This window comes from Dactylosporangium sp. NPDC000521, from assembly GCF_042898305.1.
Lineage (GTDB): Bacteria > Actinomycetota > Actinomycetes > Mycobacteriales > Micromonosporaceae > Dactylosporangium.
Map to the genome: position 1 here is coordinate 622,926 of NZ_JBIAYW010000001.1, position 106,969 is coordinate 729,894.

The window sequence follows — 106,969 nt, forward strand, 5'->3', positions numbered from 1 at the left end:
GAATGCGCACGGCAGCTCCACCACGACGGTCACCCCGGCGCCCGGTGCGGAGCGGACGTCGACGGTGCCGCCGGCCGCGGTCACCCGGTCCCGCAGCCCGGACAGCCCGTGCCCGTCCGGCCTTGCGCTCGCGTCGAAGCCGCGCCCGTCGTCGCTCACCCGCAGCGTGAGCCCGTCGGCGGTGTACTCGAGACGGACCTCGACCCGGTTGGCCGCGGCGTGGCGGCGCACGTTGGCCAGGGCCTCCTGCCCGACGCGCAGCGCGACGACCTCGAGGTCCGGCGGCAGCGCCCGCGGCTCGCCGCCGACGGCCAGGGTCGCGCCGCCGGGCAGGTCGGGGCCGATCCGGTCGACGACCTGGCGCAGCGCGCCCGGCAGGGACGCGGCCACCAGCGGCGGCGGGGCCGCGGCCGCGACCAGCGACCGGGCCTCGGCGAGGTTCTCGCGGGCCGTGTCGCGGGCCCGGTGCAGGTATCCGCGCGCTGCGTCCTGCCCGTCGGTGAGCTCCGCCTCGAGGGCGTCGAGCAGCAGCAGCACGCTGGTGAACCCCTGGGCGACCGTGTCGTGGATGTCGCGGGCCATCCGTTCGCGCTCCGCGAGGGCGCCGGTACGGCGGCTGACCTCGGCCAGCTCCGCGCGGGTGGCGGCGAGCTCGGCGACGAGCCTGGCACGCTCCTTGCTCTGGTCGATGATCCGGGTGATCCACAGGCCGACGCCCACCGCTCCGACCCCGGCCAGCAACATCGGCACGACGACGTCCGGCAGCTCACCGGCCGCCGCGCCGGACCGGGCGGCGAGCACCCCGCTGAGCGCGACGACGATCCCGGCGGTGGCGGCGACCGCGTGCCGGGTCGGCAGCATCGCCCACACGTGCGGGAACAGCACGAACAGCAGCGCCCCGGCCGGGGGCGCCGCCGCGAACGCCGCCGTCGCGAGCCCGCCCGCCATCGCCACGTAGCGCCAGCCACCGGTGGAGCGGGGCAGGCGCAGCCGCTTCGCCCCGACCGCCGCGTACCAGCCGGCGAGGGCCGCGAGCAGCGCCACACCGAGCATCCGCCGCCCGGCCCCGAGCTCACCGTCGACCGCCACCAGCCCGGCGGCCAGCAGGTCGAGCACCCCGAACGCCACGTGCCACCGCCCGGCGAGCCGATACCACTCGTGCTGCCCCGGATCGACGCCGTCCGCCGCGGCCGCCGGGGGATGGACGGCGATCATCCGGACAGCATCCCGCACCACGGAGGCCGCCCGCATCCAACTGTCGTCGGAGTTCCGGCGCCACCGACCGGCCGCAGCGCGGCGGCTGCCCGTTCGACCACGATCAAGGGCATGAATCCCCGGATGTCCATGAACATCATGCTGGTCCTGTCGGTCTGCTACGGCGCCGCGATCGCGATCCTCGCGTTCCTCGACACCGGCGGGCTCGCCACGTTCGCCGTCGTCGGCGCCATCGTGCTCGGCGTGCTGTGGACGGCCCGCGGTTTCCTCACCCGGTCCGGCCGCGCCGGCTGAACGCCGGGCGGGGGCGTGACGAGGTCGAACTTCTCCCACTGCCCGACGGCGGTCCGGTTGGCGATCAGCGCCGCGCCCGCGTTCTCCGCGTGGCGGAGGCGCCGAGCAACCCGCGTCGGGTCAGGTGCATGCAGTTGTGTCCCTTCCGAGGAAGCGGGGCGGGCTGGCGGGCCCGCCCCGCTGGAGGTCAGGAGAGCAGGAACTTCTCCCACGGACCGATCGCGTCACGGTTGGCGATGAGGGCGGCGGCACCGGCGCTCTCCGCGACGACGTACTTGTTGTTGACGGTCGCCTGCAGGCTGACGGTGCCGTCGGCGTTGCGGATCAGCTTGAACGTCTCCCACGAGCCGGCCGACGCGCGGTTCGCGACGAGCGGGTTGGCGCCCGCGTTCTCCGCGCACACGAACTGGCCGTTGGCCTTCGCCTTCAGCGCGACGTTGCCCCCGCCGAGGTCGACCACCTCGAACTGCTCGGCCGTGCCGACGGTCGTCTTGCTGGCGATCAGCGGACCGGACCCGGCGGTCACGTACCGGCTGTTGACCTGCGCCATCAGCGACTGCCCACCCGCCGGCGGCGTGCCGCCGGTGATGATCCGCAGCGCGTCGACCATGCCGACCGACGTCGTCTTGTTGACGATCCGGATGGTGTGGGTCCCGTTCGTCAGGCCCGTCTTGCTGTACACCACCTGCTGCGCCTGCCGTGCGCCCGAGACGTTCAGGTTCGCGTTCGCCTGGAACGTGCCGTCGATGTAGACGTCGACGTTGCCCATGTCGCTGAACCGCTCCGACAGCACCTCGACGCCCGTGCCGGTGAACGTGTAACTGGCGGCGGCGCCGATGGTCGTCGAGTGGTGCGTGTCGTCGTTGTAGTCGCCGTAGCCGCGCCCGGTCGTGTGGAACCAGTTCGCGTCATAGGTGAGCGCCGTGTCGTTGACGAGACCGGGGGTGCCGGGGGCGCCCGTGCCGAGCGTGGAGGCGGTGCCGGACAGGGCCTTCACCCCGTTGTTCGCGGTGCCCGACAGCGACGTCGACGTGTAGGAGGTCAACGGCTTCGCGGTCCGCTCCACGAGGTAGACGGTGTTGGCCGCGGTACCGAAGGTGACCTCGCCGGCCGTCGTGGTCGCGAGGACCGCGTTGTCGGAGGCGCGCCGCACCCGGATCTCGGCGGTGCCCCACGGGTTCACCACCCGGGCCTGCTTGCCGTAGAGGCTCTTCACGCCGACGTACTTCGTCTCGTTGCCCTCCCGCTCCGAGCTGACCTGGAACCCGTCCTTCGCCAGCAGCGTGAACCGGCCGACGAAGTTCGTGTCGTTCGGCGCCGCGGGGAACACCCGGATCTTGTCGTTGTACGACTGCAGCAGCGTCTCGTTCATCGCCGCGAGGTGCACGCCGAGGTACTCGAACACGCCGTTGGTGTTGTTGGTCATGCCGTTGGGGTAGTTCTGGTAGCGCTGCAGCATCAGCTTCATGCCCTGCAGCGCCTGGTCGCCGAGGCCGAGCCGGGCAGCCTGCACCGCGTCGTTGGCCCACACGTTGCTGTACGGGTTCGGCCGCGTGTTCCAGCTGTTGAGGGCGGTCTGGTAGTCGGGCGCGCCGATGCCGGTCAGGTCGTACGGCCAGATCAGCTCCGACGTGACGTTCTCACCGTTGCGCTGCTGCGCGGGTGCGGGCGGGTCGTGCGGCAGCCACGCGCCGTTGCTGGTCTTGTACGGCTCGATGCGGTCCAGCACGTTCTGCCACCCCGCCCGCAGTCCCGCGTCGAGGCCGAGCTGGTTGCTGACCTGGATCGTGAGCGGGAAGATCAGCCGCACCGCCGCGAGGTCCGTGATCGCGTTCTTCACGTCCCAGTACGTCTCGTGCGCGTTCGACGTGGCCATGTAGTACCGGCCCGTGCCGGCGTCGTAGCTCAGCTTCGACTGGTAGAACTTCACCACCTCCCGCATGTACGGGTAGGCGGTGCTCTGCAGGTAGCCGGTGTCGTTGGTGTACCGGTACTGCAGGTACATGTTGTAGGCGGCCTCGGTGCCGGTGGAGTAGATGTCGTTGACGTAGTCGCTGTTGACGGTGCCGCGCGCGTTGCCGTCCCAGCCCATCGTCTCCGGCACCCACAGCCCGTCGATGGCGTACCTGGTCTGCGTGTAGGCCTTCAACGCGGCGAGGTTGCGGCTGTACAGGCGGTTCTCGGTGGCGAACAGGTCCGTGTGGTTCGAGGCGAGGAACGAGTTGTAGACGTCCCGCTGGTTCCAGAACCAGTACCCGTTGCTCCACTTGGTGCGGTCCTCGGTCGCCCGGAACACGCCGTTGATGAAGTGCATCGGGTAGTTCCCGTACCCACCGGCGGCGATCATGTACGTCGACAGGTAGTACACGTTCTCCAGGTAGTCGCCCGTGCCCGCCGCGCCGGAGTACTGGACGAACGACTTCGCCCAGAACGCGTGCCACCAGTCGCGATAGCTGTTCAGGTTGGTCAGATACCCCGCGCTCTTGGCCGCCGCGAGCTGGTTGCGCGCCTGCGTGACGGAGTTGGCGCCGGGGGAGTTGACCCGGCTCGCCGCGGTGAACCAGATCGTGTAGTTCGCCGTCGGCGTGATGTTCAGCCGCACCCGCGTGCCGTTGATCACCTGGGTCGTGTAGGCGGCGCCCTCGACCGTCGCGGCGAGCGTGTAGCCGAAGTTGTTCGGGTCGTTCTGCCCGCGGCTGAACCCGGCCGCCGTCGCGTCGGCGAACGTGGTCACCTGCTTCCACGTGTCCAGGTTCGGCACGTCGGCGCTGTTGGTGACGCTCGCCGGGTCCCACATGCTCAGGTCGAGGGTGGTGGTGCCGAGCCCGGTGCGGCCGTCCTCGACGTGCACGCCCATCACCTCGGACCCGGGCACGCCGATGATCGTGACGGTGCGGTTGTTGTCGTACTTCGTGGTCAGCGTCCCGTCGTACAGCGACAACCGCTGCTGATACGAGGTCGAGCCGGTGTCGAGGCCCGGGCTGGTGTTGAGGTTCACCAGCCCCGCCGCGAACGCCGACTGCGGCGACAGGTCCACGCCGGAGACCTGCATCGTGAGCCCGTTGGCGTTCCAGACCATCGCGCCGGTCTTGCCGTTGCCGACGGTGAGCCCGTGCAGCGGGTTGGTCTGGGGGCTGTTGTAGACGATGTCGTGCTTGCTCAGGTACGAGCCGTAGTTCACGTCGAGCGCGCCGGTGCCGGGGTTGAACACCTCGTCGGTCGTCGACGCCGTCGCGTTCGGTCCGTGGACCAGGGTGATGAACGTGCCCATCAAGGCGGTGGCGGCCGCCAGCAGGGCGAGTCGGCGGGGCTTGCCCACAGGAACTCTCCTTCGGATACGTGGAGCGGGAGCCTCGCGCCGTCGAGCCTCATGTGACAAGCAGTTAACATTGGACGTCTGCCTTCGTCAATGCCTGTCCCGCCCTGCTTCGTCCGAGAGTATCCGTGATCTCCAGTCCGCCGCTGGCAGATACGTAGGATGACTGTGCTCGGCACGGCCGACGCCCCCGTGGCGCCGGCCGTGCCCGGGTCGTTCAGTCCGTCATGGCGACGCCGGTCTCCAGCAGCGACTTCAGGTCGCTGAGGATCCACGGCCAGCCGCCGCCGGCACCCATGTCCTCCAGCTCGCCGGCGAGCATCTGCGCCAGGCCGGCCTCGTCACCGATCTCGTGCGTGACGGTCAGCGACGTGACGCCGTCCTTGCCTTCCTTCAGCTCGTACGTGAGGCGGGTGAACCCCTCCGGCACATTGTTCGGGTCCATCAGCATCCGCCAGGTCTGCACGAGCCGGAACGGCGCGTCGACCTCCACGATCTCCCCGTCGACGCCGAGCGCCGGCGCGCCGGCGGCGATCATGCCCTCGTTCGACATGCCCCGGAACGCGCCGCCGGGGCGCAGCTCCATGTGGTTCGCGCCGCGGTACCCGTACCGCGACGTCCACTCCGGGGTGGTGATCGCGTCCCAGATCTTCTGCGGGGTCGCCTTGATGTAGACCTTGTAGACCTGTGTGCTGCTCACGGTGTGTCGTCCCCTTCGAGGTCGGCCTTCAGCTCCAGCAGAGCCGTGACGTGGTGTTCGGTGTACTTGTCGATCCACCGGTCGTGCACCTGGCGGATCGGGACCGGGTTGAGGAAGTGCAACTTCTCCCGCCCCATCCGTCGGGTCACGACCAGGTCCGCTTCTTCGAGCACCTTCAAGTGCTTCATGACCCCGAAGCGTGACATCTCCAGCTCCGACTCCAGCTCCGTCAGCGTGCGGCCGTCACGCTCGAAGAGCAGGTCAAGCAGGAACCGCCGGGTGGAGTCCGCCAGGGCCTTGAAGACGCGGTCGTCGTCATCCACTACCGTAAGTTACGTGACCGGAAGGTCACATGTCAAGCTGGGATCTGGGGCGAGGTTCGTCGAACTGGCCCGGTCCGGATGGCCCGGCGCCGGGTCGTACGTGGGCCCGAAGCACGCCATCGGGCTGTGGCGGACGTTCGTTCAGCTCGTGGGGAGGCCCTGCGCGGCGATGGCGGCCTGGACGCGGCTGCGCAGGCCGAGCTTGGCCAGGACCCGGCTGACGTGGGTCTTCGCGGTGGCCTCGGCGATGCCGAGGCGGGTGGCGATCTCGGCGTTGGACAGCCCGTCGGCGAGGCAGCGCAGCACGTCGCGCTCGCGGTCGGTGAGGCCTGACAGGTCGACCGGCGGGACGGGCGGCCCGGCGAACGTGGCGATGACACGGCGGGTGACGGCGGGTGCCATGACGCCGTCGCCGCGGGCCACGGCACGGACCGCGGCGAGGAGGTCGGTGGCCTCGGCGTCCTTGAGCAGGAACCCGGCTGCGCCGGCGCGCAGGGCGCCGAAGACGTACTCGTCGAGGTCGAACGTGGTCAGGATCAGCACGCCGGAAACGCCGAGCGCGACGAGCTCACGCGTCGCGGCGATGCCGTCGAGGCGCGGCATGCGCACGTCGAGCACCACGACGTCCGGCCGCAGCGCCGCGGCCAGGTCGACCGCCTGCCGCCCGTCGGCCGCCTCGCCGACGACCTCGAGATCGGCGGCGGAGCCGAGGATGAGCACGAGTCCGGCCCGGACCGCCGGCTGGTCGTCCGCGACGAGCACCCGCGTGGTCATGGGTGCACCGTGCGCGGGAGGCGGGCCGAGACGAGCCAGCCGCCGGCGTGCGGGCCGGCCGACAGGGAGCCGCCGAGCAGCTCGGCCCGTTCGCGCATGCCGATGACGCCCGCGCCGGCACCGTCGGCCTTGCCGGCCGGAGCGGCCGACGGGGAGGACACCGCGATGTCCACCGTGGACGGCAGGTAGGCGACCGACACGGACACCTGACCGCCGGAGCCGTGCTTGAGCGCGTTGGTCAGGGACTCCTGCACGATGCGGTAGGCGGCCAGGTCCACCGATGTCGGCAGGTCGGCCGGCTCACCCCGTACCGACACCGCGACGGCCAACCCGGAACGCCGTGCCCTCCCGGCGAGGTCCTCCAGGTCGGCCAGGCCGGCCGTGACGTCCTCGGCCGCCGATCCGCCCGCGGGGTCGCGGAGGAACCCGACCAGCTGGCGCATCTCGGCCAGGCCGCTGACGCTGTTCTCGCGGATGACGCGCAGCGCCTCGCGGGTGCCGTCGGTGCCGAGGTCGGTGCTGAGCGCCGCCGTGGCGTGGATGGCGACGGCGCTGAGGTGGTTGGCGATGACGTCGTGCAGCTCGCGGGCCATGCGGGCGCGCTCGGCGGCGACGGCGTTGCTCCGGTCGAGCTCGGTGAGGCGCACCAGCTGCCGCGCGACGGACGCCTGCTCCCGGTGGTGGCGCACGTGCGCGCCGGTGAGCACCGGCACGACGGTGACCAGGGCGAGGAGCACGGCCAGGCTGAGGGCCTGCACGTCGCGGAACACCACGAGGGCGACGACCGCGGTGATGACGGAGCCGGCGACGGAGCAGGCCAGCAGCGCGCGGGCGAGGGACTGCCGGCCGTGCACGCACGCGTCGTAGAGGACCTGCGTGTAGACCAGCGGGGTCGCCAGGGACGGCCCGACGATCACGTCGGCGGTGACGGCGGCGGTGCCGACGAGCACGGACGCGACCGGAGCGGTGCGGCGCAGCAGGACGGCCGCGCAGCACACGACGAGCGGTGGCACCAGCCACCAGACGCCGAAGTGCGCATGGTACTGCCCGGTGGCGAACATGAGGACGCCGGCCGCCAGTCCGACCAGGGCCAGCACCACGTCCACCATCCGTCCCCGCATGCCCCGATTCCATCAAACAACCGGCGGCGGCGGTATGCGACGAAGGATGTAGGACCAAGCCGTCGTCGCGGCCGACGCCTGGGCGGCGAAGAGGCGGAACGCTCAGGAGCATGGTCATCGGATTCATCATCGGTTGTGAGATCGCGTTCTGGATCGTGCTCGGTCTGGGGCTGCTGCTGCGGTACCCGCTGCGCCGCCCCACCGCCGGCGCCGTCGTGCTGGCGGGCGTGCCGCTGGTGGACCTGGCGCTGCTGATCGCGTGCGCGGTCGACCTGCGCAACGGTGCGACCGCCGGCTCGACGCACGCGCTCGCCGCCCTGTACCTCGGGTTCTCCCTCGCGTTCGCGCACACCGTGGTGCGCTGGGCGGATGTGCGGTTCGCGCACCGGTTCGCCGGCGGCCCCGCGCCGGAGAAGCCGGCCAACCGGCGGGCGCACGAGTGGCGGCTGTTCGGCCTCGCGGTCATCGCGTGGGCCGTGACCTGCGCGTTGCTGGCCGCCGGGATCTGGTGGATCGGCGACCCGGCGCGCACGGAGGCGCTGCGGCACGGCATGGCACAGGTGACGTTCGTGCTCGCCATCTGGTTCGTTGTGGGCCCACTCTTGACTTCCAACACAAGCGGGCGTAAACAAAGCACAAGCAAAACGAAACGGCGGTGAAACAACACGATGTACGCCGAAGAACGGCAGCAGGAGATCCTCCGGATCGCCCGCGCGCAGGGCCGGGTCGAGGTCGCCGGCCTGGCCGACGAGCTCAACGTCACGACCGAGACGATCCGCCGCGACCTGACCCTGCTGGAGCGGGCCGGTGTCCTGCGCCGGGTGCACGGCGGGGCGATCCCGGTCGAGCGGATCGGGTTCGAGCCCGCCCTGGCGACGCGCGACGCGGTCCTCATCGAGGAGAAGGAGCGCATCGCCAAGGTCGCGCTCGCCGAGGTGCCCGACGAGGGCGCCATCATCCTCGACGCCGGCACCACCACCGCACGCCTGGCGCACCTGCTGCCCGCCGACCGGGAGCTGACCGTCGTGGTCAATTCGCCGGTCATCGCCACCACCCTCGGGGTCCGCGCCAACCTCAACGTGCTGCTGCTCGGCGGCCGGGTCCGCGGCAAGACCCTCGCCACCGTCGACGACTGGTCCCTGCGTCCCCTCGCGGACCTCTACGTGGACGTGGCGTTCGTCGGCACGAACGGCATCTCCGTCGAGCGCGGCCTCACCACGCCCGACCCGGCCGAGGCGGCCGTCAAGCGGGCGATGATCCGGGCCGCCCGGCGCACGGTCCTGCTCGCCGACCACACCAAGCTCGGCAACGACTACCTGGCCCGGTTCGGCGAGCTCGCCGACCTGGACCTGTTCATCACCGACACCGTCGCCGACAACGACCTGGTCGGCGACCTGGAGGCCGCCGGCGTGAGAGTGACCAGAGCATGATCGTCACCGTCACCCTCAACCCGAGCCTCGACCGGGCCGTCGAGGTCGACGCGCTCACCCGCGGCGAGGTCATCCGCGCCACCGCCGCCCACCTCGACCCCGGCGGCAAGGGCGTCAACGTCTCCCGGGCGCTGCTCGCCAACGGCGTGCCGTCCGTCGCGGTGCTGCCGTGCGGCGGCGACGAAGGCGGGCAGCTCGTGCGCCTGCTGAAGGCGGAAGGCGTCGAGGTCCTCGCCGTCCCGATCACCGGCCGGACCCGGTCCAACATCACCCTCGCCGAGCCCGACGGCACCGTCACCAAGGTCAACGAGCCGGGTCCGGCGATGTTCCGCGCCGAGTTCGACGAGATCACCGACCGTGTCCTGACCCGCGCCGGCAGCGCCGACTGGGTCGTGCTCTGCGGCAGCGTCCCCCCGGGCCTGCCGACGGACGCGTATGCCCAGCTGTGCCGCCGGCTGCGGGCGGCCGGCATCCGCGTCGCCGTCGACACCAGCGGCCCCGCCCTGCGCGAGGCCGCCTCGGCCGGGGCGACCCTGCTCAAGCCCAACCGTGACGAGCTCGCCGAGGTCGTCGGCGCGCCCTTGAGCGGCATGGCCGCCCTCGGCGACGTCGTCGAGGCCTGCCAGCAGCTGCGCGCCTGGGGCGCGGACACGGTCGTCGCCAGCCTCGGCGCCGACGGTGCCGTCCTCGTCGACGCCGACGGGGTCGTCACCGGCACCTGCCCCGTCACGCGTCCACGCAGCACCGTCGGCGCCGGCGACGCCCTGCTCGCGGGGTTCCTCGCCGCCGGCGCCCGCGGTGCCGCCGCGCTCGCCGAAGGCCTCGCCTGGGGCGCCGCCGCGGTCAGCCTCCCCGGCAGCCGGATGCCCGGCCCCGCCGACCTGATCCGCCACAACGTCACCATCCACCCCCAACCGGACCAGCTCCGCCCCCTGCTGCGCCCCTGAACCTCCTCGTCCCGCCCTCCTGAAGGAGAACCCCGTGTCGACCTACACCCCGCAGGTCCAAGGCGGCGGCTTCAAGGCCTCCGTGCAACGCGTGGGCGGCTACCTGGCCGCCATGGTCATGCCCAACATCGGCGCGTTCATCGCCTGGGGGCTGATCACGGCACTGTTCATCCCGACCGGCTGGCTGCCCAACGCGAAGCTCGCCGGGCTCGTCGGCCCGATGATCACCGTGCTGCTGCCCGTGCTCATCGGCTACACCGGCGGCCGGCTCGTGCACGGGCAGCGCGGCGCGGTCGTCGGCGCGGTCGCCACCATGGGCCTCGTCATCGGCGCCGACGTCCCGATGTTCCTCGGTGCGATGATCATCGGCCCGCTGACGGCATACCTCCTGAAGCTGTTCGACGGCCTCGTCGAGAACCGGATCCGGCCCGGCTTCGAGATGCTGGTCGACAACTTCAGCGCCGGCATCATCGGCGGCGCGATGGCCATCGGCGGCGTGTACGGCATCGGCCCGGTCGTCGAGTGGCTCACCAAGCGCGCCGGCTCCGGCGTGGACTGGCTCGTCGACAAGGACCTGCTGCCGCTGACGTCGGTGCTGGTCGAGCCGGCGAAGGTGCTGTTCCTGAACAACGCCATCAACCACGGCGTGCTCGGCCCGCTCGGTGTCGCCGAGGCCGCGGACAAGGGCAAGTCGATCCTGTTCATGATCGAGTCGAACCCCGGCCCGGGCCTCGGCCTGCTGCTCGCGTTCATGCTCTTCGGCCCCCGCGCCCTGCGGCCCAGCGTCCCCGCCGCGATCATCGTGCAGTTCCTCGGCGGCATCCACGAGATCTACTTCCCGTACGTGCTGATGAAGCCGAAGCTGATCCTCGCCATGATCGCCGGTGGCGCCGCGGGCGTCGGCACCTTCATGGTCACCGGTGCCGGGCTCGTCGCCACCCCCGCACCCGGCAGCATCTTCGCCTACATGGCGGTCACGCCGAAGGGCGGCTACGTCGCGGTCCTGCTCGGCATCGTCATCTCCGCCGCCGTCACCTTCGCCGTCGCGTCCGTCCTGATGGGCTTCGGCCGGGGCGAGCCGTCGGCCGACGCGGTCGACGACGACACGACCGCCGCCGCGGACGCTGCGATCGTCGAAGAAGGCCCCGCACGCACCACGACCACGGCCCGCCAGGAGGTTTAGCGCATGCCCACCATCAACGGCACCGCGATCAAGAAGGTCGTCGTCGCGTGCGACGCCGGCATGGGCAGCAGCGTCATGCTCGCCAGCACCCTGCGGCGGCAGCTGTCGAAGAGCGCCGTCACCGTCGAGCACACCCCGGTCAACCAGATCCCGTCCGACGCCGACGTCGTCATCTGCCACGCGGGTCTCGCCGCCCGCGCCCGGGTCAGCGCCCCCGACAAGGTGATCGTGCCCATCCAGGTGTTCATCGGCGACCCGGCGGTGACGAAGGTGGTCAATGCCGTCCAGCGCGGCGGTGAGCTCAGTGGCTGACCAGCCGGCCGTGCTGCTCACCAGCGAAGCGATCCGGCTCCACGAGCGGGCCGGATCGCGGGACGAGGCGATCCGCCGCTGCGGCGAAGTGCTCGTCGAGGTCGGCGCCGTCGGCGAACAGTACGTGGACGCCATGCTCGCCCGTGAGCGGAGCGTGTCCACCTACATCGGCGAGGGCGTCGCCATCCCGCACGGCACGCTGAACAGCAAGGAGAACGTGCGCCGCGACGCCCTGGCGGTGCTGCGCTTCCCCGACGGCGTCGACTGGGACGGCAACGACGTGCGCGTCTGCGTCGCCATCGCCGCCGCCGGGGACGGCCACGTCGACATCCTGGCGTCCCTGGCCGAGGTCCTCATGGACCCCGATCAGGCGCAGGCGCTGCGGGACGCGACGGATGCCGGCCTCGTACAACGCCTTCTTGCGAAGGAAACCCCGCTCACAAAGGAAGACCAGTGAAAGTCCTGACATTCCACGCTCCCGGCGACGTCCGCATCGAGGACGCGCCGGAGCCCACGCCGGGCCCCGCCGACGTGAAGATCCGCGTCCGGGCCTGCTCGACCTGCGGCACCGACGTGAAGATCTACAACCACGGCCACCACCACATCGTGCCGCCGCGGGTCATGGGCCACGAGATCGCCGGCGAGGTCGTCGAGGTCGGCGCCGACGTCACCGGGTGGGAGGCCGGCGACCGCGTCCAGGTCATCGCGGCGATCCCGTGCGGTCGCTGCGGCGAGTGCACCCGCGGCCACATGACCGTCTGCTCCAACCAGGTGTCGATGGGGTACCACTTCGACGGCGGCTTCGCCGAGTACATGGTCGTGCCGCACAACGTGCTCGACGTCGACGGCCTCAACCGCATCCCCGACGGCGTCAGCTACGCCGAGGCCTCCGTCGCCGAACCCCTCGCCTGCGTGCTCAACGGCCAGAACCTCGCCCGCGTCGGCGACGGCGACGACGTGGTCGTCGTCGGCTCCGGCCCGATCGGCTGCCTGCACGTCCGGCTCGCCCGCGCCCGCGGCGCCAAGCGGGTCTTCCTGGTCGACCTCAACCGGGAGCGCCTCGACCTCGCCGCCGGCCTCGTCCGCCCCGACGCGGCGATCTGCGGCGCCGAGACCGACGTCGTCGACGCCGTCATGAAGCTCACCGAGGGCCGCGGCGCCGACGTCGTCATCACTGCCGCCGCGTCCGGTGCCGCCCAGGAGCAGGCGCTGCAGATGACCGCCCGGCAGGGCAGGATCAGCTTCTTCGGCGGCCTGCCGAAGGACAAGCCGGTCGTCTCCGTCGACTCCAACGTCGTGCACTACCGCGAGCTGACGATCGTCGGCGCCAACGGCTCCAGCCCCGAGCACAACAAAGAGGCGCTGCGGCTCATCGCCTCGGGTGCCGTGCCCGTCGCCGACCTCATCACCCACCGCCTGCCGCTCGCCGACGCGCTCGACGCCTTCGGCATCGTGGCCCGCGGCGAGGCGATCAAGGTCACCATCGAACCGTAGGAGGTGCTTGATGCCCACCCGGACCGTCGTCGTCGGCTCCGCCAGCGGCCTGCACGCGCGCCCCGCCGCGCTGTTCGTCGCCGCGGCCGCGAAGCAGCCCGTGCCGGTCACCATCCGTACCGGCGAGAAGAAGGCCGTCCCGGCCCGCAGCATGCTCTCCGTGCTGTCGCTCGGGGCGAAGAAGGGCACCGAGGTGACGCTGGAGGCCGACGGCGACGGCGCGGAGGCCGCCGTCGACGCCCTGGCGGCCCTCCTGGAGCGCGACCTGGACGCCGAAGATGGGTGAGCTGCAGGGCATCGGCGTGAGCCCCGGACGCGCCGCGGGGCCGGTCCACCGGCTGGCCCCGCCGCCCCCGCTGCCGCCCGCGCCGCCCCTGATCGACGTCGGCACGGAACGCGCGCGGGCCCGGGACGCCGTCGCCGCCGTGTGCGACGACCTGACCCGCCGCGCCGACCTGACGGGCGACGCCACCGCGGCCGAGGTCCTGCGCGCGCAGGTGCTCATGGCCGGCGACGAGATGCTGCTCGAGGCGGTGGACGCCGCGATCGACGGCGGCGCGGACGCACCGCACGCGTTCGCCGCCGCGCTCGCCGAGCACCGGGCGGCGTTCGAGGCGGCCGGGGGATACCTGGCCGAACGCGTCAGCGACCTCGACGACATCCGCGACCGGCTGGTCGCCGCGTCCCAGGGGCTGCCGATGCCGGGGGTGCCGTCGCCCGGCCACCCGTTCATCCTGGTCGCCCGCGACCTGGCGCCCGCGGACACGGCCGGCCTCGACCCCGCGGTCGTGCTCGGCTTGATCACCGAGGAGGGCGGGCCGACCAGCCACACCGCGATCCTGGCGCGGACCCTGGGCATTCCCGCCGTGGTGCGCTGCGGTTCCATTCTGGACATTTCGGATGGTATACTGGTGAGCCTCGACGGCTCCAGCGGCGCTGTCGCCCTCGGCGTCTCGGAACAGTCGGCGCGGGCGGTCAACGACGCGCAGCGCGACCTGCTGGCGCGTCGCTCCGCGTCCACCGGCCCGGGCGCGACGTCCGACGGCCACCCCGTGGCGCTGCTGGCCAACATCGGCTCGGCCCGCGACCTGGCCCCCTCCGTGGAGGGCGTCGGACTGTTCCGCACCGAGCTGCTGTACCTCGACCGCACCGAGCCGCCCGCGTTCGCCGAGCAGGTCGCCGCCTACCAGGAGGTGTTCGCCGCCCTGCCCGGCCGCAAGGTCGTCGTGCGGACCCTCGACGCCGGCGCCGACAAGCCGCTGCCGTTCCTGCGCCTCGCCGACGAACCCAACCCGGCGCTGGGCGTCCGGGGGCTGCGCGTCGCCCGTGCGATGCCCTCCGTCCTCGACACCCAGCTGGCCGCGATCGCCGCGGCCGCCGCGGCCACGTCCGCCGACGTCTGGGTCATGGCGCCGATGGTCGCCACCGCCGGGGAGGCCGCTTCGTTCGCGGCCTCGTGCCGCGAGCACGGGCTGCGTACCGCCGGCGTCATGATCGAGGTCCCCGCCGCGGCGCTGCGCGCGGGCTCCGTCCTGCGCGACGTCGACTTCCTCAGCATCGGGACCAACGACCTCAGCCAGTACACCTTCGCCGCCGACCGCATGTGCGGCGACCTCGCCGAACTGCTCGACCCGTGGCAGCCCGCCCTCATTTCGCTCATCGCCGCCTGTGCCGCCGCCGGCCGCGAAGCCGGCAAGCCCGTCGGCGTCTGCGGCGAGTCGGCCGCCGACCCCGACTTCGCCCTGGTGCTCGTCGGGCTCGGCATCACCAGCCTGTCGATGGCGGCCCGCAGCATCCCCGCCGTGCGGGAAGCCCTGGCTGCCCACACCTACGACGAGTGCGTCCAGTTCGCCAAGGCCGCCCTCGCCGCCGACACCCCGATCGCCGCGCGGGCCGCCGTCCGCCCCTGACTTCGTGAAAGAAACACACGTCCGGCCGACCCGGACGGTTGACAGGCATGAGATCGTTGCCAACGTGTTACTCGAACCGCTTGCAGAAGTCGAAGAGCTGACCGACCACGGCGTCCTCCGGACGTTCCTGGCACCGTGCCTGCTCGTCGCGGCGTCGGTCCTGTCCCTCGCCGGGATCACCGTCGCCGCCGGCCACCGCCTGTCGGCCGCTCCTCCGCCGTGCACCAAGGTCTCGTCCCAGCCGTCCCGGTCGGTCTGCCCCTGACCGCTCTCGCTCGTGCTCGTGTTGGTGGCCTCAGGCTCGTTCCTGGCCTCAAGTCTGCTCGTGGCCTCAGGTCCGTTGGTGGCCTCAGGTCTGCTCGTCGCCTCAGGTTCGTTCCTGGCCGGGTTCGCCGTCGGTAAGTCCGGGCTCGCCGTCGGTAAGCCTGGGTTCGCCGTCGGTGGGCCTGGCCAGGAAGACGATGTCCAGGTCGCTGATCAGGTCCGGGTCGGTCTGGATGGCGATGCCGGAGATCCGGCCGTCGGTGATGGTGAACTCGAAGACGGCCTTCGGCAGGCCACGGTGGGACCAGACGGCCGCCGGTACACCGTCCACGAGCGCGAGGCGGGCCGCCTGCGCCCGCCCGGAGAAGATCGCCGCCACCGCGTGGGCGCCGATGGCGTCACCGGAGACGGCGTCCGGGTGCAGCAGCTCCAGCAGCGCGGCGAAGTCGCCGTTGCGGGAGGCGGCGAGGAACGCGCCGACGATCTCCCGCCGCTGGGACCGCGCGGCGTCCGACGCGGCGGCGGCGCCCCGCACCCTGCGCCGCGCCCGGCTGGCGAGCTGCCGCGCCGCCGCCGGGGACCGGTCGATGACGGGACCGATCTCGTCGAACGACACGGCGAACACGTCATGCAGCACGAATGCCAGCCGCTCCGCGGGGGTCAGCGTGTCGAGCACGACCATGAGCGCGACCCCGACCGAGTCGGCCAGCAGCGCCTCACCCTCGGGGTCCGCGGGCCGCACGGTGGCGGTCTCCGGCTCGGGCGGCAGCGCGCCGGCCGGATCCTCCCGGCGGGCCTTGCGGGCCTCCAGCATGTTGAGGCACACCCGGGCGACGACCGTCGTCAGCCACCCCGCCGGGTTCTCCACCTGGCCCGTGTCGGCGCGGCTGACCCGCAGCCACGCCTCCTGCACCGCGTCCTCGGCCTCGGCCGACGAGCCGAGCATCCGGTACGCCACCGAGTGCAGGCGGCCCTGGTGCTCGGCGAACCGCTCGCTCACCCAATCTTTCCCGATCATCCGTCACATTCCTCCGTCGCGGCCTGTCATAGGAAGTGACCGGCGAACCCTGCCGGTTGTGACAGCAGACCGTCGACGATCGGGAGACAACCCATGAAAGCGCACGTCAGCTCCATCCTGCTCGGAGTTCGCGACCTCGACCGCGCCATCCGGTTCTACACCGAGGGCCTCGGCTGGACCGTGAAGCACAACTACGGCGTCTCCGTGTTCTTCGAGCAGGACGGCGGCTCGCTGATCGGCTTCTACGGCCGCGAAGGCCTGGCCGACCAGGTCGGCACGAGCGCGGAGGGCACCGGCTTCGGCGGCGTCGTGCTCACCTACGTCGTCCGCAGCGAGGCCCGGATCGACGAGATCATCGCCGAGGCCGAGAAGGCCGGCGCCACGATCCTCAAGCCACCCGCCGCCCTGCAGTGGGGCGGTTACGGCGCCACCTTCGCGGACCTGGACGGCCACGTGTGGAGCCTCGCCTACAGCGCCCAGGGCCAGGACCAGCCCTACGCGGAGTAACCCCACCCGCGGCGGCGAGGTGCTCAGCGCGGCAACGCCGCGGTGTCGACCCTGAACGGGAACGGCTCCTGCACGTCGAGCACCCCGCCGCCGCCGGCAGCGACATGTTCCACGTAGTGCTCGCCGGCGAGCCTGAGGAGCCGTAGCCGCAATGGCTCCTGCTCCACCAGCAGGTACCAGCGGATGCCGGCGTCCGCGTAGAAGTGCATCTTGAGCAGCCGGTCGTTGCTGGCGTTGCTGGGCGAGACGATCTCCGCGATGAGCGCGACCTGAGCCGCGTCGAGCACCGCGCCCTTGCCGTCGGTGTCCGCCACCACGAAGTCCGGGATGACGATGCGGCCTGTCGCGAGCCTGACGTTGATCGCCTCGAGAAACAGCAGACCTGCCTTGGCCGCGGCCGGATACAGCGTCAGGCCGAGTGCGATGGACAGGTGCTGGTGAGGCATGGTCGGCGCCGGACTCGCCAGCAGGCCCCCGTCGATCAGTTCGACCCGGCTGGTGGTCTCATCGAGCGCGAGGTACTCGGCCTCACTCCACGGACCAGGATGTTCGAGCATGGCGACCCCCACCGGCTGACACCTCCCCATCGGATGCGTTCCCCAGCGAGCCACGGCGGTCACCCTGCCGCATGCTCGTGGTCTCACCATAGCCATAGGGTTACATGGTTACAAGTTGCGTGCGGGGGGTCTCGGGTCCGGGCATGCATCTTCCGAACCTAAGTCTATCTAGATAGAGTTAGTCCATGAAGCTCGTGACGAGATGGGGCGGCCATGGGGCCGCGGCGCTGCTGTGGCTCGGGGCGGCCGGAGCACTGGTCGCGGCGGTGGCCGTGGCGCGGGGGGTCGGGTTCGAGGTGCTGCGGCACCGGGTCGAGGTCATGGTCGGGGTCGTGGCGCTCCTCGTCCTGGTCGCCGCGGTGCCTGTCGGGCCCGTCGCGGCGCGGGGGAGCCTGGCCGGAGTGGTGCGGGCCGCGGTGGGGTGCGTGATCGCGCTGGACGTGCTCGGCGCGGCGCAGGTGCTCAAGGTGGTGCCGCCGATCACCCGGGGCGGGGGACCTCGGACCGGCGACGCCACCTCCGTGCTCGTCGTCTGGGTGGTGCTGCTCGGGTTGGTGCTGCTGGCCGCGGTACGCGTGACCGGCCACCACACCAGCGTCAGGCCCGAGACCGCCGCGATCGCCGTGGGGTGCGGCTTCGCGGCGGCGGCGGTGTGGCTCGGGCTGGCGGCGGTGCTGCCGGGCGTCGCGGCCACCGTCGTGCCGGCGATCCTGGCGATGATGGCCACCGGCGGCGTCGCCGCGCACCTGATCGCGCGCCGCCAGCCCGACCCGGCTCGCCCGGCCGGAGAGGTCGATCGAGGGGGCCCGGACGCTGCTGGTACATCGCCGGCACCGGTGGTCGGCGGGGTTGTTGCGGCGATGGTCACCCGTGAGGACTTGGGCGCTGCCGGTACATCGGCGGCACCCGTCATCGGAGGGGCCGTCGCGGCCATGGTCACCGCCGCCGTGGTCGCCACCGCGATCGACGGGCTGCTGCCGCTCGGGCACGCGTGGATCCGCAACAGCGCGCCGCCGTGGGAAGTCGGGACCCGGCTCGTCGACCCGGTCGGGCTGCTCGTCCTCGCCGGGGTCCTCGCCGTCGTGGTCGTGGTGGTGGGGCGCACTTCTGCGCCGGCGCGCAGGTGAGCAAGGGCTGCACCCAGGCGCCCCGATGTGGCGTTGCGCAGGTGAGCATGGAACGCACCGGGGCGGTGGCGTGCAGGTGGGCAGGGGTTGCACCCCGGCGTCCCGATGTGGCGTTGCGCAGGTGAGCATGGAACGCACCGGGGCGGCGGTGTGCAGGTGGGCAGGGGTTGCACCCCGGCGTCCCGATGTGGCGTTGCGCAGGTGAGCACGGAGCGCACCGGGGCGGTGGCGTGCAGGTGGGCAGGGGTTGCACCCCGGCGTCCCGATGTGGCGTTGCGCAGGTGAGCACGGAGCGCACCGGGGCGGCGGTGTGCAGGTGGGCAGGGGTTGCACCCCGGCGTCCCGATGTGGCGTTGCGCAGGTGAGCATGGAACGCACCGGGGCGGCGGCGTGCAGGCGAGCGCCGGGCACACCGGTGCGACGGTGCGCCCCCTGGCCGGGATCGCTACGGGCACTGGCGTTGTGCGCGCGTCGACCGAACCCGCCGGGCGCGGCATTCCGAAGCACCGCTCTCACGGGCCACGGGTGACCCGCAGCCTGACCCGGGCGGTGCGATGCACCACCCAGTCAGCGTCACCAGCACGACGTCGAGGCATACCGACACTCAAGCACAGGGGTACGACAGAAATCCCGGCCGATGTTCGTGGGCACCGACCTAGCGGCCAATGTGATCGGGAAGGCTGTCCGTCCGCAGGTCAGCGCCGCCGGCCCGGACTGCACCGGTCGCCGCGTTCGCGTTGGCGTCTTTGCTGGTCGGCTCGTCGAAGTGGCCGTCTCCGGGCGGGTCGTCGATGGGGGCACGCGGGGCCGCCGGCGGGGCGAGCAGCAGTGGCCGGACGCAGCGGTGGATGCGCACCGCTATCAGCACCGGCACCAGCGACGACAGCGCGAGCGCCGCCTCGAGGGTGTGGCCGGCTCGGCGGTACCCCGTCGTCGCGGCCTTCCGAGCGTCCTCGACCGCGGTGGTCACGGCCGTGTTCGCCGCACGGATCGCGTCGAACAGTTCCTTGCCCCGGGCGCTGCGGTCCACTCCGCTGCCGGGCCGCCCCGCCGGCCGGGCGCTGATCGGCAGTGCCACCTGCGCCAGCCATCGCTGCGCCGCCTGATCCTGGTCGCGGACGAGGACCCGGGTCCGGTCGTCGGGCGCGGCCCGCAGCGCCGCCGAACGGGCGGCCGGGTAGTCCGAAGACCCCGCCCGGAACAACTCCAGGAACACCGGGTCGCCGGTCAGCTGGTACCTGAGCACGGCGGTCTCGATGTCGGTGAGGTCCTGCAGCATCCGCTGGTTGGCCTGCCGGGCGTCGTCGAGGCCGCGCAGCTGCCGGTCCTGGACACCGGTGAGGTACTGCCCGGCGAGCACCCGTGCGACGCCGACGGTCAGCAGCACGAGGAACAGCCAGACGAACTGCCGGCGCAGTGTGACCGCGATCGGTTGCCGCACCCGTGAACCCCCGCAGCCTCGCCCCCAGGCACCTCCAACGCTAACGTGCCCGGGGCCTCGCCGCGGCCGATTCAGCGGCGCGGTACGGCCCGGCCGGTCTACTGCGGGCGGTCCTTCTTCGGCAGCTTCGACACCACCCAGCGGTACGACTCGTCGACCGCCTCGAGAAGCTCCTCGTCGGGGATCTTCCCGCCGAGGGTCAGCGTGTTCCACCCGGACCTGCCGATGTACGGCGAGGCGACCGCGTCCTCCGGGAACCGCCGCAGCCACTCGTCGGCGGCCTCCCGCGACGGCGCGCACTTCACGCCGACCGTGGCCCGGTCGCCGGCTCCGCTGCCGAGGAACGCGAAGATCTTCGCCCCGACCTTGACGACGAGGTCGTCCTCCCACGGCGTGTCCTGCCACGCCCCCGGCTTGGAAATGCAGTGTGCGATCAGCTCGTCCCGCGTCACGCAGCGACCGTACGCTCTTCCCGGGCGGAAGTGTCGTACCTCGCTGTTACGGTGCCTGCGTGACGATTCGGGTGCCGTACCTCGGCGATGAGAAGCAGAGTTTGCACGCCAGCCTCAACCGGCACCGCGACGTGGTGCTGTGGAAGCTGGACGGCCTCGACGACGAGCAGCTGCGCCGTCCGATGACCCCGTCGGGGAGCACGATGCTCGGCCTGGTCAAGCACCTCGCCGCCGTCGAGTATGGCTGGTTCTGCGACACGTTCGGCCGCGAGCACGAGCCGCTACCCTTCCGCGACGACGACCCCGAAGCCGACCTGCGCGTCGAGCCGGGCGAGTCCACGGCGGACGTGCTCGCCTTCTATGCCCGCGCCCGCTCCAACTGCGACGCCGTCATCGAATCCCTCGACATCGAGGCCACCGGCACCGCCTGGTATGGCGAGAAGGTCTCCCTCCGCTGGGTCCTCATCCACATGGTCGAGGAGGTGGCCCGCCACACCGGCCACCTGGACGTGATGCGCGAGCTCCTCGACGGCGCCACCGGCGACCACCGCCCCGACGAATAGCCGCGCCACGACCGGTTGGTCGACGGCGGAGCTGGTGGCGATGCTGCCTGCCCCGGCCGTCGCGCTGCGGCGACCGGGGCAGTGGCAGCGTTGCGCCGGCCGGCGCTGGTGGCCGGTCGGCTGGCGCTGGTGGCTGGCGCTGGCGGCTGGTGGCTGGTGGCTGGTGGCTGGTGGCGGAGAATGGTGTGGCGATTGGTTCTGTTCGCGGCCTTGGGGGCTGGATGTCGCCGAGTTTTCGCCACCGCGGGATCTCACTGATCTTGATCAGGAGGTGCCGCGGTTGGCGGCAGTAACCCAGAGCCGGAATTGGTGGATGGCTTCGCTGAGATTGAGCGGACCGCAGAAAGCCTCGAAACGGTTGCCGGTCAGGCGAGCGATGAACCAGTCGTGCTCGCTTCGGTGGACTTCCTGCTTGGGGAACGCAAGGCCATCCATTGCGGTTGCCTGTAGGTCCACCCTCAGCGACCAACCGGGGTTGTCGAGCGTTTCGATGGACACGCCGTACTCGTGTTCCCAGTCGCCATCGCACTGGGTGACGTACCAGCCCTGAAGCCACGTCAACGCGTCAGGCCCATCAACGTAGGGCATAGGATCCTGCCCGTTCAAAATGGTCATGCCGTAGGTGTCTGCGTCAGTGGCAGGACCGGACGCAGCGGTGTTTCGCCGACGAGGTAGCCGTCGTAGACGACTTCGGCCAGGGTCGGGTCCCGGTAGGCGGTGGCCAGGCTTATCCAGGACAGGAATGCCCCTGATCCGCCGCACAGCGCGCTGCCACCGTCACCGCCGCAGAGTATGGCCGGGTCGGTCGTGAATTCCGCCCGGTAGGGGTCGTCGCCGATGACGAGTCCGAAGAAGTTCGGTTGTTGAATCAGTGGCACATCGCCGGACGGCTCGCCGTCAGGATAGTCGTCGCCCCACCGGAAGAGCGTGGTCGCTCCCGCACCGCAGTCGTGTTCCCACTCGTCCGGCGTGGGCGGACGAAGACCCCGCCAGGCCAACCGCGCCATCGGCTCGGGCACCGAGTACAGGTCGACGGCCGCGGCGAAGTCATCGAGCTGGCGGCGGGTGGGGACGAAACGGTCGGCGGCGTAGCCGAGTTGCACCGTTCCGCCCGGTACCAACGCGTATCGGATTCCGTCGCGTTCGAACAGCGCCACGCGACCGGGCCGGCCTTCGTAGCTGTGTGGGGTGACGCTGAGAAGCTCAGCGTCAACGGTGCGAGCGATGGCGTCGGCCGTGCGGCGGGCGCCGTCGTCGGACAGCGCCAGCCACGCATCCACAGTCAGGTCGGCGTGGAGCACATGGGCATTATGCATGGACCGACCGAGGCAGCGGACCTTGCCGTGCGCCGCACGAACTGACCCGGTGGCTATGGGGTGGGGCGGAGGTGGAGTTCGGCGGCGATGGCGCGGAGGGCGGGGAGGATGTCGGTGCCGGCGGGCTGGAGCTGGACGCAGACGTGGTCGGCGCCGGCTTCCAGGTGGGCTCGCAGGGCGGCGGCCAGGGTGGGGGCGTCGCCGTGGGCGACGATGCGGTCGATCAGGTCGTCGCTGCCGCCGTCGGTGAGGTCCTCGGGGGTGAAGCCGGCGCGCAGCATGTTGGTGGTGTAGTTGGCCAGCTTCAGGTACGTGGCGAGGAAGGCGCGGGCACTGCGGCGGGCGGTGGCCGGGTCGGGATCCAGCACGGCGGTCTGCTCGGGGGCGACCAGGGCGGCCGGGCCGAGGGCGGTCCTGGCCTCCCGGGTCTGCGCGGGCACGGTGAGGTACGGGTGTGTGCCGGCGCTGCGCTCGGCGGCCAGGGCGAGCATCCGGGGGCCGAGCGCGGACAGCACCCGGTGCTCGGCGGGCACGCCCCGCGCGTCGAGGACGTCGAGGTAGCGGGCCATGGACTCGACCGGGCGGGTGCGGGCGGCGTTCGCCTCGCGGTGGCCGGAGCCGATGCCGAGCAGCAGCCGCCCGGGGTGTCTGGCGTGGATGCGGTGGAACGAGTCGGCGAGCTCGGCGGCGTCGGACGACCAGATGTTGACGATGCCGGTGGCGATGACGATCGAGTCGGTGCCGTCGAGCAGGGCCTCGGCGGGGCGCAGGTCGGCGCCGGGGGAGCTGCCCTGCCAGATGGTGCCGTACCCGAGCTCCTCGATGGCCCTGGCCATGGGCGGATCGACCAGCGTGACACCGCGCCACACGCCGACGGTGCCGAGTCGTTGGCTCCAGCTCATGATCGCCCCTCCGGATACGTGACACCAAGTGGCGTCCATCTGGAACCTAGCATCCTAGGACGGCGTAGGTGGTGTGTTTGCCGGCACTCGGGAGTCTCAAGTTGCGTGCAGTGGCGTCGATGTTGAGAAGTGCGGGTTTCATCGGATTCAGGGACGGTGCACGGTGGCGGACGCAGGGACCGGCAAGGGCGGCGGCTGGCTGGCCGACCGTAGTATCCGGACCAAGATCCTGTTCGCGTTGACGGCGATGGCGCTCACCGCGGTCGTCACGGGGGCGTTCGCGCTGTCCCGGATGGCCGAGATGGACGGCAAGGTCAGCGCGCTGCGCGAGGGGAACGTCCAGGAGCTGGTGCTGCTCAGCCAGATCCGCGGTGCCCAGTCGCTGATCAACCACAACGCGGCGATGCAGCTCGGGTCGGCCGGTGACCCGCAGGTCATCGCGCTGGCGCAGAAGGGCACCGGCGAGGCGGTCAAGCAGCTCAACACGGCGCTCGAGGAGTACCTGAAGCTGCCCAAGAGCGCCGCCGCGCAGCGGACCGTCGACGAGTTCACGACGCTGTGGCGGCAGTTCACCACGGCGATGGCCGAGCTCGCCCAGGGCAAGCAGCCGACGATCGACTTCAACAAGGTCGTGCCCGGCATGGAGGCGGCGGTCGCCGAGCTGGCCGGGCAGCAGGCGGCCGACGCCGACGCCGCGGTGAAGGACGCCCATTCGCAGTACTCCACCGCCCGGCTGCAGGTCCTGCTCACCCTGATCATCGGGCTGGTCGTGGCGACCGTACTGGCGCTGTACGTCGCCGCGTCGATCACCGGCCGGCTCGCCCCCGTGGTGGGTGCCATGGACGCGATGGCGGCCGGGGACCTGTCCACGACCGCGCCGGTCGGCGGCCGGGACGAGATCGGCACCATGGCCGGTGCCGTCAACCGAGCCACCGCCAGCGTCCGCGAGACCGTGGCGGCCCTCGCGCGCAGCGCCGACCTGGTCGCCCGCAGCTCCAGCCAGCTCGACACGGTCACCGCCGGGGTCGCCGGCAGCGCCCAGGCGGTGTCGGCCCGGGCCGGTGAGGCGGACCGGACCGCCGCACAGGTTTCCGGCAACGTGCAGACGGTCGCCGCCGCCTCCGAGGAGATGTCGGCGTCGATCCGGGAGATCGCCCGCAACGCCAGCGAGGGGGCCCGGGTCGCGGAGCAGGCCGTCACCGTCGTCACCACCACCAACGACACCGTGTCGAAGCTCGGCCAGTCGTCGGCCGAGATCGGCAATGTGGTCAAGGTGATCACGTCGATCGCGGAGCAGACGAACCTGCTCGCGCTCAACGCGACCATCGAGGCGGCCCGGGCGGGGGAGGCCGGCAAGGGCTTCGCCGTCGTGGCGGGCGAGGTCAAGGAGCTCGCCCAGGAGACCGCCCGCGCCACCGAGGACATCGCCACCCGCGTCCGCGCGATCCAGGCCGACACCGACAGCGCGGTCGCCGCGATCGAGCAGATCAGCATGATCATCGGGCAGATCTCGCAGTACCAGACGACGATCGCCTCGGCCGTCGACGAGCAGACCGCGACCACGAGCGAGATGACCCGCAACGTCGGCGAGGCCGCCGGTGGCGCGCAGACGATCGCCGCCACGATCGCGGAGGTGGCCGCCGCCGCGGAGGCGACGAACCGCAGCGTGGCGGCGGGCCGTGAGGCCAGCGGCGAGCTCGCGGGCCTGTCCGGCGAGCTGCAGCGCCTGGTGTCCCGCTTCAAGCACGTGTGAGAAACGCCCGCACGGGAGCACCGGCACGAGCGCACGCGGTCCTGGGCGCACGCGATGGGCACCCACCTGCGGGCCGGGTGGCCGATCGAGTGGCGGACGAGCGGCGGCACCCGGCTCAGCGTCCGCTACCCGGGCGGGTGGCCGGCGGCGACGCGGTCGGCAAGCCGTTTGCAAGAACGACAGGGTTTGCTGGTGAACGTGGGAGAAACACTGCGGCTGGTGCGGCGGGTGCCGGCCGGGCGGCGGGCCGTGACCCGGCACGCGCTCGGCGTGTCCGTCGTCGACGAGTTCCTGTTCGACGGCCTCGAGTGGTGGGAGCTCATCGACCCGGCCGACGGGGACGAGCAGCCCGCCGCGGCCCTCGCTGCCGTCCGGCCGGGCGAGACCATCGTCCGACTGGTCGGTCTCGTCGCACCGGGCGGACGCACCGACCTCGCCGTTCAGGTGCTGATCTCGTTGGTGGACGCCCTGCGGGCCGGTCCAGCCCGTAGGCTCGTCGCGGCGCCTCTGGCGCACGGCGAGGAGCTGCTGGAAGCGGCGGGCTTCGGACCGTACGACGACGGATCGTTCGCCGTGGAGCTGTGACCCAGCACCGCGGCCGAAGTGGAGTTCCGGGAGTTACGCATCCTGCAGATTAGGATCCTGGGCCCGCTCGAAGTCGTCGGGGAGGGCGGGCCGGTCGACACCGGCACCCCGAAGCAGCGCGCCGTCCTGGCGATGCTGACGATGCAGCCCGGCCGGACCGTGTCCGTGCAGCGGCTGATCGACGAGCTGTGGGCCGATGAGCCGCCGGAGCGGGCGATCGCCTCCCTGCAGGCCTACGTGTCCCGCCTGCGCCGTGCCCTCGAACCCGGCCGGACGGCCCGCGACCGGTCGACCGTGCTGGTCAGCCGCGCGCCGGGGTACCAGCTGATGGTGCCGGCCGACGCGGTCGACGCCGCCCGGTTCGCCGCCGCCGTCGAGCAGGCCCGCACCGGCACCGACCCGGCCGTGGCGCTGCAGGTGCTCACCGACGCGCTGCACCTGTGGCGCGCGGATCCGCTGCCCGAGCTCGGTGACTCCCCGCTCGCCCGCGCCGAACGCGGCCGCCTGCAGGAACTTCGCCTGATCGCCGTCGAGGAGCGGTCGGAGGCGCTGCTGCGGCTCGGCCGTGCCGCCGAGGTCGCCTACCTGAGCGAGAGCGCCCTGGCCGAGGCCCCGTATCGCGAGCGGCTGTGGGGTCAGCTGATGCTCGCGCTGTACCGGTCGGGCCGGCAGGCCGAGGCGCTCGCCGCCTACGGCCGGGCCCGTGCGGGCCTGGTCGACGAGCTCGGCATCGAACCGGGCCCGGCCCTGCAGCAGCTCGAGCAGGACATCCTGCGCCAGGCCCCGCACCTGACCGAGCAGCCGCCCGTCCCGACCTCCGGTGCCCCGGTGTCCGCACCGACAGGCGCCGGCGGAGCGGACGGCACTCCCGCGCCCGCTTCCGGCGGCGTTCCGGAAATGTCGGGCAACACCGGCGCGACCGGCCAGGGCGGGCGGGACCAACAGCACCAGCAGCGAAGCCCCGACCGGACAGGCGCCGCGGACGGCCGGACCGCTCACACAGCGGGCGACGGTTCGGAACTGTCCGGCGAGCGTGCGGCGAACGGGAGCCGCCGCACCTGGCAACCCGGGCCCGACGGGCAGGAAGCGCAGAGCGACGCCGACGACGGCGGGCTGGTCGGGCGGGACGCCGAGCTGCGCACGGTGCAGGAGCTCCTGGCCAGCACGGCCACCGGGCGGGGGCGGCTGCTGCTCGTCTCCGGCAGCCCGGGCATCGGCAAGTCCGCGCTGCTGCGGGAGCTCGCCGCCCGCGCCACCGGCCTCGTCGGCACCGGGACGGGCGTCGATGGTGAGGCGCCGCCGGTGTTCCTGCCGTGGGCGCAGATCCTGCGGGCCGTCGCCGCCGCCCCCGGCGCCGCCGACGCCCTCGCCAACGCGTTCGCGCCGTACGGCAACCTGCCCGCCGTCCTGGACCCGACGCTGAGCGAGGCGCTGCCGCTGCCCGCCGCTGAGCGGATCGCCGACCCGGAGCTGGCCAGGTCCCGGCTGTACCAGGGCATCGTCGACGGCCTGTGCCGCCTCGCCACGCACCGGCCGCTGGTCCTCATCGTCGACGACGCGCACTGGCTGGACGCGCCGTCGACGGTGCTGCTGACCATGTTCGCCAAGACGGTCCGGCGCAGCGCGGTGCTGCTCGCCGTCGGCTACCGGGAGGCCGAGCTCGCACCGGAGGCGCCCCTCGCGGGCGCACTGGGGGAGCTGCTCGCCGACCCGTCCGCGGTGCGGCTGCCGCTGCAGGGCCTCGGCGCCGACGGCGTCGCCGCGCTCGCACGGGACGTGACCGGCGCCGACGTGCCGGCCGAGACCGTCGAGATGTTGCTGGACCGCACCGGCGGCAACCCGTTCTTCGTGGTGGAGCTGCTGCGGGTCCTCGTCGCCGAGCACACCCTGGCGCCGGAGCACGTCCCGGTGCGGGTGCAGGAGGTGGTCCGCCGCCGCCTCGCCAAGCTGCCCGGGCAGGTGAACGCGGTCATCGCCGTCGCGTCGGTGCTCGGCCGGGACGTGTCGGTGCCGGTGCTGCGCGAGGTCGTGCAGATCGACGAGCTGGCGCTGTTCGACACGCTCGACACCGCGGTCGTCAGCGGGATCCTGACCGCGACCGACGACCCGGGGCTGCTGCGCTTCTCCCACGACCTGGTCCGCCAGACCGCGTACCTGGACCAGGGGCCGCTGCGCCGGGCCAGGCTGCACGCCCGGGCCGCCCAGGCGCTGCGCGACACGGGCCTCGCCACCGTCGCCGAGCTGGCCGCGCACCTGCGGGCCGCGCTGCCGGTGCTGTCGCCGTTCGACGTGGTGCCCGCGCTGGTCGAGGCGTCCGGCGAGGCGTACGACCTGACCGCCCACGAGCAGGCGTCGGCGCTGCTGGAGGAGGCGATCGGGGTGCTGCACCGCGCGCCGGCCGGCGAGCGGCGCGACGTCGTGGAGCTCGACCTGCGGATCCGGCTGGCGTACATGCACCAGGCGATCGCCGGCTACCTGGCGCCGTTCGTGGCGGCCCAGTACGCGGCGATGGAGCCGCTGCTGGTGCGGCTGCGCGGCCGGCCGGTGCTGGACATCCTGCCGGCGCTGTGGGGGTACGCGTCGTTCCACACCGCCGCCGGCGACGTCGCGCGGGGCGTCGCCATGGCCCGCTCGGCGAGCGAGCAGGGCAGCACCGACCCGTGGGCGACGATCGTCGCGGAGGTCCACGAGGGCGCCGCGGCGCTGTCGGTGCTGGACCTGCCGCGCGCCCGCGAGTGCTTCGAGACGGCCCTGGAGGCACTGCCGAGCGGGGACCTGCCGGTGTTCCCGATCGTCAACTGGGACCCGGTCGTGGGTGCGCAGGCGCCCGCCGCGATCGTGTGCGGGATGCTCGGCGACCATGAGGCCGCGGAGCGGCACCTGCGGTCCGCCCGCGAGCGTGCCGCCCGGGTCGGCGAGCTGTTCCTCGACATGTACATCAGCCACTACGCCGCGGCGGTCGCCGCCGACCGGTTCGACGGGCCGGCGACGAGCGAGGCGGCCCGCGCCACCCTGCGCCTCGCGGAGCGCGGCGGGCACCTGGAGTACCAGGCGCTCGCCGCGATGCTGCTCGGCTGGGCCGAGGTCCGCGGTGGCGACCCGACCGGGATGGACCGGATGGCGAAGGCGCGCGCCGCCCTCGGCGAGGGGATCCGCCGCTTCGGCCGCCTGGAGGGGCTGTACGCCGACGCGCTGCTCACCCTCGGCCGGGACACCGAGGCCGCCGAGGTCGCCGGCGCCGCGCTGGAGCGGGGGCTGCCGGGCCAGGGCGGCCTCGCGGAGCCGGACCTGCGCCGCGTCCACGCACTGGCGAAGGGCGACGCGGCCGAGGCGGAGGAGGCGCTGCGCCTGGCCCGCAAGCTGCACTACGCGGCCGCCGCCGCCCGCGCCGAGGCCGCCCTGGAACGCCTGCCGTCGTAGGGAGCTGCCGCCCGAAGGCACCGAGGTCGAGTTCCTCGCCCGCGGTGAGGGCGACCACGGGCAGCGCCGGCAGGGTGGCGAGCTGAACGGTGTCAGCGACGGGCGGCGGCCGGGAACGGGGTCTCGACGGCGGCCGCGTCGGAGTCGAGCACCGCGGTGGTGGGCGGCCGGCGGCGCAGGAGGCGCAGGGCGGGCAGCTCGACGCCGTGGTGGACGGCCATCGCGCCGAGGAGGCTCATCGAGAACACCGACACGGTGACCAGGGCGGCCACCAGCGGGCCGGCGTGGTGCGGGAGCAGGCCGAGGCGTTCGTAGCTCAGGTACGTCAGGTAGTGCACCAGATAGAACGCGAACGACACCTCGCCGAGGTACTGCGGCAGCGGGCGGGTCCAGACGGTGGAGACGCCGGCGAGGTCGGCGCGGGCGGCCGCGGCGACGACGAAGGTGACGGGCACGAGCGTCAGGGCGTGCTGGTTGAGCGGGTACGGGGCCTTCAGCGCGAGGAGGGCGCCGGCGCCGACCAGGGCGAAGGACCAGCGCAGGCCCGGGCCGCGCCACGCGCCGGACCGCACGAGCAGCGCCACGGCGATCCCGAGGGTGAACTCGGCCATCCGGACCGGCGGGAACATGTATCCGAGCCAGAGCGCGAACGGGCGGCCGGCGTACGTGAGGGCGGCGCCGATGCCGAGGACCGCGGCGACCTGCAGCGCGGCGACGGTCCACAGCCCCGCGGGGGCGAGCCGGCGCAGCAGCCGGTACAGGAACGGAAAACACAGATAGAAGAACGCCTCGCAGGAGAGCGACCAGCTCACCGGGTTGAGCGCGCCGAAGACCGACGCGTGCGGGAACCAGGTCTGGGTGAGCGTCAGGTGGGCCGCGAGCTGCAGCGGCGAGGCACCGCCGACGACGACGAGCGCGAGGAGGGTGGTCGCCAGCGTCGCCGGGTAGATCTTGCTGAACCTGCGCCAGTAGAACGGGCCGGGCTTGACGGACCAGGTCAGGACGAAGCCGGACAGCACGAAGAAGAACGAGACGCCCATCGCGCCGCCGTTGACCAGCAGCGCCCACAGCACGGCCCGGACCGGTCGCGGGGCGACCAGGTCCGAGTCGTAGAAGAGCTCCAGGGTGTGCTGGCCGAACACGACCAGCGCCGCCGCCCAGCGCAGACCGGTGAGGGCCGGCAGGCGGCTGTCGCGGGTCACGGTGAATGTCTAGCCATTCTTCCCGGCCGGCGCACGCCGAGCCGGGAAGAATTCACCCCGATGTGACCAGCGGTCACTCCGCGCGACCGACGCGTCCTCGCCGGTTGCGCTCGCGGCCACGGAAAGAGGGCTGGCGCAGCGTCATCATCGTCATCAGGCCGAGGGCGATGGTGATGACGCCGATGATGATGTTGTTGGCGATGGCGCCGCCGGACGGGTGGGCGCCCAGGATGACCCACGACGCGACGAACGTCCACACGCCCAGCACCACCGGCACCCAGGTGAGGCCGTGGGTGCGGCCGTAGGCGACGGCGAAGCTGAAGGCGAGCAGGCTGACGGCCAGTCCAACGATGAAGTTGTTGACCGCGAGGTCGCGCTCGGTCCCCGGGAAGCCGACGATCCAGGGCGACAGGGCGAGGTAGAGCCCGGCGAGCACCAGCGCGCCGTCGGTGATGTGCGCGGTCGGTGTCTCCGCCGCGCGGTCGTAGTTGGCCCGCAACTCCAGGATGTCCGGGTGCTGCTCGAGGTCCGCGATCGGACGGGTCATGACGGTCCCCTTTCCTTGGTCTCCAGAGGGGTTGTCTAACCCGTACCGCTGAGAACTAACACGAAAAGGGTGGGCACGGCGGCGGCGCTGCAGACGCCGGCCGCCGCACCCCGGTTCGCGATGGGAGCCGCGAAAAGGGTTGGCATCACCTCCGGTGGATCGATAGCCGTCGCGACCATAGGCGAAATCACGGCGCTTGTCCCGGGAGCGCTCCCATGCCAGAATCAGCGCCACCTCGCGTCTGGGAGCCGACGGGGCACACGCAGCGACTGGCTTATGCACCAACGCCGCCGCGCTGTCGCGTGCCCGCTTTCCGCCCAGAAACTTTCACGAGGAGCCCCCACACATGACCACCCGGACCCAACGCTGGATGCGCGTGGCGTCCGTCGGCCTCCTGGCCGCCGGTGCGCTGTTCGTCATGCCGGCAGGACCCGCACACGCCGCAGCCGGCTGTACGGTCGTCTACTCGGTACGCAGCCAATGGCCGACGGGCTTCACCGGCGATCTGCTGGTGACGAACCTCGGCGACCCCCTGACGAGCTGGAACGTGTCCTGGACGTTCGCCGGCGACCAGCAGCTGCAGCAGAGCTGGAACGGCGACTTCACCCAGACCGGCAAGCAGGTGACGATCCGCAACGCCCCGTGGAACGGCAGCCTGCCCAGCAACGGCACCGTCAACCCGGGCTTCAACGCCGGGTACAGCGGCACCAACGTCAACCCGACGAGCTTCACGCTCAACGGCGTGGCGTGCACCGGGCCGAACCAGGCGCCGACGGCGACCATCACCGCACCGGCCGCCAACACCCGGTACACGGCGCCGGCGACGATCCCGATCGCCGTCACCGCCACCGACCCGGACGCCGGTGACTCGATCGCGAAGGTCGAGTTCTACCACGACGGCCTGCTGCTCGGGCAGGACACGACCGCCCCGTACACGTACAGCTGGGCCAACGTGCCGAGCCAGACCGGGGCGTACAGCCTGCAGGCCAAGGCCTACGACAGCAAGGGCGCGGTGACCACGTCCGCGGCGGTGCCGGTGTTCGTCGACCCGTTCGTCGGGCCGGCGATCGTGGCCACGCCGTCGCCGCTGACCGTGCCGGAGGGCGGCTCGACGCCGCTGTCGGTCAAGCTGAACCAGGCACCCACCTCGAACGTGACGGTGACGGTCGCCCGTACCGGCGACACCGACATCACCGTGTCGCCGACCTCGCTGACGTTCACGGCCGCGAACTGGAACGTCGCGCAGGTCGTCACCGTCTCGGGCGCCCAGGACTCGGACACCACCAACGGCGCCGCGACGATCAACCTGACCGCCACCGGTTGGGCGTCGGCGTCGGTACCGGCGAACGAGAGCGATGACGACGTCGCCGGCGGCGTGTACGTCCAGCGGTTCCTCGAGCAGTACCAGAAGCTGCACAGCTCCGGGTACTTCTCGCCGGAGGGCGTGCCCTACCACTCGATCGAGACGCTCGTCGTCGAGGCGCCGGACTGGGGCCACGAGACCACGTCCGAGGCGTTCAGCTTCTGGCTGTGGCTTGAGGCGCAGTACGGCCGGGTGAAGCAGGACTGGGCCCCGTTCAACAAGGCCTGGGACACGATGGAGAAGTACATCATCCCCACCCACGCCAACCAGCCGACCGGCGGCTACAACCCGAACGACCCCGCCGACTACGCGCCCGAGGCCGGGCAGCCCAGCCTGTACCCGCAGCAGGGCGGCCACCTCGACTCGTCGGTGAAGGTCGGGGTCGACCCGCTGTACACGGAGCTGACCTCGACCTACGGCAACACCGACGTGTACGGCATGCACTGGCTCGAGGACGTCGACAACGTCTACGGCTTCAGCTCGTGCACCCCGCAGCCGGGCTCCACGGTGTCGTACATCAACACCTACCAGCGCGGCCCGCAGGAGTCGGTGTGGGAGACCGTCGCCCACCCGTCCTGTGAGGACTTCCGCTTCGGCGCGAAGGCCAACGGCGGCTTCCTGCCGCTGTTCATCGACGGCACGCCGGCCAAGCAGTGGCGCTACACCAACGCCCCCGACGCCGACGCACGCGCCATCCAGGCCGCGTACTGGGCGCAGCAGTGGGCCACGGCCCAGAACAAGGCCGCGGACGTCGCCACCGTCGTGGGCAAGGCCGCCAAGATGGGCGACTACCTGCGGTACGCGATGTACGACAAGTACTTCAAGAAGCCCGGCTGCACGTCGACGGCCTGCCCCGCCGGCACCGGCAAGGACTCCGCCGCGTACCTGCTGAACTGGTACTACGCGTGGGGCGGCGACGCGGGCGGCCAGTGGTCGTGGCGCATCGGCTCCAGCCACAACCACCAGGGCTACCAGAACCCGCTGGCGGCGTACGTGCTGTCCAACGTCAACGGGTTCGCGCCGCGTTCTCCCTCGGCGAAGGGCGACTGGCAGACCAGCCTCGGCCGGCAGCTGGAGTTCTACCAGTGGCTGCAGTCCTCCGAGGGTGCGTTCGCCGGTGGTGCCACCAACAGCTACAACGGCAACTACTCGGCGCCGCCGGCTGGCACGCCGACGTTCTACGGCATGTTCTACGACGAGAAGCCGGTCTACCACGACCCGCCGTCCAACCAGTGGTTCGGCTTCCAGGCATGGTCGGTGGAGCGGGTCGCGGAGTACTACTACGCGACCGGTGACGCCAAGGCCAAGGCGATGCTCGACAAGTGGGTGTCCTGGGCGATCGCGAACACGACGTTCACCGCGAACGGCGACTTCAAGATCCCCGACACGCTCCAGTGGACCGGCGCGCCGGCGACCTGGAACCCGGCCAGCCCGGCCGCGAACACCAACCTGCACGTCAGCGTGGTCAGCACCGGCACCGACGTGGGCATCGCGGCCGCGTACGCCCGCCTGCTGACCTACTACGGCGCGAAGGCCAACGACGCGGCGGCGAAGACGACGGCGAAGAAGCTCCTGGACGGCATCTGGCTGCACACCGACAGCAAGGGCGTCGGCATCCCGGAGACCCGCAACGACTACAACCGCTTCGACGACATCTGGTCCTCCTCCAACCAGCAGGGCCTGTACATCCCGTCCGGGTACAGCGGCGTCATGCCCAACGGTGACGTCATCGCCCCCGGGAAGTCCTTCCTGGACACCCGCTCCTTCTACAAGAACGACCCGAACTGGCCGGCCGTGCAGGCCTACCTGAACGGGACCGGCCCCGCGCCGACGTTCACCTTCCACCGCTTCTGGGCCCAGTCCGACATCGCGATGGCGATGGCTGACTACGGCCTCCTGATCGGCGGCTAAGGGATCAGCACCGCGACGGCGGCCATCGTCTCACCTGAGACGGTGGCCGCCGTTGTACCGGCGGGCGCCTGGTCCGGTGCGAGAGCCGTGGTGGATAGGCTGGGCCGATGAGCGACAACGTCCATCCGTTGCGGACCGTGCACGTCGGCACCCGCCGCGCCGAGGTGGACGAGATGCTCGCCCCCGTCATCGACCTGCTGTGGCGCAACGGGTTCAACACCCTGACCAGCTGCCAGGACGCCGGCGAGAGCAACGCGAGCTGGGTCGACATCCTGCCGCACATGTCGGCATACGTCGAAGCCCGCCGCGGCTGGGCGTTCATCGACTTCCCGCTCGACGACGGCCTGTCGCTCCTCACGGCGCTGGCCGACGCCGGGCCACGCGACGCCTTCTACGCCCGGATGACCCACTGGGCCGCCCCGGACGCCTGGGACGTCAAGGTGCGGCCGCGCGACGTCGCCATGTCGGCCTGGCCTCAACCGTCGAAGTTCGTGATCCGGCTGCTGCAGGTGTGCTTCCCCGTCACCGACCTGCCGGAGATCGAGCGCCGCCTGCGCCGCCACCAGACCGGCGAGTCCGTCGCCCCGGCTCCGATCGACTGGACCACCGTCGGCCGGTCGCACCCCGAGCCGGTCTCGTTCGCCCCCACGCCCGCGGCGCGTGCCTCCGCGGCGGCCCCGGTGCTGCGCGCGACCGAGTCGTCCGGCAGGACGTGGGACGACCTGGACCCTGAAACGCTGGCCGACCTGCTCGCCGGCCTCGACCGTACCCACCGGCACCTCATCGTCGAGCGCCTCGACCTGGCGCCCCGCGACCAGCACTACCTGCAGGTCTACCGCAACGACGACCGCAGCTTCCAGGTGGAGTTCCGCGAAGGCGGCGAAGACCGCCACTACTGCGCCTACCTCCCGCCCCAACCCGAGACCGCCAGCGTCGACGTCATGCTCGACATCGTCACCGGCTGGGCCACCGACCGCCCCGCCTGGCGCGACACCCTGCAATGGTTCCCCTGGCGGACGTAGCGCGCCGGCGGCCGTGCCGCCGCCGTTCCGCTGATACGTTTGGGCGTGTCTCAGGTTGACGGGCGGCCCGCGACGGTCGAGGACGTGCACGCGCTGGCCGCCGCGATGCCGCACGTCACGGTCGTGCACGGCTCCGGTGACAACCCGGTCTACCAGGTCGGCGGCAGATCCTTCGTCTTCTTCCGCAACCCGCGTCCCGACGCGGTCGACCCCGTCACCGGCGAGCGGTACCCCGACGTGATCGTCTTCTGGGTCGAGTCCGACGCGGACAAGCAGGCCCTGATCCAGGACGCGTCGACGCCGTTCTTCACCACCGCCCACTTCGACGGCCACCCGTCGGTGCTGCTGCGGGCCTGCCGGATCGGCGAACTGACCCACGCCGAGCTCGCCGAGGTCGTCCAGGACGCGTGGCTGTCTCGCGCCTCGGCCCGCCGGGCGGCCGCCTGGCTCGCCGCTCGCTAACCTTGGCGCCGTGGCCTGGATGCTGATCGAGGACTCCTTCCCCTCTCCGTTCGGCGGCGTCGCCGTCACCGGCCGCCCCACGACGGCGACATCACCCGCGGCGATCAGCTCTGGCTGACCGACGGCACCACCAGGCACCCGGTGACGATCTCCCGCGTCGTGCACATGTGCGGCCGTAGCGCACAAGACGTCGCTCCGGCCGGTCAGAACGCCGGGATCGAGCTCACCGGCGTCCCGCCCGGCCTCGCGCTCACCGGGCTACGGCTGGTCAGCGGTGTGGCATGAACCCTGCCACGGGTGACCTCGCACAGGCTCTCCGGATGGAGTTCGACCGGACCGGCGTGATCGTGCCGGTCTCCCCGCGGCACGACGTCGCCTGCCCGTCGAAGGACGCCGTGGTCGGCACGGGCCCGCGCACCACGCGTGTGGCCGTCCACGACTGGAGTCACTGGGCCACCCCACCGGCCGGCAGGTCGTACAGCGTCCGGTGCTACGACGGGACTGCCGGCATCGCCGACGGCTGGGTCCCTGATCTGCCCACGGTCGCTGCCCTCGCGGCACTGTGGCAGTCCGGCTGCACCCCGCCCGCCCTCGCCGCGGCGTTCCCACTGGTCGGCCCGGTCGAGATGCTGGCCGCTCGCGAACGCGGCGACCGGCGCGAATACGAGTGGCACCTGTGCGTCGCGAACCATCGCGGCCGGATCCACGCGCCACTCGTGCCGTTCATCGTGGCCGCCTTCCACGAGCCCCGCCTCCGCGCCCTGACCCCCGTCCTCGTCAGCCACATGCGGGTGTTCAGCGTCCGCGACCCGTCCTCGCCGGCGACCGTGTACCCGTGCGTCACCGCGATTGCCGACGACGTGTTCCGGGTGTGGCTGCGCGGCGGCCCCGAGCTCGGCGAGACCGATGTCGCGGGCGGCATCGCGCTGCTCCTCGCCGCCGCCTGACCCGCCGGCGCGGCCCCGGCCTCCGCGGAACCGGGGGCAGTCATGATCCGCGAGGCGACGGTGCCGATACGGCCGGACCGGTACGATCCGGCTGTGGGTGAGGAGCTCCTGGACGACTTCATCAGAGCCAACCGAGAGCGGGACCTCGGCGTGTACGGGGTGCACGTGCACCGGGAGGGCGACGAGGACGTCGAGCGGCGGGTGCGGTCCGACGACAGGGTCAACCTGTACTCGGTGTCGAAGACGTTCACCTCCGTCGCGCTCGGCATCGCCGAGGCCGAAGGGCGGCTCAGCCTCGACGACCGGCTCCTCGACCACTTCCCGGAGCTGCGGCCCATCGCGGCCGACGGGGTCGAGGACGTCACGCTGCGGCACCTCGCCACGATGGCGAGCGGCACGAGCCACGAATGGTTCGCCGACATGCGGGTCGACGCGCTGGACCTGCTGCACGAGATCGTGGCGGCACCGCTGGACGCCGTGCCGGGGACCCGGTTCGCCTACACCGACTCCGGGGCGTACGCGATCGGGCGGGTCATCGCCAGGACGACCGGCGCCAATGTGCGCGACTTCCTGATGCCGCGCCTGTTCGCGCCGCTGGACCTGCACAACCCGGCCTGGCACACGTGCCCGCAGGGGTTCCCGTTCGCCGCGAGCGACCTGTTCCTGCGCACCGGCGAGCTCGCCCGCTTCGCGCGGCTGCTGCTGCGGGAAGGCAGGTGGAACGGCCGGCACCTCGTCCCGGCGGAGTACGTGCGGCGGATGACCCAGGAGTTCGCGGACACGAGCAGCATCATCGAGAGCGAACGCTTCAACCACGGTTACGGGCTCGGCGTCTGGATCGACCGGGACGGCATGTACCGGATGGACGGCCGCTACGGCCAGTACGCGGTCATCTGCCCGCGCCGCCGCGCCGCCGTCACCGTCACCGCGCACTCCGAGCGCGAGGTCGACCTCCTCGAGGCCATCCACGAGCTCATCCTCGACCGCCTGGAGTAGCGAACGCCGCGACCAGGTCGTCGAGGCGGCCGCGGACGGCGCCGAGCTGGCCGAGGTGTACGCGCTGCTGGTCGCCACCTCCCGGGCCGCCTCCCAGTCCGGGCTCGACAACGACGTCCGCGCCCGCATGCTCGCCATCGTCTTCGACGGCCTGGCCCGCCGTTGAGCCCTCCGTTGAGCCCTCCGTTGAGCCCGCCGCCCTGAGGTCGCCGGCGAGAGGACTTACCGCGCCGCCCGGTCGAAGGGTTCGTCGCGGGGGAGGAGGCGGTCGCGCGGGCCCGCCGCGCGCAGCACCACGTCGAGGACCCGGTCCGGATCGGCGGCGTAGCAGGCGCTGAACCAGCCCATGTTCGCCTCCACCACCGCCCACTGCTCCTCACCCCGGTCGGCGTCGCTCGCGAGACCCACGTCCACGACGACCGCGCTGGGCAGGCCGTCCGCGCACGCGTCCAGCAGCGCACCCGTGAACTCCAGCACCGGACCCCGGTCCCCGCACCGGTCCAGCGGCGCCGGGTCGAGACGCCCGTGGGTGGCGTACCGGCTGGCCGTGTGCACCGCCCCGTCGAGCACGAACAGCCGGTACTCCACCAGGAACGACACGATCCCGCTCACCAGCACCGCCGTGTCGGGCGGCAAGGGCGCGAGCCGCGACCCGTCGGCGTAGACCGTCGCCGGCAGGACCTTCTCCCGGGGCTGCTTCACGAACATCGGCGTCCGCGACCACCGCGCGTCGCCGACGGTGCTCATGACGATGTCGCGGCAGGTGTACCGGTAGGGCAGGGTCACCAGCCAGTCGTCGGGCGGATCGAGCAGCGCCAGACCCGACGCCGCCGCCACCTGCCCGGCGAAGACGGGCCCTCCGTAGACGTGCCCGCCCCTGCCCAGCCCTTGCCGCACCACCAGCCCCCGCCGCCCCGCCGCGGCCAGCAGCAGCTCAGCGGTCGCGTCGAGCCGGTCCGGCAGCACGAGGACGTCGCTCACACCGGGATTCTGCCGCGCCGCCCGGCACCGGCCACAGTGGATTTCGGACGGGTGGCCGGGTCAGTCCTCCCAGACGTCGACGCGTGGCAGGCCCCGTGCGTCGCGGGCGGCGTCGACCATCCGCTGGATGAGCGCGGTCTTGGCCCGGGTGTACGCCTCGCCGTCGTGGCCGGCGCCGGCGAGTCGCTGCTTCAGCGCGCCGTACTCGCCGCGGTCCGCCGGGCTGTGCAGCAGGTGGTCCCGCAGGAGCCGTTCGTTGCGCGTGTCCCACGTATCCGCGGTCACGACGTGCAGGTGGTAGGCGACCGGCGAACCGTCCCGCCGGTAGAACAGCCGGCCCCGCATGCCCGTCTCCAGCCGGCGGTACCCGAGCGACCCGAGCAGCTCGTCGGCCTCGATCACGGCGTCGAGGGTGGCGGTGGCCGCCATCAGGTCGATGACCGGCTTCGCCGCGAGCCCCGGCACGGCGGTGCTGCCCACGTGCTCGACGACGCCGAACAGCCCGGGCAGCGCCGTGGTCAGCTCCTCGACCGCCCGCCGGGCGGACCCCGCCCACGCCGGGTCATGGTCATGGATCTCGATCGTCACACGCGGACCATACCGGGCATACTGCTGGCATGCGTGAGACCTACGCCCACACCGCGGTGCTCGACCTGACGGCCGGCGACGACCGCGCCCCCGGCGCCGCGATCACCGTCGCGCTGTGCGGGGGCTACGACCATGAGCCGCCGTGCCGCCTCGCCGCGCACCGCACCGAGGCGGTCCGCGACGGCGGCGAGGTGCGGCTGCGGGTGCTGTTCGCCGCCGAGCCCGGCGACGAGGCCCGGGTCCGGGCCGGCATCGACGAGGGGCTGGCCACCGGCGAGCTGACCGGCCCCGACGGCGTCGTCACCCGGTGGCGGCTCCTGCGCAGCGGCCCGGCGGAGCTCGCCGCCGCCGACGCCGCACTGGCGGAACGGCTGCGCTCGTCGTAGCGGCCGCCGCGCTGGTCGCCGCCGCCTTCGCCACCGGCCGGCCGACCGCGCCACTCATCCGCGTCGGCGGCGGCGTCTCCCATGCGGTGTACCGGCTGCGGACGACCACGGGCAGCTACGCCGCCAAACGCCTCAACGTCGTCGACGAACAGTGGTGGTGGGACGCGTACCACGTCGCCGCCGGCATCGAGCGGGCGGCCCGTGTCAGCACGCCCGAGCGGCTGCCACCGCTGGTCGCGGCGATCGAGGCCGGCAGCGGCACGGAGCACTGGCAGCTGCACCGGTGGTGCGACGGGCGCAACCCGGCGGGACCCGGCGACGACCTGGCCGACTGGACCGGCGCGACCCTCGCGGTCCTGCACCGCGAACCCGCCGCCGACGTGCGGCCGCCGCCCGCCCTGTACGCCCTGGAGGCCTGGCACGAGTGGCTTGCCGGGCACGACACCGGCTTCACCCGGCAGGTCCGCGAGCACCTGCCGACCGTCGCGGCGGCCCTGGCGCACCTCGCCCGGCCCGGCCCGCCGCTGACGCCGGTCGCGTCGCACCGGGACATCAAGCCCGACAACGTCCTGCTCACCGCGGCGGGTCCGGTCCTGCTCGACTGGGACAGCGCCGGACCCGACCTCGCCGAGCACGAGCTGCTGCGCTCCGCCCTCGCGATGGGCTTCGAGCAGCGGCGGCCGTTCACCCGCACCGTCGCCGCCTACCACCGCGCCGGCGGGCGCCCGGTCCCGCCGGACCCGGCCCTGTTCCACGGCATCGTCGAGGCGCAGCTGCGCACCGCCGAATGGCTGCTGTGGCGCGCCCTCGGCCACCGCGGCGACGACCCCGCCGACCGGGCCCGGTCCGCGACCGAGTGCCTCGCCCGTCTCCGCGGGACCGCGAAGAGCCTCCGTCGCATCCCGGAGTGGGCGAGCTGGCTTGCCGCCTGTTGAGGCGGGGCCGGATTGCCCGGCGGTGCTATCCAGGGATGCATGGGCATGAGCGCCGGGGCGCGGCAGCGGCTGGACGAGCGGTTCCGGCGGCGGGTCGAGCAGCGGCGGCAGGATCACGCCGCGAACTGGGAGCACGCGGTGCGGGTCGGCCAGGGGCTCGGCCTCGGCGACCCGCTGGGCATCTACCACACGGAGGTCCTTCCACCGCTCGGCGCGCGACGGGTGCTGTGGCTGGCGTCGCCGGCGGTCCTGTACGTGGTCGGCGTCGTGCTGCTCGTGCTGTGGAATCCCGACCGGGCGCTGCCGTTCATGGGTGTCTTGCCGTGCCTCGTCGGCCCGTATGTCGTGGTGTGCACCCTGATCACGCGGCGCCGCCGGTTCACCCGGTGGCTCTACGCCTACGGAGGCGGCTTCGCTGAGGTCGACCCCGACGGGCAGCCGCGGCCGGTCCGCTGGGACGAGGTCACCGACGCGGTCGACGCCTGGAGCCGCGACGGCGGGGAGTCGGAGAGCACCTGGGCCGACGACGGGTTCCAGCTGACCACCGCCGACGGCAGGACCGTGCCGATCACCGCGAAGTACAGCAACGCGCTCGACCCGTACGCCCCCATCGGCGGCATGATCGCCGCGCTGGTGCCGGCCGAGGTCGGCGCCGCCATCCCCCGGTTCCCCACGATCGCCGCCCTGATCGTCGACCGGGCCGTGACCCCGGTCGTGACACGACAGGCCGGCGCCGTGCGCGGCGGCGCCGTCCTCACCCGCGGCGGCGTCCGGGTGACCCGCGACGGGATCGCCGGCCCGAAGGACGCCACGGCCACACCGTGGGCGGCGATCGACCGTGTCGAGCTGCGGCCGGGTCGGGTGAAGGTGCACCCCGTCGCGGGGAAGGCCCGCACGTACACCGACCACCGCGACGGGTCCGGCTACGCGGTGCTCTGCCGGGTCCTCCTGGCTCTCGGTGTGAGCGCCTCGTTCGAGCCCAGGGGCTGACCCGGTCACTTCACCCACGACACGTCCGGTGCGGAGTCGATGGTGAGGCCGTCGACTGCTCGGACCAATGCCTCGCGGGTCGCGGGCGAGTCATCCTTGACTGGGCTCTGCACGGTCAGCGTCCGGCTGTCCGGCAGCGTCACCGTGAGGGTCAGCATCCACCGGAACTCGACGGCCGGTGAGCGGATGGTGACGATCCGACCGGTGGTGCCGCGGACCCGCACCGCGTCACCGATATGGCCACCGCCGCCGCGGGCTTTTCCGACGTTAGGGTGGCGCGGTGGATCTGGGACGGGTGCGGGTGGCGTACGGGGCGGTGGCGGGCCTCTACATCGAGCTGTTCGGGACGCGGGAGCAGGTGCACGTCGATGACCTCGCGTTCATCGGGCGGCATCTGACGAGGTCCGGCACGGTGCTCGACGTGGGGTGCGGGCCGGGGCAGCACACCGACCATCTGCGCTCGCTGGGCGTCGACGCGATCGGGATCGACCTGGTGCCCGAGTTCGTCGCGCACGCGAAGGCGGCGCACCCGGACGGCAGGTACCTGCTCGGGTCGATGGACAGCCTGCCGTTCGCGGACGGGTCTGTGGCGGGGATCCTGGCCTGGTACTCGCTGATCCACCGGCCGCCGCAGGACGTCGACGGGGTGCTCGGCGAGCTACGGCGGGTGATGGTGCCGGGCGGGGCGCTGGTGGTCGGGTTCTTCGACGGCGACGCGGTCGAGCCGTTCGAGCACAAGGTGGTGACGGCGTACCGCTGGCCGGTCGACGAGTTCTCCGACCGGCTCGGCAAGGCCGGCTTCACCGAGGTGGAGCGGTGGCGGCGCCCCGCGGACGGCACCCACCGCCCGCACGCCGCCATCGCGGCGCGCGCGATCTAGAGCGCCGGGCCGGCCGTCACCGCAGCGGCGCCGGGTGGAGCGGACGGGGCCGTCACCGCTTGATGAGCCGCTCGGCGATCGCGTCGGCGATCTCCGGGTCCTCCGTCCACACCGGATCGCCGGGGCGCGGGTCGTGGAACACCACGTCGGTGAAGCCGAGCGCCTCGTACCGGCCGACGAAGTCCTCGAACGCCGCGATGCTCGCCAGGGGCCGCTCGGCGGTGTTGCCGACGAGGTAGATCCGGTCCAGCGTCGCGGGGTCGCGGCCGAGGGCGGCGCAGCGCTCGTCGAGGATCGCGGCCTGACGGCGTACCGCGGCCTCGATCGCGGCAGGGGACTGGTCGGCGGCGTCGGGTTCGCCGAAGGTGATCCACGCGTCGCCGTGCCGGGCGGTGAGGGCGAGCGTACGCGGGCCGGCCGCCGCGACGGCGAGGGGCAGCCGGGGCCGCTGGACGCAGCCGGGCACCATCCGGGCGTCGTCGACGGTGTAGTGCCCGCCCCGGTGCGAGTACGCCGGCGAACGCAGCAACCCGTCGAGCACGTCCACGAACTCGATGAGCCGGTCCGCCCGCTGCCGGGGGCTGAGCACCGGGTCGCCGAGGACGGTGGCGTCGAAGCCGGTGCCGCCCGCGCCGACGCCGAGGGTGAGCCGGCCGTCGCTGACGTGGTCGAGCGTCATCGCCTCCTTCGCCAGCATCACCGGATGCCGGAACGTCGGCGACGTGACCATCGTGCCCAGCCGCACCCGGCTCGTCACCCCGGCGAGCCCGGTCAGCCAGGGGATCGCCGCGTGCCACGGCTCGTCGCGGTACCGGCGCCACGACAGGTGGTCATAGGTCCACAGATGCGCGTAGCCCAGCGCCTCGAGGTGGCGGGCCCGGGCGACCGATCGCGGCCACGGGTCGGTCGGGAGCAGCAGCACGCCGAGTCGCATGCCGTGATCCTATGGCGCCTACAGCACGGTGGGGTCGATGACCCGGACGTGCGGGTCGGTGACGTCGTAGCCGAGACGGGCCACCATGTCCGCGGTGCCGCCAGGTCCGTCGCCGTTGCGGCCGTCCCAGACCAGCAGCGCCCGCGGCCGGTCGTCGAGGCCCTTGACGAGCTCGACCATCCACTGGTTCGTCTGGCTGAAGACGTCGGCGTCGCCGGTACTGTGCAGCACCCGCACCTCGCTGCCGCGCAGCACGCGCTGGAAGCGGGCGCCCCAGTCGGTGCCGGGCAGCGCCACCGACGCCGGCTCGAACTCGGCCACCGGCATCGCCAGGCAGAGCGTCACGGCCGCGCCGCGGGCGATCGCGGCCTCTGCGGCGATCAGGTCGGCACCGCGGGCGCCGCCGCACACGAGCACCGACCCGGGGCCGACGCGCCACTCGTCGAAGGTCTCCGCCACCAGCCTGGCGACCTCGCCGACGACCCGCTGCGGAAACCGCGGCGCCGGCCGGCCGGGCGCGTCGACGAGGTGGCCGCTGGCCAGGACGACGGGCATCATCGCTCGACGCCGGGCGTCGTCGTGCCGTCGGCCTGCCTCAGCACCAGCTGCCCCCAGTGTCCGTTCTCGGTCCGCAGGACCTCCTCGACCCGCAGCACCGCGGCCGGGTCGTCCGGCGCGTCCCGCCAGGAGTGACCGGCCGAGCGTACCCCCTTCAGCGCGTCCTCATAGGACCGTCGCAGGCTGGCGAACCCCATCAGGGAGCTGTACCCGGCGACCGCACCGGCGAGCGCGGCGATCAGCGCCGCGACCAGGCCGCACACGCCGCGGGCGGTCGCCGAGCCCGGCCCGCTGAACACCTGCGCGGTCGCGCCGACCACACCCGACAGCACCAGCAGCCCGTTGCGGAGCCGGACGCCCTGTTTGTAGGCGTTGCGGAACTCGTCGCGGCGCTGCTCCAGAAACCGTTGCTGCTCCTGTACGCGGTGCCGCTCGTACAGGTCGCGGAACTGCGACTCGCGGTCGGTCACGTCAGCTCCTCGCCCTCGTCGATCGCGTCGACCGCGCGGCCGAGCAGGCGCACGCGATTGTCGTCCGTGTATGGCGCGACGCGGGCGAGATAGGTGAAGTACAGCGCCCGCAGGCGCTCCGCCTTGACCCGCGCGAGCCGGTAGTCGGCGAGCGCGTGATCGTCCACGACGAACTGCGACACACCCGCCAGCGCGACGGCCAGCACGGCCAGAACCGCCGACGGCCAGCGCTGGTCGGACAGGACCGCCTGCAGCCCGCCGAGCCCGGTCAGCAGCGCGGACCCGAGCAGCACGACGATGCCCTGCAGCCGGTAGCTGTGCTGGCCGCGCAGCGCCTCGAGGTCGTAGCGCTCGAACCGCTCCTCGACCGGGCGCAGCGCCTCGAAGTCCTCGGCGAGCGCCGGGAAGCCGGCCTTCGCCGCGGGTGGCATGATCGGATCGGACACGAGCCGCGATCCGGGTCGCGGAAACCGCCGGAAAAGGTCGCGCACGCCGCCTCCGTCACCATCGACATCGTCGGTGCTGAATCTACGGAAATCCCGCGACCGATGACAACGGTCGAATCGCCCGCACCCCCGACCCGAACCGCCGACCCGTGGTGCGTGTGTTCACCGCCGGAACCGGCTCATCGCACGATGCCGGCGTACCGTTGACTCGAAGGGGGTGGGTCAGATGATCGTCACCCAGGAACAGATGCGGGTGGGTATGCCGGCGATGTCTGTCTACGAACACCTCGTGCGGCTCAGCGAACACCCGCGGTTCATGTCCGGGGTCCTCGCCGTGAACCAGGCCGGCGACGACGCCGCGCAGCTGACGCTCGACATCGGTGGCCGCCGGGTCGAGATCGACGCGGTCCTCGGGGAATCCGAGCCGGGACGGTACGTGCGGTGGGACAGCGAGCAGCTCGTCGAGGCGTTCTGGCTGGAGCCGCTCGACGACGGCACCACCAACGTGGTGGCGGTCGCACAGCTGGACGAACGCCTGGTGCGCACGCACGGCGCGCAGCCGGACGCGACGTTGCACGCCCGGCTGCGCATGGATCTGAAGGGCTTCAAGCGTTACTGCGAGGAGTGCGACGACTGACCGTCAGTAGCGGTAGTGCTCCGGCTTGTACGGGCCGGCCACGTCGACCCCGATGTACTCCGCCTGCTCCTTGGTCAGCTCGGTCAGCCGGACGCCGAGCGCCTCGAGGTGCAGCGCGGCGACCTTCTCGTCGAGGTGCTTCGGCAGGCGGTACACCTGGCGCTCGTACGCGTCCGGCTTCGTGAACAGCTCGATCTGCGCGATCGTCTGGTTGGTGAAGCTGTTGGACATGACGAAGCTCGGGTGACCGGTGGCGTTGCCCAGGTTGAGCAGCCGGCCCTCGGACAGCACGATGACCGCGTGGCCGTCGGGGAACGTCCACTCGTGCACCTGCGGCTTGATCTCGTTCTTCACGATGCCCGGGACCTTCTGCAGTCCCGCCATGTCGATCTCGTTGTCGAAGTGCCCGACGTTGCCGACGATCGCGTTGTGCTTCATGGCGGCCAGATCGGCGGCCATGATGATGTCCTTGTTGCCGGTGGTGGTGATGAACAGGTCCGCGGTCGTGACGACGTCCTCGAGGCGGACCACGGGCAGCCCGTGCATGGCGGCCTGCAGCGCGCAGATCGGGTCGATCTCGGTGACGACGACCCGGGCGCCCATGCCGCGCAGCGCCTCGGCGGCGCCCTTGCCCACGTCCCCGTAGCCGCAGACGACGGCGAGCTTCCCGGCGAGCATCACGTCCGTGGCGCGGTTGATGCCGTCGAGCAGCGAGTGGCGGATGCCGTACGTGTTGTCGAACTTCGACTTGGTGACCGAGTCGTTGACGTTGATCGCGGGGAACAGCAGCTCACCGCTCTCGGCGAGCTTGTAGAGCCGCTTGACGCCGTTGGTGGTCTCCTCGGTGACGCCGCGGATGCCGGCGGCCAGCTTCGTGAAGCGGCGGCCGTCCTTCGCGAGGCTGTCGGCGAGGGTACCGAGGACCAGCGCGTACTCCTCCGAGTCGGCGGACGTCGGCTGCGGCACCTGGCCCGCGGCCTCGAACTCGACGCCCTTGTGCACCAGCAGCGTGGCGTCGCCGCCGTCGTCGACGATCATGTTCGGGCCGAGGCCGTCACCGAAGTCGAACAGCTGGTCGGTGCACCACCAGTACTCGGCGAGCGTCTCGCCCTTCCACGCGAACACCGGCGTGCCTTTGGGCTCCTCCGGCGTGCCGTCCGGGCCGACGACGACCGCGGCGGCAGCCTCGTCCTGCGTGGAGAAGATGTTGCAGGAGACCCAGCGGACCTCGGCGCCGAGCGCGACGAGGGTCTCGATGAGCACCGCGGTCTGCACGGTCATGTGCAGCGAGCCGGCGATCCGCGCGCCCCGCAACGGCTGCGCGTCGGCGAACTCGCGACGCGTCGCCATCAGGCCCGGCATCTCGTGCTCGGCGAGGCGGATCTGGGTCCGGCCGGCGGCCGCGAGGGAGAGGTCGGCAACGGCGAACTCGATCCCGTTGCGCGTCTGCAGGTACTTGTGCATAGCCTAAGGTCACCTCCCGGTGACAGGAGGCGCCCTTGGGTCAAGGGTAGTCACCAGCCGAGCGTGGCGAGCCCTTCAGGGCCCGTCGCAGCGCCTCTCGGCCGTGACCGCGGCGTTGCCTTGTGCTCGGCCGCGATTGGATCCGACGGTACCGCCTTCGTCGTTTTCCCCGCAACCGAGTGTGCGGTAGACGTCACGGAGCAGGTCGGTCACCTCGAACCGGCCGACGGTGAGCCTCAGCTGGTCGAGCTGGTCGAGGAGGGCGTCGGGTTTCGCGATCGCGCCGGGCAGGGGTTCATGCCGTGCGGTGACCCTGGGCCCGGCGGTCCAGAACCCTGCTTGGCGCCGGGGTTCGTCGGTGCCGGGCGCGACGTGTCCCACGTCCGAGACGCGGTGGCTGCGCAGCTCCTCGAGGAGCTCGTCACGGCCCTTGCCGCGCCACGCGAGGATGGTGAACGGGTCGCTGTCGAACTCCTCGGCGAGGACGTAGCAGGCGGCGGTCAGGTGCCGGCACGGCTTCTGCCAGCCGGGGCAGTCGCAGTCCATGACGAGCTCGGTGAGGCTCTGCGGGAACAGCGACAGCCCGTAGCCCTGCAGCAGCTGGTCCAGGTCGTCCGGCAGGTGGCCGGCGAGCAACTGCGCGGCGTACCGCGCCTCCTTGGACAGGGCCCGTTCGATGCGCGCCCAGTCGGCCGCGGAGAACGCCTTCGTGGCGATGCGGCCGCGGTACGTCTCGCCGTCCTCGTCGAGCACCAGCGCCGTCACGATGCTGCTGGAGATGGTGAGCGACCGGACGTTGCCGGCGCGGGCGTAGCGGCGGCCGACGGAAAATGTCGTACCCATGCGCAAGGATTCCAGCATGGCGATGAACTGGTGGGACCAGCTGGTCTCAGGCATCCGTCGCCTCATGCAGGTCAGTGGTGCGCAGGGTCATCAGGTCCAGGAGGTCGTCGGTCGACAGGCCCGTGAGCCAGCCCTCGCCGCTGCCGACGGCGACCCCGGCGAGGGTCCGCTTCTCCGCCATGATGGTGTCGACCCGCTCCTCGATGGTGCCGACGCAGACGAAGGTGTGCACCTGCACGTCGCGGCGCTGCCCGATGCGGAAGGCGCGGTCCGTGGCCTGCTGCTCGGTCGCCGGGTTCCACCACCTGTCGACGTGCACGACGTGGTTGGCGGCGGTCAGGTTGAGCCCGGTCCCGCCCGCCTTCAGCGACAGCAGCAGCACCCCCGGCCCTTTCCCGGTCTGGAAACGCTCCACCATCGCGTCGCGGGCGCCCTTCGCGGTGCCCCCGTGCAGGAACTCCACACCGGTCCCGAGCCGCCCCGCCAGGTAGGGCGCCAGCAGGTGGCCGAACTTGGCGAACTGCGTGAAGACCAGCGCCCGGTCCCCGGCGTCGAGCGCCGTGGCGAGGATCTCCTCGAGGCGCGCCAGCTTCCCCGACCGTCCCGCCAGTGGCGTGCCGTCGCCCATCAGGTGCGCCGGATGGTTGCACACCTGCTTGAGCTTCGTCATCGCCGACAGCACCAGCCCCTTGCGCCGCTCACCGGACCGCCCCTCGCGCAGCTTCACGAAGAGCTCGTTGACGACCGCCTTGTAGAGCGTCGCCTGTTCGAGGGTCAGGTTGCACCACTGGCGGCGTTCGAACTTGTCCGGCAGGTCCGCGATGACCGCCCGGTCGGTCTTCACCCGGCGCAGCAGGAAGGGCCGGGTGACCCGGCGCAGGCGGGCGGCCGCGTCGGCGTCGGCGTAGCGCTCGACCGGTACCGAGTAGCGGGCGCGGAAGATGCTCGCCGGCCCGAGGATGCCGGGGTTGAGGAAGTCCGCGATCGACCACAGCTCCGTCAGCCGGTTCTCCACCGGCGTGCCGGTCAGCGCGACCCGGTGCCGCGCCGGGATCCGCCGCACCGCCCGCGCCGCGGCGCCGGTGCTGTTCTTCACCTGCTGCGCCTCGTCGAGCACGATCCGGTCCCAGTCCCGTGCCGCGAGCCGGTCGACGTCCCGGGTCGCGACCTGGTAGGTGGTGAGGACCAGGTCGGCGTCGTCGTGTTCGCCCATCGCCCGTTCCGTGCCGTGGTGGACGGCGACCCGCAGGCCGGGCGTGAAGCGTCCGATCTCGCGCCGCCAGTTGCCGAGCACCGACAGCGGGCACACGATCAGCGTCGGCGGGCGGGGGCCGCGCTCGCGCAGCAGCGCCTCCAGCGCCAGGACCTGCACGGTCTTGCCGAGGCCCATGTCGTCGGCGAGCAGCGCCCCGACGCCGAGCCCGTCGAGGAAGGCCAGCCACGACAGGCCCTTGCGCTGGTAGGGCCGCAGCGTCGTGGCGAGGGACGCGGGCGGCTCCAGAAGCTCCAGGCGCTCCACGGCCCGGCCCGTCAGCAGGTCCGCGAGCCATCCGGTGCCGTCGACGCCGGTGACCGGCAGGGGCAGGTCGCCCTCGGGGACAAGCCTGACGAGCCGCATCGCCTCGCCGGCCGACATGTGCCCGTGCCCGCCCCGGGCGAGGAAGGCGAGGCCGGCGCGGAGCTTCTCCCGGTCGAGGTGCACCCAGCGGCCGCGCAGCCGCACCAGCGGCACCTTCGCCCGCGCGAGGGCCCGCAGGTCCGCCTCGCTGAGGAACTCGTCACCGATCGCGAGGCCCCACCGGAAGCGCACGATCGCGGCCCGGTTCGCCGTCGTGTCGCGCAGCACCGGGGCCGCGGGCTGCGCCGTGTGCGTCGTCAGCGTCAGCCCCAGGTCCTGCCGCCGCTGCCACTGCGCCGGCAGGATCACCCCGAAGCCCGCGTCGTGCAGCATCCCCGCGTGCCGCAGGAAGCAGTAGGCGCCGATCGTGTCCAGCCGCAGCTGCTCGGGGCGCGCGTGGTGCAGCGCCTCGTCGAGCTCGGGCCAGAGGCGGCTCGCCCTGCCGAGGTCCGCCAGCAGCACGTCCTGCGGGTAGTCGACCCACCGGAAGAGCGGCGACGACCCGCTGCGCCAGACGTCCTTGGCCGGCACGAGCAGTCCGGGCTCCGCGACCGGCTGCAGCATGAACTCCACCAGCCACCCGGACACGTCCCGCTCGCCGTCGACCCGCACCCCGGCCTCGCCGGCCGCCCCGGCGTCGTCCTCGCCCTCGTCGAACTCCTCGACGAAGGTCAACCGGAAGCACAACCGCACCGCCGCCGGCCGGCCGCTCTCCGCCCACCGCCGGATCTCGTCCCGCACTCGCCGCACGTCGGTGCTCTCCCGCACGGCCCGCCCCACCACGCCACCCGACCCGACCGCCACGCTGCCGCCGCTCAGCGCGCTGCCGCCGCTCGGTGTGTCCCGGGCGCTCGGCGCGTTGGTGTTGTTGCTCGGTGCGTTGTCGCTGTTCGGTGTGTTCCCGGTGCTTGGAGCGCTGCCGGTTCTCGGTGCGTTGCTGTTGTTCAATGCGCTGCTCGACCCGTTGCCGTTGTTCAGCGCGCTGCCGCTGTTGGGTGTGTTCGCAGTGCTCGACGCGTTGCTGTTGGTGCTGGGTGCGTTGTCGCTGTTGGGTTTGTCGCCGGTGCTCGGCGTGCTGTATCTGCTCGGGCCGTTGCCGTTGGTCGGTGCGCTGTCGGTGTTCGGTCCGCTGCTGCCGGTCGGCCTGGCACCGTTACGCAGCTCGCTGCTGCTGATTGCGCTGTCGCTGCCGGGTGAGGTGCGCCCATCGACCGGCCGGCTGTGGCTGTTCGCAGGGTTGCGCTCGTCGTCCGGGCGTTCGTCAGGCCCGTTGCCATCTGCCGGCTCGGCAACGCTGTCGCCGTTGCCGGCGTCGTTGCCTTTGCCGGCCTCGCGGAGGCCGCCGCCGCCGTGACTCGCCTCGCTGGTGTTGGTGCCGTTGCCGCCGTCGTTGCTGCTGCCGGCCTTGCGGAGGCCGCCGCCGTGACTCGCCTCGCTGGTGTTGGTGCCGTTGCCGCCGTCGTTGCTGCTGCCGGCCTCGTGGAGGCCGCCGCCGTCGCTCGCCTCATTGGCGTTGTTGCCGCTGCGGGCGTTGTTGCCGTTCCCGCGGAGGCTGCCGTCGTTACGCGCCTTGCCGGGGTTGTCGACGTTGCTCGGGTGGTTGGCGGGCTGCCGGTGTTCGGAGTCGTTGCTGTGCGGGCGATCGGCGAGCTGCGGCGCTGGGTGCGAGGGCGGCTCACGGGTGGCGGCGCCGGCGTCCGGGGCCGGGCGTTCGCGGAGAGTGGGGTCGGGTGAGGTCAGGGCGGCGAGCCAGGCGCGGACGGTGCTGTCCTGGCGGACCGCCGCGTCGGTGATGATGGGGCGGCCGGCGAGGGCTGCGCGGACCAGCGCGTCGACCTGGTGGTCGAGCGCGGCGCGGACGGCTTCCTCGGGGGTCCAGTCGCGGGCGGCGCAGGCGACGCCCGGCATCGAGCGGCACAGGGACTCGAACGCGATGGCGTCGTCGGCCCACAGGACGGGGCGCCAGCGGGCCTCGATCGGGTGGTCGAGGAGGTCGGGGAGGACGCGTCCGCGGTGCACCAGATCGGCGGCGAGTGTGACCAGGTCCGTCAGCGCGCCGATCGACGGGCCCGCCACGACGGCCGTGCCGGTGGTGAGGGCCGCTTCGAGGTCGGTGCCGGGTGGGGCGTAGACGATCGGGACGGTCCACAGCATCGTGCCGGTGGTGTCGGGGTCGCGGTCGGTGGCGGCCGGCGGGGTGAGGGTGGGGGAGGGCAGCGGGCGGGCACCGGTCGTCGGCAGGGCCAGGTCGGCGGTGGCGACGTCGCCGGGGAGCGGGGGGAGGACCGCGAACGGATGGGGGACCGCCCGTCTGGGGCGGCGGCGCAGGCCTGAGGCCGGGCCTGGGGTGGTCTCGGCCCAGTAGGCGAGCCGGCCACCACCGGTGATGACCCCGTGCACCACGTTCACTCCGAGACCCTACTCCGGATGCCGGCCGCTACCCGAGCGGCGTGGCCGGCTTCGTGTGGAGGATCTCGCGGACCTGTTCGGCGGCGCGGAGGATGCTCTCGCTGATGAAGTCGCTGAAGCGGGCGATGTTCTCGAGGCGGACGGCGGCGGGGGTGCCCGGGCCGAGGACGGCGACGCCGTGGCGGGCGGTCGTGGCCACCTGGGCGATGCCGTGGGCGCTGGCGATCGTCGACTGGTACCAGACGTCGTCGTCGACGAAGTACCGCTCGCGGCGGCGGTCGTCGCGTTCGCGGCGGATGAGGCCCTGCTGCTCGAGGAACGCGATGGCCTTGGACACCGACGCCGGGCTGATCTGCAGGTGCTGGACGAGCTGCGCGGCGGTGAGGCTGCCGGCGTCGGCGGTGAAGAGGCAGGTCAGCACCCGGGCCACCATCTTCGGCAGGCCCTGCTGCATCAGCAGGGTGGTGAACGTCTCCTCGTACTCGCGGACCGCGGCGTCGTCGCGTCCGTTGTCCCGGACGACGGTCCGCGGCCTGGCGGGCGGCGCGGTCCGGCGGCGGTGGGCACGGCGCTCGGTGGCGCGGTGGGCGAGGTCGGCACGGTACGCGGTGGGGCCGCCGTTGCGCATCACCTCACGCGTGATGGTCGACGTGGGGCGGTCGAGCCGCCGGGCGATCTCGGCATACGCGAGGCCGTCGGCGAGCCCCGTAGCGATCAGCTGCCGCTCCTGCTGGCTGAGCCTGCCTCCCGGCACCGCCGTCTCCCTTCCCCGGTACTGCAAGCGTAGCGTTCGCCGGCAGCCCAATGCAACGAAGCGAGGGCCGTTCATTGCGTTAATCGCGACCCCATTGCAACGAATTCACGGCAGTGAGCTGCTGTAACGTCAGCTCGGTGCAACGACATCGTTGCCCGAAATGCGAACGCAAAGTAGCGTTTCTGACGTTGGAAAGAATGAGGACGCGAGGAGAACGCAATGCAGCAGTTCGACAGCCCCGCCGCCGTCACCGCCGCGCTGGAGGTCCCCGCCGGCCGGATCCAGGTCATCGCCGCCGACCGGGGCGACACCACCGTCGAGGTGCTTCCCGCCGACGCGGGCAAGCGGCGCGACGTGCAGTCGGCCGAGCAGACCCAGGTCGAGTTCGGCGACGGTGTCCTGCGGGTCACGGCTCCCGCCGGCAGCGCGGCCGGGTCGGTCGAGGTGACCGTGCGGGTCCCCGCCGGCTCGCACGTCGAGGTGAAGGCCGCCGCCGCCGAGTTCCGGGGCGTCGGCCGGCTCGGCGACGTCGCCGCCGAAGGCCTGTACCGCACGGTGAAGATCGACGAGGCGGCGAGCGCGCGCCTGTCCGCCCACGACGGCGACGTCACGGTCGGGCGGCTCACCGGACCGGGCGAGATCAGCACCATGAAGGGCGACATCCACGTCGCCGAGGCCGTGCGCGGCGCGGTCGTCCTGCGCACCCAGATGGGCGACGTGACCGTCCGTGCCGCCGCCGGTGTCGACGCCTCGCTGGACGCCGGCACAGGGCACGGCCGGGTCCACAACGCGCTCAGGAACGCCGGCAGCCCCGAGCTGACCATCCACGCCACCACCGCCCACGGCGACATCGACGCCCGCAGCCTCTGAACCCCCCGTAGACACCAAGGGAGACGCCATGAACAGCACCAAGACCGACGCGACCTGGACCGGCATGATCCCGGTCGACGACACCGCCCTCGCCGCCACCGACACCGGCGGCACCGGGATCCCGCTGGTGTACCTCAACGGCCAGTTCGCCACGCAGGGCTACTGGCGGCGGGTCATCGCCGAGCTCGGGGAAGGCCCGCAGTGGCGGCACATCACGTATGACGAGCGGGCCCGCGGCAGGTCGAGACGCTCGCAGGACTACTCGTTCGAGGCCGCCGTCCGCGACGTCGACGCCGTCCTCGCGGCCCGGGACGTCGACCGGGCGGTGCTGGTCGGCTGGTCCTACGGGGCGTACGTCGCGGCGCACTGGGCCAGCCGCAACCCGGCCCGGACGATCGGCGCGGTCCTGGTCGACGGCGCACAGCCGTACGACTGGCTGGACGAGGCCATGGAGGTGCGGATCCGCAAGATGTTCCGGCGGATGGGCTGGTTCCTGCCGCTGCTGCGCCCGACCGGACTCGCCCCGAGGATGACGGCGGACCAGCAGGCCGACAGCAACATCGAGATCGGCAGGATCTCCCGCGTCAGCGAGCTCGGCCCGGTGCTGGACCGCATCACGGTCCCGACCCGGTACGTGGTCGCGTCCGGGACGTCCCTCGGCAGCCGCGGCGACGAGCAGGAGCGCATCCGCGCCGGTCTCGGTGCGGTGACCGAGCGGAACCCGAACATCCGCATCAGCGCGAAGGTCCCCAGCAACCACGGGGCCATCCTGAAGAAGGACTTCCGTGCCGTCGCCGACGCCGTGCGGGACGCCGCGGAGCTCTAAGCTGGCGGCGTGGCGGAGAGCATGGAGCTGAGTCGATTCCACCGGTTGTGGGCGGCGGCCGCCGCGGGCAACCTCGGCGACGGCGTCTACCGGGTCGCGATCCTGCTGCTCGCCGCGCGGCTGACCAGCGACCCGGTGGCGTTCTCGGCGCTGACGGCCCTCGGGTTCGTGCCGTGGCTGCTGCTCGGGCTGCCCGCCGGCGTCCTCGTCGACCGGTATGACCGGCGGCGGCTGGCGCTGCTCGTCGGGATCGTGCGCACCGCGGTGCTGGTGGCGCTGCTGGCGGCGGTCGCCACGGACGTGGTGTCGTTGTGGCTGCTGTACGGCGTGGTCGTCGTCCTCGGCGCGGGCGAGACGGTGTACGACACGTCGATCCACTCGATGGTGCCGGCCGTCGTCGGCGACCGGGAGCGCCTGGAGGCCGCCAACGGCAGGCTGCAGGGCGCGGACATGCTCGTCCAGAACTTCATCGCCCCGCCGCTGGCCAGCGCCGTGTTCGCCGTCACCGCGAGCGGAGCGTTCGGCGTCAACGTCGCCTGCTACGCGATCGCCGCCGCGCTCATGCTCGCGCTGCCCGGCACGTACCGCGTCGCCCAAGGAAACGGGACCGCGCCGATGGGGCGGGCGATCGGCGAGGCGCTCCGGTTCGTGCGCGGCCACCGGGTGCACCGGGCGATGCTCTCCGTGGTGATCGTGCTCGGGTTCGCCAACGCGATGGCCACCGCACTCGTCGCGCTGTGGACCCGGGAGACTCTTGATGTGCCCGAGGCCGCGTTCGGCGCGTTCCTGCTGACCGCCTCCGTCGGCGGGCTCCTCGGCAGCCAGACCGCCGCCCCGGTCGCGAGACGCACCGGCCGCGGGCGGGCGATGGTCCTCGCGGCGACCGTCACCGGCGTCGGGATGCTCCTCGCCGCCGCGACCCGGAACCTGTTCGTGGCGGCGGTCGCGTGGGCGCTGACCGGGTGGGCGATCCTGGTGTGGAACGTCGTCTACGGGTCCCTGCGGCAGCGCCTGACCCCCGACGCGCTGCTCGGCCGCACGATCGGCGTCTACCGGGTCGTCGCCTGGGGTGTCATGCCGCTGGGTGCGCTCGCCGGTGGCGTGCTGGCCGACGCCGGCGACCTGCGGACCCCGATCCTCGTGGCGGCGCTGCTGACCCTCGCCGCCGGCGGGTACGCCGCGTCCGCCCTCACCAACGCGCGCATCGATGCGGCGGTCGCCGAGGCCGATCTCGCGAACGCGCGGCAGTGAGTGGTAGAACCAGCGGATGGGGTACTCCGTGCGGCCCACGGGCAGGCTGCTGCTGCCGGCCGCGGACGACGTCGCCGCCGCCACCGCCGTCAGGGCCGCCCTGGGCGAGCGGGACGGCTGGTTCAACGAGGTGATCTTCCCGGACGCGCACACGATCGCCGACCTCGCCTGGGTGGGCGCGGCGCAGGTCGTGCGGGACGGGGACTGGATCGAGTTCGCGCGGGACGAGGATGGCGACGCGAAGTGGTCGCAGCAGGCGACCGCGTTCTACGTGGAGCTGGCGCCGTTCGTCCGCGCCGGCACGGTCAGCTGCACCGGCGAGGACGGCTCCACCTGGGCCTACGCGTACGCTGACGGCAAGATCACGCAGCAGGGCTGGAACGCCTGGGACTGCTCCCTGGAGCCCTTCGGCGAGCCCGTCTACCCCTGGCGCGAAACCTGAGGCTCAGCCGTGGTCGCGGCGCAGGGTGAGCTCGGACGCCCTGGTCGGCGGCGCCGGCTCCGAGCCGTAGGACGCCAGGAGCGTGCACGACAGCGGCGCGTCCGGCGCGGTGATCCGGTGGGCGGTCACGTACGCGGAGTCCCAGTGGACGCGGGGCACGTCGCCGCTGGGGCCGAAGCAGGCGTCGAGCTCCGCCCGGGTGAGGGTCGGCTCGACGAAGTGGATGACGACCGCGGACAGCCCCGCCCGGTCGAAGGCCAGCTCGAGGCGGGCGGTGCCGGGCGGGCTCGGCTGCACGAACAGGCGGCCGGAGTCGTCCTGCGTCGGCGCGGGCAGCCCCAGCAGCGCGGCGACCTCGGCGGGGTGCTCGGTGGTGACGCCGCAGATCCGCCGCGCCCACGTCCACAACAGGTCGGTGGTGATCGGCCGGGCGATCAGGTCCAGCAGGTGCGCCGGCGCCGGCGGGCGGCGCCACACGGTGGGCCAGTCGTCGAGGTCGACCAGCTCGGATCCGTCGACGATGAGCGTGTACAGCGGCTCCGCCGGGAAGTCGTTGACCCGCACGGTGAGGTTGCGCCCGTCGATCTCGGCGTGGTACGGGAACTCGCCGTCACCCGAGTGCTCCCACCGGATGGGTGTGGCGATCAGGTCGCTCATCGCGCGGGTCCTCAGGCAGCTGGGTAAAGTGGACCCGAACAGCGTATGAGGTGTCCGCAAGCCCACAGTTGAGGGTCGTCACACCTGCCCCTGTTCAGGCAGCGACAGGGCTAACGTCGTCTTCGCTATGCGTCGTCATCTGATGTGGGTCATCGGGCTCACCGCGTACATCATCGCGGTCTTCCACCGTTCATCGCTCGGGGTCGCCGGGGTCGCCGCCGCGGACCGGTTCGGGGTCGGCACGTCGCTGCTGGCGCTGCTGTCCGTGGCGCAGCTGGCGGTGTACGCGGGCATGCAGATCCCGGTCGGGGTGCTGCTGGACCGGTTCGGGTCCCGGCGCATGCTCATCGGCGGCGGGCTGCTCATGGTCGCCGGGCAGCTGCTCTTCGCCTACGCGCACGACATCGGACCGGCGATCGCGGCCCGTGTGCTGATCGGCATCGGCGACGCGATGACGTTCATCAGTGTCCTGCGGGTCGTCGCGCTGTGGTACCCGCCGCGCCGCAACCCGCTGATGGTGCAGCTCACCGGCATGGTGGGGCAGCTCGGTGCGCTGTCGTCGGCGGTACCGCTGGTCGTGCTGCTCCGCGACGCCGGCTGGACCGCCACGTTCCTCGGCGCGGCCGCGCTCGGCGCCGCCGCGATCGCGCTCGTGGCCGTGAGCTTGCGGGACTCGCCAGTACAAGAGCCAAAAAAGACGGACATGTCGGATCGGGCGCTGAGGGCGTCGTGGGAGCACCCGGGTACGCGGCTCGGGCTGTGGACGCACTTCGTGGCGCAGTTCTCCGGCAGCGTGTTCGCGCTGCTGTGGGGCTATCCGTTCCTGACGCAGGGGGAGGGGCTGGCCCCGGCGACCGCCGCGCTGCTGCTGTCGCTGCTGACCGTCGGCGGCATCGTCCTCGGCCCCATCATCGGGCACTTCTGCGGCCGGCTGCCGTACCACCGCTCGACCCTGGTCCTGGCGATCGTCGCGACGTCGGCACTCGCCTGGGCGGTCGTGCTGCTGTGGCCCGGCCGCGCCCCCGTCGCGGTGCTGACCGCCCTGGTTTTGGTGCTCGCGATGAACGGCCCCGGCTCCATGATCGGCTTCGACTACGCCCGCTCGTTCAACCCGGCCGCCCGCATCGGCGGCGCGACCGGCATCGTCAACGTGGGCGGCTTCGTCGCCTCGATCCTGGTCATCATCGCCATCGGCGTCCTGCTCGACGTGCAGACCCCGGCCGGTGCCGCCCACCCGTCGCTGCACGCGTTCAAGTGGGCCTTCGCCGTCCAGTACGTGCTGTGGGCCCTCGGCGCCGCCCAGGTCTGGCACTACCGCCGCACGACCCGCCGCGCCATCCCCCCGGAGCACCTTGCCGCCATGCGCCGCGGCGACCCCCTGCCCGCCGCCGGCTGAGGCCGCTCGCTCCCGACGTCGGGCGCCGTTGCCGCATCCGGAAGCGCATCGGCCCGGTCCCGGTCGTGGCGGAGATGGACGGCCCCGCGGCGCCTTCAGTGCGGGTGCGGGGCCAGCACGTGGGCGGGCAGTACACGGCCGGCGAGGTCGGCGAGGCGGTCCGGGTGCAGCGCCGCGGTGAGCCGCTCCGTCACCTCCGGCGGCAGCCGGCGCGCCACCGCGGGTGCGGCAGCGGCGGCGAGCATGGTGGTGGTCGCGGCGGTGGCGGCGATGCCCCAGCCGACCGGCCCGAGCGGGGTGCAGCCGAAGAACTGGCTCAGGCCGGGGGTCTGGACGACGCCGGCCAGCACGGCGGCGGAGCCCAGGCTCGCGACGAGGACGCCGGGGCTGGCGTGCCCGACGAGCAGGGTCTGCCCGAGCTGCGTGCCGACCAGCGCGGCCAGCGCGACCGTGCGGGCCCGCACGCCGCGGCCGCTGAGGGTGGCGGCGACGGCCCACGCGCCGGCGGCGCCGGTGGTGGTGGCCGCCGCGCGCAGCGCGATGTCGTGGGTCAGCGCGGCGCCGAGCGAGGCCTCCGGCCCCTCGCTCAGCAGCACGCCGCTGCTGCCGGAGTCCGGCCGGCGCAGCGCGACCGCCAGGGCTGGTGCCAGGTCGGTGAGCAGGTTGACCAGCAGCAGTTGCCGGGCGTTGAGCGGCGAGGCGCCGGTGAGGGCGGCGCCGAGGACGGTGAAGCCGATCTCCCCGAGGTTGCCGCCGACGAGGATGCCGAGCGCCTCCCGCACGGCCCGCCACATCGCGCGGCCTTCGACCAGGGCGGCGATGATGGTCTCCAGGCGGTCGTCGGTGACGACGAGGTCGGCGGCGGCCCGGGCGGCGGGGGTGCCGCGCTGGCCGAGCGCGATGCCGACGTCGGCGAGGCGGATGGCGGGGGCGTCGTTGGCGCCGTCGCCCGTCATCGCCACGACCCGCTGGTTGGCCTGGAAGGCCTGGACCACGCGAACCTTGTGGGCCGGCGTGCCGCGGGCGACCACCGCGATGCGCGGCACGAGGTCGCGCAGCGCCCGGTCGTCCAGGGCGTCGATGTCGGCGCCGGTGACGACCCGGTGCCCGTTGAGCAGGCCGAGCTCGCCGGCGATGGTCTCGGCGGTGGCGGGGTGGTCCCCGGTGATCATGACGATCTGCGCGCCGGCCGTGCGCAGCTCGTCCAGCGAGGCGCCGGCGGTCGCGCGCACCGGGTCGGCGAGGGCGAGGAAACCGAGGAAGCACAGCCCGGCCACGGCGTCGTCGGTCAGCTCGGCCTCCGCGGGGCCGCGGGTCTCGGCCACCGCGAGGACGCGGAAGCCCTGCCTGGTGAGCCGCTCCAGCTGCTGGCGGACGCGGCGGCGGCCCGCGCCGGTGAGGGGCCGCTCCTCGCGGGGGTCGGCGCGCCAGGTGGTGCAGCGGGCCAGCACGAGCTCGGGCGCGCCCTTGACCGACAGCAGGCGGCCGGCGGTCGTGGTCGCGGCGGTGGCGTGGTAGCCGCGGCTGGGCTCGAACGGCAGCGTCAGGCGCGCCCGCCAGCCCGGTGCGCCGGCGGACTCGTCGACGCCCGCGTCCTCCACGCCGCCGCGCACGGCTCGGTCGGTGAGGTGGGCGAGCGGCTGGCCGCCGGTGGGGGCCGGGGTGGCCCGCAGGCCGGCGGCGAGCACCGCCCGGTGGGCCGGGTCCAGGCTGTCGACCGGCTGGATCGTGGCGGCGTCGGCGACGGCCGCCAGCCGGATGTGGCCCTGGGTCAGGGTGCCGGTCTTGTCGAAGCACAGCACGTCGACGCGGCCCAGCGCCTCAATCGTCCGGGCGTTGCGGACCAGCGCGCCCTGGCGGGACAGCCGGCGGGCCGCGGCCAGCTGTGCGGCGCTGACCAGGAACGGCAGCCCCTCCGGGACGCTGGCCACGGCGAGTCCCACGCCCGCGCCGATGGTGTCCCGCACCGGACGGCCGCGCAGCAGCCCGGCGGCCATGATTGCGGCGCCCGAGCCCAGCGCGATGGGCAGCGTCGTGTGGGTGATCTGCCCGAGCCGCGCCTCCACCCCGGTGGTCGGCGCCGCCTGGGCGGCGGTGGCCATGCTGCGACCGGCCTCGGTCGCCGCCCCGGTCGCGACCACGACGCCGACCGCGCGCCCGGCCGTCACCGTCGTGCCCTCGTAGACCATGCAGGCGCGATCGGCCACGTCGGCGGCGAGGACCGGGTCGGTGATCTTGGGCACCGGCATCGACTCGCCCGTCAGCGAGGACTCGTCCATCTCCAGAGCCTGCGCCTCGAGGAGCCGGCAGTCGGCGGGCATGACGTCGCCGGGCGCCAGCTGGATGATGTCGCCGGGCACCAGCTGGTCGGCGGGCAGGCGCACCGGCCGGCCGTCGCGGCGGACCGTGGCCATCACCGCCGAGCGGGCCAGCAGCTCCGCGACGGCACGGTCGGTCACCGTCTTCTGGACCGCGCCGACCACCGCGCCGACGGCGCTGGCGCCCAGCACGATGCCGGCGTCGACCAGGGAACCGATCGCCGCCGACAGGGCCGCGCCGCCGGCGAGGATCGGGGTCAGCGGGTTGGCCAGCTCCTCGGCGAAGGAGCGCATGAGGCTGGGCGCGGGCGGGCTGATCTGCGCATCGGGCCGATGCCGGCGCAGCGCCACCCGGGCGGGCAGCCCGTCGCCGGTGGAGTCGACCAGCTGCAGGACCCTGCCGACGGGCAGGGCATGCCACGCGGTGCTCGACACGGGCGGTGAGATGGGCCGGCGGGCGAGCTCGGCGGCGGCCCACACACCCTGCACCACGGACAGGGCGGCGGCACCGTTGACGGCGAGCAGGGCCCGCCCGGCCGCGCCCCGGGGCGCGCCGGTGACCGTGGTGATCGCTCCGATCGCGGAGCCGGACTCGGCCAGGCGGACCCCGCGCCGGCCGACCCGGCGGGCGACGTCGACCGCGTCGATGAGCAGGGCGGCGGCCTCCAGGACGTCGCCGGCCAGCACGTGCGCGCCCCAGGGCGGCCGGTCGTCCGGGCCGTTCACCCCGATGCCGACGTCGGCGCCGGCCAGCGCGGCGGCCTGATCGGAGACCAGCAGCACCACGTGACCGTCGGCCTGCAGCTCGCGGATGTTGCCGAGCAGGTGCCGCCGGCCGGGTACGTCGCCCGCATCGATGCCCTCGGCCCCTCGCGGCCGGCCGCCGGCGAAGACCAGCCTGGTGCCGCTGCGCCGCGCCGCCGCGACGAGCGCGTCAGCGCTGCCGGCCGGCTGGGGCACGAGGCTGACCAGCGCCTCGAGCCTGGTGCCGTGCGCGAGCCCGAGTACGTGCACGGTGCCGTCACGCTGCAGGCGTTGCCGCGTCCGGGCACCGGTCCGGCCGCGCAGCCGCAACCGGTCGACCGGTCCGAGCTGCCAGCCGTCCTGTTCCACCGGCTGGCCGGTCGCCTCGGCGCTGAACAGCCGCTGGGCCTGGAGCCGGACCTCCTCAGCGTCGGCGTCGGGCAGGGGATGCACGTCCTGGACCATGAGGCGGCCCGTGGTCAGGGCGGCCAGGTCGAGGATCACCGTGTCGACGCGGTCGAGCAGCCGCAGGACGCCCGGGTCCATCACGTGCGCGCGGCGGCCGGCGAGGGTGCGGCCCAGCTGCGCGGCGAAGGCCTCGCGCCCGGCCCCCGGGGCCTTGGGCAGGCCGGCCACCGCGATCGCGGCCGCCCGCCTCGCGCCGCCCGCGGCCAGCGCGACGACGGCCGCCCCGGCCCCGACGGCGACGCTGCGCGGGGCGTAGTGCTCGACGATCCCGTCGGGCACGGGGCGGGGTCGTTCGGTGACGACCGGGTCGGCGGCGGCCCGCTGCGGCGTGCGCAGCAGGGCCGGCTCGGCGCGCCAGGCCTCGCGCCGGGCCCGCGCCTCGGCCAGCTGGCCGACGCGCACCGCCGCGTCCACCCCCAGCCCGCCGAAGCCGCCGACCAGGCCCTGAGCGGCGGCGTTGCTGATCGCGAGCACGGAGTCGGCCCGGCCGCGGCCGAGCGCCCGCTCGAGGACGGCCCGCACCTTCGGCTGGGTGTCGACGAAGGTGACGAGGGAGGCGGCCTCCACCGCACCGGGCACGTACCGGGCGACGCGGCCGACGGTGGCGACCACCAGGCCGGCCGCATCGGCGATCAGGGCCGTGGCCGCCCGCTCCATGACCGCGGGGTGATCCGGTGCCGGCGGCCGGTCGGCGGGTCGGTCGTCGATGTCGGGGAACCGCTCCCGTACGTCCCGCACCACCGCGGTGAGCTGCGCATGGGTGGGTGCGGGCCGGGCGATGCCCAGCACGACCCGCTGCAACGGTGCGTTGACCACCGCCCACGAGACGCCGGGCAGCTGCCGGAGCGCGATGCACAACTCCGCGCGGTAGCCGGCCGCCTCCGGGCGGGCAACGCCCGGGACGTCCAAGGCGACGCGATCGGTGGTCACCGGCTCGCCCGGGGACCCGCGGTGGCGGTCCCCGGTGAGGCCGGCGACGGCGCGGACGGCCCCGGCGGCAAGCCGGGACGGGGTCCGCACCACGTTCAGCAGCGCCACCCGGCTAAGCCGCTTCCAGCGCCTCGCCGAACTCGTGCACCACCTTGTTGCGCCGGTTTGTCGCGATCGTGTGGCCGGCGGCGACCACGACGGCCACCGGCCATTCGATGGCGCCCATCACGGCCAGGACGCCGATGCCGCCCAGGAAGGCGAGTTCGTCGGTCGGGGGCAGCTGGAAGGTGCCCAGCATCGGCACGTTCAGGCGGGTGCTGTTGTGCTCGGTCACGTGATGGGCGGCCGTCCGCATGGGGTGCGGGTCCGCGCCGTCGGTGCCGTGGGGCTGGGCCTTCGCTTCTTCGCTGCGTGCCCGCCGGGCGCGGGAAGCGGCCTTGGTCTGCGTGGGGTGCGCCTCCGCGACTTCGGTGCCGTGCGGCTGGGCGCCTTCGGTGCCGTGCGGGCGGGCGGTCGCTTCTTCGGTGCGTGCGCGCCGGGCGCGCGGAGTGGCCTTGGTCTGCGTGGCCATCGCAACCTCCTTTGGCCGAGGTTCTGAGCAGGCTGCTACCCACGCCGGTTGGAGGTAAACGGCAAGCCAACAGCGCGTGGCCGATCGGTTGCCTGCCTCGTCCGGCCCGCCGCGGAAACGGACGGTTGTCAGCCGGCCGGGTTCCAGGTGGCGAGGGCCGCGGCCCGGGCGACCGCCTGTTTCGCGGCCTTCGCGACCCGCTCAGGGTGCAGCTCCGGGCCATACCGATCATCTCACCACTGGACAGGAACAGTAAAGAAACCTAATAATGGCGAGCACCGTCGATGGAGGACACCCCCATGAAGCGCATAGCGCTCATCCTCGGCGCCGCGATCCTGCTGGTGACCGGTTTGCTCGTCACGACCAACGCCTACGCCGCCAACCTGCTGACCAACCCCGGGTTCGAGAACGGGAACCTGTCCGGCTGGTCCTGTACCGGCACCGGGTCCGGGGCCGTGACCACCCCGGTCCACTCCGGGTCCTACGCGCTCAACGGCAACGCCACCGCGTCCGACACCGCCCAGTGCACGCAGACCGTCGCCGTCCAGCCGAGCACCGCCTACACGCTCACCGGCTGGGTCCGCGGCTCCTACGTGTACCTCGGCATCACCGGTGGCGCGTCGACCTGGACCAGCGGGACCGCCTACAGCAAGCTCACCGTGCCGTTCACCACCGCCGCCGGCCAGACGTCGGTGCAGGTGTTCCTGCACGGCTGGTACGGCACCGGCGCGTACCAGGCCGACGACATCTCGCTCGACGGCCCCGGCGGGCAGCCGAGCCCGACGACCGCGTCGCCCACGGCGAGCAAGAGCCCCAGCACGAGCCCGTCCCCGTCGAAGTCCCCGTCCGCGTCGCCGTCGAAGTCGCCGTCCACGTCACCGTCCACGTCCCAGCCGCCGGTCACCGGGCTGCCGAAGCACGCGCTCATCGGCTACCTGCACGCCAGCTTCGCCAACGGCTCCGGCTACGTGCGGATGGCCGACATCCCGGCCGCCTGGGACATCATCAACCTGTCGTTCGGCGAGCCGACCTCGGTGACGTCCGGCGACATCCGGTTCAACCGCTGCCCGGTCGCCGAATGCCCGAACGTCGAGTCCGACGCCGATTTCCTCGCCGCGATCAAGGCGAAGCAGGCCCAGGGCAAGAAGGTCCTGATCTCCATCGGCGGCCAGAACGGCCAGGTGCAGCTCACCACCGCCGGCGCCCGCGACGCGTTCGTCAACTCGGTCAGCGCGATCATCGACCGGTGGGGCCTGGACGGCCTCGACATCGACTTCGAGGGCCACTCGCTCTACCTGAACGCCGGCGACAGCGACTTCCGCAACCCGACGACCCCGGTCGTGGTGAACCTGATCGCCGCGCTCAAGTCGCTGAAGGCGAAGTACGGCAACAAGTTCGTGCTGACGATGGCGCCGGAGACGTTCTTCGTGCAGCTCGGCTACCAGTTCTACGGCGGCACGACGCAGGGCGACAACCGGGCCGGGTCCTACCTGCCGGTCATCCACGCCGTGCGGGACTTCCTCACCGTGCTGCACGTCCAGGACTACAACTCCGGTCCGATCACCGGCCTGGACAACCAGTACCACCAGATGGGCAACGCCGACTTCCACATCGCGATGACCGACATGATGAAGGCCGGCTTCCCGGTCGCGAACACCGGTCAGACGTTCCCGGGGCTGCGCGAGGACCAGATCGCGTTCGGCGTGCCGGCGGCGGTCAGCGCGGGCAACGGCTATGTCGCCCCCGCGGTCGTCCAGGCCGCCGTCAACTGCCTCGTCAAGGGGACGGGCTGCGGCGGGTACACCCTGCGCGGCGGCACCTCGCCCAACTTCCGCGGCCTGATGACCTGGTCCATCAACTGGGACCGGTACTACTCCTGGGAGTTCATGAACACCCAGGAACCGTTCCTGAACGCCCTGCCGTAGCGACCAGGCCGCGCTGCCGTAGGTTCGAGAGCGTGAGCGCACTTGATCTCGTCAGCACCTGGCCAGTCACCACCGCGTCGGTCGCGGTCGTGGGTCCCGAAGGGATCCGCGACCGCACCGGCCCGGATGACCCCCTGCCGTGGGCGTCCGTCACGAAACTGCTGACGGCGCTCACGGTGCTCGTCGCCGTCGACAAGGGCGACGTCCTGCTCGACGAGCCCGCCGGCCCGGAGGGCGCCACCGTCCGGCACCTGCTGGCCCACACCTCCGGGGTCGCGTTCGACGACGACACGCAGGTCGCCGCGCCCGGCCGGAAGCGGATCTACTCCAACCGAGGGTTCGAGCTGCTCGCCGACTTCGTGCTGACCCGCACCGGCGGCACGTTCGCGGAGCTGCTCACCGAGTCGGTGCTGCGCCCGCTCGGCATGGGGGGCACCACCCTCGAGGGCTCGCCCGCCGCCGGGGCGCGGGGACCGCTGTCCGACCTGGCCCTGCTCGGCCAGGAGCTGCTCGACCCGTCGCTGGCCCCGGACCTGATGCCGGAGGCCGTCACCGTCCAGTTCCCAGGAGTCTCCGGTGTACTGCCCGGCTTCGGCCGTCAGGACCCGAACGACTGGGGGCTGGGCTTCGAGATCCGCGACGGCAAGTCGCCGCACTGGACGGGGTCGCGCAACTCGCCCGCCACGTTCGGCCACTTCGGCCGCTCCGGCACGTTCCTGTGGGTCGACCCGGTCGCGGGCCTCGCCTGCGCCTGCCTGACCGACCGGGACTTCGGCGAATGGTCGGCCGAGGTGTGGCCGGTGCTGTCGGACGCCGTCCTCGGACAGCAGCACGAAGGGCGCCCTCGTGGGTGAGGGCGCCCTTCGGTTCAGGGGGCTACGACCAGCTGGACGTCGCCCAGGCGTCGGCGGACCAGTAGTGGCCGCTCCAGTAGTGCCCGGACCAGTAGTGACCGGTCCAGTACTGCTCGGACCACTCCGGGTCGCTCCAGGAGCCGGTGCCGGTCCACGGCGAGCCCTGCCACGAGGCCGCGGCCCAGGTGCGCGAGGTCGACGGCGGGACCCAGCGCTGGTTGTCCTGGTCAACGCAGTCCCAGATCTGCAGCTGGGTGCCGTTGGCGGAGTTCAGGCCGGTCACGTCGAGGCACTTGCTCGCGTTGACGTTCACCAGCTGGCGGGCGGTGTTGACCCGCCACTGCTGGGCCGGCGTGCCGTTGCAGTCGAAGAGCTGGACCTTGGTGCCGTTGGTGGTGCCGGCGGACGTGACGTCCAGGCACTTGCCGAGCGCCTGCGCGCTGCCGTCCGCGGCGAGGACCCAGTACTGCGCCGGCGTGTTGTTGCAGTCGTACAGCTGGATCGGCGTGCCGTTGATGTTCTGCCGGTTCTGCACGTCGATGCACTTGCCCGCGAAGCCGGTGATCTGGCCGGTGCCGCCGGTGCCGCCGGCGCCCGTCCAGGTGTCGCCGGCCATGCGGTACCCCATCCACATGCCGCCGTTCCAGGACGTCTTGTTCGCGGCGAGGCTGGCCCAGGCGGTGCCGTTGAAGGGGCCGAAGATCGACTGCTCGCCCTTGAGGTCGACGTTGTTGAACGACAGGTGGTTGCCGCCGCGGGTGGTCTCCAGGGACCCGCTGCCGTTGCTCTTCGTGAGCGTCTGCGTGACGGTGGGGGTGGCCGCGGCGACCGCGGCGGCGACGTTGAGCTCCTTCAGGCCCTTGGCCGCGGCGGTGCCGGTCGTCAGCGTCGTCGCGGTGGACGTCAGCAGCTTCTTCACCTGGTCGGGGGTCAGCGACGGCCGCTGCTGCAGCAGCAGCGCCGCGGCGGAGGCGGTGACGGCCGCGGCCTGTGACGTGCCGCTGCCCTTGAAACCCGTGTCGCCGACGCGCGCCGACGGGTACTGCTGGTCGACGTTGGAGCCCGGGTCGCGCAGCGAGACGATCGACGTGCCCGGCGCCAGGATGTCGACCTTGCGGGCCGCGTTGGAGTTGTTGGTGTACGAGGCGAGGTCGTCGTCGGACGTGGCGATGGTGTTGTTCGTGGTCGACGCGCCGACGGCGAGCACGAACGGGTCCATCGCCGGGTTCGTGAGCGCGGTGGTGGTGTTGCCGTCGTTGCCGGCGGCGACGACGACCACGATGCCGGCCTGCCAGGCCTGCTCGACGGCGAACATCAGCGGGTCGACGGTCGAGGCCGACATGCCGCTGGTGCCGTAGCTGAGGTTGAGCACCCGGATCGGGCTCGACGGGTCGTGGTTGCGGTTCTGCACGACCCAGTCGATCGCGGCGATCATCTGCGACACGTCGTTGGCTCCGGTCGCGGTGCCGACCTTGACGGAGGTCACCTTCGCCTTCGGGGACAGGCCGATCGTGCCGGACGCCGCGTCGTTGCCGACCATGATGCCGGCCATGTGCGTGCCGTGGCCGAACGTGTCCAGGTAGCGCAGCTGGCCCGACTGCGACTCGAACGACAGGTCGGGCCCGTTGACGACCTGCGCCGCCGGCAGCCCGGCGACCGGGGCGACCCCCGTGTCGATCAGCGCGATGCCGACCCCCTGGCCGGTCAGCGCCGCCGCGGCGCCGCTGTCGGCCTTGATGATCGACCGCACGCTCTTGACCGTGGTGCCGGCGCCGGCCGGCCACTCGTCGGCCGACCAGCCACCGCCCAGCCGGCTCCCGCCGGTGGGCTCCGGGCTGGTCGCAGCGGCGGCGGGACCGCCGATCCCGAGCAGCCCCAACGACGTCGCGACGGCCACCAGTCCCGACGCGCCAGCGCGCAGTCGTCGGCGGCCCGTCATCGGCTTCATCATCCGCATCTCCCCATCCATGGAGCACGAACGCACTCACTCCATGCGTTCGAATCACCACGATGCGCTGCCATGCACCGAAAGTCACGGGCTCATCACCAGAATGCGCCGATCGCCCGACAGGCTTTCTGACCTGCTGTCATACGCCTCGGCACGGCACGATCCGGTCGCCTGACACCGCTTTGCCAGCGCCCCGGCTCTGTCAGCGCCCCGGCTTTGCCAGGGCCTCGGCTTTGTCAGGGCTCCGGCTTTGTCAGGGCTCCGGCGGCCCATCCGCCCTAGGGTTGGGGCCATGGCGGAAACCGTGGACGTGGTCGTGGTCGGGCTCGGTGTCGGCGGCGAGGAGGTCGCCGGCCGGCTCGCGGAGGCGGGCCTGACCGTGGTGGGGATCGAGGGGCGGCTCGTCGGCGGCGAGTGCCCGTACTGGGGCTGCGTGCCGAGCAAGATGATGATCCGGGCCGGCAACGCGCTCGCCGAGGCCCGCCGCGTGCCCGGCCTGGCCGGCGCGGCCGAGGTGCGGTCCGACTGGGCGCCGGTCGCCCGCCGGATCCGCGAGGAGGCCACCGACTCGTGGGACGACAAGGTCGCCGTCGACCGCCTGGTCGGCAAGGGCGTCACCTTCGTCCGCGGCTGGGCGTCCGTGACGGGTCCGCGCGAGGTCACGGTCGGCGACCGGGTGTTCCACGCCACCCGCGGCATCGTGATCGGCACCGGGAGCGAGCCGGCGGTCCCGCCGATCGACGGCCTCGCCGGCACCCCGCTGTGGACCAACCGCGAGGCGATCGAGGCCGCCACGCTGCCCGCGTCGCTGATCGTGCTGGGCGGCGGCGCGATCGGCGTGGAGCTCGCCCAGGTCTTCGCCCGCTTCGGCGTGGCGGTCACCGTCGTCGAGGCCGCCGACCGCCTCCTCGCCCTGGAGGAGCCGGAGTCCTCCGACCTCGCCCGCGACGCGCTCACCCGCGACGGCGTCACCGTGCACGTCAGCGCGCAGGCATCGGCGGTACACCACGACGACACCGGATTCACGATGACCCTCGCCGGCGGCCGGACGGTCACCGCGGCCAAGCTGCTCGTCGCGACCGGCCGGAAGGTCGACCTGTCCAGGCTCGGCGTCGACCGGCTCGGCCTCGACCCCACCGCCCGCTCCGTCACCGTCGACGACCGCATGCGCGCCGCCGACCGCGTCTGGGCCGTCGGCGACGTCACCGGCCACGGCGCGTTCACCCACATGGCGATGTACCAGGCGGGCATCGCCGTGCGCGACATCCTCGGCCAGGACGGCCCGCCCGCCGACTACCGCGCGGCGCCGCGGGTCACGTTCACCGACCCGGAGATCGGCGCCGTCGGCCTCACCGCCGCCCAGGCCCGCGACGCGGGGCTGCGCGTCAGGGTCGGCACCGGACAGCTCCCGTCGACGTCGCGCGGCTGGATCCACAAGCTCGGCAACGAGGGCTTCATCAAGCTCGTCGAGGACGCCGACCGCGGTGTCCTCGTCGGTGCCACCTCAGCCGGCCCGGTCGGTGGCGAGGTCCTGTCCGCCCTCGCGGTCGCCGTCCACGCCCGGGTCCCGGTCGACACCCTCCGCCACATGATCTACGCCTACCCGACCTTCCACCGCGGCATCGAGGACGCCCTGCGCGACCTGCACTGATCTCCTCAACCGGCAGTCGCGGCGGCCGATAGGACGCGCACGACGACTCGGCTGGAGGGGGCAAGGGTGAGCCTTCGCCGCGACCGGCTCTGGCTGGCGTTCCTCGGCCTCGGCCTGCTGTGCACCACCCTGTTCGCCGCCGGTGTCGCCGCCGACCTCGCCTCCGCGGTCATCGGCGTGGCGTGTGTCCTGGCGTGGGGGTTCGGCCCCCGGCTGCACGACGTGCGCCCCCGGCGGCCGTGGCGGATGATGACGGCCGCCGCGGTGTTCTTCATCAGCGGGATCCTCCTGCGGTCCATGCTGGTCGAGCAGCCGGCGCCGGTCGCGCAGATCGGCGACGCGTTCACCGTCTGCGGGTTCGGCTTCTTCATCGCGGCCCTCGTCACGTTCCTCAACCGGTGGGGCATGGACCGGCGGGCGCTGCTCGACGGGCTCATCGTGTGCATCGGCGCGGCGCTCACCTCGATGCTGCTGTTCGTCGTGCCGGCCGCGACGATCCCGGGCCGGCCGCTCATCGTGACCCTGCTCGCCGGGCTGTACCCGCTGCTGGACACCGTCACGGTGCTGCTCGTCACCAACCTGGCGTTCACCACGGCCGTGCGCCAGCCGGCGTTCGTCCTGCTCGGCGGCATGATGGTGCTGATGTTCTGCGGCGACCTCGGCTTCGCGATCATCGGCCGGCACGGCGAGGTCACCGGGCCGCCGCTGATGGACCTGCCGTTCCTGCTCGCGTTCACGCTCGGTGGCGCCGCCGCGCTGCACCCGACCGCGCGCGTCCTCGCCCGGGCGACGCCGCTGCCGATCCAGGCGTGGTCGCTGCCGAGGATGCTGGTCATCGGGCCGGCGGTGGCGGCGCCGTTCATCCTCACCGTCACCGTCGGCGCCGACACCACGGCGAGGCGCTGGGCGCTCGGCCTCGGGGGCGCCGCGATCGTCGCGCTGCTCCTGGTGCGGGCCGCCGACGCGGTCCACAGCCACGCCGCCGCGCAGCGCAGCTTCGAGCACCAGGCGACGCACGACCCGCTCACCGGGCTGCCCAACCGGCGGATGCTCACCCTCATGGTCGAGCGGCTGCTGAGCGAGGAGCGGCCGGGGCGCGGCGCCGGCGTGTGGATGTTCTACCTCGACCTCGACGGGTTCAAGCTGGTCAACGACTCGTGGGGGCACCCGGCCGGGGACCGGCTCATCATCGACGTCGGCACCCGGCTGCGGCTGGCGCTGCCGCCGGCGGCGACGATCGCGCGGGTCGGCGGCGACGAGTTCGTCGTCGTGCAGCGCTGCACCGAGCCGGAGGCGATGGCCAACGCCCGGCGGATCATGGAGTGCGTGGAGCGCCCGCTCGTCGTGGTGACCGCCGACGGCGGCGCCGCGGACGTCGTCATCGGCGCGTCGATGGGGATCGTGCAGTCCTCCAGGAGCTCGGACCAGGCCGACACGCTCATGCGGGACGCCGACACCGCCATGTACCGGGCGAAGGCGGCCGGCCGCAACCGGTGGACCGTGTTCGACGCCTCGATGCGCGACGCGGTCCGGGAGCGGGTCGAGATCGAGGTCGCGCTGCGCGCCGCCGTCGCCCAGGAGCAGCTCAGCATCGCCTACCAGCCGATCATCGCGATGGACACCGACCGGCCCGCCGGCGCCGAGGCGCTGTGCCGCTGGCAGCACCCGGTCCGCGGCTGGATCGGGCCGAACATGTTCATCGCCGTCGCCGAGGACTCCAACCTGATCTCCGCGCTCGGCGCGTGGGTGCTGCGCGAGTCCGTGCGCCAGCTCGCCGCCTGGCGCGCCGCCGGCGTCGTCGACGACGACTTCTGGATGTCGGTGAACGTGTCGCCGCGGCAGCTCGGCGACCCGGCGTTCGCGGAGCGGCTCGGCGCGACCCTGCGCCAGGCGCGAGTGCCCGCCGCCAACCTGGTGCTGGAGATCACCGAGTCGGTCATGGTCGAGGGCAGCGACCTCACCGAGCGGGTCCTCGTCGAGCTGCGGGCCCTGGGTGTCCGGATCTCCGTCGACGACTTCGGCACCGGGTTCTCCGCGCTCGGTTACCTGCGCCGCCACCCGGTCACCGGCGTGAAGATCGACCGGTCGTTCGTGAACGGTCTCGGCTCCAGCGCGGAGGACGAGGAGATCGTCCGGGCGGTCGTGGCGATGAGCAGCGCCCTGCGCCTCGCCGTCGTCGCCGAGGGCGTCGAGACCCGGGCCCAGCGGGACGTCCTCGTCGCGCTCGGGGTGCCGCTGGCGCAGGGCTGGCTGTGGGGCAAGGCGGTCGATCCCGGCACGTTCGCCGCCACGTGGGCGGTCCGCGTGGCGACGCCCGCCGCCGTTCGTTCAAACTGAACTGATGACCGAGACGATCACCGCTGAGGACGCCTACCTCTGGCTGGAGGAGGTCGACGGCGCCGAGGCGATGGCCTGGGTCCGGGACCGCAACGCCGAGACCGTCGCCGCCCTGACCGACGGGGCGCGCTTCGCGGAGCTGCGTGACGAGATCCGCACCGTCCTGGACGCCGACGACCGCATTCCGATGATCGCCTGGCACGGCGAACGGGTCTACAACCTGTGGAAGGACGCCGCCCACCCCCGCGGCCTGTGGCGGCGCACCACCCTCGAGGAGTACCGGGCCGGCGAACCCGCCTGGGAGACCGTCCTGGACCTCGACGCCCTCGCCGTCGCCGAGGACGAGAACTGGGTGTGGCAGGGCGTCACGTACCTGCGCCGCGGCCCCCTCGCCGGTGACCACCGCGCGCTGGTGTCCCTGTCCCGCGGCGGCGCCGACGCGGCGGTCGTGCGCGAGTTCGACCTGGACGAGCTGCGGTTCGTGCCCGACGGCTTCACCCTGCCCGAGGCGAAGAGCGACGTCAGCTGGATCACGATCGACGAGATCTTCGTCGGCACGGACACCGGCCCGGGCTCGATGACGGCATCGGGCTACCCGAGGCAGGTCCGGCGGTGGCGCCGCGGCACCCCGGTCGCGGACGCGCCGATCGTGTTCGAGGGCACGCACGAGGACGTCGCGGTCCGCGCGTCCAGCGACCCGTCCGCCGGCACCGAACGCGCCCTGATCCGCCGGTCGTTGGACTTCTTCCACGCCGAGCGGCACCTGCTCGCCGACGGCGCCCTCACCAGGCTCGACGTGCCCGACGACGCGGGCGTCGACCTGCACCGCGACTGGCTGCTCATCCGGGTCCGCACCGACTGGGAGGTCGGCGGCGCCACCCACCTGGCCGGGTCGCTGCTCATCATCGAGCTCGCCGCGTTCCTCGCCGGCAGCCGGGATCTCACCACCCTCTTCACGCCCGACCCGCACACCTCGCTGTCGTACAGCGACTGGACCCGCGACGGGCTCATCCTGGTCCTGCTGTCCGACGTGCAGAGCCGCCTCGAGGCCGTCCGGCACGTCGACGGCGTGTGGCAGCGCACCGTCCTCGGCGGCGCCGAGCTCGGCCAGACCGACGTGTGGGACACCAACGCTGACGCCGACGAGCAGTACCTGCTGCTGTCCAGCGGCTTCGCCCTCCCGCCGACGCTGCGCCACGGCGTCCTCGGCGGCGACCCGCCGACCGTCCTCAAGCAGGGCCCGTCCTACTTCCCGGCCGACCGGATCACCACCCGGCAGTTCTTCGCCACGTCCGCCGACGGCACCCAGGTCCCGTACTTCGTCGTCGGCGACCCGGCTCGCGGGGGCACAGGCGGCCCTGGACCGACGCTGCTGAGCGGCTACGGCGGCTTCGAGGTGTCGCGGGTCCCCTCGTACAGCGCCATCATCGGCCGCGGCTGGCTCGCCCGCGGCGGCACGTACGTGGTGGCCAACATCCGCGGCGGAGGCGAGTACGGCCCGCAGTGGCACCGCTCCGCACTGCGGGAGAACCGCCCGCGCGCCTACGAGGACTTCTCCGCGGTCGCCGCGGACCTCGTCGAGCGCGGCATCACCACCCGCGCCCAGCTCGGCATCGAGGGCGGCTCCAACGGCGGCCTCCTCATGGGCGTCATGCTGACCCGCTACCCCGACCTCTTCGGCGCGATCGTGTGCGCGGTCCCGCTGCTGGACATGCGCCGCTACCACCTGCTGCTGGCGGGCGCCTCGTGGATGGCCGAGTACGGCGACCCCGACGACGCCTCGGACTGGGAGTACCTGCGCCTGTTCTCGCCCTACCAGAACGTCCGCCAGGGCGTCCCCTACCCGCCGACCCTCATCACCACCTCCACCCGCGACGACCGCGTCCACCCCGGCCACGCCCGGAAGATGGTCGCCCGCCTGACCGAGCACGACCACGACGTCCACTACTACGAGAACATCGAAGGCGGCCACGGCGGCGCTGCCGACAACGCGCAGATGGCCTTCAAGTGGGCCCTCACCTTCGAGTTCCTCTGGCGCACCCTCGCCCCGTAGCCGGGCCTCGCACCGGATGGGGTCGCCTCCGCAAGGTGACCTCATCCGTGCGGCTCAGCTCTGCGGACCACGCAGCAGCGCCGCGAGCCTCTCGAGCTCCTCCACGCTGACGTCGGCGTCCAGGTAGTTGCGGATCAGTCCGAAGTTCGAGTCGTACCAGCGCTGCAGTTCCTCCGGGCTGGTCCCGTTCGCCAGGATCGTCGAGCGGACAGACCAGCAGGTCCGCAGCCGCTCGGCGAGCTCTGCGCGGTGCCGGGCGATGGAGCTCGGCCGGATCGAGTCGTAGAGCCGGTCCGGGTCATGGACGGACTGACGGGCCATGTCGTCGCCCCAGAACTCGAGCGTCCATCCCGGCCACAGCTCCGCCCACTGCTCGCGCAGCCCACGCAACGGCTGCACCGTCCACAGCCCGGCCCATCGGTTGGCCGGATCGAGATCGAGGACGGCGGTCGGCATGTCCTCGGCGGACTCGGGAAGCTCGGGCCCGGCGCAGACCCACTCGACCAGGCCGGGCCCCATGAACCAACGCCGCCACGCCATGTCAGGGTTCAGTCCGTACAGGCGCACCCGGCCGTCGGCGCCCCGGACGGTGACGACGGCCGCCACCCGGTCGTCCGGCCCGAACTCGTTGCGCTCGGTCCGCTTCGGCCCTAGGTCGCGGCGCGCACCCGCCGGGTCGACCCCGACGTACACCATCAGGTCCGCGATGCCGTCGTAGGCCCACCGGATCTCCCAGCCAGGCCACGTCGCCGCGTACGCCTCCAGCATCGCCGCCCGATACACCACCCGGTTGTACACGGTGTTGAACAGCAGCAGGACCCGGCGGTCGACATCGACCAGGACGCCGCCCTCGCAATAGACGTCGTCGAACCATTTACGGCCCGCGGAGTCGCCCAGGTTGTCCAGCCAGCGCTGGGCCACCTCCGGACCGGCCGCGAAGATGTAGTCGATCCCATGGCCCGCACCGCCGCCCTGCGAGTACACGGTGCACGCACCGTCGCGGACGAGGACGTAGTTGACGCAGCTTCCCATCGGCGCACCGTAGCGGAAATCGGTTCGTGTGAAGGGCCGGGCGTCGGTACAGTGGCGGCGCTGAACTGAGAGGACGTGGTCGCGGGAAGACGACACGACGGAGACGGGGCCCTGGTCGGGGAGCTGACCGAGGGTCGGGGTCTGAACCTCGCCGCATCCTGCGTGGGTGGCGGCGGCCGCTCCCTTGTACGTTCCTGCCCGGCGCCTGGATGCGCCGCGATCACCCTTGGAAACAGTCATGATTCTCGTCACCGGTGCCACGGGCACCATCGGTTCTGAGCTTGTTCCCCTGCTCGCGCGGCGGCATGCCGTGCGGGCCATGACCAGGAAGCCGGCGCGGCCCGGGGAGGTCTACGGCGACCTCGACCGGCCTGAGACGCTGCCCGCGGTGCTCGACGGGGTGGGCGCGGTGTTCGTGCTCGTCCCCGGCTACGACGACCGGGGGCCCGCCCAAGAGCTGGCGCTCGTGGCGGCCGCGCGGGACGCCGGGGTGCGGCACCTTGTCAAGCTGTCCACCAGCGGCGTCGCGTTCGGGGCCACCGACGCGATCTCCGCGGGGCACCGCGGCGGGGAGGACGTCATCCGCGGGTCGGGCATCCCGTGGACGGTGCTGCGGCCGGGGACGTTCATGACGTACCTGGAGCAGTACGCGCACGGGATCGCCCAGGAGCGCACCATGACGGTCACCGAGACCGACCCGGTGTCGGCGATGGTGCACCCGCTCGACGTGGCCGCCGTCGCCGCGACCGTCCTCACCCGGCCCGGGCACGCCGGGCGGGAGTACACGATCACCGGCCCCGAGGCGCTGTCTCCCGAGACGCAGGCGGCGATCGTCGGCGAGGTGATCGGCGAACCGGTGCGGCTCGCTGTGCGTACCGTCGCGGAGACCAGGAGCGTGTTCGAGCGCCGCGGCTGGGGCGGGCCCCGGTTGGAGGCGCTGCTGGAGCTCAAGCGGCAGTCGGGTGCGTGGGACCACACGGTGGCCGACACGGTGCCGCGGCTGGTCGGGCGGCCGGGGCTGACGCTGAAGGACTGGCTGGAGGAGCACGCGGAGTTGTTCAGCGGCGGCGGTACCGGTCGTCCCTGACCAGCACGTCCATGTCGAGGTCGGCGAGGCCGAGCAGGAGGGCCTCGCCGCGCCGGCGGACGTCGCGGAGGTGGGGCACGTCGGCGGTGGCGCCGGTGACGGCGTCGCCGAGCTGGAACAGGGCGCGCGGCGGACCGAGCAGGAACAGCGTCGCCGCGTGCTCGGTGATCGAGAGGGCGGCGTCGTCGCCGGGCGAGGGGCGCGGCGCGGGGGAGCGGAGGGTGGCGGGCCGGCCGGTGGAGAGGCCGGCCCGCAGCCCCTTCCACGCCGACGGGCGCAGGCCGGCGTCCGCGCGGGCGAGGACCAGGTCGAGCCCTTCAATCGGCAGGTGCACGACGCTGTGCGGGCTGACCGCGGCGACCCGGCACCACGCGCCGAACAGGACGAGCGCCGCGCGCGACCCGGCGAGCAGCCCTTCGCCGTGCCGGGCGAGCGGGGACCGGACCGTGAGCGCCACAGCGGAGCGGGGCCGCAGCACCCGCCGTGGGGGAGCGTGGTGGACGACGGCGCGGAGCCTGGCGGGGCCGTGGGTCACGGGCGCAGGTCCAGCCGGTACCGCTGCTCGACGCGCCCGTTGCGCGGGTGCGGGGCGGGGTCGCCGAGGGGTTGCCAGCCGAGGCTGTCGTACAGCCGGACCGCCCGCGGGTTGTCGACGTAGACGTCCAGCTCGGCGTCGTCGAAGCCGGCGGCGGTGAGCAGGGGCGGCAGCGACGTCATCAGCCGCCGGCCGACGCCCGCGCCCCAGCTGCCGGGCCGCACCCCGAGGTAGCGGACGGCGGCGGTGCGTTCGGTGTGGGGCGCGATCAGGGCGAAGCCGACGACGCGCTCGCCCAGGGCGACGACCAGCATCGTCCTGGGCGAGCTCGCCAGCACCGTCCGCAACGGCACCCTGGCCAGCTCCAGCGGCGCGACCTCGGTGCCGTCGCGGGCGGCGGTGCCCTCGGCCCACACCTGCGCCGCGTCGTCGAGGTGGCGGCCACGGTCGTCCAGCTCGATGCTCACCTGCATCGGGCCAGTCTGCCGAGGCCGCCGCACCACCGCGACCGGATAAGGACTCAGACGCGGACGGGCTCCGGGTCCGGGGTGGCGGCAAGGTGCTCGCGGAGCTTCTCGCCCTCGATGTCGACGTTCGGCAGGATCTTCGACAGCCAGCCCGGCAGCCACCACGCGGACCGGCCGAGCAGCGACACGACCGCCGGGACGATGGTCATGCGCACCACGAACGCGTCGATGGCGACGCCGATCGCGAGGGCGAAGCCCATCGACTTGATGACGGGGTCGTCGAGCAGGATGAAGCCGGCGAAGACCGACGTCATGATGAGCGCCGCCGCGGTGACGACGCGGGCGCCGTGGCCCATGCCGCTGATCGTCGCCTCCTGCGGGCCGGCGCCGTGCACGTAGTCCTCGCGCATCCGGGACACGAGGAACACCTCGTAGTCCATGGCGAGGCCGAACAGGATGCCGATGAGCAGGATCGGCAGGAAGCTGACCAGCGGGCCGGGCGTGTCGAGCCCGACGAGCGAGGCCAGGTGCCCCTTCTGGAAGACCAGGACGGTGACGCCGAACGTGGCGCCGACGGTGAGCAGGAACCCGGCGGCGGCCTTCAGCGGCACGAGGATCGACCGGAATACGAGCATCAGCAGCAGCACGGACAGCCCGACGACGAGCGACAGGTAGCGCGGCATCGCGTCGGACAGCTTCTCCGACACGTCGATGCCGACCGCGGTCTGCCCGGTCAGGGCGATGTCGGCGCCCTGGACCTGCTTGACGCGGGCCCGGACGTCGTGGACGAGGGTCTCGGTCGCCTCGTCGGTGGGGCCGGTCTTCGGGATGACGGCCAGGAGCGCGGTCTTGCCGTCGCGGCTGAAGTTCGGCGGGGTCGCGGCGAGGAGGTTCGGGGTGCCCTGCAGGACGCCGAGTGCCTCCTGCGCCTTCGCCTTCGTGGTGTCGGCGGAGCCGGTTGACACGACCAGCGCGAGACGGCCGTTGAACCCGGGGCCGAAGCCCTCCTCGACGAGGTCGGCGGCCTTGCGGGCGGGGGAGTCGGTGGGGCCGGCGCTGGCGCCGGGCAGCGCGATGCGCATGTCCGCCGACGGGATCGCCAGGGCGCCGAGCCCGAGGACGCCGATGATGAGCACGGGGATGCGGAAGCGGGTGATCGCCCGCGCCCAGCGGAACCCGAAGGCCTCGGTGTGCTCAGCGACGGTCGCGCCACCGTTGCGCAGGCGCCGCGGCAGGATGCGGGTGCCGGCGAAGCCGAGCAGCGCCGGCTGCAGGGTGATGGCGACGAGGACCGCGACGGCGACGGTGCCGGCGGCGGCCAGACCCATGACGGTCAGGAACGGGATGTTGACCACCGCGAGGCCCGCGAGGGCGATGACGACGGTGGCGCCGGCGAACACGACCGCGGAGCCGGCGGTGCCGACCGCCCGCCCGGCGGCCTCCTCGGGCGCGATGCCCTCGACGAGGTGCTGCCGGTGCCGGGACGTGATGAACAGCGAGTAGTCGATGCCGACCGCCAGGCCCAGCATCAGGGCGAGGACCGGCGCGGTGCTGGTGAGCTGGATGGCGCCGCTGAGCGCGTACAGCCCGGCCATGCCGGCGCCGACGCCGATGAGTGCGTTGAGCATCGTCATGCCGGCAGCGACCAGCGCGCCGAACGTCACGACGAGCACGACGAGGGCGATGACGACGCCGATGCCCTCAGTGCCGCCGACCTCCGGCTCGCTGTTCATGACCTCGCCGCCGTGCTCGACCCGGAGCCCGGCCTGCTCCGCCGCGGCGCCGCTCGCCTCGTACGCGGTGCGCTGCTCGTCGGTGACCTTGTCGGCCCGGTCGGCGAACTGGACCGTGATCAGCGCGTAGTCGCCCTGCGGCGACACGGCGCCGGTCTGGAACGGGTCGAGCGCGCCGATGACGCCGGGCAGCTTCGACGCCTCGGCGACGAGCCCGGCCACGGCGTCCTTGGACGCCTGCAGGTGCTGACCCTTCGGCGCGGCGACAACGATGGTGCCGGTCGCGCCGCTGGCCTCCGGGAACTGGGACTTCAGCGCATCGATCGCCCGCTGCGACTCGGTGCCCGGCATGGTGAAGTCGCTCGAGGTGGCGCCGCGGAACGCGGCCGCCGCACCGCCGAGCCCGCCGAGGATCACCACCCAGATGATCAGCACGAGCCAGCGGTGCCGGAACGAGGCGCGCCCCAGCCGGTAGAGCACGGTTGCCATGTCGGTCGTCTTTCTGGTCGGGTTACGTGAGGGGTTCGAGCACCCGCGCGGCGGTGGCGATGAGCGTCGCCCGCAGGGTCGCGTCGTCGTATTCGGTGCAGGCGAACACCACCGCGGGCAGCCCGGCGAGCACGAACTTGGCGGCCAGCAGCGCGGCGGGCGCGGCCGAGCCGCCGGCCAGGGTGACGACGAGCTTCTCCGTCAGCTCGTGCACCGGCAGCAGCGCCGGCTGTTGCAGCAGCGCGGGCAGGTCGCCGTAGATGACCTGGATCTCTTTGCGGTACCGCATCACGAGGTCGGTGAAACCCTCGATCGCGATCTCGCGGGCCAGCGCGGGGGCGGGCGCGGCGGCCACCCGCGCGTCCAGGTCGGCGAGTTCGGCGATGGCGGGCGCGCACAGCTCGGTGAGGATCGCGTCCTTGCCGTCGAAGTGGTACAGCAAGGTGGCCTTGGAGCAGCCGACCTCGGCCGCGATGTCCTGCAGCGACGTGCCCTTGTAGCCGGACTCGGCGAACTGGCGCGTGGCAGCGGCCAGGATCTCGTCGCGGGTCTTGCTGCGGGCCATGGGGTTCACCTCCGACGGTCAGCATGCCTGACCGATCGGTCAGGACCTGACCGATCGGCCAGTCTTGTGGCTGACCTCACAAACCCCATCGGCGGGGCAACCCCGGGCTACAGGGTTAAGCGCTCGCCGGTCGCGCCGTCCACGACCTCGCGGTCCCGCAGCGGTGTCTTCAGCGGCACCGGCATCGTCTGCGTGGTCATCGGGTCCCGGCCGCAGCTGCCCCGGCCGCGCAGGTACGCGGTCAGCCGGACCTGCCGGGTGTCCTCGGCGACGTCGATGCGGTCCAGCTCCTCGCAGCTGGAGTACGTCAAGCTCACCCGCAGGCCGTGCTCGTCGGGCACGGCGCCGCCGATCGGGGTACGGGTCGTGGACGGGGCGGTCATCACCCATGCCACCGCCACGACCGCGCCCGCCATCGGTACCAGTGTCACGATCCTTGTCCAGGCCCGCATGCTCGTTCCCCCCCGTTTCGCGGGACACGATAGCGGCAGACGCTGAACGGTCAGAGGCCCTGCCGGACGGCGGCCTCCACGGTTGCGGGGACGCGGCCGCCGTGCAGGTCGTCGAGGGCGAGCAGCGCCGCGCCCGCGACCGGCGGCGAGGACAGCACCGTCACCGTCGCACGCGGGGACAGCGCGCCGAGCCGCGCCAGGATGTCGCTGTGCAGCTGCGGGTGGCGGGCGGTCAGCACGCCGCCGCCGAGCACCACGGTGTACGCGGTGTCCAGCAGCGCCAGCCGGCCGGCGGCGACCTTCACGAGGGCCTCGATCTCCCCGGCGAGCCGCGCCACGACCCGGCCGGCGACCGCGTCACCGGCGGCGGCCACGGTGAACAGCACCTCGCACAGCTCGTCCAGCCGCGCCGCGGGCAGGTCGCCCAGGTGCAGGGCGATGCTGACGGCCTCCGCGGTCGGCAGCCCGTACGCGGCGGTGACCGCGCCGGTGAGCGCGGTGGCGGGCCCGCGGCCGTCCTCGCCGCGCACCGCGTGGTAGAGCGCCAGCGCGGCGAGGTGCTGCCCGCCGCCCCAGTCGCCGGACAGCTGCCCGAGCGCCGGGAAGCGCGACGTCCGCCCGTCGCGGCGGCGGCCCACGGCGTTGATCCCGGCACCGCAGACGACACCGACCGCGTCGGCGGCCGCCGTACCGGCGCGGAGCAGGGCGAACAGGTCGTTGTCGACGGTGACCGCGTCGGCGAGCCCCAGGGCGGCGACGCCCTCGTTGAGCCGCTCGACCTCGATGGGCAGGTCGGCGCCGGCGAGGTACACCTGCAGCCGGCTGAGCCGCAGGTCCGCCGGCACGGCCGCGGCGGCGCGCGCCTGGCCGACCAGGTCGCCGAGCAGCTCCAGGCAGGCGGGCAGCCCGATGTTGTGCGGCGACGTGGTCGGGCCGGCGACGCGGGCGAGGATCCGGCCGTCGGAGTCGCCGAGGACGACGTCGGTCTTGGAGTTGCCGCCGTCGGCCGCGGCGAAGAGCTGTGCGGTCACGACAGCCACGCGAGGTGCTCGCGGTTCGCGGCGAGCAGGTCGTCGGTGAGCCGGGTGGCCTGCTCGTGCTGGCCGACGAGGGGATGTGCGAGCAGCGCCTGGTACACGCGGTCCCGCCCGCCACGCACCGCGGCGTCGACGGCGAGCTCCTCGTACGCGCTGACCGCCGAGACCAGGCCGCGCAGGTGCGGGGCGAGCGGCGGCGCGGGCAGCGGGGTGGCTCCGGCGGCGCCGACCCGGCAGGTGACCTCGATGACCGCGTCGTCGGGCAGGAACGGCATGGTGCCGCCGTTGCGGACGTTGACGGCGTGGATGCCACCGTCGTCGTGCTGCAGCGAGGCGATCAGCCCGACGGCCGCCTCGGAGTAGAACGCGCCGCCGCGCTGGCCGAGCAGCGCGGGCTTCTCGGTCAGCGTGGGGTCGGCGTACATCCGCAGCAGCTGCGACTCGATCTCGGCGACCTTCGCGCCGCGGGTCGGCTGCCCGCGCTCCTCCGCGACCACCTCGTCGTGGCAGTAGAAGTACCGCAGGTAGTACGACGGCACGTTGCCCAGCGCCGACAGCACCGCCGGCGGGATCTGGACTTCCTGCGAGATGTCCGAAAGATGCGACGAGAGCAGTGAGGGCAGCCGGTCGACGCCGTCGACGTACACGGCGCGCTCCCAGGTCAGGTGGTTGAGGCCCACGTGGTCCAGGACCACCGACGAAGGGTCGATGCCGAGGGTGGTGGCGAAGCGACGCTGGAAGCCGATCGCCACGTTGCACAGCCCGGCGGCCTTGAACCCGTGGTCGAGCAGCGCCCGCGTCACGATCCCGACCGGGTTGGTGAAGTTGACGATCCACGCGCCCGGGTCGGCCCGCCGGGCGATGTCCAGGACGACCGGCACGGTGCGCAGCGCCTTCGCGAGGCCGCCGGCGCCGGTCGTCTCCTGCCCGACGCAGTCGCAGGCGAGCGGGAACGTCTCGTCGCTGATCCGGGCCGCCTGCCCGCCGACCCGCAGCTGGATGACCACGGTCGCCGCGCCGGCGAGCGCATCGTCGACGTCGGACGTCCACCGCAGCGTCCCGGGATGGCCGTGCGCGGCCATCAGCCGCCGCGCGAACGCCCCGACCACGTCGAGACGCTCCCGGTGCGGATCCAGCAGGACGATCTCCGAGGCGAACGGGGCGAGCCGCGCGAACCCGTCGATGAGCTCCGGGGTGTACGTGGAGCCACCCCCGACGACGGCGATTTTCAACCTTTGACTCCTGTCAGCGTGACACCCTGCACGAACGCGCGCTGGGCGAAGAAGAACAGCACCACGACCGGCACCATCGTGAGGATGGTCGCGGCGCTGACGAGGTTCCACTGCACATGATGCAGGGTCTTGAAGGACGCCAGGCCCAGCGACAGCGTCCAGTTGTGTTCGTTCTCGCTCGTGTAGAGCAGCGGGCCGTAGTAGTCGTTCCAGGCGTAGAAGAACTGGAACAGCGCGGCGGCGGCGATGCCGGGCCGGGCCATCGGCAGCACGATCCGCAGCAGGGTCCGCCACTCGCCGCACCCGTCCACGCGAGCGGCGTCGAGGTACTCGCCCGGGATGGTGAGCAGGAACTGCCGCAGCAGGAAGATGGAGAACGCGTCGCCGAGCAGCATCGGCAGCACCAGTGGCCACAGCGTGCCCGTCAGGTTCCAGTTGGCCCACATGAGGTACAGCGGCACGGTCGTCACCTGCGGCGGGATCATCATCATGCAGACGATGACGACGAGGAACGCGCCCTGCCCCCGCCAGCGCAGCTTCGCCAGCGCGTACGCGGCCGGGACGCTGGCCAGCAGCATGAACGTGGTCGCGGCCACCGAGTAGATGACGGTGTTCAGCAGGTACCGCGGCATCGGCGTCCTGCTGAAGACGTCGGCGTAGTTCGCGAAGCGCCACTCGCGCGGCCAGTACGACGAGGTCAGCGCCTGCGAGTCGGTCATCAGCGAGGTCAGCAGCAGGAAGAGCACGGGCGCGACGAACATGACGCACAGCGCGATCGTGATGCTGTGCCTGGCCGTCCACAACAACCAGCGGTTCATGTCACCTTCAGGGATCGGCGCAGGATCAGCAGCGAGACGGCGAACGCGACGAGGAACAGCACGACGGCCATCGCGTTGGCGTAGCCGAGCGCGCCGTAACGGAACCCGACGACGTAGAGCCACAGCGGGTACGTGAACGTGGACCCCTCCGGGTAGCCGAACGTGGAGGAGATCCCGGCGCCGGTGGTGGCCTGCCCGCTGGCGGCGGACGCGGCGACGGCGGCCTGCGCGAAGTACTGCAGGGTGGTGATGACGCCGATGACGGCGGTGAACACCACGACAGGGGAGATGTTCGGCAGCGTCACGTGCCGGAAGCGCTGCCACGCGTTCGCGCCGTCGATCTGCGCCGCCTCCAGCTGCGCCTGCGGCACGTCCAGCAGCGCCGCCAGGTACAGCACCATGACGTCGCCGACGCCCCACAGGCCGAGCAGCACCAGCGACGGCTTCGACCACCCGGGGGAGTTGAACCACAGGGGGGCGTCGACGCCGAGGTGCGCCAGGGCCGTGTTGACCGGCCCGACGCCGGGTTTGAGCAGGTAGACGAACGCGAGGGTGGCCGCGACCGGCGGGGCGAGCGCCGGCAGGTAGAAGATGGTGCGCACGATCCCGGCGCCGCGCCGGACGGTGGTGAGCAGCGTCGCGGTGGCGAGGCCGCCGAGCATGCGGGCGGGCACGAGGATCGCGCACAGCCACAGCGTGTTGGTGGCGGCGCGGGTCAGGAACGGGTCGTCGAACAGGTGCCGGTAGTTGCGCAGCCCGACCCATTCCGGCGTGCTGAGCAGGTCGAACTTCGTGAACGAGAAGTAGACGGCGCTCAGCAGCGGGTAGAGGAAGAAGACCACGATGCCGACCGTCGCCGGCGCCATGAACGAGGCGACGGTCAGCGCGTGGCGGAGCTTGTAGGGCACTGGTCAGCCGCCGAGCTTCAGCAGCGAGTCGACCTGCTTGTCCACGTCGGCCAGTCCCTTGCCGAGGTCGGCGGCGCCGCCGCTCTGCCAGGTGTCGCAGAAGGTCTGGAACGTCTCCTGGTAGGCGGGGCCGGCCGACGACGGCGGGGTGGTGCTGGTCTTCGGGTGGTTGAAGATGTCGACGAACGTCTTGAACTCCGCGTCCAGGTGCAGGTCCGGCGAGGCGAGCGCGTCCTTCGTGGTCGGGATGTTCTTGAGGCTGTTGGCGAGCTTGACGATCGTCTTCGTGTCGGTCGTCAGGTACTTGATGAACTCCCACGCCGCCTCGGGGTTCTTCGCGGTGCGGGAGATGCCGATGACGTTGCCGGTGACGTAGCCGGCGCCGTACCGGTCGGGGCTGGACGTCGGCATCGGCGCGACCCCGAACTGCAGGTCGGGCGCCTGGTCCTTGGCGAACGCGATGCGGTACTCGCCGTCGAAGTTCATCGCGACCTGGCCCTTCTGGAAGGCGTTCGCGTCGGAGTACTCGTCGCCGAGGGAGGCGCGGAAGGCCTCGAGCTTGTCGTAGCCGAACCAGTCGACGAGCTCCTTCTGCCACTTCAGCAGCGTCTGCCAGGCGGGGTCGCCGCCGATCGCGGAGCTGCCGTCGCCCTTGAGCCACTGCCCGCCGACCATCGGCCCGAGGTGCGACGGGGCGTTCTCGTAGAAGCCCCACAGCGGCAGGAACCCGGCGACCTGGATGGTGCCGTCGGCGGACCGCTTGGTGAGCTTCTTCGCCGCGTCGGCGAACTCCTCGAGGGTCTTCGGCGGGCCGGCGATCCCGGCCTCGGCGAAGAGCTTCTTGTTGTAGTACAGGCCATACGCGTCGGCGAGGACCGGCATGGCGCAGCGTCTGCCCTTGTACTGCGTGTACTCCTTGACGGTCTGCGGGAAGCCGTCGAGGGACACCTTGTCGCGGGTCAGGTACTGGCCGAGGTCCAGCCAGGCGCCGCTGGAGCAGAACTGCCCGACGATGTCGGTGGAGTAGGACAGGCCGACGTCGGGGCCCTGCCCGCCGCCGATGGCCTGGGTCATCTTCGAGTCGTCCTGCCCGGACTTGACCACGACCTTGATCTTCGGGTGGGACGCCTGGAAGTCGGCGACGACGCCGTCGATGGCGGCGGCCTCGCGGTCGGTGAAGAAGTGCCAGAACTCCACGGTGCCGGAGACGTCGGCGCCCGGGTCGGCGATCGGCTTGTCCTTCGGGCCGGGCGTGCAGGCCGTTGTCAGTAGTGCCACGGCGGTGAGCAGAGAGACGATGCGACGCACGGGATTCCTCCTGGGGGTGGGCGTGCGGAAGCGGCCGGCCAATGTGGCATTGACCAACGTCACTTGCATGGGGGATGGTGGGTGGAGCGCGCGGACGCCGGTCGATGCCGCCAGATCGGCCGGCGTCCGCGGTTCGTGGGCCCGTTACGTTTCGGGCGTGCGCAGGCCCTCGATCAGCCTGCGGCGCACCGCGGACAGCGCGGCGTCCGCGGCGCCGAGCAGGGGAGCGTCGTCCTCGACGGTGCTCACGGCGATCTCGGTCGACAGCGGCGCCGCCCGTGACATGGCCTTCGCGACCGCCTCGCCGAGCGCGGCGCCGCCGGCCCGGCCGATCTCGCCGCCGAGCACCACGAGCGGCGGGTCGAGCACCGCGACGACCGCGGCGAGCCCGATCACGATCCGCCCGGCCAGCTCGCGCAGCAGCGCGGTGTCGGTGATCGTCAGGCCGCGCTCGGCGGCCAGGTCCCGGACGGCGTCGCCGCTCACCAGGTCGTGGAAGTCCCGTGCGCCGTCGGCGGCGACAGGCATGTAGCCGATCTCGCCGGCACCACCTCGGGCGCCGCGCAGCAGCGTGCCGCCGCCGAGGTCGATCGCCAGGCCGAGACCGGACTGGCCGAGCCACAGCAGCGCGAACCCGTCGGCGGCCGGCAGGCCCTGCGCGGCGCCGTGGGCGCGTTCGGCGAGCGCGGCGAGGTTGACGTCATTGTCGACCTCCACCGGTACGCCGGCCGCCTCGGCGAGGTCGTCGACGAGCCCGCGCCGGCTCCAGCCCGGGACGTCGACGTGGTGGATGACCCGGTCCCGCGGGTCGAACGCGCCGGCGACAGCGAGCTGGACGTGCGCCACCGGGCCGCGGGCGACGCCCGCCGCCACGCACAGCGCGTCGACGGTGTCCTTGACCGCGGTGGCCGGGTCCGTGTGGGCGAAGTCGACGGGGACGGCCAGCCTGGCCCGCTGGGCGCCGCGCAGGTCGTGCAGCGACGCGGTCAGCGACGGCGCGTCGTCGCGCACCGACATGGCGATGGCGTAGGCGGCGTCGGGGTTGACCGCGTACACCTCCGCGTTGGGGCCGGGCCGGCCCGTCTCATGCCCGGCGCCGACGACCAGGTCGGCGTCGGCGAGGCGGCGGACCGCCTCGGAGATGGTCGGCTTGGACAGGCCGGTCAGGGCGCGCAGCTCGGCGCGGGTGAGCTGCGGGTGGTCGAGGAGGTGGCCGAGCGCGGCCGCCTCGTTGAGTGCCTTGAGCAGCTTGGAGGAGCCCCCGAGCGGCATTTGCTGCCTCCCCCAACTAATAGGCAAATTGACTAACAGTTGCGAGGAGAACGTAAGCGGCGCTACGCCACCGTGTCAACGGGCCTTTCGCCAGTCGTCGAGCACCGCCTCCACGTCCAGCGCCGGCAGGATCGTCGCCGGGCCGTCCATCAACCCGCGCCGGGCCTGCTCGATGCGGGTGTTGAGGTCCTCGACGACCGCGCGGACCCGCTCCTCGGTGCGCAGGGACGGCAGCCGCTCCGGCAGGTCCTCGACCTCACGCCGCAGCCGCAGCGTCGGCGGCACTCCGCCGGGCAGCCCCTCGCGCCGGGCGAGGTCCTTGATCCACCAGTCCTCGTCGTACAGCTCACCGTGGTCCGGCAGCGGCTTCCCGGCACCCGGCAGGTTGTCGAACTGCCCCTGCTCCTGTGCTTCGCGGATCTGCCGGTCGATGTGTGACTCGTACCAACTCGACATGATCTCATTGTCCCGTGGAGGAACTGGAGCGCTACGGCTATCCCGCCCTGGCCCTGCTCGTGCTGCTGGAGGGGATCGGCATCCCCACGCCCGCGGTGAGCGTGGTCGTGGCGGCCGCGGTGCTCGCCGGGCGCGGCACGATGAGCCTGCCGGTGGTCGTCGCCATCACCTTCGCCGCCGCGGTCGCCGGCGACAACCTCGGCTTCTGGCTCGGCCGCCGGGCCGGCCGCCCGGTGATCCTGCGGTGGGGCCGGCGGGTCGGGCTGACCGAGCGGCGGCTGGCCCGCGCCGAGGACTTCTTCGCCCGCCGCGGGCGCAACATCGTGGTCGTCGCCCGGTTCATCGACGGGCTGCGCCAGACCAACGGCCTCATCGCCGGTGCGATCGCACTGCCCTGGCGCCAGTACGCCATCCGCGACGCGATCGGCGGCGCGCTGTGGACGGCGCTGTGGGTCTCGGTCGGCGCCTTCGCCGGCGGCAACCTCGACCGCGTCCGCGCCTTCCTGCACCGCTACGAGACCCCCGCGCTCATCGTCGGTGGAGTCCTCCTGGTGTCGTTGCCGCTGGTGTACGTGTGGCGCCGCCGACACCGTGCCACCCCCGACTGAGCGCCGCCTGGGCTCCTGATCAGGGACGCGCGTCGAACTCGGCGCGGGCTTCGAAGACGCGGTCCATGTGCGTCTCCGCCCAGTTCTTGATCGAGACCATGACCGGGTAGAGCTCGTGGCCGAGCGGGGTGAGCTCGTAGTCGACGCGGGGCGGGATCGAGGCGGTCACCGTGCGGGTGACCAGCCCGTCGCGCTCCAGGGTGCGCAGGGTCTGGGTGAGCATCTTCTGGCTGACGCCGGCGATGCGGTGGGCGAGCTCGCCGTGCCGCTGCGGCCCGCCGGCGAGCGCCGGGATCACCAGCGCGACCCACTTGTCGGTGAGCCGGCTCAGCAGCTCCCGGGTCGGGCAGCCGGCCAGGAACGCGTCGTACTCACGTTTCGCCTGTTCGCGGCGTTGTGCCGCGTTCGTCGTCGCCATGGTGTCCTCCTCCGGTGCCTCAGGCACTTCACGGTACCTACTTACCGATGGTGCCTGCCCGTTCGTACGGTCGTGGTGATCACTGCACTGCACTTCACTTCGCGGAGGAGACGGCGATGCGCGCTGTCAGTTATGCACAGTTCGGTGGGCCGGAGGTCCTGCACGTCGCCGACGTGCCGGTGCCCGAGCCCGGGCCGGGGCAGGTCCGGGTGCGGGTCGCCGCGTCCGTGCTCCACCCCGTCGACCTGATGATTCGCTCGGGCCGGTTCCCGGCGCCGCTGCCGACCGGGCTGCCGTATACGCCCGGCTGGGACGTCGCCGGCGCTGTCGACGCCCTCGGCCCGTCGGTCGAGGGGTTCGCGGTCGGTGACGAGGTCATCGGCTTCTCACCGTGGCTGCGGACCACGGCCGGCGCCCATGCGGAGCACGTGGTGCTCGACGCGGCCTGGCTCGCCCCGGCGCCCACCGGCGTCCCCGCCACCGAGGCGGCGACGCTGCCGACCAACGGCCTCGCCGCCGCCCAGGCCCTCGACCTGCTCGCGCTGCCGGCGGGCTCGACCGTGCTGGTCACCGGCGCCGCCGGTCAGGTCGGCGGGTTCGTCCTCGCGCTGGCCCGGGCGGCCGGCCTGCACGCCACGGGACTCGCCGGCGCCGACGACCGGGAGTTCGTCGAGTCGCTGGGCGCGGCGTTCCTGCCGCGCTCCGCCGATCCGGCCGGGACGTTCGACGCGGTCGTCGACCTGGCCGTGGTCGGCCCCTCGCTGCTGGACCTCGTCCGCGACGGCGGCGGCTACGTGGCCGCGTCGCCCCCGCTGCGCCCGGAGCCGGTGCGGGGCATCCGGACCTTCGCGCTGGAGGTCCAGCCGGACGGCGCCCGGCTCGGCGAGCTGGCCGCGCTCGTCACCAGCGGCGACATCCCGCTGCGGGTCGCCGGCGTGTACCCCTTCGCCGACGCGGCGGCCGCCCACGAGCGGCTGGCCCAGGGCGGCGTCCGCGGCGGCGTCGTGATCGTCCCCTGAGCCGCCGCCCGGGTGCCTCAGCAGGACCCGGCGGCCTTCTCGCGGAACGACTTCAGGGTGGTGGCCCGCTCGTCGCCCCGGCGCCCGGTGTGGCCCCAGACCTCGCCGTCCTTGAGCTGGTCCAGGTCCCCGAGGGTGAAGAAGACCGACCTGGGCCGGGGCACGGCGGTCGACGCCCCGAGGACGTAGCGTCCCGTGGCGGTGAGCGCGAGCGGGCGCGGCGGGTCGAGCTCGTCGCGCCAGCCGTCCGGTGTGGTGCCTATGGGGATGGCCCACAGGTTGCCGATGCCGGTGCTGTTCCAGATCGACCAGAGCGCGCCCATCGAGACGCTGCCGGACCCACTGGACGCCGGGGCGGCGCCGCTCGGCGTGATGGTGGCGCTCGGTGTCGGCGACGACCAGGGGTTGTTCAGGTACAGCGTCGCGTTGTGTGCCACGTGGTCGTCGCCGCACAGGTACAGGTGGGCGACGGGCCGGCCGTCGGCGTCGCGACCGACGGCGAGGAGCGGCTCGCGGGCGGGGCTGCATGCGGCGAGGGTGCCGGCGACGAGCACGGCGATGATCGCGGCGGCGGCCGTGCGTGCGGCGGGCATGCGTGCGGCGGGCATGGTGTCCAGTGTGGCGGAGATCGGTGAGGGTCGCTGACGCAAAGGCGCCACGCCGTAGGTCACTACATTACGTAACCTTGCGGGTGCATTGCGTGACCGTTTTTCGCGAAATATCCGTCCATGACTCGCATTTCGGGTTAAGTGGGGGTCGCGACGGACGTTCACCGTCGATCACTCGTCGAAAGGTCGTCATCATGAATCGCTGGCTCATCCGGTCGGTGCAGATCGCCGCGCTGTCCTTGGGTGGCCTCGCGCTCACCGGCACCGCCGCACACGCCGACTGGAACAGTGGCCCCAACGTCGGCATCTTCAACGGCAACCAGACCTCGACCACGGTCCAGGTTCCGGTGAACATCTGCGGCAACGCAGTGGCGATCGTCGGCTTCGCGAACGCCAACTGTGACGGCGGCGCCTACGCCGTCAACGGCAACGGCGGCAGCTACAGCGGCGCCGGCAGCTCGAACGGCTACCACCGCAACGGCAACGGCAGCGCCAACGCGAACGCCAACAGCCACAAGAAGAAGAACAAGCGGCACTCCGCGAACAGCAACTCCTACCACAACAGCTCGTACGGCAACGGCAACTCGTACGGCGGCAACGGTGGCAACGGTGGTGGCGGAGCGTACGCCTACAACAGCAACGGTGACTGGACCACGGGCTACAACGTCGGTTTCTTCAACGGCAACCAGTCCTCGACCACCGTCCAGGTGCCGATCAACGTGTCGTGCAACTCGGTCGCGCTGATCGGGTTCGCGTCCAGCTGCTGAGCCGTAGAGGCGCCGCCTGCCTCGGATCGTAGAGCGTTGGCCGATGGGCCGCGGTGGATCAGCCCTCCCCGCGGTACACCGGCCAACGCTGCTTTCGTCAGTCGATCGGCACCGCGGTGCCGGTGACCGCGACGCCGCTGCCAGGGTCGGCGTCCAGCTCGACGGAGACCAGACTGGGCCGGCCCATGTCGCCGCCCTGGTGCACCCGCAGCGTCGCCGGCACCTCGACCAGGCCCAGCTCGCGCAGGTAGCCGCCGAACGCGGCCGCCGCGGCGCCGGTCGCCGGGTCCTCGTACACGCCGCCGGGCGGGAACGGGTTGCGGGCGTGGAACACCGTCGCCGACTCCCGCCACACCAGGTCGACCGTGGTCCAGTCGTGCCGCGCCATCAGGGCGGTGAGCGCGGGCACGTCGTAGTCGAGGTCGGCGAGCCGCTGCCGGGTGCCGGCCGCGACGATCGGGTGGCTGGCCCCCGCGTACGCCACCCGCACCGGCAGCGCCGGGTCGAGGTCGGCGGCGTCCCAGCGCAGCGCGTCCAGCAGCTCCCGCACCGTCGCGTCGGCGATGGGCGAGGTGTGCGGCGGCACGCTGCGCAGCGTCGCGGTCAGCCCGTCCTCGCCGACCCGCGTCTCCACCTCGATCGTGCCGACCCGGGCCTCGAAGCGCAGCGGTCCGAGCCCGAAGCGTTCCGCGTACGCGGCGGCGGTCGCGATCGTCGCGTGCCCGCAGAACGGCACCTCCGCCAGGGGGCTGAAGTAGCGCACCCGGACGCGCCCGTCCTCGTGGAACAGGAACGCGGTCTCGGAGTATCCGACGTCGGCGGCGATGGCCTGCATCGCGGCTCGTCGAGGCCGGCGGCGTCGAGCACCACCCCGGCCGGGTTGCCGCCCTTGGGGTCCGTGGTGAACGCGCTGTACCGAAGGATTTCCATGCACCCGACGCTAGGCCGGTGCGGGCGCGGCGGCGCGGTCCAATCGGCGCCGGGTGGTTGTAAGCACCGCCACTGCTTTGGACAGACGCCGGCGCCGGTCAGCTGCGGGGCTGACCGGCGCCGGGGTGGTGCTCAGCAGGTGTTCAGCAGGCGCTCAGTTGGCGCTCAGTTGGAGGCGACGCCCAGCTGGCCGCCACCCTCGGTGTGCAGCTCGGTGGCGGAGGCGAACGACGAGTCGAGGCGGGCCTGCAGGGCCTCGAGCTCGTGGAACTCGTTCGACGATGCCGACTCGGAGCCCTCGGCGGCGAAGACGTGGTCGGTCTCGGCGGCGGAGTGGTCGTAGGAGGTGAAGTCCGACTCCTGGTACGTCGCGCCGCTCGCGTCGGTGTACGACACCTGGTGACCCTGGTCGAAGCTGGTGTTCTCGGCGGAGGCGTGGTCCTGCTCGAAGACGCCGAACTGCGAGTCGTAGTTGTTCTGGCTGGCGTCGACCTCGTGGAGCTGGTTCAGCGACTCGTGGTCCTGACCCGCCTCGACGTGGCCGAAGTCGGTGTCGGCGCCGGTGTCGAACTCGCTCATGGATGTTCCCCCTCAGTTGCTAACGCTTGGTGACGACATCGACGGTACGGCCTGTTCCGTTGCCCGGAATCCCCCGAACGTGCCACCGTGACGAGCTGGTCGAACCGTCCGGTATGTGCTGGAGCGCCTCGAAAGCGACCTTGGCGTTCGTCAGGGCGGCCCGGGACGCGGGCAGCAGCGGCAGCCGCACGTCCGGGGCGGGGATCCGGCCCGCGGCGTGCAGGACCGCCTTGACCACGGCCGGGTTCGGCTCGGCGAACAGCGCCGCCGACAGCGCGGCGAGGGCGGGTCCGAGCCGCCTGGCGGTGGCGACGTCACCCTCCCGCCAGGCCCGCGCGAGGGCGACGAACCGGTCCGTCGCCACGTGCGCCGACGCGAGGATCCCGCCGGCGGCACCGAGGGCGAGCAGCGGGCCGATGACCGTGTCGTCGCCGCCGAGCACCGCGAACCCTTCCGGCAGCCCGCCGAGCAGCGTCACCGTGTCGCCGCTGACCGCGCCGTCGGACAGCTTCATGCCGGCCACGCCCGGGATGGCCGCGATCGCGAGCAAGGTGTCGACGTCCAGGGGTTGTCCCGTCCGGTACGGCACGTGGTACACCACGACCGGCAGCGGCGACGCGGCGGCGACGGCCCGCAGGTGGGCGAGCACACCGGCGGCGCCCGGGCGGGTGTACGGCGGCACGACCACCATCGCGGCGTCGCCGCGGGCGTGCCGGACCGCGTCCACCGTCGCCGCCGTCGAGCTGCCGCCGACCCCGACGAGCAGCGGCGTGCCGTACACCGCGGAAACCTCCCGGCAGGTGGCCACGACCGCGGCCTGCTCGCCCTCGGCCAGCGTCGCCGGCTCCCCGGTGGTGCCCAGCGCGACCAGGCCCGCGGCCCCGTCGTCGAGCACCTGCCGGGCCAGGCCGGCGAGCGCGGCGAGGTCCACCGACCCATCGGCGGCGAACGGCGTCACGAGCGGCACGAAGATCCCTTCAAGCTCCATGCCTTCAGGGTCGCTGCCACGCGAGCGGAAGGTCCAGTTCACATTCGTGGCGCCGAGCATAAGCTGAACTGATGCTCGACGTGCGTAAGCTGCGCCTCCTGCGCGACCTCGCCGACCGCGGCACCATCGCCGCCGTCGCCGCCGCCCACAACTACACGCCGTCAGCGGTGTCGCAGCAGCTCGCCGCGCTGGAGCGGGAGGCCGGCGCGGCGCTGCTGGCCCGCACCGGGCGCGGTGTCACGCTCACCGCCGCCGGCGCGGTCCTCGCGGCGCACGCCGAGGACGTCCTGGCCGCCCTCGAACGCGCCACCGCCGCGCTCGCCGCGACCCGCACGGGGCTGTCGGGGCCGCTGCGGATCGGGGCGTTCCCGACCGCGATGCGGACGCTGTTGCCGGCGGCGCTGGTCGCCTTGGCGGGGGAGCACCCCGCCCTCGACCTCACCGTCGACGAGCTGGACCCGGCGCTCGTCCCGGCCCGGCTGCGCGACGGCACCCTCGACGTCGCGCTGGTGCACGACTACGACCTGGTGCCGATCGCCCCCGACCCGGCGCTGGACACGGCGCCGCTGCTGGACGAGACGATGTACCTCGCGGCGACCCGGCCCCTCGATCTCGCGCGGTGCCGGGACGAGCCGTGGATTCTCGCCGGGCCGGGGACGCTGTGCCACACGATGACGGTCCGGGCGTGCGAGGCGGCCGGGTTCCTGCCCCGCGCCCGGCACCACGCCGACGACTTCGTGACCGTGCTGACCCTCGTCGCCGCCGGCCAGGGCGTCGCCGTCGTCCCCGAGCTCGCGCTGCGCCCACCATCGCCGCCGCCCGGCGTCGTCCTGACCCCGTTGACGACGAGACGACGGACGAGATTCGCCTACCGGGCAGGCACCGGCTCCCACCCGTCGATCGCCGAGTTCGTCGCCACCGTCCGCTCGGTCGCCGCGACCGGATTGTCAGGCACAGCAATCCACTAATCCGACGGCGAGCGGACATGTTCGCGAACCCCGTCGCGGACCTCGTCGTTGGCCGTGCTGGTCGTTGCGGTGCTGTTGGTGGTGCTGGCGGGCCTGTCGTGGCTGCACGGGATGCCGGTCGTGGTCGTCGTTGTCTGCTCGGTCGTTGCGACTGGATTGTTGAGTGCGGCAATCCGCTAATCCGACGGCGAGCGGACCTCGTCGCGGACCTCGTCGTTGGCCGCGCTGGTCGTTGCGGTGCGGTTGGTGGTGCTGGCGGACCTGTCGTGGTTGCACGGGATGCCGGTCGTGATCGTCGTTGTCTGTTCGGTCGTTGCGACGGGATTGTTGGGTGCGGAAATTCGCTAATCCGGTCGGCGGGCGGGGACTTCGCGGACGCGTCGCTCGCTGTGCTGGTCGCTGCGTTGCCGTCTGCTCGGTCGTTGCGATGGGATTGTTGGGCGTGGCAATTCGGTAATCGGGTGGGTGGGCTAGGGTGTTTTCGCGGACCCGTCGCTCGCCGTGTTGGTCGCGGTGGTTCTCTGATCTGTCGTTGGTTGCCGTGGTTGCCGTGGTTGCCATGGTTGCCGTGGTTGCGGCGGTTCGCTGGTCCGTGGCTCGTTGCCGTGGTCGGGGCGGTTTTGGCCTGTCGTTCGTATTCTTGGTCGTTCGTGTTCTTGGGCGTTCGTTGTCTTGGTCGCCGCTGGCTGCGCGGGTGGGGCGGCCGGCGGGCGGATTGTTGGGGGCGGCAATTCGGTAATGCGGCAGGCGGGCATCTGAGCGGACCCGTCGTTCGGCCGTGTTGGTCGCGTCGTTCGCTTGGCGGCGGGACTGGATTGTTGGGCTCGGTAATTCGGCAATGCGGTGGTGCGGAGCGGTTGCCGTGCAGGAGCGCGGCGGGCGCGCGGGTCAGGCCGGGCGCTGGGGTGTCGACGTTGGACTGCGTGACCGCCTTCACCCCTCAGGACCCGGTCCTGCACCTGCTGCGCCGCGCCACCTTCGGGCCGACCCCCGCGAGCGAGGCCGAGCTGCGCAAACTCGGCGCTACCGCGTGGCTGGACCGGCAGCTCGCCCCGGCCACCATCGACGACGCCGGGTGCACGAAGCTGCTCGCCCGCTACCCGCTGAGCAGCCTCGACATCGCCGGCGTGCGGGCCAGGGTGAAGGCCGGCGCCATGAAGTCCGGCGGCTGGGACGCCATGCAGCAGCTCGGCTCCGCCGCCGTCGCCCGCGCCGCGTGGAGCAACCGGCAGCTGCTCGAGGTCATGGTCGACCTGTGGTCCAACCACCTCAACGTCACCTGCCCGTCCAGCGACGTCTGGGACAGCCGCGGCGCCTACGACACCCTGATCCGCCAGCACGCCCTGGGGACGTTCGCCGGCCTGCTGAAGGCGTCCGCGACGTCGCCGGCGATGCTGTCGTACCTCGACAACCGCAGCTCGACGAAGGCGAAACCGAACGAGAACTACGCCCGCGAGCTCATGGAGCTGCACACCGTCGGGCTGATCTACACCGAGGCCGACGTGAAGGACGCCGCGCGGCTGCTCACCGGCCTCACCGTCGACAAGACCACCGGCCTGTACAAGTTCGACGCGACCCAGCACGCGACCGGCGCCGTCACCATCCTCGGCTGGCGGCACGACAACGCGACCGCCGGCGGCGGGGAGGCGGCCGCGCTCGCCTTCGTGGAGATGCTCGCCCAGCACCCGGCCACCGCCGAGCGCGTGGCCCGCAAGCTCTGCGTCCGCTTCGTCGCCGACGACCCGCCGGCGGCGCTCGTGCAGCGGTTGCGGGAGGTGTACCTGCAGCAGAAATCGGCAATCGCGCCGGTGCTGCGCGCGCTGTTCACGTCGCCGGAGTTCGCCGCGTCCGTCGGGGCGAAGGTCCGCACGCCGTTCGAGGATCTCATCGGGACGGTCCGCCTGCTGGGCCTGCAGCCGGAGGCGTCCGGCACCGAGGGGGTCCGCGCCCTGTACAACTACCTCGTCGCCGCCGGGCACGCGCCGATGCGGTGGGCGCCGCCGAACGGCTACCCGGACGTCGCCGCCGCCTGGACCGCCCCGTCGGGGCTGCTGATCCGCTGGAACGCGCACCTGAACCTCGCCGCCGGCTGGTACCCCAAGCAGCTCGTGCGGCCGGCGTCGATCCTCGCGTCGCTGGTGCCGAAGCTGCCGGCCACGCACGGCGCGTTCGTGGACGCCCTCGCGACCCGGCTCGTCGGGCAGCCCCTGCAGGCGGCGCACACCGCGGTGCTGCTCGGCTTCCTGAACAAGTCGGCGTCGAGCCCGCTGAAGGCGACCGACCCCGCCGTCGCCGGCCGGCTGCCGCACCTCATCGCCCTGATCCTCGACTCGCCCTACTACCTGGCCAGGTGATCTTCATGATGGATTGTTGTATTGCTGAAACCGGTATGTCGCGCCGTGGGCTGCTGGGCCGTGCCGCCGTGATCGGGGCGGGTGCCGCGCTCACCGGGCTCGTGGGCGAGGGTCTCGCCACCCGGCTGGCGTTCGCCGGCACGCCGTACACCGGCGACACCATCGTCGTGCTGTCGTTGCGCGGCGGGTTCGACGGGCTGTCCGCCGTCGTCCCGATCGGCGACCCCGACTACTACGCCGCCCGGCCCACCATCGCCGTGCCGAAGGCGTCGGTGATCGCCGGGGACGGGATGTTCGGCCTGCACCCGGCGTTCGCGCCGCTGCTGCCGCGCTGGACCGCCGGCACCTTCGGCGCGGTCCACGCGGTCGGCCAGCCCAACCCGTCCCGGTCGCACTTCCAGGCGATGGAGGAGATGGAGCGGGCCGCCGCCGGCACGTCCGTGCGCACCGGCTGGCTGGACCGGATGCTCGGGGTCACCGGCGCGTCCGCCCCGACCGCGGGCGTCGCGATGGGCGCGACGTCGCCGGCCCGTGCGTTCGCCGGCCCGTCCCCGGACGTGTCGATGTCGTCCGTCGACGGCTTCAAGCTCTCCGGCAACGACGCCAAGACCCCGATGGCCGCGACGATCGCCAAGCTGTTCGACGGCGCCCCGGCGGTCATGGCCGACCCGGCCCGCGCCGTCAACGCCACCCTCGGCACCGTCGCGGCGCTCGGCGCGTACACCCCGGCGGCGACCTACCCGTCGACCGCCCTCGGCAAGGCGCTGTGCGACGTCGCGCGCCTCGTGAAGGCGAACGTCGGCCTGATGGCGGCCACCGTCGACTTCGGTGACTGGGACATGCACGAGGGCCTCGGCGGCCCCGTGAAGGGCCAGCGGATGCACGAGCACCTGTCGGAGCTCGCCCTCGCCCTGGCGGCGTTCGCGACCGACCTCGGCGACGCCTTCAACCGCGTCACGCTGGTCACGCTCAGCGAGTTCGGCCGGCGCGTCGCGGAGAACGGCTCCCGCGGCGTCGACCACGGCAACGGCAACGCCATGCTCCTGCTCGGCGGCAACGTCCGTGGCGGCCGGGTCCACGGCATCTGGCCCGGCCTCGCCCCGGCCAAGCTCACCGCCGGCGACCTCGCCTCCACCACCGACTACCGGTCGGTGATCGGTGAGCTCCTCCAGCGCCGCTGCGGCGTCGGGTCGCTGACCGGCATCTTCCCGAACGTCACCCCGTCCTCGTACGAGCTGGCCACCGCCCGCCGCTGACCGAGATGCCTTCGAGCAGCAGGTCGAGGCCGCCGTGGAACTCCGCGTCGGCGTCGACCTGGCGGGCCGCCCCGCCGAGCTGCCGCATGTTCGGGAAAGCGGCGGGGTCGAGCGCGGCGATGGCGCCGGTGCCGGGGCCGGACAGCGGTCCGAGGTGCTCGAGCTGGATCGCGCCGATGAGGTACGACAGCAGCCCCCGCAGCGCGACGACCCTGCGCCCCGGGTCGGTGACGGTCTCGGCCAGGATGCCGACCACCGTCTCCGACCAGCGCAGGATGGCGGGCGACCGGTGCCGGTGCGTCATCGTCAGCGGGACGACGGCCGGGTGGGCGCCGACCGCGACGCGCACCCGCTCCACCATGACGGTGATCCGCTCCTGCCAGCCGCCACCCTCCGGCGGTGCGGGGTCCACGGCGCCGAGCACCAGCTCGACGACGAGGCCTTCGAGCTCGTCGCGGTCGTCGACGTACCGGTACAGGCTCATCGTGCCCATGCCCAGCTGCTGGGCGACGGCGCGCATGGTCAGCCCGGCCGGCCCGTCACGGTCGAGCACCGCGAGCGCCGCCGCGGCGATCTGGGCGGAGGTCAGTGATCGCGGTCGAGGCATGGCACTTGACAGCGTACGTCATACGCTTACGCTTGCCCGTAAGGGTACGTTGTACGCTTACGTTGGAAGGAGGGGTCATGCTCGTCGTCGATACCCGGCGCCTGCAGGTCGTCGTGGGGGAGCCGGTCGCCGTGCCGGACCCGACGCTGCTGGTGCACCTGCAGTTCCGCCGCTTCGCCGGCTGCCCGGTCTGCAACCTCCACCTGCGCTCGATCGTCCGCCGCCACGACGAGATCACCGCGTCCGGTGTCCGCGAGGTGGTCGTGTTCCACTCCAGCGCCGCCGAGCTGCGTCCCCATGTGGCCGGCCTGCCGTTCGCGGTCGTCCCCGACCCGCAGAAGCGGCTGTACCGCGAGTTCGGCGTCGAGTCATCCCGCCGCGCCCTGCTCAACCCGCGCGTCTGGCCGACGATCCTGCGCGCCGTGGCCCGCAGCACGTGGGCCCTGCTCCGCGGCCGCGAACGCCCGCCATCGCTCATCCCGACCGGCGGCCGCTTCGGCCTCCCGGCGGACTTCCTGATCGCCCCCGACGGCACGGTGCTCGCTTCGAAGTACGGCGACCACGCCTACGACCAGTGGTCCGTCGACGAGCTCCTGGCCCTCGCCGCCCGGGCCCGCTGACCGGAGGGGCGGGAACGCGGCAGGGCGGACACGGGGTGCGCGTACTGTGCGGGCGGGTCCGTGAGGATCGGGTGCCGACCGAGGAGGATCAGTGAAGCGCAGCGCCGCGCTGGCCGTTGTCGCTGTCATCGCCATGGGTGTGAGCGGGTGCGGCTCGTCAGGCAAGAAGGCCGCCCCGGCGGCCGGCCCGGCGAGCGCCGCGGCCCAGGGTGCCGGCGGGCTCGGCAGCGTGAGCCAGGCACCGTCGGCGCGGGTGTCCGCCCCACGGGCGTGCACGGTCTTCCCGGCGGACAACGTGTGGCACGCCGACGTGTCGAAGCTGCCGGTGCACCGGGACTCGGCGACGTGGGTCGGCAGCATCGGGGCGCAGGCGCACGCGCATCCCGACTTCGGCGCCGGGCTCATCGACGGCGCGCCGTTCGGGATCCCGGTCACGACCGTCGGGCAGGGGCAGGCCGGCGTGAAGGTCACCTTCGACTACGCGGACGAGAGCGACAAGGGCCCGTACCCGATCCCGCGCAACGCCAGGATCGAGGGCGGGCCGAACGCCGACGGGGACCGGCACGTCATCGTGCACGACACGGCGGCGTGCAAGGTGTACGAGCTGTACGCCGCGCACCCGAACGCGGACGGGTCGTGGAAGGCCGGGTCCGGGGCGGTGTTCGACCTGCGCCGCAACGACCTGCGCAAGGCCGGCTGGACGTCGGCGGACGCCGCGGGGCTGTCGATCCTCGCCGGGCTGCCGCGCGCCGAGGAGGTCGCCAAGGGCAGGATCGACCACGCGATCCGGTTCACCGCGCCGCGCACGCAGAAGGCGTACGTGTGGCCCGCGCGGCACGCGGCGTCCAGCAGCACCGACGCGAACCTGCCGCCGATGGGCGCCCGGTTCCGGCTGAAGGCGGGCGTCGACATCTCGAAGTTCCCGGCGCAGGCGCGGGTGGTGGCGCAGGCGCTCAAGCAGTACGGCGCCATCCTCGCCGACAACGGGTCACCGTGGTTCTTCTCCGGCACGCAGGACGACCGGTGGAGCAACGATCAGCTCAACGCGCTGAAGACGCTCAAGGGCAGCGACTTCGAGGCGGTCGACGGCAGTCTCCTGATGGTCGACGCGAATTCAGCCCGTTGTAAGCCGTAAACCTAGCGTCCTAGGAAGCGCTACGGGCTGTGGTGTGGGCCACGGCTGCGTGACCATGGTCAAAGAACCGGTAGATTAGGCATCGCCGGCAATACCCGCGCGGGAGAGATCGCCTGAGTTCAGGGCGACGCCGAAGGGGCAAATCCTCCCCGGAACCTCTCAGGCAGAAGGACCGCGACGGGTTGGCACCTCTGGAGGCCACACGACAGAGGGGGAGGGACGTTCGCAGCCCCGACCCCGGATCCGAAAGAGTGTGGCCAATGACCAGTTTCGCCAGCAGGCACATCGGACCGTCGCCGGACGAGCAGACGACGATGCTGAAGACCGTCGGGTATGACTCCGTCGAGGCGTTGATGACCGCGGCCATCCCCGGCTCGATCCGCTGGCACCAGCCGCTCCAGCTGCCCCTGGCCGCGTCGGAGGCGGAGGTGCTGGGGGAGTTGCGGGCGCTCGCGTCGGCGAACCGGACGCTCGTCAGCATGATCGGCCTCGGCTACTACGGCACGTACACGCCGCCGGTCATCCTGCGCAACGTCCTCGAGGACCCGTCGTGGTACACGGCGTACACGCCATACCAGCCGGAGATCAGCCAGGGCCGCCTCGAGGCGCTGCTCAACTTCCAGACGGTGATCACGGACCTGACCGGGCTGCCGGTCGCGGGCGCGTCGCTGCTCGACGAGGCGACCGCCGCCGCTGAGGCGATGACCCTGGCGCGGCGCTCGTCGAAGGTCAAGGCCGACGTGTACGTCGTGGACAGCGACGTCCTGCCGCAGACCCTCGCCGTCATCCGGACCAGGGCGGAGCCGCTCGGCATCGACGTGCGCACCATCGACCTGCGCACGGAGGAGCTGCCGGAGGAGTTCTTCGGCCTGCACCTGCAGTACCCCGGCGCGTCCGGCGCGGTCCGTGACCTCGCGGACATCACGAAGCGGGCGCACGACAAGGGCGCGATCGTCACGTTCGCCGCCGACCTCCTCGCGCTGTGCCTGCTGCGGGAGCCGGCCGCGTTCGGCGCGGACGTCGCGGTCGGCAGCGCGCAGCGGTTCGGCGTGCCGATGGGCTTCGGCGGGCCGCACGCCGGGTACATGTCGGTCCGCAAGGGCCTTGAGCGCACCCTGCCGGGCCGGCTCGTCGGCGTGTCGAAGGACGCGGACGGCGCCCCCGCCTACCGGCTCGCCCTGCAGACCCGTGAGCAGCACATCCGGCGGGAGAAGGCGACCAGCAACATCTGCACCGCGCAGGTGCTCCTCGCGGTCACGGCCAGCATGTACGCCGTCTACCACGGCCCGGACGGGCTGCGGGAGATCGCGTCCCGCACGCACGACATGGCGGTGCGGCTCGCGGCGGGGCTGCGGGCCGGCGGTGTCACCACCGAGCACGAGGCGTTCTTCGACACGGTGACGGCCGTGGTGCCGGGCAGGGCGAAGGACGTCGTCAGCGCCGCCGCTGACCGGGGGATCAACCTGCGGCACGTCGACGCCGACCGGGTCGGGATCGCGTGTGACGAGACGACGACGTTCGGGCACCTGCGGGACGTCCTGGCCGCGTTCGGTCTCGCGCACGTCGACGTGACCGCGCTGGACACGTCGGACGTGGTGCCGGCCGACCTGCGCCGCACCAGCGACTACCTGAGCCACCCGGTGTTCTCCACGCACCGGTCGGAGACCGCGATGCTGCGCTACCTGAAGCGGCTCTCCGACATGGACTACGCGCTCGACCGGGGGATGATCCCGCTCGGTTCGTGCACGATGAAGCTCAACGCGACCGTGGAGATGGAGCCGATCACCTGGCCCGAGTTCGCCAACGTGCACCCGTTCGCGCCGGCGGCGCAGACGCAGGGCTACCGGCGGCTGATCGGTGACCTGGAGCGGTGGCTGGCGGAGGTCACCGGCTACGACGCGGTGTCGCTGCAGCCGAACGCGGGGTCGCAGGGCGAGCTGGCGGGTCTGCTCGCCATCCGCGCCTATCACCACTCGCGGGGCGAGACGCAGCGGGACATGTGCCTGATCCCGTCGAGTGCCCACGGCACGAACGCCGCGAGCGCCGTCATGGCGGGCATGCGGGTCGCGGTGGTGGCGTGTGACGAGCTGGGCAACGTCGACCTCGGTGACCTCGAGGCGAAGATCGAGCTGCACCGGGACCGGCTCGCGGCGATCATGGTGACGTATCCGTCGACGCACGGGGTGTACGAGACGGGGATCTCCGACCTGTGCGCGAAGGTGCACGACGCGGGCGGGCAGGTGTACGTCGACGGCGCGAACCTCAACGCGCTGCTGGGCTACGCGAAGCCGGGGCAGTTCGGGGCGGACGTGTCGCACCTGAACCTGCACAAGACGTTCTGCATCCCGCACGGTGGTGGCGGTCCGGGTGTCGGCCCGGTCGCGGTCCGTGCCCACCTGGCGGAGTTCCTGCCGTCGCACCCGATCCTGGAGCAGGGCGGCGAGGCGGCCCCGGTCGGTCCGGTGTCGGCGGCGCCGTGGGGGTCCGCGGGGATCCTGCCGATCCCGTGGGCGTACCTGCGGCTGATGGGCCCCGACGGGCTGACGAAGGCGACGGCGACGGCGGTCCTCGCGGCGAACTACGTGGCGGCGCGGCTGCGGGAGCACTACCCGGTGCTGTACAGCGGCAGCGAGGGCCTGGTCGCGCACGAGTGCATCCTGGATCTGCGCACGATCACGAAGGCGACCGGGGTGAGCGTGGCGGACGTCGCGAAGCGGCTCATCGACTACGGGTTCCACGCGCCGACGATGTCGTTCCCGGTGTCCGGCACGCTGATGGTGGAGCCGACGGAGAGCGAGGACCTGGCGGAGCTGGACCGGTTCTGTGACGCGATGATCGCGATCCGTGAGGAGATCGACCGGGTGGCGTCGGGGGAGTGGCCGGCAGGGGACAACCCGCTGGCGGGTGCGCCGCACACGGCGGCGGTCGTCACCGCGGACGAGTGGTCGCACGCCTACCCGCGGTCGATCGCCGCGTACCCGGCGGGGGTGTCGGTGGCGAAGTACTGGCCGCCGGTGCGGCGGATCGACGACAGCTACGGCGACCGGAACCTGGTCTGCTCGTGCCCGCCGGCGTCAGCCTTTGAGGAGTGAACGATCACGGAGCGTGATCGCTCAGGCTGCTTTGACGAGGACGTGCATGGCCGGGCCGCGGTGCGGTTCGATCACGCTGCAGTCAGGTAGGAGCTCTCCGGTGTCCTCGAAGACGATCACTCCGTTGCACAGGAGGCTCCACCCCTGCTCGGGGTGTGAGGCCAGGATCCTGGCGGCTTCGTGGTCGGAGTCGTGGGCCGAGGGGCACGCTGGTTGGTGCTGGCAGAGCATCCGGGGTCTCCGTTTGAGAGGTTCTGGTGGGGCCTGTGGGGTGGTTCACATGACCAGTGATGCACGCTACTACGGCCAACGACACGATTCCGCACATGTGACGGCACAACTTGGGGATAATCCGCCATTCGTATGAGCCCATTAGGACCGGTCGTCGGGTATTGGCCCAGGACGGTGGATCTTCACCCTCCCGGGTCGGTCCCGGCGTGCCGGCCGCACGTCTGGGAGCGTTCCCGGCTGGAGTGGCATTCCCGCGACGGCGGTGACCCTCTGCAACTCTTGGAGGCGTTCCTGGTCGACGCCGGATTGCCCGTCTCCGACGTGTCGCGGTCACGGACGGTGACGGACGCGGTGTGCGGCGCGGCCGTGCTCCTCGCGCCGCCGTCGGCCGTGGCGTCCCCGGCGCCGGCCGTGCCGGACCTCGTCGCCGTCGTCTACGCCCACACCCCGCCGCTGTTCGCGGAGCCGGCCGTGTCCGACGAGCCCCGGGTGGGCCCGTGGACGCCGAGCTGGACCCCGCAGGAGCACGCCGCCGCGGTCGAGGCGGTCCGGGCGGCGATCGCCCGTGGCGACGTCTACCAGGCCAACGTCGTCGGCCATGCCAGGGCGCCGTTCGCCGGCGATCCCCGCGCGGCGCTCGCCAGGGTCGCGGCGCTGCCGGGCGCCAGGTACGGCGGGGTGCTGTCCGGCGCGGACGGCGACTGGTGGGTGGCGTGCGCGTCGCCGGAGACGCTCGTCGAGGTGGCCGGCGGCCGGGCCGTGACCCGCCCGATCAAGGGCACCCGCCCCGCGACCGGGCAGGGCCGTGCGGAGCTGCTGGCGTCGGCGAAGGAACGCGCCGAACACGTCATGATCGTCGACCTGGAGCGCAACGACCTGGGCCGGGTCGCCCGCACCGGCAGCGTCCGCGTCGACGAGCTGTTCACGATCCGCCGCTGGTCGCGGCTGTGGCAGGCGGAGTCGACGGTCAGTGCCGACCTGGAGCCCGGCGTCGGCCTCGCGGACCTGCTGGGTGCGGTGTGGCCGGGCGGTTCGGTGACCGGCGCGCCGAAGCTCGCCGCGATCGAGGTCGTCAGCGCGCTGGAGCCGGTCGGGCGCGGCCCGAGCATGGGCGCCGCCGGCTGGATCGGTCACGGCCCCGACGGCAGGCTCCGCGTCGACCTGGGCCTGACGATCCGCACCGTCGCCGTCGCCAGCGGTTTCGCGCACGTGTGGGCCGGCGGCGGCATCGTCTGGGACAGCGACCCGGCCGCCGAGGTCGCCGAGGCCGCCGCGAAGGCCGCCCCGATCAAGGCCGCGTTCGGCGCCTGACGGCGGGTGCCGGCCCGCGCTCGTCGGGAGCGGACCGGCGCCGCGTGTCCGTCAGACCTTGCCGAAGATGGCGGTGAGGAGGACCTCGTTGATGTCGAACGCGGTCTTCGACGTGTAGAGGGTGCCGCCGCTGACCCGGGAGATCTCCTGCAGCGCGGCGAAGTCCGCGTCATTGCCGTATCCGACGGTCACGATCGGCACCTTCTTGTCCGACGCGGCGTTCGCCTCGAGCTTCGGGCGCAGCTGGTCGAGGCTGAGGCCGCCGGTCGGGTCGTCGTTCTTCCCGTCGGTCATGAGCACCACGAGGTTCGTGGCGCCCGGCTGGTACGCGTCGACCACGGCCTGCTGGGCGGCGGCGGCCGTGTCGTACAGGCCGGTGTCGCCGACGGGGGTGAGCTTGTCGATCGCGGCGACCATCTGCTCCCGGCGGGACTTGCCGTTGACCTGGTCGCCGACCCGGCCGATCGGGATCAGCGGCCGGTAGTCCTGCTGGCCGTTCTGCCGGGTGGAGAACACCCACAGGCCGGCGTCGACGTCGCCGTCGAACAGCTGCACGGCCTCCCGGGCGGCGTCCTTCGCCAGCTGCATGCGGTTGCGGCCGGTGCCGGGGACCTGCTCGGCCATGGAGCCGGAGATGTCCAGGACGATGAGGACGTTGGTGGGGCGGGTCAGCGCCGTCCACGAGTCCATCGACTGCTTGACCGACTCCGGCAGCAGCACCGCCCGCGGCACCGTCTTGATCTTCGCGCTGAACGCGTTGTCGGCGGTCAGCGCGGTGCCGCCGTCGCGGTTCGGGTCGCGGAACCCCGCGTCGAGGAACGCCTTGCGCCCCTGCGGCCCGCGCAGGTAGGCGAGGAACTGCCGCGCCGTGTCCTGCTTGTCCTTCTGCGCCCACGGTGCGTCGAGGATGAGGTACGGGTTGTCGGCGTCGGCGCTGCCGTTGGACGGGTACACCGCGACCAGCGGCACCTTCGGGTTGGTCTTGTTGTAGGCGAGGACGTCCTGCTCGAGGGCGGGGAACGCCGACACGTACTGCAGGGCGGCGGCGTCGCCCTGGCCGTCGGCCTTGCCGAGGTCGGTGAGCAGCGCGGCGGTGGTGGGGGTGTAGACGGCGCGTTCCTGCTTGAGCTTGGCGAGGGTCGCCTGCTCCTCGGCGGTGACCTCACCGTCGTCGTTGCCGTCGAGGATCGCCATCAGGGCGAGCAGGCCGGCGGTGGACTGCAGCGGGTCGCTCATCCCGAACTTGAACCTGCCCCAGTCGCCCTTGCCGTACTTCGCCCAGCCCTGCGGGTCGGCGGCGACCTTGTTGATGACGTCCTGCCACGACAGCTCGCCGCCGGGCCAGCCGAGCGCCTCCGCCATCGGCTTCGGCATGGCGAGGACCGACGGGGTGCGGGCCAGCATCGGCTGCAGGTCCGGCATCATCCGCTCGGCGATCGCCGCGGTCGACGCCCGCCGCACCCACGCGGTCGAGTCCGGCACCCACACGTCCGGCGGGGGGCCGGCCTTGGTGTCCCAGTCGGTCCCGAGCGCCTGCGCCATCGACGCGGTCTCCCCGGCGGTGACATCGACGCGGGCGCAACGCCCCGCGACCGCCGGGTCGCTGTCCGTCCACGACTTGGCGAGGGACTGCAGCAGCGGTGCGGTGCTCGGCGACGCGACGATCTTCGCGGTGACCGTGCCGTCACAGGACGGTCGCAGCAGCCGGGTGCCGGCGTACGCGGCGCCGCCGGCGACGAGTGCGGCGACGACCGCGCCGATGATCACCAACCGGCGTCGTGATCGGCGCTGAGCTGGGCTCTTGCGGTGTGACCGCACGTCCGCCCTGTCGGCCTGGTAGGCCATGGGTGTGCCTCCGGGGGTGGGAAGTCGGCACAGTTTAGGCCCTCGTCAACGATCGTTCACTCCGCCCCGACGTAGCCTGTGACGCGTGACGATCCGACCGATCCGCGTGCTGGGCGACCCCGTGCTCCGCACCCCCTGTGAGACCGTGACCTCGTTCGATGCCGAGCTGCGTGCGCTCGTGCGGGACCTGCTCGACACGGTGACCGGCGAGCCGGGCCGCGCCGGGGTCGCCGCGCCGCAGATCGGGGTGGGGCTGCGGGTCTTCTCGTACGCGGCGAACAAGCAGGTCGGCTACCTCGTCAACCCGACGATCACGGCGCTGGACGGCGCCCAGGACGGCGAGGAGGGCTGCCTGTCGATCCCGGGGCTGTGGTTCCCGACGCCGCGGGCGATGCACGCCACCGCCGAAGGGTTCGACGAGCACGGCGAGCCGGTCACCGTCTCCGGCAGCGGCCTGCTCGCCCGGGCGCTGCAGCACGAGACCGACCACCTCGACGGTGTCCTCTACGTCGACACGCTCAAGGGCGACGCCCGCCGCCAGGCGCTGCGTGCCGTCCGGTCCCAGTTCGCGCCGCGCGCCACACGGTGACGCGGCCGTGCTTCACGCCGTGACGCGGCCGCGCTCCACGCTGTGACGCAGCCGCGCGCCACACGGTGACGCGGCCGTGCTTCACGCCGTGACGCGGCCGCGCTCCACGCTGTGACGCAGCCGCGCGCCACACGGTGACGCGGCC

The 106,969-nt window shown here is 72.6% G+C and carries 103 protein-coding genes, 1 pseudogene and 2 riboswitches (2 of these 106 only partly in view); of the genes and pseudogenes, 52 read left to right on the forward strand and 52 right to left on the reverse strand.

Going from position 1 to position 106,969, the window contains the following annotated elements:
- A protein-coding gene (locus ACFY3L_RS02930) for a response regulator (RefSeq protein ID WP_389318093.1) crosses the window boundary here: on the reverse strand, window positions 1-10 show its start. Its footprint begins 620 nt before the window's first position; the window shows 10 of its 630 coding nt (coding positions 1-10); its start codon is at window positions 8-10; the stop codon falls past the left edge of the window.
- Window positions 1-1,215, reverse strand: partial view of a sensor histidine kinase gene (locus tag ACFY3L_RS02935; RefSeq protein WP_389318095.1) — the 5' portion only. It extends 3 nt beyond the left edge of the window; the window shows 1,215 of its 1,218 coding nt (coding positions 1-1,215); its start codon is at window positions 1,213-1,215; its stop codon lies beyond the left edge, outside the window. Before ACFY3L_RS02935 ends, ACFY3L_RS02930 begins: the two co-directional genes overlap by 13 nt.
- A 111-nt stretch (window positions 1,216-1,326) precedes the next feature.
- Here ACFY3L_RS02935 and ACFY3L_RS02940 point away from each other — a divergent pair, with 111 nt between their 5' ends.
- Complete coding sequence (locus ACFY3L_RS02940) at window positions 1,327-1,509, forward strand: hypothetical protein (protein ID WP_389318097.1); 183 nt, start codon at window positions 1,327-1,329, stop codon at window positions 1,507-1,509.
- A 187-nt stretch (window positions 1,510-1,696) separates the two neighbouring features.
- Here ACFY3L_RS02940 and ACFY3L_RS02945 read toward each other — a convergent pair whose 3' ends face one another.
- The 5 genes from ACFY3L_RS02945 to ACFY3L_RS02965 all read right to left on the reverse strand — a co-directional run bounded on the left by ACFY3L_RS02945 (window position 1,697) and on the right by ACFY3L_RS02965 (window position 7,743).
- On the reverse strand, window positions 1,697-4,828 hold the full coding sequence (locus ACFY3L_RS02945; RefSeq protein WP_389318099.1) for a carbohydrate-binding protein: 3,132 nt from the start codon (window positions 4,826-4,828) through the stop codon (window positions 1,697-1,699).
- 214 nt (window positions 4,829-5,042) lie between these two features.
- Window positions 5,043-5,525 (reverse strand): SRPBCC family protein, encoded by a 483-nt coding sequence (locus tag ACFY3L_RS02950; protein WP_389318101.1) that lies wholly within the window; start codon window positions 5,523-5,525, stop codon window positions 5,043-5,045.
- On the reverse strand, window positions 5,522-5,848 hold the full coding sequence (locus ACFY3L_RS02955) for an ArsR/SmtB family transcription factor (RefSeq protein WP_389318103.1): 327 nt from the start codon (window positions 5,846-5,848) through the stop codon (window positions 5,522-5,524). The genes ACFY3L_RS02950 and ACFY3L_RS02955 overlap by 4 nt, the downstream gene beginning before the upstream one ends.
- Window positions 5,849-5,989: 141 nt before the next feature.
- The gene (locus tag ACFY3L_RS02960) at window positions 5,990-6,622 is read right to left on the reverse strand and encodes a response regulator (RefSeq protein WP_389318105.1); all 633 of its coding nucleotides are present in this window, start codon (window positions 6,620-6,622) and stop codon (window positions 5,990-5,992) included.
- Window positions 6,619-7,743: a sensor histidine kinase gene (locus tag ACFY3L_RS02965; protein ID WP_389318107.1), complete on the reverse strand. Its 1,125-nt coding sequence runs from the start codon at window positions 7,741-7,743 to the stop codon at window positions 6,619-6,621. The genes ACFY3L_RS02960 and ACFY3L_RS02965 overlap by 4 nt, the downstream gene beginning before the upstream one ends.
- Window positions 7,744-7,853: 110 nt before the next feature.
- Between ACFY3L_RS02965 and ACFY3L_RS02970 the strand changes: the two genes are divergently transcribed.
- The 10 genes from ACFY3L_RS02970 (at window position 7,854) to ACFY3L_RS03015 (ending at window position 15,284) form a co-directional block, all read left to right on the forward strand.
- On the forward strand, window positions 7,854-8,402 hold the full coding sequence (locus ACFY3L_RS02970) for a hypothetical protein (RefSeq protein ID WP_389318109.1): 549 nt from the start codon (window positions 7,854-7,856) through the stop codon (window positions 8,400-8,402).
- Between the two features lie 9 nt (window positions 8,403-8,411).
- Window positions 8,412-9,173 (forward strand): DeoR/GlpR family DNA-binding transcription regulator, encoded by a 762-nt coding sequence (locus tag ACFY3L_RS02975; protein WP_389318111.1) that lies wholly within the window; start codon window positions 8,412-8,414, stop codon window positions 9,171-9,173.
- Window positions 9,170-10,120: a 1-phosphofructokinase gene (pfkB, locus tag ACFY3L_RS02980; RefSeq protein ID WP_389318113.1), complete on the forward strand. Its 951-nt coding sequence runs from the start codon at window positions 9,170-9,172 to the stop codon at window positions 10,118-10,120. Before ACFY3L_RS02975 ends, pfkB begins: the two co-directional genes overlap by 4 nt.
- Window positions 10,121-10,154: 34 nt before the next feature.
- Complete coding sequence (gene mtlA / locus ACFY3L_RS02985; RefSeq protein ID WP_389318115.1) at window positions 10,155-11,303, forward strand: mannitol-specific PTS transporter subunit IIC; 1,149 nt, start codon at window positions 10,155-10,157, stop codon at window positions 11,301-11,303.
- Between the two features lie 3 nt (window positions 11,304-11,306).
- Window positions 11,307-11,615 (forward strand): PTS lactose transporter subunit IIB, encoded by a 309-nt coding sequence (locus ACFY3L_RS02990; RefSeq protein ID WP_389318117.1) that lies wholly within the window; start codon window positions 11,307-11,309, stop codon window positions 11,613-11,615.
- On the forward strand, window positions 11,608-12,072 hold the full coding sequence (locus ACFY3L_RS02995; protein WP_389318119.1) for a PTS sugar transporter subunit IIA: 465 nt from the start codon (window positions 11,608-11,610) through the stop codon (window positions 12,070-12,072). The genes ACFY3L_RS02990 and ACFY3L_RS02995 overlap by 8 nt, the downstream gene beginning before the upstream one ends.
- Window positions 12,069-13,109: a zinc-dependent dehydrogenase gene (locus ACFY3L_RS03000; RefSeq protein ID WP_389318120.1), complete on the forward strand. Its 1,041-nt coding sequence runs from the start codon at window positions 12,069-12,071 to the stop codon at window positions 13,107-13,109. Before ACFY3L_RS02995 ends, ACFY3L_RS03000 begins: the two co-directional genes overlap by 4 nt.
- A gap of 10 nt (window positions 13,110-13,119) precedes the next feature.
- Window positions 13,120-13,395 (forward strand): HPr family phosphocarrier protein, encoded by a 276-nt coding sequence (locus ACFY3L_RS03005; protein WP_389318122.1) that lies wholly within the window; start codon window positions 13,120-13,122, stop codon window positions 13,393-13,395.
- Window positions 13,388-15,019 (forward strand): phosphoenolpyruvate--protein phosphotransferase, encoded by a 1,632-nt coding sequence (gene ptsP / locus ACFY3L_RS03010; protein ID WP_389318124.1) that lies wholly within the window; start codon window positions 13,388-13,390, stop codon window positions 15,017-15,019. Before ACFY3L_RS03005 ends, ptsP begins: the two co-directional genes overlap by 8 nt.
- A 64-nt stretch (window positions 15,020-15,083) precedes the next feature.
- A complete protein-coding gene (locus ACFY3L_RS03015) occupies window positions 15,084-15,284 on the forward strand; it encodes a hypothetical protein (protein WP_389318126.1) in 201 nt (66 codons plus the stop codon).
- Between the two features lie 102 nt (window positions 15,285-15,386).
- Here the strand turns inward: ACFY3L_RS03015 and ACFY3L_RS03020 are convergent, their stop codons facing one another.
- Window positions 15,387-16,301, reverse strand: a complete 915-nt coding sequence (locus ACFY3L_RS03020; protein ID WP_389318128.1) for a sigma-70 family RNA polymerase sigma factor — start codon at window positions 16,299-16,301, stop codon at window positions 15,387-15,389.
- 93 nt (window positions 16,302-16,394) lie between these two features.
- On the opposite strand from ACFY3L_RS03020, the gene ACFY3L_RS03025 reads away from it, so the two are divergent.
- Window positions 16,395-16,808: a VOC family protein gene (locus ACFY3L_RS03025; RefSeq protein WP_389318129.1), complete on the forward strand. Its 414-nt coding sequence runs from the start codon at window positions 16,395-16,397 to the stop codon at window positions 16,806-16,808.
- 23 nt (window positions 16,809-16,831) lie between these two features.
- Here the strand turns inward: ACFY3L_RS03025 and ACFY3L_RS03030 are convergent, their stop codons facing one another.
- Complete coding sequence (locus tag ACFY3L_RS03030; protein WP_389318131.1) at window positions 16,832-17,428, reverse strand: Uma2 family endonuclease; 597 nt, start codon at window positions 17,426-17,428, stop codon at window positions 16,832-16,834.
- Window positions 17,429-17,550: 122 nt separating this feature from the next.
- On the opposite strand from ACFY3L_RS03030, the gene ACFY3L_RS03035 reads away from it, so the two are divergent.
- Window positions 17,551-18,492: a hypothetical protein gene (locus tag ACFY3L_RS03035; RefSeq protein ID WP_389318133.1), complete on the forward strand. Its 942-nt coding sequence runs from the start codon at window positions 17,551-17,553 to the stop codon at window positions 18,490-18,492.
- A 655-nt stretch (window positions 18,493-19,147) separates the two neighbouring features.
- On the opposite strand, the gene ACFY3L_RS03040 is transcribed toward ACFY3L_RS03035, so the two are convergent.
- Together ACFY3L_RS03040 and ACFY3L_RS03045 are read right to left on the reverse strand one after the other, a co-directional pair.
- Window positions 19,148-19,933 carry a CHASE3 domain-containing protein gene (locus ACFY3L_RS03040; RefSeq protein WP_389318134.1) on the reverse strand — a complete coding sequence of 262 codons (786 nt, stop codon included), beginning with the start codon at window positions 19,931-19,933 and terminating at the stop codon, window positions 19,148-19,150.
- Between the two features lie 98 nt (window positions 19,934-20,031).
- Window positions 20,032-20,385, reverse strand: coding sequence for an MmcQ/YjbR family DNA-binding protein (locus ACFY3L_RS03045; protein WP_389318136.1), 354 nt, complete (start codon window positions 20,383-20,385; stop codon window positions 20,032-20,034).
- 59 nt (window positions 20,386-20,444) lie between these two features.
- Between ACFY3L_RS03045 and ACFY3L_RS03050 the strand changes: the two genes are divergently transcribed.
- The gene (locus ACFY3L_RS03050; protein ID WP_389318137.1) at window positions 20,445-20,948 is read left to right on the forward strand and encodes a DinB family protein; all 504 of its coding nucleotides are present in this window, start codon (window positions 20,445-20,447) and stop codon (window positions 20,946-20,948) included.
- 264 nt (window positions 20,949-21,212) lie between these two features.
- On the opposite strand, the gene ACFY3L_RS03055 is transcribed toward ACFY3L_RS03050, so the two are convergent.
- From ACFY3L_RS03055 to ACFY3L_RS03065, 3 genes are all read right to left on the reverse strand, one after another.
- Window positions 21,213-21,563, reverse strand: coding sequence for an immunity 53 family protein (locus tag ACFY3L_RS03055; protein WP_389318139.1), 351 nt, complete (start codon window positions 21,561-21,563; stop codon window positions 21,213-21,215).
- Window positions 21,560-22,249 (reverse strand): hypothetical protein, encoded by a 690-nt coding sequence (locus tag ACFY3L_RS03060; RefSeq protein ID WP_389318140.1) that lies wholly within the window; start codon window positions 22,247-22,249, stop codon window positions 21,560-21,562. The genes ACFY3L_RS03055 and ACFY3L_RS03060 overlap by 4 nt, the downstream gene beginning before the upstream one ends.
- Before the next feature lie 68 nt (window positions 22,250-22,317).
- Window positions 22,318-23,166 carry an LLM class F420-dependent oxidoreductase gene (locus tag ACFY3L_RS03065; protein WP_389318142.1) on the reverse strand — a complete coding sequence of 283 codons (849 nt, stop codon included), beginning with the start codon at window positions 23,164-23,166 and terminating at the stop codon, window positions 22,318-22,320.
- 163 nt (window positions 23,167-23,329) lie between these two features.
- Between ACFY3L_RS03065 and ACFY3L_RS03070 the strand changes: the two genes are divergently transcribed.
- From ACFY3L_RS03070 to ACFY3L_RS03080, 3 genes are all read left to right on the forward strand, one after another.
- Window positions 23,330-24,919, forward strand: coding sequence for a methyl-accepting chemotaxis protein (locus ACFY3L_RS03070; RefSeq protein WP_389318144.1), 1,590 nt, complete (start codon window positions 23,330-23,332; stop codon window positions 24,917-24,919).
- 198 nt (window positions 24,920-25,117) lie between these two features.
- Window positions 25,118-25,504, forward strand: a complete 387-nt coding sequence (locus ACFY3L_RS03075) for a hypothetical protein (protein ID WP_389318146.1) — start codon at window positions 25,118-25,120, stop codon at window positions 25,502-25,504.
- Window positions 25,505-25,522: 18 nt separating this feature from the next.
- Window positions 25,523-28,924 carry a BTAD domain-containing putative transcriptional regulator gene (locus ACFY3L_RS03080; RefSeq protein WP_389318148.1) on the forward strand — a complete coding sequence of 1,134 codons (3,402 nt, stop codon included), beginning with the start codon at window positions 25,523-25,525 and terminating at the stop codon, window positions 28,922-28,924.
- A 92-nt stretch (window positions 28,925-29,016) separates the two neighbouring features.
- Here ACFY3L_RS03080 and ACFY3L_RS03085 read toward each other — a convergent pair whose 3' ends face one another.
- Both ACFY3L_RS03085 and ACFY3L_RS03090 read right to left on the reverse strand, forming a co-directional pair.
- Window positions 29,017-30,126 (reverse strand): acyltransferase family protein, encoded by a 1,110-nt coding sequence (locus tag ACFY3L_RS03085; protein WP_389318150.1) that lies wholly within the window; start codon window positions 30,124-30,126, stop codon window positions 29,017-29,019.
- Window positions 30,127-30,199: 73 nt separating this feature from the next.
- Window positions 30,200-30,673 carry an SPW repeat protein gene (locus ACFY3L_RS03090; RefSeq protein ID WP_389318152.1) on the reverse strand — a complete coding sequence of 158 codons (474 nt, stop codon included), beginning with the start codon at window positions 30,671-30,673 and terminating at the stop codon, window positions 30,200-30,202.
- A 346-nt stretch (window positions 30,674-31,019) separates the two neighbouring features.
- Here ACFY3L_RS03090 and ACFY3L_RS03095 point away from each other — a divergent pair, with 346 nt between their 5' ends.
- The 6 genes from ACFY3L_RS03095 (at window position 31,020) to ACFY3L_RS03120 (ending at window position 37,374) form a co-directional block, all read left to right on the forward strand.
- The gene (locus ACFY3L_RS03095) at window positions 31,020-33,947 is read left to right on the forward strand and encodes a glycoside hydrolase family 48 protein (RefSeq protein WP_389318154.1); all 2,928 of its coding nucleotides are present in this window, start codon (window positions 31,020-31,022) and stop codon (window positions 33,945-33,947) included.
- A gap of 107 nt (window positions 33,948-34,054) precedes the next feature.
- On the forward strand, window positions 34,055-34,969 hold the full coding sequence (locus tag ACFY3L_RS03100) for a hypothetical protein (RefSeq protein WP_389318156.1): 915 nt from the start codon (window positions 34,055-34,057) through the stop codon (window positions 34,967-34,969).
- A gap of 45 nt (window positions 34,970-35,014) precedes the next feature.
- Window positions 35,015-35,431 (forward strand): MmcQ/YjbR family DNA-binding protein, encoded by a 417-nt coding sequence (locus tag ACFY3L_RS03105; RefSeq protein WP_389318157.1) that lies wholly within the window; start codon window positions 35,015-35,017, stop codon window positions 35,429-35,431.
- A gap of 141 nt (window positions 35,432-35,572) precedes the next feature.
- Window positions 35,573-35,716 carry a hypothetical protein gene (locus tag ACFY3L_RS03110; protein WP_389318159.1) on the forward strand — a complete coding sequence of 48 codons (144 nt, stop codon included), beginning with the start codon at window positions 35,573-35,575 and terminating at the stop codon, window positions 35,714-35,716.
- Between the two features lie 35 nt (window positions 35,717-35,751).
- The gene (locus ACFY3L_RS03115) at window positions 35,752-36,378 is read left to right on the forward strand and encodes a hypothetical protein (RefSeq protein ID WP_389318161.1); all 627 of its coding nucleotides are present in this window, start codon (window positions 35,752-35,754) and stop codon (window positions 36,376-36,378) included.
- A 93-nt stretch (window positions 36,379-36,471) separates the two neighbouring features.
- Window positions 36,472-37,374 carry a serine hydrolase domain-containing protein gene (locus tag ACFY3L_RS03120; RefSeq protein WP_389318163.1) on the forward strand — a complete coding sequence of 301 codons (903 nt, stop codon included), beginning with the start codon at window positions 36,472-36,474 and terminating at the stop codon, window positions 37,372-37,374.
- A 222-nt stretch (window positions 37,375-37,596) separates the two neighbouring features.
- Here ACFY3L_RS03120 and ACFY3L_RS03125 read toward each other — a convergent pair whose 3' ends face one another.
- Both ACFY3L_RS03125 and ACFY3L_RS03130 read right to left on the reverse strand, forming a co-directional pair.
- Complete coding sequence (locus ACFY3L_RS03125) at window positions 37,597-38,355, reverse strand: ATP-grasp domain-containing protein (protein WP_389318165.1); 759 nt, start codon at window positions 38,353-38,355, stop codon at window positions 37,597-37,599.
- Between the two features lie 60 nt (window positions 38,356-38,415).
- Window positions 38,416-38,943 (reverse strand): GrpB family protein, encoded by a 528-nt coding sequence (locus tag ACFY3L_RS03130; RefSeq protein ID WP_389318167.1) that lies wholly within the window; start codon window positions 38,941-38,943, stop codon window positions 38,416-38,418.
- A gap of 29 nt (window positions 38,944-38,972) precedes the next feature.
- On the opposite strand from ACFY3L_RS03130, the gene ACFY3L_RS03135 reads away from it, so the two are divergent.
- Genes ACFY3L_RS03135 through ACFY3L_RS03145 form a run of 3 tightly spaced genes read left to right on the forward strand, consistent with a single transcriptional unit; the run spans window position 38,973 to window position 41,254 of the window.
- Complete coding sequence (locus ACFY3L_RS03135; RefSeq protein WP_389318169.1) at window positions 38,973-39,329, forward strand: hypothetical protein; 357 nt, start codon at window positions 38,973-38,975, stop codon at window positions 39,327-39,329.
- A complete protein-coding gene (locus tag ACFY3L_RS03140) occupies window positions 39,251-40,264 on the forward strand; it encodes an aminoglycoside phosphotransferase family protein (RefSeq protein WP_389318171.1) in 1,014 nt (337 codons plus the stop codon). The genes ACFY3L_RS03135 and ACFY3L_RS03140 overlap by 79 nt, the downstream gene beginning before the upstream one ends.
- A gap of 45 nt (window positions 40,265-40,309) precedes the next feature.
- Window positions 40,310-41,254: a hypothetical protein gene (locus ACFY3L_RS03145; RefSeq protein ID WP_389318173.1), complete on the forward strand. Its 945-nt coding sequence runs from the start codon at window positions 40,310-40,312 to the stop codon at window positions 41,252-41,254.
- A 5-nt stretch (window positions 41,255-41,259) separates the two neighbouring features.
- On the opposite strand, the gene ACFY3L_RS03150 is transcribed toward ACFY3L_RS03145, so the two are convergent.
- Window positions 41,260-41,478, reverse strand: a complete 219-nt coding sequence (locus ACFY3L_RS03150; RefSeq protein ID WP_389318175.1) for a hypothetical protein — start codon at window positions 41,476-41,478, stop codon at window positions 41,260-41,262.
- 56 nt (window positions 41,479-41,534) lie between these two features.
- On the opposite strand from ACFY3L_RS03150, the gene ACFY3L_RS03155 reads away from it, so the two are divergent.
- Window positions 41,535-42,134: a class I SAM-dependent methyltransferase gene (locus tag ACFY3L_RS03155; protein ID WP_389318177.1), complete on the forward strand. Its 600-nt coding sequence runs from the start codon at window positions 41,535-41,537 to the stop codon at window positions 42,132-42,134.
- A gap of 52 nt (window positions 42,135-42,186) precedes the next feature.
- On the opposite strand, the gene ACFY3L_RS03160 is transcribed toward ACFY3L_RS03155, so the two are convergent.
- Genes ACFY3L_RS03160 through ACFY3L_RS03175 form a run of 4 tightly spaced genes read right to left on the reverse strand, consistent with a single transcriptional unit; the run spans window position 42,187 to window position 44,542 of the window.
- The gene (locus ACFY3L_RS03160; RefSeq protein ID WP_389318179.1) at window positions 42,187-43,068 is read right to left on the reverse strand and encodes an LLM class flavin-dependent oxidoreductase; all 882 of its coding nucleotides are present in this window, start codon (window positions 43,066-43,068) and stop codon (window positions 42,187-42,189) included.
- 18 nt (window positions 43,069-43,086) lie between these two features.
- Window positions 43,087-43,626, reverse strand: a complete 540-nt coding sequence (locus ACFY3L_RS03165; protein WP_389318181.1) for a hypothetical protein — start codon at window positions 43,624-43,626, stop codon at window positions 43,087-43,089.
- Window positions 43,623-44,096, reverse strand: coding sequence for an SLATT domain-containing protein (locus ACFY3L_RS03170; RefSeq protein ID WP_389318183.1), 474 nt, complete (start codon window positions 44,094-44,096; stop codon window positions 43,623-43,625). The genes ACFY3L_RS03165 and ACFY3L_RS03170 overlap by 4 nt, the downstream gene beginning before the upstream one ends.
- Window positions 44,093-44,542, reverse strand: coding sequence for a DUF4231 domain-containing protein (locus ACFY3L_RS03175; RefSeq protein ID WP_389318185.1), 450 nt, complete (start codon window positions 44,540-44,542; stop codon window positions 44,093-44,095). The genes ACFY3L_RS03170 and ACFY3L_RS03175 overlap by 4 nt, the downstream gene beginning before the upstream one ends.
- 226 nt (window positions 44,543-44,768) lie before the next feature.
- On the opposite strand from ACFY3L_RS03175, the gene ACFY3L_RS03180 reads away from it, so the two are divergent.
- On the forward strand, window positions 44,769-45,179 hold the full coding sequence (locus tag ACFY3L_RS03180) for a hypothetical protein (protein ID WP_389318187.1): 411 nt from the start codon (window positions 44,769-44,771) through the stop codon (window positions 45,177-45,179).
- A gap of 3 nt (window positions 45,180-45,182) precedes the next feature.
- Here the strand turns inward: ACFY3L_RS03180 and ahcY are convergent, their stop codons facing one another.
- The 4 genes from ahcY to ACFY3L_RS03200 all read right to left on the reverse strand — a co-directional run bounded on the left by ahcY (window position 45,183) and on the right by ACFY3L_RS03200 (window position 52,267).
- Window positions 45,183-46,643 carry an adenosylhomocysteinase gene (ahcY, locus tag ACFY3L_RS03185; protein WP_389318189.1) on the reverse strand — a complete coding sequence of 487 codons (1,461 nt, stop codon included), beginning with the start codon at window positions 46,641-46,643 and terminating at the stop codon, window positions 45,183-45,185.
- Window positions 46,644-46,663: 20 nt separating this feature from the next.
- Window positions 46,664-46,748: riboswitch (S-adenosyl-L-homocysteine riboswitch) on the reverse strand.
- Window positions 46,719-47,486 (reverse strand): hypothetical protein, encoded by a 768-nt coding sequence (locus ACFY3L_RS03190; protein WP_389318190.1) that lies wholly within the window; start codon window positions 47,484-47,486, stop codon window positions 46,719-46,721. Its footprint overlaps the riboswitch before it by 30 nt.
- Window positions 47,487-47,532: 46 nt before the next feature.
- Window positions 47,533-51,513: an SNF2-related protein gene (locus tag ACFY3L_RS03195; RefSeq protein ID WP_389318192.1), complete on the reverse strand. Its 3,981-nt coding sequence runs from the start codon at window positions 51,511-51,513 to the stop codon at window positions 47,533-47,535.
- A gap of 28 nt (window positions 51,514-51,541) precedes the next feature.
- Window positions 51,542-52,267, reverse strand: coding sequence for a helix-turn-helix domain-containing protein (locus ACFY3L_RS03200; protein ID WP_389318194.1), 726 nt, complete (start codon window positions 52,265-52,267; stop codon window positions 51,542-51,544).
- Between the two features lie 219 nt (window positions 52,268-52,486).
- Here ACFY3L_RS03200 and ACFY3L_RS03205 point away from each other — a divergent pair, with 219 nt between their 5' ends.
- From ACFY3L_RS03205 to ACFY3L_RS03220, 4 genes are read left to right on the forward strand one after another with little or no spacing between them, the layout of a single operon-like run.
- Window positions 52,487-53,137 (forward strand): DUF4097 family beta strand repeat-containing protein, encoded by a 651-nt coding sequence (locus ACFY3L_RS03205; RefSeq protein ID WP_389318195.1) that lies wholly within the window; start codon window positions 52,487-52,489, stop codon window positions 53,135-53,137.
- 28 nt (window positions 53,138-53,165) lie between these two features.
- Entirely contained in the window at window positions 53,166-53,963 is a 798-nt protein-coding gene (locus ACFY3L_RS03210; protein ID WP_389318196.1) for an alpha/beta fold hydrolase, read from the forward strand.
- Window positions 53,964-53,972: 9 nt separating this feature from the next.
- The gene (locus ACFY3L_RS03215; RefSeq protein ID WP_389318197.1) at window positions 53,973-55,214 is read left to right on the forward strand and encodes an MFS transporter; all 1,242 of its coding nucleotides are present in this window, start codon (window positions 53,973-53,975) and stop codon (window positions 55,212-55,214) included.
- A 16-nt stretch (window positions 55,215-55,230) separates the two neighbouring features.
- Window positions 55,231-55,656 (forward strand): hypothetical protein, encoded by a 426-nt coding sequence (locus ACFY3L_RS03220; RefSeq protein ID WP_389318198.1) that lies wholly within the window; start codon window positions 55,231-55,233, stop codon window positions 55,654-55,656.
- Window positions 55,657-55,659: 3 nt separating this feature from the next.
- On the opposite strand, the gene ACFY3L_RS03225 is transcribed toward ACFY3L_RS03220, so the two are convergent.
- A complete protein-coding gene (locus ACFY3L_RS03225; protein WP_389318200.1) occupies window positions 55,660-56,313 on the reverse strand; it encodes a hypothetical protein in 654 nt (217 codons plus the stop codon).
- A gap of 127 nt (window positions 56,314-56,440) precedes the next feature.
- Between ACFY3L_RS03225 and ACFY3L_RS03230 the strand changes: the two genes are divergently transcribed.
- Window positions 56,441-57,709 carry a nitrate/nitrite transporter gene (locus ACFY3L_RS03230; RefSeq protein WP_389318202.1) on the forward strand — a complete coding sequence of 423 codons (1,269 nt, stop codon included), beginning with the start codon at window positions 56,441-56,443 and terminating at the stop codon, window positions 57,707-57,709.
- A 95-nt stretch (window positions 57,710-57,804) separates the two neighbouring features.
- Here ACFY3L_RS03230 and ACFY3L_RS03235 read toward each other — a convergent pair whose 3' ends face one another.
- Entirely contained in the window at window positions 57,805-62,277 is a 4,473-nt protein-coding gene (locus ACFY3L_RS03235; RefSeq protein WP_389318204.1) for an HAD-IC family P-type ATPase, read from the reverse strand.
- Window positions 62,278-62,281: 4 nt separating this feature from the next.
- On the reverse strand, window positions 62,282-62,740 hold the full coding sequence (locus ACFY3L_RS03240; protein ID WP_389318206.1) for a hypothetical protein: 459 nt from the start codon (window positions 62,738-62,740) through the stop codon (window positions 62,282-62,284).
- 299 nt (window positions 62,741-63,039) lie between these two features.
- Between ACFY3L_RS03240 and ACFY3L_RS03245 the strand changes: the two genes are divergently transcribed.
- Together ACFY3L_RS03245 and ACFY3L_RS03250 are read left to right on the forward strand one after the other, a co-directional pair.
- Window positions 63,040-64,665 (forward strand): chitinase, encoded by a 1,626-nt coding sequence (locus ACFY3L_RS03245; protein ID WP_389318208.1) that lies wholly within the window; start codon window positions 63,040-63,042, stop codon window positions 64,663-64,665.
- A 32-nt stretch (window positions 64,666-64,697) separates the two neighbouring features.
- Window positions 64,698-65,519 carry a serine hydrolase domain-containing protein gene (locus ACFY3L_RS03250; protein ID WP_389318209.1) on the forward strand — a complete coding sequence of 274 codons (822 nt, stop codon included), beginning with the start codon at window positions 64,698-64,700 and terminating at the stop codon, window positions 65,517-65,519.
- Between the two features lie 22 nt (window positions 65,520-65,541).
- Here the strand turns inward: ACFY3L_RS03250 and ACFY3L_RS03255 are convergent, their stop codons facing one another.
- Window positions 65,542-67,458 carry a S8 family serine peptidase gene (locus ACFY3L_RS03255; protein WP_389318211.1) on the reverse strand — a complete coding sequence of 639 codons (1,917 nt, stop codon included), beginning with the start codon at window positions 67,456-67,458 and terminating at the stop codon, window positions 65,542-65,544.
- 301 nt (window positions 67,459-67,759) lie between these two features.
- On the opposite strand from ACFY3L_RS03255, the gene ACFY3L_RS03260 reads away from it, so the two are divergent.
- From ACFY3L_RS03260 to ACFY3L_RS03270, 3 genes are all read left to right on the forward strand, one after another.
- Entirely contained in the window at window positions 67,760-69,118 is a 1,359-nt protein-coding gene (locus ACFY3L_RS03260) for a dihydrolipoyl dehydrogenase family protein (RefSeq protein ID WP_389318213.1), read from the forward strand.
- Between the two features lie 66 nt (window positions 69,119-69,184).
- A complete protein-coding gene (locus tag ACFY3L_RS03265; RefSeq protein WP_389318215.1) occupies window positions 69,185-71,455 on the forward strand; it encodes a putative bifunctional diguanylate cyclase/phosphodiesterase in 2,271 nt (756 codons plus the stop codon).
- A gap of 4 nt (window positions 71,456-71,459) precedes the next feature.
- Window positions 71,460-73,508, forward strand: a complete 2,049-nt coding sequence (locus ACFY3L_RS03270; RefSeq protein ID WP_389318216.1) for a prolyl oligopeptidase family protein — start codon at window positions 71,460-71,462, stop codon at window positions 73,506-73,508.
- 54 nt (window positions 73,509-73,562) lie between these two features.
- Here ACFY3L_RS03270 and ACFY3L_RS03275 read toward each other — a convergent pair whose 3' ends face one another.
- Window positions 73,563-74,540: a hypothetical protein gene (locus tag ACFY3L_RS03275; protein WP_389318218.1), complete on the reverse strand. Its 978-nt coding sequence runs from the start codon at window positions 74,538-74,540 to the stop codon at window positions 73,563-73,565.
- A 238-nt stretch (window positions 74,541-74,778) separates the two neighbouring features.
- Between ACFY3L_RS03275 and ACFY3L_RS03280 the strand changes: the two genes are divergently transcribed.
- Window positions 74,779-75,627, forward strand: coding sequence for an NAD(P)H-binding protein (locus ACFY3L_RS03280; RefSeq protein WP_389318220.1), 849 nt, complete (start codon window positions 74,779-74,781; stop codon window positions 75,625-75,627).
- Here ACFY3L_RS03280 and ACFY3L_RS03285 read toward each other — a convergent pair.
- The 12 genes from ACFY3L_RS03285 to ACFY3L_RS03340 all read right to left on the reverse strand — a co-directional run bounded on the left by ACFY3L_RS03285 (window position 75,599) and on the right by ACFY3L_RS03340 (window position 86,899).
- Window positions 75,599-76,162, reverse strand: a complete 564-nt coding sequence (locus tag ACFY3L_RS03285; RefSeq protein ID WP_389318222.1) for a hypothetical protein — start codon at window positions 76,160-76,162, stop codon at window positions 75,599-75,601. The genes ACFY3L_RS03280 and ACFY3L_RS03285 overlap by 29 nt on opposite strands.
- Window positions 76,159-76,635: a GNAT family N-acetyltransferase gene (locus tag ACFY3L_RS03290; protein WP_389318224.1), complete on the reverse strand. Its 477-nt coding sequence runs from the start codon at window positions 76,633-76,635 to the stop codon at window positions 76,159-76,161. Before ACFY3L_RS03290 ends, ACFY3L_RS03285 begins: the two co-directional genes overlap by 4 nt.
- A gap of 47 nt (window positions 76,636-76,682) precedes the next feature.
- Entirely contained in the window at window positions 76,683-78,851 is a 2,169-nt protein-coding gene (locus tag ACFY3L_RS03295) for an MMPL family transporter (protein WP_389318226.1), read from the reverse strand.
- Window positions 78,852-78,873: 22 nt separating this feature from the next.
- Window positions 78,874-79,416 (reverse strand): TetR/AcrR family transcriptional regulator, encoded by a 543-nt coding sequence (locus tag ACFY3L_RS03300; protein ID WP_389318228.1) that lies wholly within the window; start codon window positions 79,414-79,416, stop codon window positions 78,874-78,876.
- A 107-nt stretch (window positions 79,417-79,523) separates the two neighbouring features.
- Window positions 79,524-79,847 (reverse strand): hypothetical protein, encoded by a 324-nt coding sequence (locus ACFY3L_RS03305; protein WP_389318230.1) that lies wholly within the window; start codon window positions 79,845-79,847, stop codon window positions 79,524-79,526.
- Window positions 79,848-79,918: 71 nt separating this feature from the next.
- Window positions 79,919-80,899, reverse strand: coding sequence for an N-acetylglucosamine kinase (locus tag ACFY3L_RS03310; RefSeq protein WP_389318232.1), 981 nt, complete (start codon window positions 80,897-80,899; stop codon window positions 79,919-79,921).
- Window positions 80,896-82,137: a 6-phospho-beta-glucosidase gene (locus ACFY3L_RS03315; RefSeq protein ID WP_389318234.1), complete on the reverse strand. Its 1,242-nt coding sequence runs from the start codon at window positions 82,135-82,137 to the stop codon at window positions 80,896-80,898. The genes ACFY3L_RS03310 and ACFY3L_RS03315 overlap by 4 nt, the downstream gene beginning before the upstream one ends.
- Window positions 82,134-82,955: a carbohydrate ABC transporter permease gene (locus ACFY3L_RS03320; RefSeq protein WP_389318236.1), complete on the reverse strand. Its 822-nt coding sequence runs from the start codon at window positions 82,953-82,955 to the stop codon at window positions 82,134-82,136. The genes ACFY3L_RS03315 and ACFY3L_RS03320 overlap by 4 nt, the downstream gene beginning before the upstream one ends.
- On the reverse strand, window positions 82,952-83,863 hold the full coding sequence (locus ACFY3L_RS03325) for a carbohydrate ABC transporter permease (protein WP_389318238.1): 912 nt from the start codon (window positions 83,861-83,863) through the stop codon (window positions 82,952-82,954). The genes ACFY3L_RS03320 and ACFY3L_RS03325 overlap by 4 nt, the downstream gene beginning before the upstream one ends.
- Window positions 83,864-83,866: 3 nt before the next feature.
- Complete coding sequence (locus ACFY3L_RS03330) at window positions 83,867-85,171, reverse strand: ABC transporter substrate-binding protein (RefSeq protein WP_389318239.1); 1,305 nt, start codon at window positions 85,169-85,171, stop codon at window positions 83,867-83,869.
- A gap of 144 nt (window positions 85,172-85,315) precedes the next feature.
- Entirely contained in the window at window positions 85,316-86,443 is a 1,128-nt protein-coding gene (locus ACFY3L_RS03335) for an ROK family protein (protein WP_389318241.1), read from the reverse strand.
- 75 nt (window positions 86,444-86,518) lie between these two features.
- Window positions 86,519-86,899: a DUF1992 domain-containing protein gene (locus ACFY3L_RS03340; RefSeq protein ID WP_389318243.1), complete on the reverse strand. Its 381-nt coding sequence runs from the start codon at window positions 86,897-86,899 to the stop codon at window positions 86,519-86,521.
- Between the two features lie 14 nt (window positions 86,900-86,913).
- Between ACFY3L_RS03340 and ACFY3L_RS03345 the strand changes: the two genes are divergently transcribed.
- The gene (locus tag ACFY3L_RS03345; RefSeq protein WP_389318245.1) at window positions 86,914-87,507 is read left to right on the forward strand and encodes a DedA family protein; all 594 of its coding nucleotides are present in this window, start codon (window positions 86,914-86,916) and stop codon (window positions 87,505-87,507) included.
- Window positions 87,508-87,526: 19 nt separating this feature from the next.
- Here ACFY3L_RS03345 and ACFY3L_RS03350 read toward each other — a convergent pair whose 3' ends face one another.
- Window positions 87,527-87,925 carry a winged helix-turn-helix transcriptional regulator gene (locus ACFY3L_RS03350; RefSeq protein ID WP_389318247.1) on the reverse strand — a complete coding sequence of 133 codons (399 nt, stop codon included), beginning with the start codon at window positions 87,923-87,925 and terminating at the stop codon, window positions 87,527-87,529.
- A gap of 116 nt (window positions 87,926-88,041) precedes the next feature.
- Here ACFY3L_RS03350 and ACFY3L_RS03355 point away from each other — a divergent pair, with 116 nt between their 5' ends.
- Window positions 88,042-88,944: an NADP-dependent oxidoreductase gene (locus ACFY3L_RS03355; RefSeq protein ID WP_389318249.1), complete on the forward strand. Its 903-nt coding sequence runs from the start codon at window positions 88,042-88,044 to the stop codon at window positions 88,942-88,944.
- Between the two features lie 17 nt (window positions 88,945-88,961).
- On the opposite strand, the gene ACFY3L_RS03360 is transcribed toward ACFY3L_RS03355, so the two are convergent.
- On the reverse strand, window positions 88,962-89,552 hold the full coding sequence (locus tag ACFY3L_RS03360; RefSeq protein ID WP_389318251.1) for a hypothetical protein: 591 nt from the start codon (window positions 89,550-89,552) through the stop codon (window positions 88,962-88,964).
- A gap of 194 nt (window positions 89,553-89,746) precedes the next feature.
- Here ACFY3L_RS03360 and ACFY3L_RS03365 point away from each other — a divergent pair, with 194 nt between their 5' ends.
- Window positions 89,747-90,319: a chaplin family protein gene (locus tag ACFY3L_RS03365; protein ID WP_389318253.1), complete on the forward strand. Its 573-nt coding sequence runs from the start codon at window positions 89,747-89,749 to the stop codon at window positions 90,317-90,319.
- A 97-nt stretch (window positions 90,320-90,416) separates the two neighbouring features.
- Here ACFY3L_RS03365 and ACFY3L_RS03370 read toward each other — a convergent pair.
- From ACFY3L_RS03370 to ACFY3L_RS03380, 3 genes and pseudogenes are all read right to left on the reverse strand, one after another.
- Window positions 90,417-91,249: pseudogene (locus tag ACFY3L_RS03370) on the reverse strand (PhzF family phenazine biosynthesis protein).
- A 165-nt stretch (window positions 91,250-91,414) separates the two neighbouring features.
- Complete coding sequence (locus ACFY3L_RS03375) at window positions 91,415-91,828, reverse strand: hypothetical protein (RefSeq protein WP_389318255.1); 414 nt, start codon at window positions 91,826-91,828, stop codon at window positions 91,415-91,417.
- Between the two features lie 19 nt (window positions 91,829-91,847).
- Window positions 91,848-92,816 carry a dihydrodipicolinate synthase family protein gene (locus tag ACFY3L_RS03380; RefSeq protein WP_389318257.1) on the reverse strand — a complete coding sequence of 323 codons (969 nt, stop codon included), beginning with the start codon at window positions 92,814-92,816 and terminating at the stop codon, window positions 91,848-91,850.
- A 71-nt stretch (window positions 92,817-92,887) separates the two neighbouring features.
- Between ACFY3L_RS03380 and ACFY3L_RS03385 the strand changes: the two genes are divergently transcribed.
- The 5 genes from ACFY3L_RS03385 to ACFY3L_RS03405 all read left to right on the forward strand — a co-directional run bounded on the left by ACFY3L_RS03385 (window position 92,888) and on the right by ACFY3L_RS03405 (window position 97,394).
- The gene (locus ACFY3L_RS03385; protein ID WP_389318259.1) at window positions 92,888-93,784 is read left to right on the forward strand and encodes a LysR family transcriptional regulator; all 897 of its coding nucleotides are present in this window, start codon (window positions 92,888-92,890) and stop codon (window positions 93,782-93,784) included.
- A gap of 48 nt (window positions 93,785-93,832) precedes the next feature.
- The gene (locus ACFY3L_RS03390; RefSeq protein WP_389318261.1) at window positions 93,833-93,964 is read left to right on the forward strand and encodes a hypothetical protein; all 132 of its coding nucleotides are present in this window, start codon (window positions 93,833-93,835) and stop codon (window positions 93,962-93,964) included.
- 36 nt (window positions 93,965-94,000) lie between these two features.
- Complete coding sequence (locus ACFY3L_RS03395; RefSeq protein WP_389318262.1) at window positions 94,001-94,132, forward strand: hypothetical protein; 132 nt, start codon at window positions 94,001-94,003, stop codon at window positions 94,130-94,132.
- Between the two features lie 575 nt (window positions 94,133-94,707).
- Window positions 94,708-96,138 (forward strand): DUF1800 domain-containing protein, encoded by a 1,431-nt coding sequence (locus ACFY3L_RS03400; RefSeq protein ID WP_389318264.1) that lies wholly within the window; start codon window positions 94,708-94,710, stop codon window positions 96,136-96,138.
- Between the two features lie 35 nt (window positions 96,139-96,173).
- The gene (locus ACFY3L_RS03405; RefSeq protein ID WP_389318266.1) at window positions 96,174-97,394 is read left to right on the forward strand and encodes a DUF1501 domain-containing protein; all 1,221 of its coding nucleotides are present in this window, start codon (window positions 96,174-96,176) and stop codon (window positions 97,392-97,394) included.
- Here ACFY3L_RS03405 and ACFY3L_RS03410 read toward each other — a convergent pair.
- A complete protein-coding gene (locus ACFY3L_RS03410; RefSeq protein ID WP_389318268.1) occupies window positions 97,354-98,001 on the reverse strand; it encodes a TetR/AcrR family transcriptional regulator in 648 nt (215 codons plus the stop codon). The genes ACFY3L_RS03405 and ACFY3L_RS03410 overlap by 41 nt on opposite strands.
- Window positions 98,002-98,078: 77 nt before the next feature.
- Here ACFY3L_RS03410 and ACFY3L_RS03415 point away from each other — a divergent pair, with 77 nt between their 5' ends.
- The 3 genes from ACFY3L_RS03415 to gcvP all read left to right on the forward strand — a co-directional run bounded on the left by ACFY3L_RS03415 (window position 98,079) and on the right by gcvP (window position 102,848).
- Window positions 98,079-98,621, forward strand: a complete 543-nt coding sequence (locus ACFY3L_RS03415; protein ID WP_389318270.1) for a peroxiredoxin-like family protein — start codon at window positions 98,079-98,081, stop codon at window positions 98,619-98,621.
- A 91-nt stretch (window positions 98,622-98,712) separates the two neighbouring features.
- Window positions 98,713-99,756, forward strand: a complete 1,044-nt coding sequence (locus tag ACFY3L_RS03420) for a hypothetical protein (RefSeq protein WP_389318272.1) — start codon at window positions 98,713-98,715, stop codon at window positions 99,754-99,756.
- A 90-nt stretch (window positions 99,757-99,846) separates the two neighbouring features.
- Window positions 99,847-99,941: riboswitch (glycine riboswitch) on the forward strand.
- Between the two features lie 75 nt (window positions 99,942-100,016).
- Complete coding sequence (gcvP, locus tag ACFY3L_RS03425) at window positions 100,017-102,848, forward strand: aminomethyl-transferring glycine dehydrogenase (RefSeq protein WP_389318274.1); 2,832 nt, start codon at window positions 100,017-100,019, stop codon at window positions 102,846-102,848.
- Between the two features lie 21 nt (window positions 102,849-102,869).
- Here the strand turns inward: gcvP and ACFY3L_RS03430 are convergent, their stop codons facing one another.
- On the reverse strand, window positions 102,870-103,079 hold the full coding sequence (locus ACFY3L_RS03430; protein WP_360560719.1) for a DUF5999 family protein: 210 nt from the start codon (window positions 103,077-103,079) through the stop codon (window positions 102,870-102,872).
- Window positions 103,080-103,211: 132 nt separating this feature from the next.
- Here ACFY3L_RS03430 and ACFY3L_RS03435 point away from each other — a divergent pair, with 132 nt between their 5' ends.
- Window positions 103,212-104,390 carry a chorismate-binding protein gene (locus tag ACFY3L_RS03435; RefSeq protein ID WP_389318276.1) on the forward strand — a complete coding sequence of 393 codons (1,179 nt, stop codon included), beginning with the start codon at window positions 103,212-103,214 and terminating at the stop codon, window positions 104,388-104,390.
- 51 nt (window positions 104,391-104,441) lie between these two features.
- On the opposite strand, the gene ACFY3L_RS03440 is transcribed toward ACFY3L_RS03435, so the two are convergent.
- Entirely contained in the window at window positions 104,442-106,157 is a 1,716-nt protein-coding gene (locus tag ACFY3L_RS03440; protein WP_389318278.1) for a substrate-binding and VWA domain-containing protein, read from the reverse strand.
- Window positions 106,158-106,320: 163 nt separating this feature from the next.
- On the opposite strand from ACFY3L_RS03440, the gene def reads away from it, so the two are divergent.
- Complete coding sequence (def, locus tag ACFY3L_RS03445) at window positions 106,321-106,824, forward strand: peptide deformylase (RefSeq protein WP_389318280.1); 504 nt, start codon at window positions 106,321-106,323, stop codon at window positions 106,822-106,824.
- Window positions 106,825-106,969: the final 145 nt, after the last annotated feature.

What these genes read in the sequence shown, in the direction of transcription:
- ACFY3L_RS02940 (WP_389318097.1), top strand. Translation starts at nt 1,327, where the DNA reads ATGAATCCCCGGATGTCCATGAACATCATGCTGGTCCTGTCGGTCTGC.
- ACFY3L_RS02960 (WP_389318105.1), bottom strand. Translation starts at nt 6,622, where the DNA reads ATGACCACGCGGGTGCTCGTCGCGGACGACCAGCCGGCGGTCCGGGCC.
- ACFY3L_RS02965 (WP_389318107.1), bottom strand. Translation starts at nt 7,743, where the DNA reads ATGCGGGGACGGATGGTGGACGTGGTGCTGGCCCTGGTCGGACTGGCG.
- ACFY3L_RS02970 (WP_389318109.1), top strand. Translation starts at nt 7,854, where the DNA reads ATGGTCATCGGATTCATCATCGGTTGTGAGATCGCGTTCTGGATCGTG.
- ACFY3L_RS02975 (WP_389318111.1), top strand. Translation starts at nt 8,412, where the DNA reads ATGTACGCCGAAGAACGGCAGCAGGAGATCCTCCGGATCGCCCGCGCG.
- pfkB (WP_389318113.1), top strand. Translation starts at nt 9,170, where the DNA reads ATGATCGTCACCGTCACCCTCAACCCGAGCCTCGACCGGGCCGTCGAG.
- ACFY3L_RS02990 (WP_389318117.1), top strand. Translation starts at nt 11,307, where the DNA reads ATGCCCACCATCAACGGCACCGCGATCAAGAAGGTCGTCGTCGCGTGC.
- ACFY3L_RS03005 (WP_389318122.1), top strand. Translation starts at nt 13,120, where the DNA reads ATGCCCACCCGGACCGTCGTCGTCGGCTCCGCCAGCGGCCTGCACGCG.
- ptsP (WP_389318124.1), top strand. Translation starts at nt 13,388, where the DNA reads ATGGGTGAGCTGCAGGGCATCGGCGTGAGCCCCGGACGCGCCGCGGGG.
- ACFY3L_RS03020 (WP_389318128.1), bottom strand. Translation starts at nt 16,301, where the DNA reads ATGATCGGGAAAGATTGGGTGAGCGAGCGGTTCGCCGAGCACCAGGGC.
- ACFY3L_RS03025 (WP_389318129.1), top strand. Translation starts at nt 16,395, where the DNA reads ATGAAAGCGCACGTCAGCTCCATCCTGCTCGGAGTTCGCGACCTCGAC.
- ACFY3L_RS03035 (WP_389318133.1), top strand. Translation starts at nt 17,551, where the DNA reads ATGAAGCTCGTGACGAGATGGGGCGGCCATGGGGCCGCGGCGCTGCTG.
- ACFY3L_RS03055 (WP_389318139.1), bottom strand. Translation starts at nt 21,563, where the DNA reads ATGACCATTTTGAACGGGCAGGATCCTATGCCCTACGTTGATGGGCCT.
- ACFY3L_RS03065 (WP_389318142.1), bottom strand. Translation starts at nt 23,166, where the DNA reads ATGAGCTGGAGCCAACGACTCGGCACCGTCGGCGTGTGGCGCGGTGTC.
- ACFY3L_RS03090 (WP_389318152.1), bottom strand. Translation starts at nt 30,673, where the DNA reads ATGACCCGTCCGATCGCGGACCTCGAGCAGCACCCGGACATCCTGGAG.
- ACFY3L_RS03095 (WP_389318154.1), top strand. Translation starts at nt 31,020, where the DNA reads ATGACCACCCGGACCCAACGCTGGATGCGCGTGGCGTCCGTCGGCCTC.
- ACFY3L_RS03100 (WP_389318156.1), top strand. Translation starts at nt 34,055, where the DNA reads ATGAGCGACAACGTCCATCCGTTGCGGACCGTGCACGTCGGCACCCGC.
- ACFY3L_RS03115 (WP_389318161.1), top strand. Translation starts at nt 35,752, where the DNA reads ATGGAGTTCGACCGGACCGGCGTGATCGTGCCGGTCTCCCCGCGGCAC.
- ACFY3L_RS03135 (WP_389318169.1), top strand. Translation starts at nt 38,973, where the DNA reads ATGCGTGAGACCTACGCCCACACCGCGGTGCTCGACCTGACGGCCGGC.
- ACFY3L_RS03145 (WP_389318173.1), top strand. Translation starts at nt 40,310, where the DNA reads ATGAGCGCCGGGGCGCGGCAGCGGCTGGACGAGCGGTTCCGGCGGCGG.
- ACFY3L_RS03160 (WP_389318179.1), bottom strand. Translation starts at nt 43,068, where the DNA reads ATGCGACTCGGCGTGCTGCTGCTCCCGACCGACCCGTGGCCGCGATCG.
- ACFY3L_RS03165 (WP_389318181.1), bottom strand. Translation starts at nt 43,626, where the DNA reads ATGATGCCCGTCGTCCTGGCCAGCGGCCACCTCGTCGACGCGCCCGGC.
- ACFY3L_RS03180 (WP_389318187.1), top strand. Translation starts at nt 44,769, where the DNA reads ATGATCGTCACCCAGGAACAGATGCGGGTGGGTATGCCGGCGATGTCT.
- ahcY (WP_389318189.1), bottom strand. Translation starts at nt 46,643, where the DNA reads ATGCACAAGTACCTGCAGACGCGCAACGGGATCGAGTTCGCCGTTGCC.
- ACFY3L_RS03190 (WP_389318190.1), bottom strand. Translation starts at nt 47,486, where the DNA reads ATGGGTACGACATTTTCCGTCGGCCGCCGCTACGCCCGCGCCGGCAAC.
- ACFY3L_RS03205 (WP_389318195.1), top strand. Translation starts at nt 52,487, where the DNA reads ATGCAGCAGTTCGACAGCCCCGCCGCCGTCACCGCCGCGCTGGAGGTC.
- ACFY3L_RS03210 (WP_389318196.1), top strand. Translation starts at nt 53,166, where the DNA reads ATGAACAGCACCAAGACCGACGCGACCTGGACCGGCATGATCCCGGTC.
- ACFY3L_RS03220 (WP_389318198.1), top strand. Translation starts at nt 55,231, where the DNA reads ATGGGGTACTCCGTGCGGCCCACGGGCAGGCTGCTGCTGCCGGCCGCG.
- ACFY3L_RS03225 (WP_389318200.1), bottom strand. Translation starts at nt 56,313, where the DNA reads ATGAGCGACCTGATCGCCACACCCATCCGGTGGGAGCACTCGGGTGAC.
- ACFY3L_RS03230 (WP_389318202.1), top strand. Translation starts at nt 56,441, where the DNA reads ATGCGTCGTCATCTGATGTGGGTCATCGGGCTCACCGCGTACATCATC.
- ACFY3L_RS03240 (WP_389318206.1), bottom strand. Translation starts at nt 62,740, where the DNA reads ATGGCCACGCAGACCAAGGCCACTCCGCGCGCCCGGCGCGCACGCACC.
- ACFY3L_RS03245 (WP_389318208.1), top strand. Translation starts at nt 63,040, where the DNA reads ATGAAGCGCATAGCGCTCATCCTCGGCGCCGCGATCCTGCTGGTGACC.
- ACFY3L_RS03255 (WP_389318211.1), bottom strand. Translation starts at nt 67,458, where the DNA reads ATGACGGGCCGCCGACGACTGCGCGCTGGCGCGTCGGGACTGGTGGCC.
- ACFY3L_RS03260 (WP_389318213.1), top strand. Translation starts at nt 67,760, where the DNA reads ATGGCGGAAACCGTGGACGTGGTCGTGGTCGGGCTCGGTGTCGGCGGC.
- ACFY3L_RS03270 (WP_389318216.1), top strand. Translation starts at nt 71,460, where the DNA reads ATGACCGAGACGATCACCGCTGAGGACGCCTACCTCTGGCTGGAGGAG.
- ACFY3L_RS03275 (WP_389318218.1), bottom strand. Translation starts at nt 74,540, where the DNA reads ATGGGAAGCTGCGTCAACTACGTCCTCGTCCGCGACGGTGCGTGCACC.
- ACFY3L_RS03280 (WP_389318220.1), top strand. Translation starts at nt 74,779, where the DNA reads ATGATTCTCGTCACCGGTGCCACGGGCACCATCGGTTCTGAGCTTGTT.
- ACFY3L_RS03290 (WP_389318224.1), bottom strand. Translation starts at nt 76,635, where the DNA reads ATGCAGGTGAGCATCGAGCTGGACGACCGTGGCCGCCACCTCGACGAC.
- ACFY3L_RS03295 (WP_389318226.1), bottom strand. Translation starts at nt 78,851, where the DNA reads ATGGCAACCGTGCTCTACCGGCTGGGGCGCGCCTCGTTCCGGCACCGC.
- ACFY3L_RS03300 (WP_389318228.1), bottom strand. Translation starts at nt 79,416, where the DNA reads ATGGCCCGCAGCAAGACCCGCGACGAGATCCTGGCCGCTGCCACGCGC.
- ACFY3L_RS03320 (WP_389318236.1), bottom strand. Translation starts at nt 82,955, where the DNA reads ATGAACCGCTGGTTGTTGTGGACGGCCAGGCACAGCATCACGATCGCG.
- ACFY3L_RS03335 (WP_389318241.1), bottom strand. Translation starts at nt 86,443, where the DNA reads ATGCCGCTCGGGGGCTCCTCCAAGCTGCTCAAGGCACTCAACGAGGCG.
- ACFY3L_RS03340 (WP_389318243.1), bottom strand. Translation starts at nt 86,899, where the DNA reads ATGTCGAGTTGGTACGAGTCACACATCGACCGGCAGATCCGCGAAGCA.
- ACFY3L_RS03350 (WP_389318247.1), bottom strand. Translation starts at nt 87,925, where the DNA reads ATGGCGACGACGAACGCGGCACAACGCCGCGAACAGGCGAAACGTGAG.
- ACFY3L_RS03355 (WP_389318249.1), top strand. Translation starts at nt 88,042, where the DNA reads ATGCGCGCTGTCAGTTATGCACAGTTCGGTGGGCCGGAGGTCCTGCAC.
- ACFY3L_RS03360 (WP_389318251.1), bottom strand. Translation starts at nt 89,552, where the DNA reads ATGCCCGCCGCACGCATGCCCGCCGCACGCACGGCCGCCGCCGCGATC.
- ACFY3L_RS03365 (WP_389318253.1), top strand. Translation starts at nt 89,747, where the DNA reads ATGAATCGCTGGCTCATCCGGTCGGTGCAGATCGCCGCGCTGTCCTTG.
- ACFY3L_RS03375 (WP_389318255.1), bottom strand. Translation starts at nt 91,828, where the DNA reads ATGAGCGAGTTCGACACCGGCGCCGACACCGACTTCGGCCACGTCGAG.
- ACFY3L_RS03380 (WP_389318257.1), bottom strand. Translation starts at nt 92,816, where the DNA reads ATGGAGCTTGAAGGGATCTTCGTGCCGCTCGTGACGCCGTTCGCCGCC.
- ACFY3L_RS03385 (WP_389318259.1), top strand. Translation starts at nt 92,888, where the DNA reads ATGCTCGACGTGCGTAAGCTGCGCCTCCTGCGCGACCTCGCCGACCGC.
- ACFY3L_RS03405 (WP_389318266.1), top strand. Translation starts at nt 96,174, where the DNA reads ATGTCGCGCCGTGGGCTGCTGGGCCGTGCCGCCGTGATCGGGGCGGGT.
- ACFY3L_RS03410 (WP_389318268.1), bottom strand. Translation starts at nt 98,001, where the DNA reads ATGCCTCGACCGCGATCACTGACCTCCGCCCAGATCGCCGCGGCGGCG.
- ACFY3L_RS03415 (WP_389318270.1), top strand. Translation starts at nt 98,079, where the DNA reads ATGCTCGTCGTCGATACCCGGCGCCTGCAGGTCGTCGTGGGGGAGCCG.
- gcvP (WP_389318274.1), top strand. Translation starts at nt 100,017, where the DNA reads ATGACCAGTTTCGCCAGCAGGCACATCGGACCGTCGCCGGACGAGCAG.
- ACFY3L_RS03430 (WP_360560719.1), bottom strand. Translation starts at nt 103,079, where the DNA reads ATGCTCTGCCAGCACCAACCAGCGTGCCCCTCGGCCCACGACTCCGAC.
- ACFY3L_RS03435 (WP_389318276.1), top strand. Translation starts at nt 103,212, where the DNA reads ATGAGCCCATTAGGACCGGTCGTCGGGTATTGGCCCAGGACGGTGGAT.